Origin of the sequence: Streptomyces sp. NBC_01197 (assembly GCF_036010505.1) — a bacterium.
Classification (GTDB): Bacteria; Actinomycetota; Actinomycetes; order Streptomycetales; family Streptomycetaceae; genus Streptomyces.
This window is the reverse complement of sequence record NZ_CP108569.1, coordinates 4,010,001-4,118,960: the sequence shown is the minus strand read 5'-3', so window position 1 is coordinate 4,118,960 and position 108,960 is coordinate 4,010,001. Positions and strand designations below refer to the sequence as shown.

Annotated in this window: 119 protein-coding genes, 2 rRNA genes and 1 pseudogene (2 of these 122 running past the window's edge); 54 read left to right on the top strand and 68 right to left on the bottom strand. The window is 69.7% G+C overall.

All coding sequences use genetic code 11. From position 1 onward, the window contains the following. From cysS to OG452_RS18830, 5 genes are all read right to left on the bottom strand, one after another. On the bottom strand, positions 1 to 1,375 hold the 5' portion of the coding sequence (gene cysS, locus OG452_RS18850) for a cysteine--tRNA ligase (RefSeq protein ID WP_327296736.1). It extends 26 nt beyond the left edge of the window; only the first 1,375 of its 1,401 coding nucleotides appear in the window; its start codon is at positions 1,373 to 1,375; its stop codon lies beyond the left edge, outside the window. Between the two features lie 239 nt (positions 1,376 to 1,614). Next, positions 1,615 to 2,019: a PPOX class F420-dependent oxidoreductase gene (locus tag OG452_RS18845; RefSeq protein WP_327299691.1), complete on the bottom strand. Its 405-nt coding sequence runs from the start codon at positions 2,017 to 2,019 to the stop codon at positions 1,615 to 1,617. 234 nt (positions 2,020 to 2,253) lie between these two features. Beyond that, positions 2,254 to 2,724 (bottom strand): 2-C-methyl-D-erythritol 2,4-cyclodiphosphate synthase, encoded by a 471-nt coding sequence (gene ispF, locus OG452_RS18840; protein WP_327299690.1) that lies wholly within the window; start codon positions 2,722 to 2,724, stop codon positions 2,254 to 2,256. Positions 2,725 to 2,806: 82 nt separating this feature from the next. After that, positions 2,807 to 3,601 (bottom strand): 2-C-methyl-D-erythritol 4-phosphate cytidylyltransferase, encoded by a 795-nt coding sequence (gene ispD, locus OG452_RS18835; protein ID WP_327296735.1) that lies wholly within the window; start codon positions 3,599 to 3,601, stop codon positions 2,807 to 2,809. 382 nt (positions 3,602 to 3,983) lie between these two features. After that, positions 3,984 to 4,466 (bottom strand): CarD family transcriptional regulator, encoded by a 483-nt coding sequence (locus OG452_RS18830; protein ID WP_006380568.1) that lies wholly within the window; start codon positions 4,464 to 4,466, stop codon positions 3,984 to 3,986. A gap of 598 nt (positions 4,467 to 5,064) precedes the next feature. Here OG452_RS18830 and OG452_RS18825 point away from each other — a divergent pair. Beyond that, positions 5,065 to 5,724 (top strand): DUF461 domain-containing protein, encoded by a 660-nt coding sequence (locus OG452_RS18825; RefSeq protein WP_327296734.1) that lies wholly within the window; start codon positions 5,065 to 5,067, stop codon positions 5,722 to 5,724. Positions 5,725 to 5,849: 125 nt separating this feature from the next. On the opposite strand, the gene OG452_RS18820 is transcribed toward OG452_RS18825, so the two are convergent. Together OG452_RS18820 and OG452_RS18815 are read right to left on the bottom strand one after the other, a co-directional pair. Further along, positions 5,850 to 6,530 (bottom strand): response regulator transcription factor, encoded by a 681-nt coding sequence (locus tag OG452_RS18820; protein WP_102918029.1) that lies wholly within the window; start codon positions 6,528 to 6,530, stop codon positions 5,850 to 5,852. Then, the gene (locus OG452_RS18815; RefSeq protein WP_327296733.1) at positions 6,527 to 7,870 is read right to left on the bottom strand and encodes a sensor histidine kinase; all 1,344 of its coding nucleotides are present in this window, start codon (positions 7,868 to 7,870) and stop codon (positions 6,527 to 6,529) included. Before OG452_RS18815 ends, OG452_RS18820 begins: the two co-directional genes overlap by 4 nt. A gap of 298 nt (positions 7,871 to 8,168) precedes the next feature. Between OG452_RS18815 and phoU the strand changes: the two genes are divergently transcribed. Further along, the gene (gene phoU / locus OG452_RS18810) at positions 8,169 to 8,849 is read left to right on the top strand and encodes a phosphate signaling complex protein PhoU (RefSeq protein WP_327296732.1); all 681 of its coding nucleotides are present in this window, start codon (positions 8,169 to 8,171) and stop codon (positions 8,847 to 8,849) included. A 98-nt stretch (positions 8,850 to 8,947) separates the two neighbouring features. Next, on the top strand, positions 8,948 to 9,097 hold the full coding sequence (locus OG452_RS18805) for a hypothetical protein (protein ID WP_327296731.1): 150 nt from the start codon (positions 8,948 to 8,950) through the stop codon (positions 9,095 to 9,097). A gap of 165 nt (positions 9,098 to 9,262) precedes the next feature. On the opposite strand, the gene OG452_RS18800 is transcribed toward OG452_RS18805, so the two are convergent. Together OG452_RS18800 and OG452_RS18795 are read right to left on the bottom strand one after the other, a co-directional pair. Continuing rightward, positions 9,263 to 9,697, bottom strand: a complete 435-nt coding sequence (locus tag OG452_RS18800; RefSeq protein WP_327296730.1) for a DUF2267 domain-containing protein — start codon at positions 9,695 to 9,697, stop codon at positions 9,263 to 9,265. A gap of 154 nt (positions 9,698 to 9,851) precedes the next feature. Then, positions 9,852 to 10,283 (bottom strand): Hsp20/alpha crystallin family protein, encoded by a 432-nt coding sequence (locus OG452_RS18795; protein WP_327296729.1) that lies wholly within the window; start codon positions 10,281 to 10,283, stop codon positions 9,852 to 9,854. 128 nt (positions 10,284 to 10,411) lie between these two features. Here OG452_RS18795 and OG452_RS18790 point away from each other — a divergent pair, with 128 nt between their 5' ends. Then, positions 10,412 to 11,074 carry a type III effector protein gene (locus OG452_RS18790; RefSeq protein WP_327296728.1) on the top strand — a complete coding sequence of 221 codons (663 nt, stop codon included), beginning with the start codon at positions 10,412 to 10,414 and terminating at the stop codon, positions 11,072 to 11,074. Positions 11,075 to 11,244: 170 nt separating this feature from the next. On the opposite strand, the gene OG452_RS18785 is transcribed toward OG452_RS18790, so the two are convergent. From OG452_RS18785 to mshA, 4 genes are all read right to left on the bottom strand, one after another. Further along, positions 11,245 to 12,006: a phosphoglyceromutase gene (locus OG452_RS18785; protein ID WP_327296727.1), complete on the bottom strand. Its 762-nt coding sequence runs from the start codon at positions 12,004 to 12,006 to the stop codon at positions 11,245 to 11,247. 333 nt (positions 12,007 to 12,339) lie between these two features. Then, a complete protein-coding gene (locus OG452_RS18780; RefSeq protein WP_405561813.1) occupies positions 12,340 to 14,022 on the bottom strand; it encodes a glycosyl hydrolase family 28-related protein in 1,683 nt (560 codons plus the stop codon). A 283-nt stretch (positions 14,023 to 14,305) separates the two neighbouring features. Next, on the bottom strand, positions 14,306 to 14,815 hold the full coding sequence (locus OG452_RS18775) for a YbjN domain-containing protein (RefSeq protein WP_327296726.1): 510 nt from the start codon (positions 14,813 to 14,815) through the stop codon (positions 14,306 to 14,308). Beyond that, positions 14,808 to 16,157 carry a D-inositol-3-phosphate glycosyltransferase gene (gene mshA / locus OG452_RS18770; RefSeq protein ID WP_327296725.1) on the bottom strand — a complete coding sequence of 450 codons (1,350 nt, stop codon included), beginning with the start codon at positions 16,155 to 16,157 and terminating at the stop codon, positions 14,808 to 14,810. The genes OG452_RS18775 and mshA overlap by 8 nt, the downstream gene beginning before the upstream one ends. A 317-nt stretch (positions 16,158 to 16,474) precedes the next feature. Here mshA and OG452_RS18765 point away from each other — a divergent pair, with 317 nt between their 5' ends. The 3 genes from OG452_RS18765 (at position 16,475) to OG452_RS18755 (ending at position 20,043) form a co-directional block, all read left to right on the top strand. After that, positions 16,475 to 17,203, top strand: coding sequence for a class I SAM-dependent methyltransferase (locus OG452_RS18765; protein ID WP_327299688.1), 729 nt, complete (start codon positions 16,475 to 16,477; stop codon positions 17,201 to 17,203). A gap of 157 nt (positions 17,204 to 17,360) precedes the next feature. Continuing rightward, complete coding sequence (locus OG452_RS18760) at positions 17,361 to 18,470, top strand: C40 family peptidase (protein WP_327296724.1); 1,110 nt, start codon at positions 17,361 to 17,363, stop codon at positions 18,468 to 18,470. A 340-nt stretch (positions 18,471 to 18,810) separates the two neighbouring features. After that, positions 18,811 to 20,043 (top strand): PP2C family protein-serine/threonine phosphatase, encoded by a 1,233-nt coding sequence (locus tag OG452_RS18755; protein ID WP_327296723.1) that lies wholly within the window; start codon positions 18,811 to 18,813, stop codon positions 20,041 to 20,043. A 217-nt stretch (positions 20,044 to 20,260) separates the two neighbouring features. Here OG452_RS18755 and OG452_RS18750 read toward each other — a convergent pair whose 3' ends face one another. From OG452_RS18750 to OG452_RS18725, 6 genes are all read right to left on the bottom strand, one after another. Continuing rightward, entirely contained in the window at positions 20,261 to 20,605 is a 345-nt protein-coding gene (locus OG452_RS18750) for a DUF2516 family protein (RefSeq protein WP_327296722.1), read from the bottom strand. Between the two features lie 169 nt (positions 20,606 to 20,774). Next, positions 20,775 to 21,530 (bottom strand): hypothetical protein, encoded by a 756-nt coding sequence (locus OG452_RS18745; protein ID WP_327296721.1) that lies wholly within the window; start codon positions 21,528 to 21,530, stop codon positions 20,775 to 20,777. A gap of 18 nt (positions 21,531 to 21,548) precedes the next feature. Then, on the bottom strand, positions 21,549 to 22,046 hold the full coding sequence (locus OG452_RS18740; RefSeq protein WP_327296720.1) for a helix-turn-helix domain-containing protein: 498 nt from the start codon (positions 22,044 to 22,046) through the stop codon (positions 21,549 to 21,551). A 128-nt stretch (positions 22,047 to 22,174) separates the two neighbouring features. Then, a complete protein-coding gene (locus OG452_RS18735; protein WP_327296719.1) occupies positions 22,175 to 23,344 on the bottom strand; it encodes an RNA polymerase sigma factor in 1,170 nt (389 codons plus the stop codon). Continuing rightward, positions 23,341 to 23,748: a YciI family protein gene (locus OG452_RS18730; protein WP_327296718.1), complete on the bottom strand. Its 408-nt coding sequence runs from the start codon at positions 23,746 to 23,748 to the stop codon at positions 23,341 to 23,343. The genes OG452_RS18735 and OG452_RS18730 overlap by 4 nt, the downstream gene beginning before the upstream one ends. A 152-nt stretch (positions 23,749 to 23,900) precedes the next feature. Beyond that, a complete protein-coding gene (locus tag OG452_RS18725) occupies positions 23,901 to 24,881 on the bottom strand; it encodes an alpha/beta fold hydrolase (protein ID WP_327296717.1) in 981 nt (326 codons plus the stop codon). A gap of 260 nt (positions 24,882 to 25,141) precedes the next feature. Here OG452_RS18725 and OG452_RS18720 point away from each other — a divergent pair, with 260 nt between their 5' ends. Both OG452_RS18720 and OG452_RS18715 read left to right on the top strand, forming a co-directional pair. Further along, positions 25,142 to 25,666, top strand: coding sequence for an ATP-binding protein (locus OG452_RS18720; RefSeq protein ID WP_327296716.1), 525 nt, complete (start codon positions 25,142 to 25,144; stop codon positions 25,664 to 25,666). A 276-nt stretch (positions 25,667 to 25,942) separates the two neighbouring features. Continuing rightward, the gene (locus OG452_RS18715) at positions 25,943 to 27,055 is read left to right on the top strand and encodes an ABC transporter substrate-binding protein (protein WP_327296715.1); all 1,113 of its coding nucleotides are present in this window, start codon (positions 25,943 to 25,945) and stop codon (positions 27,053 to 27,055) included. Between the two features lie 81 nt (positions 27,056 to 27,136). Here the strand turns inward: OG452_RS18715 and OG452_RS18710 are convergent, their stop codons facing one another. Beyond that, the gene (locus OG452_RS18710) at positions 27,137 to 28,411 is read right to left on the bottom strand and encodes an MFS transporter (protein ID WP_327296714.1); all 1,275 of its coding nucleotides are present in this window, start codon (positions 28,409 to 28,411) and stop codon (positions 27,137 to 27,139) included. A gap of 113 nt (positions 28,412 to 28,524) precedes the next feature. On the opposite strand from OG452_RS18710, the gene OG452_RS18705 reads away from it, so the two are divergent. After that, positions 28,525 to 29,001 (top strand): winged helix-turn-helix transcriptional regulator, encoded by a 477-nt coding sequence (locus OG452_RS18705; protein WP_327296713.1) that lies wholly within the window; start codon positions 28,525 to 28,527, stop codon positions 28,999 to 29,001. Between the two features lie 84 nt (positions 29,002 to 29,085). Here the strand turns inward: OG452_RS18705 and OG452_RS18700 are convergent, their stop codons facing one another. From OG452_RS18700 to OG452_RS18685, 4 genes are all read right to left on the bottom strand, one after another. Then, on the bottom strand, positions 29,086 to 29,439 hold the full coding sequence (locus tag OG452_RS18700; protein ID WP_327299687.1) for an MmyB family transcriptional regulator: 354 nt from the start codon (positions 29,437 to 29,439) through the stop codon (positions 29,086 to 29,088). A gap of 77 nt (positions 29,440 to 29,516) precedes the next feature. Further along, on the bottom strand, positions 29,517 to 29,927 hold the full coding sequence (locus tag OG452_RS18695) for a VOC family protein (RefSeq protein ID WP_327296712.1): 411 nt from the start codon (positions 29,925 to 29,927) through the stop codon (positions 29,517 to 29,519). A gap of 10 nt (positions 29,928 to 29,937) precedes the next feature. Continuing rightward, positions 29,938 to 30,468 (bottom strand): helix-turn-helix transcriptional regulator, encoded by a 531-nt coding sequence (locus OG452_RS18690; RefSeq protein ID WP_327296711.1) that lies wholly within the window; start codon positions 30,466 to 30,468, stop codon positions 29,938 to 29,940. Positions 30,469 to 30,602: 134 nt separating this feature from the next. Then, entirely contained in the window at positions 30,603 to 31,595 is a 993-nt protein-coding gene (locus tag OG452_RS18685; protein WP_327296710.1) for a GlxA family transcriptional regulator, read from the bottom strand. Positions 31,596 to 31,855: 260 nt separating this feature from the next. Here OG452_RS18685 and OG452_RS18680 point away from each other — a divergent pair, with 260 nt between their 5' ends. Then, positions 31,856 to 32,476, top strand: a complete 621-nt coding sequence (locus OG452_RS18680; protein ID WP_327296709.1) for a cysteine hydrolase family protein — start codon at positions 31,856 to 31,858, stop codon at positions 32,474 to 32,476. Positions 32,477 to 32,521: 45 nt separating this feature from the next. On the opposite strand, the gene OG452_RS18675 is transcribed toward OG452_RS18680, so the two are convergent. The 6 genes from OG452_RS18675 to OG452_RS18650 all read right to left on the bottom strand — a co-directional run bounded on the left by OG452_RS18675 (position 32,522) and on the right by OG452_RS18650 (position 38,250). Continuing rightward, entirely contained in the window at positions 32,522 to 33,361 is an 840-nt protein-coding gene (locus OG452_RS18675) for a hypothetical protein (RefSeq protein ID WP_327296708.1), read from the bottom strand. 286 nt (positions 33,362 to 33,647) lie between these two features. Beyond that, positions 33,648 to 34,319, bottom strand: coding sequence for a TetR/AcrR family transcriptional regulator (locus tag OG452_RS18670; RefSeq protein WP_327296707.1), 672 nt, complete (start codon positions 34,317 to 34,319; stop codon positions 33,648 to 33,650). A gap of 52 nt (positions 34,320 to 34,371) precedes the next feature. Then, the gene (locus tag OG452_RS18665) at positions 34,372 to 35,076 is read right to left on the bottom strand and encodes an HAD family hydrolase (protein WP_327296706.1); all 705 of its coding nucleotides are present in this window, start codon (positions 35,074 to 35,076) and stop codon (positions 34,372 to 34,374) included. A 98-nt stretch (positions 35,077 to 35,174) separates the two neighbouring features. After that, positions 35,175 to 36,461: a phosphotransferase gene (locus OG452_RS18660; protein ID WP_327296705.1), complete on the bottom strand. Its 1,287-nt coding sequence runs from the start codon at positions 36,459 to 36,461 to the stop codon at positions 35,175 to 35,177. A 165-nt stretch (positions 36,462 to 36,626) separates the two neighbouring features. Beyond that, positions 36,627 to 37,367 carry an HAD family hydrolase gene (locus OG452_RS18655; protein WP_327296704.1) on the bottom strand — a complete coding sequence of 247 codons (741 nt, stop codon included), beginning with the start codon at positions 37,365 to 37,367 and terminating at the stop codon, positions 36,627 to 36,629. Between the two features lies 1 nt (position 37,368). Continuing rightward, entirely contained in the window at positions 37,369 to 38,250 is an 882-nt protein-coding gene (locus OG452_RS18650) for a winged helix-turn-helix domain-containing protein (protein ID WP_327296703.1), read from the bottom strand. 255 nt (positions 38,251 to 38,505) lie between these two features. Between OG452_RS18650 and OG452_RS18645 the strand changes: the two genes are divergently transcribed. After that, a complete protein-coding gene (locus tag OG452_RS18645) occupies positions 38,506 to 38,694 on the top strand; it encodes a hypothetical protein (RefSeq protein ID WP_327296702.1) in 189 nt (62 codons plus the stop codon). Between the two features lie 42 nt (positions 38,695 to 38,736). On the opposite strand, the gene OG452_RS18640 is transcribed toward OG452_RS18645, so the two are convergent. The 3 genes from OG452_RS18640 to OG452_RS18630 form a co-directional block, all read right to left on the bottom strand. Next, a complete protein-coding gene (locus OG452_RS18640) occupies positions 38,737 to 40,029 on the bottom strand; it encodes a GNAT family N-acetyltransferase (RefSeq protein ID WP_327296701.1) in 1,293 nt (430 codons plus the stop codon). A gap of 100 nt (positions 40,030 to 40,129) precedes the next feature. Continuing rightward, positions 40,130 to 41,092 carry an asparaginase gene (locus tag OG452_RS18635; protein WP_327296700.1) on the bottom strand — a complete coding sequence of 321 codons (963 nt, stop codon included), beginning with the start codon at positions 41,090 to 41,092 and terminating at the stop codon, positions 40,130 to 40,132. 43 nt (positions 41,093 to 41,135) lie between these two features. Next, positions 41,136 to 41,723: an RsiG family protein gene (locus OG452_RS18630; RefSeq protein ID WP_327296699.1), complete on the bottom strand. Its 588-nt coding sequence runs from the start codon at positions 41,721 to 41,723 to the stop codon at positions 41,136 to 41,138. Between the two features lie 116 nt (positions 41,724 to 41,839). Here OG452_RS18630 and dtd point away from each other — a divergent pair, with 116 nt between their 5' ends. Next, positions 41,840 to 42,265 (top strand): D-aminoacyl-tRNA deacylase, encoded by a 426-nt coding sequence (gene dtd, locus OG452_RS18625; protein ID WP_327296698.1) that lies wholly within the window; start codon positions 41,840 to 41,842, stop codon positions 42,263 to 42,265. Between the two features lie 36 nt (positions 42,266 to 42,301). On the opposite strand, the gene ygfZ is transcribed toward dtd, so the two are convergent. From ygfZ to OG452_RS18610, 3 genes are all read right to left on the bottom strand, one after another. After that, positions 42,302 to 43,267: a CAF17-like 4Fe-4S cluster assembly/insertion protein YgfZ gene (gene ygfZ / locus OG452_RS18620; RefSeq protein WP_327296697.1), complete on the bottom strand. Its 966-nt coding sequence runs from the start codon at positions 43,265 to 43,267 to the stop codon at positions 42,302 to 42,304. 78 nt (positions 43,268 to 43,345) lie between these two features. Then, a complete protein-coding gene (locus OG452_RS18615) occupies positions 43,346 to 43,795 on the bottom strand; it encodes a Fur family transcriptional regulator (RefSeq protein WP_327296696.1) in 450 nt (149 codons plus the stop codon). 49 nt (positions 43,796 to 43,844) lie between these two features. Then, positions 43,845 to 44,408, bottom strand: a complete 564-nt coding sequence (locus OG452_RS18610; RefSeq protein WP_327296695.1) for an FABP family protein — start codon at positions 44,406 to 44,408, stop codon at positions 43,845 to 43,847. Between the two features lie 377 nt (positions 44,409 to 44,785). On the opposite strand from OG452_RS18610, the gene OG452_RS18605 reads away from it, so the two are divergent. Next, positions 44,786 to 45,151, top strand: a complete 366-nt coding sequence (locus OG452_RS18605) for a DsrE family protein (protein WP_327296694.1) — start codon at positions 44,786 to 44,788, stop codon at positions 45,149 to 45,151. A 23-nt stretch (positions 45,152 to 45,174) separates the two neighbouring features. On the opposite strand, the gene OG452_RS18600 is transcribed toward OG452_RS18605, so the two are convergent. From OG452_RS18600 to OG452_RS18570, 8 genes are all read right to left on the bottom strand, one after another. Then, positions 45,175 to 45,528 (bottom strand): DUF3099 domain-containing protein, encoded by a 354-nt coding sequence (locus tag OG452_RS18600; RefSeq protein WP_327296693.1) that lies wholly within the window; start codon positions 45,526 to 45,528, stop codon positions 45,175 to 45,177. Between the two features lie 149 nt (positions 45,529 to 45,677). Next, on the bottom strand, positions 45,678 to 45,965 hold the full coding sequence (locus OG452_RS18595; protein WP_164259678.1) for a DUF1416 domain-containing protein: 288 nt from the start codon (positions 45,963 to 45,965) through the stop codon (positions 45,678 to 45,680). Positions 45,966 to 46,007: 42 nt separating this feature from the next. After that, entirely contained in the window at positions 46,008 to 46,847 is an 840-nt protein-coding gene (locus OG452_RS18590) for a sulfurtransferase (RefSeq protein WP_327296692.1), read from the bottom strand. A gap of 185 nt (positions 46,848 to 47,032) precedes the next feature. After that, the gene (locus OG452_RS35455) at positions 47,033 to 47,113 is read right to left on the bottom strand and encodes an Ms5788A family Cys-rich leader peptide (protein WP_442810158.1); all 81 of its coding nucleotides are present in this window, start codon (positions 47,111 to 47,113) and stop codon (positions 47,033 to 47,035) included. Positions 47,114 to 47,311: 198 nt separating this feature from the next. Beyond that, positions 47,312 to 48,004, bottom strand: a complete 693-nt coding sequence (locus OG452_RS18585; RefSeq protein ID WP_327296691.1) for an LmeA family phospholipid-binding protein — start codon at positions 48,002 to 48,004, stop codon at positions 47,312 to 47,314. Positions 48,005 to 48,077: 73 nt separating this feature from the next. Beyond that, the gene (locus tag OG452_RS18580) at positions 48,078 to 49,475 is read right to left on the bottom strand and encodes a hypothetical protein (protein ID WP_327296690.1); all 1,398 of its coding nucleotides are present in this window, start codon (positions 49,473 to 49,475) and stop codon (positions 48,078 to 48,080) included. A gap of 9 nt (positions 49,476 to 49,484) precedes the next feature. Beyond that, complete coding sequence (locus OG452_RS18575) at positions 49,485 to 49,739, bottom strand: MoaD/ThiS family protein (RefSeq protein ID WP_327296689.1); 255 nt, start codon at positions 49,737 to 49,739, stop codon at positions 49,485 to 49,487. A gap of 175 nt (positions 49,740 to 49,914) precedes the next feature. Further along, entirely contained in the window at positions 49,915 to 50,748 is an 834-nt protein-coding gene (locus OG452_RS18570; RefSeq protein ID WP_327296688.1) for an alpha/beta hydrolase, read from the bottom strand. Between the two features lie 259 nt (positions 50,749 to 51,007). Here OG452_RS18570 and OG452_RS18565 point away from each other — a divergent pair, with 259 nt between their 5' ends. The 9 genes from OG452_RS18565 to OG452_RS18525 all read left to right on the top strand — a co-directional run bounded on the left by OG452_RS18565 (position 51,008) and on the right by OG452_RS18525 (position 58,968). After that, positions 51,008 to 51,799: a response regulator transcription factor gene (locus tag OG452_RS18565; RefSeq protein ID WP_327296687.1), complete on the top strand. Its 792-nt coding sequence runs from the start codon at positions 51,008 to 51,010 to the stop codon at positions 51,797 to 51,799. Between the two features lie 36 nt (positions 51,800 to 51,835). Beyond that, the gene (locus OG452_RS18560) at positions 51,836 to 52,858 is read left to right on the top strand and encodes a LacI family DNA-binding transcriptional regulator (RefSeq protein WP_327296686.1); all 1,023 of its coding nucleotides are present in this window, start codon (positions 51,836 to 51,838) and stop codon (positions 52,856 to 52,858) included. Positions 52,859 to 53,002: 144 nt separating this feature from the next. Then, on the top strand, positions 53,003 to 54,079 hold the full coding sequence (locus tag OG452_RS18555) for a S1C family serine protease (protein ID WP_327296685.1): 1,077 nt from the start codon (positions 53,003 to 53,005) through the stop codon (positions 54,077 to 54,079). Between the two features lie 107 nt (positions 54,080 to 54,186). Beyond that, positions 54,187 to 54,483 carry a hypothetical protein gene (locus OG452_RS18550; protein WP_327296684.1) on the top strand — a complete coding sequence of 99 codons (297 nt, stop codon included), beginning with the start codon at positions 54,187 to 54,189 and terminating at the stop codon, positions 54,481 to 54,483. Positions 54,484 to 54,546: 63 nt separating this feature from the next. Beyond that, a complete protein-coding gene (locus OG452_RS18545; RefSeq protein WP_327296683.1) occupies positions 54,547 to 55,278 on the top strand; it encodes a response regulator transcription factor in 732 nt (243 codons plus the stop codon). A gap of 56 nt (positions 55,279 to 55,334) precedes the next feature. Beyond that, complete coding sequence (locus OG452_RS18540) at positions 55,335 to 56,756, top strand: sensor histidine kinase (RefSeq protein WP_327299686.1); 1,422 nt, start codon at positions 55,335 to 55,337, stop codon at positions 56,754 to 56,756. A gap of 98 nt (positions 56,757 to 56,854) precedes the next feature. Continuing rightward, on the top strand, positions 56,855 to 57,580 hold the full coding sequence (locus tag OG452_RS18535; RefSeq protein ID WP_327296682.1) for a helix-turn-helix domain-containing protein: 726 nt from the start codon (positions 56,855 to 56,857) through the stop codon (positions 57,578 to 57,580). Then, a complete protein-coding gene (locus tag OG452_RS18530; RefSeq protein WP_327296681.1) occupies positions 57,577 to 58,314 on the top strand; it encodes an SRPBCC family protein in 738 nt (245 codons plus the stop codon). Before OG452_RS18535 ends, OG452_RS18530 begins: the two co-directional genes overlap by 4 nt. 81 nt (positions 58,315 to 58,395) lie before the next feature. Beyond that, positions 58,396 to 58,968 carry a dihydrofolate reductase family protein gene (locus OG452_RS18525; RefSeq protein ID WP_327296680.1) on the top strand — a complete coding sequence of 191 codons (573 nt, stop codon included), beginning with the start codon at positions 58,396 to 58,398 and terminating at the stop codon, positions 58,966 to 58,968. A gap of 57 nt (positions 58,969 to 59,025) precedes the next feature. On the opposite strand, the gene OG452_RS18520 is transcribed toward OG452_RS18525, so the two are convergent. Both OG452_RS18520 and OG452_RS18515 read right to left on the bottom strand, forming a co-directional pair. Continuing rightward, positions 59,026 to 60,270, bottom strand: a complete 1,245-nt coding sequence (locus OG452_RS18520; RefSeq protein WP_327296679.1) for an LmeA family phospholipid-binding protein — start codon at positions 60,268 to 60,270, stop codon at positions 59,026 to 59,028. Positions 60,271 to 60,581: 311 nt separating this feature from the next. After that, positions 60,582 to 60,752 (bottom strand): hydrophobic protein, encoded by a 171-nt coding sequence (locus OG452_RS18515; protein WP_327296678.1) that lies wholly within the window; start codon positions 60,750 to 60,752, stop codon positions 60,582 to 60,584. A 210-nt stretch (positions 60,753 to 60,962) separates the two neighbouring features. Here OG452_RS18515 and OG452_RS18510 point away from each other — a divergent pair, with 210 nt between their 5' ends. Beyond that, the gene (locus OG452_RS18510) at positions 60,963 to 61,139 is read left to right on the top strand and encodes a CsbD family protein (protein ID WP_327296677.1); all 177 of its coding nucleotides are present in this window, start codon (positions 60,963 to 60,965) and stop codon (positions 61,137 to 61,139) included. Positions 61,140 to 61,309: 170 nt separating this feature from the next. Here OG452_RS18510 and OG452_RS18505 read toward each other — a convergent pair whose 3' ends face one another. Continuing rightward, positions 61,310 to 61,624: a hypothetical protein gene (locus OG452_RS18505; RefSeq protein ID WP_327296676.1), complete on the bottom strand. Its 315-nt coding sequence runs from the start codon at positions 61,622 to 61,624 to the stop codon at positions 61,310 to 61,312. Between the two features lie 15 nt (positions 61,625 to 61,639). Between OG452_RS18505 and OG452_RS18500 the strand changes: the two genes are divergently transcribed. Then, positions 61,640 to 61,894: an SDR family oxidoreductase gene (locus tag OG452_RS18500; protein WP_327296675.1), complete on the top strand. Its 255-nt coding sequence runs from the start codon at positions 61,640 to 61,642 to the stop codon at positions 61,892 to 61,894. A gap of 20 nt (positions 61,895 to 61,914) precedes the next feature. Here the strand turns inward: OG452_RS18500 and OG452_RS18495 are convergent, their stop codons facing one another. The 3 genes from OG452_RS18495 to OG452_RS18485 form a co-directional block, all read right to left on the bottom strand. Continuing rightward, the gene (locus OG452_RS18495) at positions 61,915 to 62,286 is read right to left on the bottom strand and encodes a hypothetical protein (protein ID WP_327296674.1); all 372 of its coding nucleotides are present in this window, start codon (positions 62,284 to 62,286) and stop codon (positions 61,915 to 61,917) included. A gap of 314 nt (positions 62,287 to 62,600) precedes the next feature. After that, positions 62,601 to 62,795, bottom strand: coding sequence for a DUF397 domain-containing protein (locus tag OG452_RS18490; protein WP_327296673.1), 195 nt, complete (start codon positions 62,793 to 62,795; stop codon positions 62,601 to 62,603). A 14-nt stretch (positions 62,796 to 62,809) separates the two neighbouring features. Next, on the bottom strand, positions 62,810 to 63,661 hold the full coding sequence (locus OG452_RS18485) for a DUF5753 domain-containing protein (RefSeq protein WP_327296672.1): 852 nt from the start codon (positions 63,659 to 63,661) through the stop codon (positions 62,810 to 62,812). 238 nt (positions 63,662 to 63,899) lie between these two features. Between OG452_RS18485 and OG452_RS18480 the strand changes: the two genes are divergently transcribed. The 3 genes from OG452_RS18480 to OG452_RS18470 all read left to right on the top strand — a co-directional run bounded on the left by OG452_RS18480 (position 63,900) and on the right by OG452_RS18470 (position 65,740). Then, complete coding sequence (locus tag OG452_RS18480) at positions 63,900 to 64,346, top strand: ATP-binding protein (protein WP_327296671.1); 447 nt, start codon at positions 63,900 to 63,902, stop codon at positions 64,344 to 64,346. 205 nt (positions 64,347 to 64,551) lie between these two features. Next, entirely contained in the window at positions 64,552 to 65,022 is a 471-nt protein-coding gene (locus OG452_RS18475) for a hypothetical protein (RefSeq protein WP_327296670.1), read from the top strand. Positions 65,023 to 65,272: 250 nt separating this feature from the next. Then, positions 65,273 to 65,740, top strand: coding sequence for a BP74-related protein (locus OG452_RS18470; protein WP_327296669.1), 468 nt, complete (start codon positions 65,273 to 65,275; stop codon positions 65,738 to 65,740). An 86-nt stretch (positions 65,741 to 65,826) separates the two neighbouring features. On the opposite strand, the gene OG452_RS18465 is transcribed toward OG452_RS18470, so the two are convergent. Further along, complete coding sequence (locus OG452_RS18465; RefSeq protein ID WP_327296668.1) at positions 65,827 to 67,731, bottom strand: bifunctional metallophosphatase/5'-nucleotidase; 1,905 nt, start codon at positions 67,729 to 67,731, stop codon at positions 65,827 to 65,829. 122 nt (positions 67,732 to 67,853) lie between these two features. Next, positions 67,854 to 68,330, bottom strand: coding sequence for a MarR family winged helix-turn-helix transcriptional regulator (locus OG452_RS18460; RefSeq protein WP_327296667.1), 477 nt, complete (start codon positions 68,328 to 68,330; stop codon positions 67,854 to 67,856). 90 nt (positions 68,331 to 68,420) lie between these two features. Here OG452_RS18460 and OG452_RS18455 point away from each other — a divergent pair, with 90 nt between their 5' ends. Beyond that, a complete protein-coding gene (locus OG452_RS18455) occupies positions 68,421 to 69,353 on the top strand; it encodes an alpha/beta hydrolase (RefSeq protein ID WP_327296666.1) in 933 nt (310 codons plus the stop codon). On the opposite strand, the gene OG452_RS18450 is transcribed toward OG452_RS18455, so the two are convergent. After that, positions 69,333 to 70,085, bottom strand: a complete 753-nt coding sequence (locus OG452_RS18450) for a TioE family transcriptional regulator (protein WP_327296665.1) — start codon at positions 70,083 to 70,085, stop codon at positions 69,333 to 69,335. The two genes, OG452_RS18455 and OG452_RS18450, sit on opposite strands and share 21 nt — an antisense overlap. A gap of 68 nt (positions 70,086 to 70,153) precedes the next feature. Here OG452_RS18450 and OG452_RS18445 point away from each other — a divergent pair, with 68 nt between their 5' ends. From OG452_RS18445 to mshD, 3 genes are all read left to right on the top strand, one after another. Then, positions 70,154 to 71,386: an erythromycin esterase family protein gene (locus OG452_RS18445; RefSeq protein ID WP_327296664.1), complete on the top strand. Its 1,233-nt coding sequence runs from the start codon at positions 70,154 to 70,156 to the stop codon at positions 71,384 to 71,386. Between the two features lie 167 nt (positions 71,387 to 71,553). Next, positions 71,554 to 72,618 (top strand): PDDEXK nuclease domain-containing protein, encoded by a 1,065-nt coding sequence (locus tag OG452_RS18440; RefSeq protein ID WP_327296663.1) that lies wholly within the window; start codon positions 71,554 to 71,556, stop codon positions 72,616 to 72,618. Between the two features lie 127 nt (positions 72,619 to 72,745). After that, the gene (mshD, locus tag OG452_RS18435; RefSeq protein ID WP_327296662.1) at positions 72,746 to 73,690 is read left to right on the top strand and encodes a mycothiol synthase; all 945 of its coding nucleotides are present in this window, start codon (positions 72,746 to 72,748) and stop codon (positions 73,688 to 73,690) included. Positions 73,691 to 73,727: 37 nt separating this feature from the next. On the opposite strand, the pseudogene OG452_RS18430 reads toward mshD, so the two are convergent. Further along, positions 73,728 to 74,093, bottom strand: a pseudogene (locus OG452_RS18430) (SAM-dependent methyltransferase); the annotation flags it as partial. Between the two features lie 129 nt (positions 74,094 to 74,222). Between OG452_RS18430 and OG452_RS18425 the strand changes: the two are divergent. From OG452_RS18425 to OG452_RS18415, 3 genes are read left to right on the top strand one after another with little or no spacing between them, the layout of a single operon-like run. Continuing rightward, on the top strand, positions 74,223 to 74,729 hold the full coding sequence (locus OG452_RS18425; protein WP_327296661.1) for a GntR family transcriptional regulator: 507 nt from the start codon (positions 74,223 to 74,225) through the stop codon (positions 74,727 to 74,729). Continuing rightward, a complete protein-coding gene (locus OG452_RS18420) occupies positions 74,726 to 75,619 on the top strand; it encodes an ABC transporter ATP-binding protein (RefSeq protein ID WP_327296660.1) in 894 nt (297 codons plus the stop codon). The genes OG452_RS18425 and OG452_RS18420 overlap by 4 nt, the downstream gene beginning before the upstream one ends. Further along, on the top strand, positions 75,616 to 76,560 hold the full coding sequence (locus tag OG452_RS18415) for an ABC transporter permease (RefSeq protein WP_327296659.1): 945 nt from the start codon (positions 75,616 to 75,618) through the stop codon (positions 76,558 to 76,560). The genes OG452_RS18420 and OG452_RS18415 overlap by 4 nt, the downstream gene beginning before the upstream one ends. Before the next feature lie 26 nt (positions 76,561 to 76,586). Here OG452_RS18415 and OG452_RS18410 read toward each other — a convergent pair whose 3' ends face one another. Then, complete coding sequence (locus tag OG452_RS18410; RefSeq protein WP_327296658.1) at positions 76,587 to 77,150, bottom strand: dihydrofolate reductase family protein; 564 nt, start codon at positions 77,148 to 77,150, stop codon at positions 76,587 to 76,589. Between the two features lie 219 nt (positions 77,151 to 77,369). On the opposite strand from OG452_RS18410, the gene OG452_RS18405 reads away from it, so the two are divergent. From OG452_RS18405 to OG452_RS18395, 3 genes are read left to right on the top strand one after another with little or no spacing between them, the layout of a single operon-like run. Further along, positions 77,370 to 79,601: an RNA degradosome polyphosphate kinase gene (locus OG452_RS18405; protein ID WP_327296657.1), complete on the top strand. Its 2,232-nt coding sequence runs from the start codon at positions 77,370 to 77,372 to the stop codon at positions 79,599 to 79,601. 20 nt (positions 79,602 to 79,621) lie between these two features. Next, the gene (locus tag OG452_RS18400) at positions 79,622 to 80,587 is read left to right on the top strand and encodes a CHAD domain-containing protein (protein WP_327296656.1); all 966 of its coding nucleotides are present in this window, start codon (positions 79,622 to 79,624) and stop codon (positions 80,585 to 80,587) included. Beyond that, the gene (locus OG452_RS18395) at positions 80,584 to 81,018 is read left to right on the top strand and encodes an NUDIX hydrolase (RefSeq protein ID WP_327296655.1); all 435 of its coding nucleotides are present in this window, start codon (positions 80,584 to 80,586) and stop codon (positions 81,016 to 81,018) included. The genes OG452_RS18400 and OG452_RS18395 overlap by 4 nt, the downstream gene beginning before the upstream one ends. A gap of 15 nt (positions 81,019 to 81,033) precedes the next feature. On the opposite strand, the gene OG452_RS18390 is transcribed toward OG452_RS18395, so the two are convergent. Next, positions 81,034 to 81,195: a hypothetical protein gene (locus tag OG452_RS18390; RefSeq protein ID WP_405561837.1), complete on the bottom strand. Its 162-nt coding sequence runs from the start codon at positions 81,193 to 81,195 to the stop codon at positions 81,034 to 81,036. A gap of 276 nt (positions 81,196 to 81,471) precedes the next feature. On the opposite strand from OG452_RS18390, the gene pstS reads away from it, so the two are divergent. From pstS to pstB, 4 genes are all read left to right on the top strand, one after another. Next, positions 81,472 to 82,608 (top strand): phosphate ABC transporter substrate-binding protein PstS, encoded by a 1,137-nt coding sequence (pstS, locus tag OG452_RS18385; protein ID WP_327296654.1) that lies wholly within the window; start codon positions 81,472 to 81,474, stop codon positions 82,606 to 82,608. A 201-nt stretch (positions 82,609 to 82,809) separates the two neighbouring features. Then, positions 82,810 to 83,805, top strand: a complete 996-nt coding sequence (gene pstC / locus OG452_RS18380; RefSeq protein ID WP_327296653.1) for a phosphate ABC transporter permease subunit PstC — start codon at positions 82,810 to 82,812, stop codon at positions 83,803 to 83,805. Further along, positions 83,802 to 84,887, top strand: coding sequence for a phosphate ABC transporter permease PstA (gene pstA / locus OG452_RS18375; protein WP_327296652.1), 1,086 nt, complete (start codon positions 83,802 to 83,804; stop codon positions 84,885 to 84,887). Before pstC ends, pstA begins: the two co-directional genes overlap by 4 nt. 24 nt (positions 84,888 to 84,911) lie before the next feature. Next, positions 84,912 to 85,688: a phosphate ABC transporter ATP-binding protein PstB gene (gene pstB, locus OG452_RS18370; RefSeq protein ID WP_327296651.1), complete on the top strand. Its 777-nt coding sequence runs from the start codon at positions 84,912 to 84,914 to the stop codon at positions 85,686 to 85,688. Between the two features lie 182 nt (positions 85,689 to 85,870). Here pstB and OG452_RS18365 read toward each other — a convergent pair whose 3' ends face one another. Both OG452_RS18365 and OG452_RS18360 read right to left on the bottom strand, forming a co-directional pair. Beyond that, on the bottom strand, positions 85,871 to 86,866 hold the full coding sequence (locus OG452_RS18365) for an inorganic phosphate transporter (protein ID WP_327296650.1): 996 nt from the start codon (positions 86,864 to 86,866) through the stop codon (positions 85,871 to 85,873). 5 nt (positions 86,867 to 86,871) lie between these two features. Beyond that, positions 86,872 to 87,492 (bottom strand): DUF47 domain-containing protein, encoded by a 621-nt coding sequence (locus OG452_RS18360; RefSeq protein WP_164266361.1) that lies wholly within the window; start codon positions 87,490 to 87,492, stop codon positions 86,872 to 86,874. Positions 87,493 to 87,715: 223 nt separating this feature from the next. Between OG452_RS18360 and OG452_RS18355 the strand changes: the two genes are divergently transcribed. After that, positions 87,716 to 88,063: a metal-sensitive transcriptional regulator gene (locus tag OG452_RS18355; RefSeq protein ID WP_327296649.1), complete on the top strand. Its 348-nt coding sequence runs from the start codon at positions 87,716 to 87,718 to the stop codon at positions 88,061 to 88,063. Between the two features lie 178 nt (positions 88,064 to 88,241). On the opposite strand, the gene OG452_RS18350 is transcribed toward OG452_RS18355, so the two are convergent. Both OG452_RS18350 and OG452_RS18345 read right to left on the bottom strand, forming a co-directional pair. Next, entirely contained in the window at positions 88,242 to 88,466 is a 225-nt protein-coding gene (locus OG452_RS18350) for a hypothetical protein (RefSeq protein ID WP_327296648.1), read from the bottom strand. Positions 88,467 to 88,582: 116 nt separating this feature from the next. Beyond that, on the bottom strand, positions 88,583 to 89,407 hold the full coding sequence (locus tag OG452_RS18345; protein WP_327296647.1) for a hypothetical protein: 825 nt from the start codon (positions 89,405 to 89,407) through the stop codon (positions 88,583 to 88,585). 100 nt (positions 89,408 to 89,507) lie between these two features. On the opposite strand from OG452_RS18345, the gene OG452_RS18340 reads away from it, so the two are divergent. Further along, entirely contained in the window at positions 89,508 to 89,672 is a 165-nt protein-coding gene (locus tag OG452_RS18340; RefSeq protein WP_327296646.1) for a hypothetical protein, read from the top strand. 141 nt (positions 89,673 to 89,813) lie between these two features. Next, positions 89,814 to 91,421 (top strand): FAD-binding oxidoreductase, encoded by a 1,608-nt coding sequence (locus OG452_RS18335; protein WP_327296645.1) that lies wholly within the window; start codon positions 89,814 to 89,816, stop codon positions 91,419 to 91,421. 51 nt (positions 91,422 to 91,472) lie between these two features. Here the strand turns inward: OG452_RS18335 and OG452_RS18330 are convergent, their stop codons facing one another. From OG452_RS18330 to OG452_RS18315, 3 genes are all read right to left on the bottom strand, one after another. Further along, a complete protein-coding gene (locus OG452_RS18330) occupies positions 91,473 to 92,177 on the bottom strand; it encodes a phosphatase PAP2 family protein (RefSeq protein WP_327296644.1) in 705 nt (234 codons plus the stop codon). 239 nt (positions 92,178 to 92,416) lie between these two features. Beyond that, a complete protein-coding gene (locus tag OG452_RS18325; protein ID WP_327296643.1) occupies positions 92,417 to 93,421 on the bottom strand; it encodes a C40 family peptidase in 1,005 nt (334 codons plus the stop codon). Positions 93,422 to 93,891: 470 nt separating this feature from the next. Then, positions 93,892 to 94,074: a TetR-like C-terminal domain-containing protein gene (locus tag OG452_RS18315; RefSeq protein ID WP_327296642.1), complete on the bottom strand. Its 183-nt coding sequence runs from the start codon at positions 94,072 to 94,074 to the stop codon at positions 93,892 to 93,894. Here OG452_RS18315 and OG452_RS18310 point away from each other — a divergent pair. After that, positions 94,052 to 94,483: an SDR family oxidoreductase gene (locus OG452_RS18310; protein ID WP_327299685.1), complete on the top strand. Its 432-nt coding sequence runs from the start codon at positions 94,052 to 94,054 to the stop codon at positions 94,481 to 94,483. The genes OG452_RS18315 and OG452_RS18310 overlap by 23 nt on opposite strands. 68 nt (positions 94,484 to 94,551) lie before the next feature. Here OG452_RS18310 and OG452_RS18305 read toward each other — a convergent pair whose 3' ends face one another. After that, the gene (locus tag OG452_RS18305; protein ID WP_327296641.1) at positions 94,552 to 95,754 is read right to left on the bottom strand and encodes a twin-arginine translocation signal domain-containing protein; all 1,203 of its coding nucleotides are present in this window, start codon (positions 95,752 to 95,754) and stop codon (positions 94,552 to 94,554) included. A 488-nt stretch (positions 95,755 to 96,242) separates the two neighbouring features. Between OG452_RS18305 and OG452_RS18300 the strand changes: the two genes are divergently transcribed. The 6 genes from OG452_RS18300 to OG452_RS18275 all read left to right on the top strand — a co-directional run bounded on the left by OG452_RS18300 (position 96,243) and on the right by OG452_RS18275 (position 103,666). Next, complete coding sequence (locus OG452_RS18300; protein ID WP_164265700.1) at positions 96,243 to 96,551, top strand: hypothetical protein; 309 nt, start codon at positions 96,243 to 96,245, stop codon at positions 96,549 to 96,551. A 156-nt stretch (positions 96,552 to 96,707) separates the two neighbouring features. Then, positions 96,708 to 97,562, top strand: coding sequence for a hypothetical protein (locus tag OG452_RS18295; protein ID WP_327296640.1), 855 nt, complete (start codon positions 96,708 to 96,710; stop codon positions 97,560 to 97,562). Continuing rightward, positions 97,552 to 98,913, top strand: a complete 1,362-nt coding sequence (locus tag OG452_RS18290; RefSeq protein ID WP_327296639.1) for a hypothetical protein — start codon at positions 97,552 to 97,554, stop codon at positions 98,911 to 98,913. Before OG452_RS18295 ends, OG452_RS18290 begins: the two co-directional genes overlap by 11 nt. Beyond that, the gene (locus OG452_RS18285; protein ID WP_327296638.1) at positions 98,910 to 100,460 is read left to right on the top strand and encodes an SCO6880 family protein; all 1,551 of its coding nucleotides are present in this window, start codon (positions 98,910 to 98,912) and stop codon (positions 100,458 to 100,460) included. Before OG452_RS18290 ends, OG452_RS18285 begins: the two co-directional genes overlap by 4 nt. A 10-nt stretch (positions 100,461 to 100,470) precedes the next feature. Then, complete coding sequence (locus tag OG452_RS18280; protein WP_327296637.1) at positions 100,471 to 101,883, top strand: ATP-binding protein; 1,413 nt, start codon at positions 100,471 to 100,473, stop codon at positions 101,881 to 101,883. Position 101,884: 1 nt separating this feature from the next. Further along, positions 101,885 to 103,666, top strand: a complete 1,782-nt coding sequence (locus OG452_RS18275; RefSeq protein WP_327296636.1) for a type IV secretory system conjugative DNA transfer family protein — start codon at positions 101,885 to 101,887, stop codon at positions 103,664 to 103,666. Between the two features lie 84 nt (positions 103,667 to 103,750). Here OG452_RS18275 and OG452_RS18270 read toward each other — a convergent pair whose 3' ends face one another. Further along, positions 103,751 to 104,728, bottom strand: a complete 978-nt coding sequence (locus tag OG452_RS18270) for a hypothetical protein (protein ID WP_327296635.1) — start codon at positions 104,726 to 104,728, stop codon at positions 103,751 to 103,753. Positions 104,729 to 104,958: 230 nt separating this feature from the next. On the opposite strand from OG452_RS18270, the gene OG452_RS18265 reads away from it, so the two are divergent. Together OG452_RS18265 and OG452_RS18260 are read left to right on the top strand one after the other, a co-directional pair. Next, entirely contained in the window at positions 104,959 to 105,573 is a 615-nt protein-coding gene (locus OG452_RS18265) for a papain-like cysteine protease family protein (protein WP_327296634.1), read from the top strand. Between the two features lie 5 nt (positions 105,574 to 105,578). Continuing rightward, entirely contained in the window at positions 105,579 to 106,526 is a 948-nt protein-coding gene (locus tag OG452_RS18260) for a hypothetical protein (protein ID WP_327299684.1), read from the top strand. On the opposite strand, the gene OG452_RS18255 is transcribed toward OG452_RS18260, so the two are convergent. The 3 genes from OG452_RS18255 to OG452_RS18245 form a co-directional block, all read right to left on the bottom strand. Beyond that, positions 106,457 to 107,011 carry a GNAT family N-acetyltransferase gene (locus tag OG452_RS18255; RefSeq protein WP_327296633.1) on the bottom strand — a complete coding sequence of 185 codons (555 nt, stop codon included), beginning with the start codon at positions 107,009 to 107,011 and terminating at the stop codon, positions 106,457 to 106,459. The genes OG452_RS18260 and OG452_RS18255 overlap by 70 nt on opposite strands. A 115-nt stretch (positions 107,012 to 107,126) precedes the next feature. Then, positions 107,127 to 107,243, bottom strand: a 5S ribosomal RNA gene (gene rrf, locus OG452_RS18250). A 78-nt stretch (positions 107,244 to 107,321) separates the two neighbouring features. After that, positions 107,322 to 108,960: ribosomal RNA gene (locus tag OG452_RS18245) — 23S ribosomal RNA — on the bottom strand; it runs 1,485 nt beyond the window's last position.

Here is a 108,960-nt window from a genome sequence, read left to right as displayed (position 1 = left end):
GACCGTTCGGCCCGTCCTCGATGACCAGACCGGACTGCTGGAGCTGGTCGCGGATCGAGTCCGCGGTGGCCCAGTCCTTGCGGGACCTGGCGGCCTCCCGCTGTTCGAGTACGAGCCGGACGAGGGTGTCCACCGCGCCGTGCAGGTCCTCGCCGCGGTCCCCCTCGCCCGCCCACTGCTCGTCGAGCGGGTCGAGACCGAGGGCCCCGAGCATGGCCCGTACCTCGGCCAGTCTGGCGACGGCGGCTTCCTTGTCGTCGGCGGCCAGTGCGGAGTTCCCCTGGCGGACCGTGGTGTGCACGATCGCGAGCGCCTGCGGCACACCCATGTCGTCGTCCATCGCCTCGGCGAACGCGAGCGGCACCTCGGCTGCCGGGGCGACCGGGCCGCCGGCCTTCTCGATGACCCGCTGGATGAATCCCTCGATACGGGCGAAGGCCGACTCGGCCTCCCGCAGGGCCTCCTCGCTGTACTCGATCATCGACCGGTAGTGCGGGGTTCCCAGGTAGTAGCGCAGGACGATGGGGCGCCACTGCTTGACCATCTCGCTGACCAGCACGGAGTTGCCCAGCGACTTGGACATCTTCTCGCCGCTCATGGTGACCCAGGCGTTGTGCAGCCAGTACGTCGCGAAGTCGTCGCCGTACGCCTTGGACTGCGCGATCTCGTTCTCGTGGTGCGGGAAGATCAGATCGATCCCGCCCCCGTGGATGTCGAAGGCGCGGCCGAGGTACTTGTGGGCCATCGCGGAGCACTCCAGGTGCCAGCCGGGCCTGCCGGGACCCCACGGGGTCTCCCAGGAGGGCTCGCCGGGCTTGGCGGACTTCCACATGGCGAAGTCACGCGGGTCGCGCTTTCCGGTCACGCCGTCCTCGGCGGGCTGGCGCAGCCCGTCCAAATCCTGGTTGGAGAGCTGGAGATAGCCGTCGTACGAGCGCACGTCGAAGTAGACGTTGCCGTCGGCCTCGTAGGCGTGGCCGCGCTCGATGAGGACGCGCATCATCTCGATCATCTCGGTCATGTGACCGGTGGCACGCGGCTCGTAGGTGACCGGCAGGCAGCCGAGCACGTCGTATCCGGTGTTGAACGCGCGCTCGTTCTCGTAGCCGATCGACCACCAGGGGCGGTTCTGCTCCGCCGCCTTCTTGATGATCTTGTCGTCGATGTCCGTGACGTTCCGGATGAACGTGACCTCGTAGCCGCGGTACGCGAACCAGCGGCGCATGATGTCGAAATTCAGCCCGGACCTGATGTGCCCGATGTGCGGGGCCGCCTGCACCGTGGCGCCGCAGAGGTAGATCGAGACACAGCCCGCGGTGAGCGGGACGAAGTCGCGGATCTGCCGGGCGCTGGTGTCGTACAGACGAATAGTCACTGCACCAGGGTAGTGGGCCCATACCAGTGCCCCGCGACCCTTTGGGCAACGGGGCAGGGAAGTGTGACGCAACAGTGCCCCGGAGCTCCCGTCCGGCAGCCGGTGAACAGCCGCTGAACGGGAGCTCGGGCGGGCACTCCCCCCGGGGGCCCGGCCCCGCTTTCCCAGGATCCGGCCCGCTTTCCCCGGGATCCTGGGCTCCCCGGGACCCGGCCATCGGGCTCCCCGGGATCCGGCCCTCAGATACGGCCGACGACCTTGCGCGGGGTGATCCTGACGACGACCCGGGGGGCGTCGTTGACGGAGTCCGGGTTGAACTCGGCGTACCGCTTGCCCTGGTACTTCAGCGCCAGCTCGTCGATCAGTTCCTGGGCGCCGTCGGTGGTGAGCGTCGCCGTACCCCGGATCTCGGCGTACGAGTAGGGGGCGTCGGCGGGCTGCACCAGCACCGTGACCCGGGGGTCGCGGCGGAGATTCTTCTCCTTGCGGCGGTCGGTCGTGGTCGAGATCAGGACATCGTCACCGTCCCGCTTCACCCAGACCGGGCTCACCTGAGGGCTGCCGTCGGGCTGGATGGTGGCGATGTTGACGAAGACGGGGGTGTCGAGGAGTTCCTTGAGCTTGTCGCTGAGTACGGCAGACACGGGCTTGGCCTCCGGGTTGCTGAACAGGGTGCGGAAGAGGTTGTGGGAGTGGACGGGGTGCGTCCACATCCCTACCCCAAACAGCGCGGCCCTGTCCCGGCTTCCGGGCCGCGTCGCGCGGATACGGCAGGCAGGACCGCACGGATCCGGAGACCGCTGCCACGGGGGCCCCGGGGCCCGGTCCGGTCGTTACGTACGGATCGCCGGGGCCGTCACGTACGGATCATCGGGACGTCACGTACGGATCACCAGGGCCGTCGCGATGGCTGCCAGCCCTTCGCCCCGGCCGGTGAAGCCGAGCCCGTCGCTGGTGGCCGCGGAGACCGAGACGGGCGCGCCGACAGCTCCCGAGAGAACCTGCTGCGCCTCGTCCCTGCGCTTGCCGATCTTCGGCCGGCTGCCGACCACCTGGACGGCCACGTTGCCGATGGCGAACCCCTCGGCGCGGACGATCCTGGCGGCCTCGGTGAGCAGGGTGAGCCCGGAGGCCCCGGACCACTCGGGGCGGCCGGTGCCGAAGTGGGCGCCGAGGTCGCCGATCCCGGCGGCGGAGAAGAGCGCGTTGCAGGCGGCGTGGGCGACGACGTCCGCGTCGGAGTGCCCGGCGAGACCCGGGCCCTCACCCTCCCAGCGGAGCCCGGCGCACCAGAGTTCGCGGCCCTCCTCGAAGGCGTGGATATCGGTCCCGATACCGACCTGCGGCATCACCACCGGCACGGGCGGCCGTACGGACTGCTCATGCCCGCTTTCTTCATGCCCGGACTGCTCACGCCCGGACTGCTCAGGTTCAGAAGCCATTGTTGACCCTCCTGCGGGCGAGAACCGCCTCGGCCAGGACCAGGTCCAGCGGCCTGGTCACCTTGAACGCCTCTTCGTGTCCGGGGACCACCACGACCCGCACCCCGAGCTGCTCGACCATGCTCGCGTCGTCGGTGACGTCGTGGGTGACCGTGGCGTGCGCTCGGGCGAGCAGCGCACGGTCGAAGCCCTGCGGGGTCTGCACGGCGCGCAGCAGAGCCCGCTCCGGAGTGGCGACGACCGGCTCGGGTCCGCCGCCCGTCTGCGGCTCGACCTGTTTGACGGTGTCGGCGAGCGGCAGCGCGGGAACGACCGCAGGGGCACCGTTCCGTACCGCTGCGATCACCGCGTCCACGGTGTCGACAGGCACGAGCGGGCGGGCAGCGTCGTGCACCAGCACCTCGGTGACGCTCTCGGGGAGTACGCCGATCCCGAGCCGGACGGACTCCTGACGGGTGTCACCACCGGGTACGACCAGAAGCTCGGTGCCCGGGGGGCAGGAGTGCTCGGCCAGCAGGGCCTTCACCTCCGCGGCACCGTCCGGCGGGGCCACTACGACCACCAGCGAGACAGCACGCGATCCGGCCATCGCCCGTACGGCGTGGACCAGCATCGGGGTCCCGTTGAGGGTGCGGAGCGCCTTGGGGGCTCCGGGGCCGAGCCGGACACCACGCCCGGCGGCGGGAATCACTGCGGCGGTGATGTGGCTGGATCCGGCCGGAGCGGCGGCAGGGGATTCTGCGGTGGAGCCGGTACGGGAGGGGGTCCCGGGCTCGTCTGACATCGGTTGCGCGTTCAGGGTTTGTGTCCTCAGCCGACATGGGTATGGCCTGGGGGTGCCGGGCGCGACGCCCTGACTGGCCCCTTCCGTGACGACTGGTCGAGTCGGCATCCCGGGCCCGGCACACCAGTACCGGCCAAGGTACCGCTCACGCAGCACCGCTCCATGAAAACAGGCGCACAGCAGACCCAGCCTCGCCCGAAGCCGCAGGGCCATGAGCCATGGCGGGAAACGCGGAAGAGCCGCGACAGCGGAGCTGCGCGGGAAAACAACATGCCGTAGCGCCCGACGACACATGAAAACTGATCCATGTGCATGGACAGTCCATGTGGTCAACGGGCACCACGGCATTCAAAGCGTCGAGCAGGTGAACGGGTCAAGCGATTCAGGACGCGAGGACCTCGTCGAGCAGAGCCTCGGCCTTGTCTTCGTTGGTGTTCTCCGCGAGAGCGAGCTCACTCACCAGGATCTGGCGGGCCTTGGCGAGCATGCGCTTCTCACCAGCGGAAAGTCCGCGCTCACGCTCACGACGCCACAGGTCGCGGACCACTTCGGCTACCTTGATGACGTCGCCGGAGGCGAGTTTCTCAAGATTCGCCTTGTAGCGACGGGACCAGTTCGTGGGCTCTTCGGCATACGGTGCGCGAAGCACCTCGAAGACCCGGTCCAGCCCTTCCTGACCAACCACGTCACGCACGCCTACGAACTCCGCATTGTCCGCCGGCACACGAACAGTCAAGTCGCCCTGGGCGACCTTGAGCACCAAGTAGGTCTTGTCCACGCCTTTGATCTGGCGAGTTTCGATAGCCTCGATCAGCGCGGCCCCGTGATGGGGATAGACCACGGTGTCGCCAACCTTGAACGTCATGTGACAGGTACCCCTTCCGTGGCTATCCAGTCTAACACGAGAACGGCTTCTTCTGAATGACGTTTTCGCAGGTCAGGGCATATCTCGGGGCTTGACAACAGCAACACGAACGTGCTGCGGACGGCCCCTCGGGGACGGTATTCGCAGGTCGGAGCGGCTCTGCGCACGGAGAGAAACCCAGGCGCCACACGGATCCGAAGGCTTCCCACAGGTGGCTAACGTCCCGATTTGCCGCATTCGAAACGGTGAACTTCGCGACCCCAGTTCGGATGTCGATCACCCATACGGACGCAATCAGAAATTGATCACTGTGCGCCGGAAGAGGGTTTTCCGTAAGGAATGCGTGGTGGTGAAGAGCGGCAGAGAGAATTGATCACTCGCGATATGTGAACGGCGTACGAAGCGGTGAGTACGAAGCCGTGAGATCGGACGGCCCACGGGCGCCGTCAGGCACCGTCACCGGCCGCGGGGCGGGTCGGGTGCGGGGCCGTGACCACGGCTCGGTAACCTGAGGCCGCTGACACACCCTTAGGGAGGCTTTACCCCCTCCCGCCCCCTGTCCCCGTCCTGTCCGTACGTCCTAGGAGAAGCCGCCGCCGTGAGCAGCAGCCTTCGACGCGGCGTCCTCGCCGCTTCTGCCATCGTGGTCTCGATCGCCGCCCTGTCCGCCTGTGGCGCGGGCAACAACGCGGCGACGATCAAGATCAAGCCGGACAACGCCGCTACGACGGCCGGTTCCATCAAGGTCCAGAACGCGACGGTGATCACCCAGCCGAAGGCCACGGCCAAGGGCCCCGCCGTCATCTCGGCGACCCTCTTCAACAGCGGTGACACGAACCAGACGCTCCAGGACATCAAGCTCGCGGGCTCCAGCTCCGTCGTGAAGCTCACCCCGGCCACGGGCAAGGGGCCGATCTCGGTGCCCGCGCACGGTTCGGTCGCCATCGGCGGCAAGAACAACGCCGCCGCCGTGCTCGCCGACGGCCGCGCCGCAGCCGCCGACGGCTCCACACAGAACCTGGTCTTCCAGTTCAGCGAGACCGGTCGGGTGACACTGGCCGCGCTCGTCGTCCCGGCCACCAGCTACTTCCAGGGCTTCGGCCCGAGCAGCCTGCCCATGACGCCCTCCCCCTCGGCGCCCTCGGGCAAGGCCTCCCCGGGTGCATCGGGCAAGGCCAGCCCGGGTGCGTCGGGCAAGACCACCCCGGGTGCCAACAAGACGCCGGCCGGCTCCGTCACGGGCTCGCCGAGCAGCTGAACCGCACCGCGCGTGAGCGCACAGCGCTTGCAGAGCGTGCAGAGCGCATACGGAGGTGCCCCCGCCGGAAGTCCGATTCCGGCGGGGGCACCTCCTTTCGTACGTGCCTCGTACGCGCGGGAGGCTTACGGCTCGAACTTGTAGCCCAGGCCCCGGACCGTCACCAGATACCGGGGCGCGCCCGGGTCCGGCTCGATCTTGGCGCGCAGCCGCTTCACGTGGACGTCGAGGGTCTTGGTGTCCCCGACGTAGTCCGCGCCCCAGACCCGGTCGATCAGCTGCATCCGGGTCAGCACCCGGCCCGCGTTCCTGAGCAGCATCTCCAGCAGGTCGAACTCCTTGAGCGGCAGGTCGACCTTGGCGCCGGAGACCGTGACGACATGGCGGTCCACGTCCATCCGGACCGGGCCGGCCTCCAGTGCCGCCGGGGAGACCTCCTCGGGCTCGCCGCGGCGGCGCAGCACCGCACGGATACGGGCGACCAGCTCCCGTGACGAGAAGGGCTTGGTGACGTAGTCGTCCGCTCCTATTTCCAGGCCGACCACCTTGTCGATCTCGCTGTCCTTGGCGGTCACCATGATCACCGGGACGTTGGAGCGGCCGCGCAGCTGGCGGCACACCTCGGTGCCGGGCAGTCCCGGAAGCATCAGGTCGAGCAGTACGAGGTCGGCGCCGTTGCGCTCGAATTCGTCGAGTCCGTCAGGGCCCGTGGCCGCGATGGCGACCTCGAATCCTTCCTTGCGGAGCATGTAGGACAGGGCGTCGCTGAAGGATTCCTCATCCTCGACGACAAGCACTCGGGTCACGGAAGGACCTCCGGGGCAGGAATGGGTTCAGAGGACAGGAAGGTCGCGAAGGGCTGGTCGTCGTCATCGCCGACAGCGTCAGTGGGATCGGCGGACTCGGCGTAGCCGGTGTGGTGCTGTGCGGGGGCGGCCGTCGGATCCGTGCCATGGCGATTGCGTACGGAACCGGATTCCGGCAGCCGCAGGGTGAAGGTGGAGCCCTGGCCCTCCGAGCTCCACACCGTGACCTCCCCGCCGTGCGAGGCGGCCACGTGTTTGACGATGGCGAGGCCCAGGCCCGTGCCGCCGGTGGCGCGCGAGCGGGCCGGGTCGACGCGGTAGAAGCGCTCGAAGATCCGCTCGCGGTCCTTCTCGGTGATACCGAGCCCCTGGTCGGTGACGGCGATCTCGATGAGTCCCCCAGAGCCGAAAGCCTGGGAGGTGCCCCCACCGCCGGGGGCGGAGGTGCGGCGGGCGGCGATACCGACCCGGGTGCGGGCCGGAGAGTAGTTGACCGCGTTCTCCACGAGGTTTCCCAGCGCGGCGGCGAGCTGGGAGCGGTTGCCCCAGACGTGAAGGTCGGCCGTACCGCCGGCCGCCATGGTGATCTGCTTGGTGCCCGCCTGGTGGCGGCAGCGGTCGATGGCCTCGGCGACCAGGACATCGACCCGGACCGGCTCGGCGTCTTCGAGCGGGTCGTCGTTCTGGACCCGGGAGAGGTCGATGAGCTCCTGGACCAGATTGGTGAGCCGGGTCGCCTCTATCTGCATCCGACCCGCGAAACGGGTGACCGCCTCCGGGTCGTCCGACGCTCCCATGACCGCCTCGGAGAGCAGTGAGAGCGCCCCGACCGGGGTCTTCAGCTCGTGGCTGACGTTGGCGACGAAGTCACGCCGTACGGCTTCGATGCGCCGGGCCTCGGTGAGGTCCTCGACGAGCAGCAGCACCAGCCGGGAGCCGAGCGGCGCCACCCGTGCGGAGACCGCGAGCGCCTCGCCGCGGCCGGTACCCCGGCGGGGAAGGTCGAGCTCGACCTGTCGTATCTCCCCGTCGCGCCGGGTGTCCCGGGCCATGTGCAGCATGGGCTCCACGGCCAGCTTCCCGCCCCTGACCAGGCCCAGGGCGTACGCGGCCGAGCTGGCTTTGACCACCGAGTCGCTCTCGTCGAGCACCACGGCGGAGGAGCTGAGTACGGAGAGAACGGTGTCCACGCCGGGCGGCAGCACGTCGTCGGTGTGCAGGGAGGTCCGGGTGGGGCGTGCCAGTTCGCGCTCGCTCCAGCGGAACGCCAGCACGCCGATGACACCGGTGCACAGCCCGGCGATCGCGCTTGCTGCGGCGACCGCCGCGTTCACGTCCATGTGTCCAGGTTATGCGGCACCACCGACATATCCCCAGCCATCCGGGTGCCTGCTCGAACGTTCGTCGCCCAGAGTTCACTGAGGGGATAGGGCCGGTTCACTTGGGATGACGGAAACGGACGCGTGGCGCACCGACGGTGGAAGCGTGGAGGTGGACACCTGTCGGGAACCCCTGCCAGACACCGCCAGAAGGTGCCGCCGTGCCGGTGGCACAGGACCAGCCGCACAGAGCCGGCCATACGGGATCTGCCGCACCACACCAGCCGTACAGGATCAGCCGTATTAGAGAGGGACTCCCATGCGGGACGCGTACCACGAGGAACTGGACTCGATCGGCGAGGGCCTGGTCGAGATGGCCCGGCTCGTCGGTTCGGCGATCGGCCGGGCCACGACCGCCATGCTGGACGCCGATCTGAAGCTCGCCGAGAGCGTGATCGCCGCCGATCAGAAGGTCGACGACCTGCAGCACGACCTCGAAGCGCGGGCCATCGCCCTGCTGGCCAGGCAGCAGCCCGTCGCCACCGATCTGCGCATTGTGGTCACCTCGCTGCGGATGAGCGCCGACCTGGAGCGCTCGGGCGACCTGGCCCAGCACGTAGCGAAGCTCACCCGGCTCCGTTACCCGGACCGGGCCGTTCCGCACGATCTGCACGCCACGATCCTGGAAATGGGACAGCTCGCGCAACGGCTGATGGCGAAGGCGGCCGAGGTCATCATCACGATGGACGTCGACCTGGCGCTCCAGCTGGAGACGGACGACGACGAGATGGATCTGCTGCACCGGACGCTCTTCCAGCACCTGATGGACGACCGGTGGAAGCACGGCATCGAGACGGCGGTCGACGTGACGCTCCTCGGCCGCTACTACGAGCGGTTCGCCGACCACGCGGTGTCGGTGGCCAAGCGCGTGGTCTATCTGGTGACGGGCGAGCACGCCGACGAGCTCCAGTCCGCACCGGCGCAGGTCGAGGGGGCGTGAACGGCGCGCTTGCGCGTATGCGCCGTTGATGCGCCCCACCGGGGTGGGTATGAGATGGCGGAGGCAGTACGTCCTCGCATGCCGAGCAGGAGGAAATCATGGCCGATTCCCCCGTCACCGCCCCCGAGCAGCAAGCCCCCGTCGAAGTGCACCATCTGAGCGTTCTCGGCGCCTGTGGCTGCGGTCCGGGCTGCGGCTGCGGCTGCCAGTCCGGCGCTCCATGCCAGTGCAGCGGCTGCCAGGGCTGACGCGAACCGTTCCGTACGACTGCGAGGGCCCCGTCCCGCGCCACTGCTGACTCATTGCGGTGGTGCGGACGGGGCCCTCGCTGCGCCGGCTTGGAAAAGCGGAGACCGCCTGGCGGGCCGAATGGGCTGCCGCCCCGGAGTGGGCGGGTGGATCTGTGCCGTGTCTCAGGCGGCTTGGGTGAGTTCGGCACGGCCGAACAGAAGGGCGTAGCCGGCGGGGAGCTGGTTGAGGGTGCGGGTGAGGAGGTCGTTGCCGGCGAGGGTGGCGACGGCGGCCAGGACGGTGCCGGTGTCCCAGCGGGTGATGGCCGGTGGGGCTCCGGTGCGGGTGGCGAGGTCCTTGACGAAGGCCCAGCCGGTGAGGGGCTCTATCGCAGGGATCTGTTCGGTGAGAATCGCGGCGGCCTCGAAGGGCAGGTGAGCTGCCAGTTCGACGCGTTCGTCGCCGGTCAGCTGGCGTCCAAGTCCCGAAAGGACCAGGCGGACGGCTTCGGCGGCCCGTTCCCGGGTGGGATAGGCCCCTTCGTAGCGGACCTTCTCCAGCAGCTCCTCGAACGTCATCGCGGGGAGGTGCGGGACCGGTTCACGCTGGTCGGACATCACTGCGGTAGTCGCCTTTCTCGTCGTCGAGGTCGTGGTGTGTGCCCGGCGGGGCCCGGGGCCCCAAGTGGGCCCGGGGCCCCGGGTGGGAGGGCGGGCGGAGGGGGAGATGAAGGGCCCGTCCTGCGCCCCCGGCCGACCGGGGGCGCCGGGCTCAGCCGGTGATCTCCTGGCGGGAGGACTCCCCGCCGACGGAGATCTTGCGAGGCTTGGCGCGCTCGGTGATCGGGATGCGCAGGGTCAGCACCCCTGCGTCGTAGTCGGCCGTGATGCGCTCGGTGTCCAGAGTGTCCGCCAGCACGATCTGGCGGGAGAAGACACCCAGCGGCCGTTCCGACAGTTCCATCTGCACGTCGTCGGCCTTCGCCACCGGCCGGCGCTCGGCCTTGACGGTCAGCATGTTCCGCTCGACGTCGATGTCGATCGCCTCCGCGCTGACGCCGGGGAGGTCGAAGGCCACCACGTACTCGGCACCCTCGCGGTAGGCGTCCATCGCCATCGCGGAGGGGCGCGTCCAGGTGCCGGAGCCGGTCAACTGCTGGGCGAGACGGTCGAGTTCACGGAAAGGGTCGGTGCGCATCAACATCGCGAAACACCTCCAGAAGGTTCGGGTTGTACCCGCCAATGCGCTTCACTGACACCGTTGTAACATGTCATCCAATGGATGACAAACAGCATGTCGTCGAAAGGATGACAGCCCCGGAAGGAGTTCCCGTGCCAGCAGCCGGCCCCCCACCCCGCTCCCACGCCGACGCCCAGAGCCCGGCCTCGTTCCTGGCCGCGGCGGCGGCCCTGGACACCATCGATATCGCCGTGCACGAGGCCAACAGCCAGGCCGCCGACCCCGCCGACGCGGATGCCGGTCCGCAGCAGGCCCTGGCATCCCTTCTGCTGTTGCGGCAGGTCCGTGAGCAGCTCGCCGGATGGGAAACCGGCCTGATCGAAACCGCCCGCCTCGCGGGCGCCAGCTGGGCCGACCTCGCCCACCCCCTCGGCGTCGCCAGCCGCCAGGCCGCCGAACGCCGCTACCTGCGCAACCGCCCCGGCCTCGCGGGCACCACCGGAGAACAGCGCGTCCAGGCCACCCGCGAAAGCCGCGCCGCCGACCGCACCCACACCGCCTGGGCCCGCGACAACGCGGCAGCCCTGCGCCGCCTCGCCGGCCAGATCACCGCCCTCACCGACCTCCCCACCGCCGCCCGCACCCCCCTCGGCCGGCTCGACGCCGCCCTCGCCCACAGCGACCCCGCAGTCCTCGTCCACCCACTGACCGAGACCCGCCCCTACCTGACCGCCGCCCACCCCCGCCTCGCCACCCAGCTCGACACCCTCATCGGCCAAGGCGACCAGCGCCCTGACCGGCCCGGCCGGGGGTGAGGGCGCCCGGTTCCGGGCCGCTCCCCGCTCATGGCCGTTCGAAGCCGACTGCCGCTGCCTCGCCGTCCGACACGAGGAAATCCAGTCGGCCGGAGTGGACATGAGGTGGCGCACCAAAAAGCCCCCCACCCCGCGGAGAACCCGCAGGTGGGGGGCTTATGGCAAGCTGCTTACTTCTTCTTGCCCTGGTTCTTGACGGCCTCGATGGCTGCGGCCGCCGCGTCCGGGTCGAGGTACGTGCCGCCGGGGTTGACCGGCTTGAAGTCGGCGTCCAGCTCGTACGTGAGCGGGATGCCCGTCGGGATGTTGAGGCCCGCGATGTCCGCGTCCGAGATGCCGTCGAGGTGTTTGACCAGTGCGCGCAGCGAGTTGCCGTGCGCGGCGACCAGAACCGTGCGGCCGGCGAGCAGGTCCGGGACGATGCCGTCGTACCAGTACGGCAGCATGCGGACGACGACGTCCTTGAGGCACTCGGTGCGCGGGCGCAGCTCCGGCGGGATCGTCGCGTACCGCGCGTCGCCGCTCTGCGAGTACGGCGAGCCGTCCTCCAGGACCGGCGGCGGGGTGTCGTACGAACGGCGCCACAGCATGAACTGCTCCTCGCCGAACTCGGCGAGCGTCTGCGCCTTGTCCTTGCCCTGGAGCGCACCGTAGTGCCGCTCGTTCAGGCGCCAGGAACGGTGCACGGGGATCCAGTGGCGGTCCGACGCCTCCAGCGAGAGCTGGGCGGTGCGGATGGCGCGCTTCTGGAGCGAGGTGTGCACGACATCGGGGAGCAGGCCGGCGTCCGTGAGCAGCTCACCGCCGCGGACCGCCTCCTTCTCGCCTTTCTGCGTCAGGTTGACGTCCACCCAACCGGTGAACTGATTCGTAGCGTTCCATTCGCTCTCGCCGTGGCGGAGGAGGATCAGCTTGTACGGTGCGTCGGCCATGACCCCGAGCCTAATCGACGGCAGGACGGCCGCTGATTGACGCCCTCCGTCAATTGAGTGGCGGCCCGGAACCGGCTGAACGTAATGCCCGTGAGTACAAAACACCACTTACATCCGGTCCGCGTGACGCTCACCCGCACACCCACGCGCTCGCGTGCGCGCCCGCGCCGGTCCGGCTCAGTCACGTCGGGCTGCCACCGCAGGGTGACCCTGTGCGCGAGCCCATGCGCTCCGGCCGTCCCGTGGAGCTTCCCGTTGAGCGGCCCTCCCGCCGAACGGCCACCCCGTAGGACGGCCGTCCCGTAGAAGACCGCCACCGGTCACCGCCAACAACTACGGGTTCAGCGTTCGTTGGGCGTCGTGCAGATTGGCGGGGTGTACGGATTCCGGCGCGCCGTACGCCTCGAGCCGTGCATGCAGATCGCCGGTGAAGTCGGGCACGTCGATCTGGCCGAACGGGCGGACCGTGCTGATCCCGACGCTCGCGCTGTACGGGGCGAGGCCGTCGATCCTCATCAGGCCCTCCCGGCCGTTGGTGACCCGGATGTTCCAGTGGGTGAACCGGGCGCCGAAGAGCGGACCCGCCGAGGCGTCCCCGCCGTGCTGACCGTTGTTGTTGACGGTGATGTCGGTCCGCACATTGGCGAACGGCAGGCCCCGGTGCGAGTCGAAGGTGCCCATCTCCATCACCCCGCGCGACCAGACGTTGTAGCTGGAGAGCCCCTCGACGTTGATGCCGTGCAGCTGGGTGCCCGCCGGGGCGGGCACGGTGCGCTCGGCGATCGTGAACTCCTCGACGAGGTTGTCGTGCGAGCCCTCCCGGCAGAAGTACGGATGGTGCGAGCCCCGGCCCTCGACGCGGGTACGGCGCAGGGTGGTGGCGGACGCGGCGACAAGACCGAAGCCGTTGTCGACGTCGCGTACGACGACATCGTCGGCCCAGCAGTCGTACGTGCACTGGAACGCGACGCCGTTGTACCCCTTGTCGAGCAGATGCGGCGACTGCGGAGTGAGAACCGCTTCGAGCGTGAGCCCCTCGACAGCCGACCCGGTCAGCGGCGCGACATGAGTGGTGAGCCGTGGGTCCCACTCGGGGCGGATGTCGAGCGGGAGAGGGCGTTCCAGGGTGAGCCTGCGGCCGTGCACCGCTGTGATGCGCACGGGCCACTCGTACGGGACGTACGAGGTCAGCTTGGTCTTGTCGTCCCACTCGTACGCCTCGGGGCCCGGTCCGCCGCCCGCCATGTGCTCCAGGAGCGTGTGGCCCGCGTCGTCCGCGAGCCGGAGCAGCACGAGGTCGCCGCGGCCGAGTCGCGAGGTGTCCGCGACGGTGACCGTGCGGTCACCCTGCCGGGCAGGGGCGACGGTGGTGAGGGTGCTCCACTCGTCGCGTTTGTTGCCCGTCCAGCCCTCGAAGGGCCAGGCCGCGGCGGTGATGGCGGCCGTCAGACTCGCGAACCGCGCCTCGGGGCAGAGCCAGATGAGCCCGCCCGCCCAGGACCACGAGGACTTGTTGCCGCCGTACCGGGAGCCGTACGGGCCGATCAGCTCGGTGAGGCTCTTCGTCGCGTAGAGAGTGGTGCGGCCGCTGCCCGCGCCGCGCAGCACGACGTTGCTGTGCCCGATGCGGATGAGGTCGTCGATACGGAAGGTGCCGGGCGGAATGAGGACCGTGCCACCGCCGCGTTGGCCGGCAGCGGCGATGGCACGGTTGATCGCGGGCGCCGAGTCGGCGGACCCGTCGGGGACCGCCCCGTACTCGCGGACGTCGGCGACGGCGGGGAGCCGCGGGAAGCGGCGCTCGCCCGTGCGGCGGCCGGATCCGCCGATGTACGGGATCTGCGGGTGGGTGTACGGCGTCCGGGAGAACTCCCGCCAGAGCGGGGTGGTGGACGGGGTCCGGCCGCGCGATGCGGCCGTGGATGTCCCTCCCGTCGCGATGACGGCCGCGACGGCCGTGGCGCTGCCGAGCAGTGCGCGTCTGCTGATGGTCCCCATGAGGCCCGCCTCTTTCATGGATCTTCTGTATGAATCTTCATGAACTTCACGATCCCCATGGGCTCATGTATATGAACAGAGTTCATGAGTGCGTTGGCAGTGAGCATGCCACGGGGATCGGGGGCCGGGAAGAGGCATGCATGGAGTCGCCGAGTCGCGCGGGACGCGCGAGTCGTGGAGGTACCTGCTGGCGGCTCCGCTGTGGCGGGACACCGGTTCCGTCCGGCGGGAACGACGCCCGACGAGCCCGACGAGCGCCCGTCAGCCCTCGTCCTTGGCCTTGCTCTAGCCCTCAGCCTCTCTAGCCCTCAGCCTCGCGGGTCAGATGTGTGAACGCGTCCAGGTTCCGGGTCGGCTCGCCCCGCGATACCCGCCACGCGTACTCCCGCTTGATCGCACTGGCGAAACCCAGCTCAAGCAGCGTGTTGAAGGGCCCGTCGGCCGCTTCCAGGACCGATCCCAGCAGCCGGTCGATCTCATCGGGTGTGACCACGGACAGCGGCAGCTTCCCGGCGAGGTAGATGTCGCCGAGCGAGTCGATCGCGTAACTCACCCCGTACAGCCGGAGGTTGCGCTCCAGAAGCCACCGGTGCACCCCGGCGTCGTTCTCGTCGGGGTGCCGGATCACGAACGCGTTGACCGACAGCGAATGCTTCCCGACGATCAGCGAGCACGTGGTGGAGAGCTTCCGGGTGCCGGGGAGCTTCACCACGTAGGAGCCCGGCTCCGGGCTCTCCCACTCCAGCTCGGCGTCCTTGAACGCCTGCTCCAGGACCTCTCGTGCTCCAGCCTCGCCAGCCTGATCAGCCATGGTGCGAGCGTACGCGACGGCGGTGTTCGTGCATCGCGGCCGTGTAGACGTCCGCGGTGGCCGCCGCTGCCGTGTCCCAGCCGAACCGTCCGGCGTGGCGCGCGGCGGCCCCGCCCATCTCGTCCACCAGTCGCGGGTTCTCGATGAAGCGGCGCAGCGCCACCGCGTACCGCGCCGGGTCGTGGCCGGGGATCAGGAACCCGGTCGACCCTTCGCGTACGGCGACGGGCAGCCCGCCGACCGCGGCGGCCACCACCGGGGTCCCGGCCGCCTGGGCCTCGATGGCGACCAGGCCGAAGGATTCGTTGTACGAGGGCATGACCAGCACGGAAGCGGCCCGGAACCAGTCGGCGAGCTGGTCCTGGCCGACCGGCGGGTTGAACCGGACGATGTCCGAGATACCGAGGCGGGCAGCCAGTTTCTGCAGGCCCTCCGGCTTGGCGAGGCCGCTGCCGCTGGGCCCGCCGACCACCGGCACCACCATGCGCTTGCGCAGCGAGGGGTCCTCGTCCAGCAGGACCGCCACCGCGCGCAGCAGGACGTCGGGCGCCTTGAGCGGCTGTATGCGGCCGGCGAAGAGCGGCACGAAGGCGTCCTGCGGCAGCCCGAGGCGGGCCCGGGCAGCGGCCCGCCCGTCCGCAGGGCGGAAGCGGTCGAGGTTCACGCCGGGGTGGACGACGGCGACCTTGCCGGCGTCGGCCTCGTAGTGGCGTACCAGCTCGCCGGCCTCCTCATCGGTGTTGGCGATGAGCCGGTCGGAGGCCCGTACGATCTGCGTCTCGCCGATGACCCGCGCGGCGGGTTCGGGCGTGTCGCCGTCGGCCAGCGCGGCGTTCTTGACCTTCGCCATGGTGTGCATCGCGTGGACGAGCGGCGCGCCCCAGCGCTCGGCGGCGAGCCAGCCGACGTGGCCGGAGAGCCAGTAGTGGGAGTGCACCAGGTCGTAGTAGCCGGGCCGGTGACCGGCCCAGGCCTGCATCACACCGTGGGTGAAGGCGCAGAGCTGGGCGGGCAGCTCCTCCTTGGCCAAGCCCTCGTAGGGGCCGGCGTCCACATGGCGTACGAGCACGCCGGGCGCGAGATCGACGAGCGGCGGGAGGCCGCCCGTGGTGGCGCGGGTGAAGATCTCCACCTCGATGTTGATCGCGGCCAGCCGCTTCGCCAGCTCCACGATGTAGACGTTCATGCCGCCCGCGTCGCCGGTGCCCGGCTGGTGCAGGGGGGAGGTGTGCACGCTGAGCATGGCGACCCTGCGCGGCCTGCGGTGTCCTGCGAACTTCAGCCTGGGGGGCCGCGCGGGTCCCGTGATCCGGCCCCCGAGCCGGGACACGTACTGGCTCACGTGGACGGTCCTCTCCTCGCGCGGGCACGCTCGACTCCAGGGCAGGCGCACCCCGTCTGACGTCTGGAACAGCGGGGCGCGCTGTCGCATTTCCGCTTTACCGAATAATTACCTTGACGCCGCTCACATACCCTCGGCACATGGCCCAGCCCTCCCCACGCCGCCCCGGCGGCGGCCGTTCCGCCGGTGACCGCTCCCCTGGTGACAGCTCCGCCGGTGGCCGGTCCGGAGTGCGTACGACGGGGGTCCGTACGACGGGCGCCCGTCCGGTGGGGGCCGTGACCCGCGGGACCACCAACCCCAACCGGCTGCGCCGTATGGACCGCTGGATCACCGCCGTGCACGGGCCCGCCCTGCGGCGCTCGGCCGACCCCCTCGCGGTGGACCTCGGGTACGGGGCGGCCCCCTGGACCGCCGTGGAACTGCTCCAGCGGCTGCGTACGGCCGTGCCCGCCGCCGAGGTCGTCGGTATCGAGATCGAGCCGTCCCGGGTCGCGGCGGCGAAGCCGTACGAGCGGCCGGGGCTGACCTTCCGGCACGGCGGCTTCGAGGTGCCGCTGGACGGCCGCAGCCCCTCGCTGATCCGGGCCGCCAATGTGCTGCGCCAGTACGACGAGGAGGAGGTCGCCGCCGTATGGCAGCGGCTGTGCGCGCGGCTCGCTCCGGACGGGCTGCTGGTCGAGGGCACCTGTGACGAGATCGGGCGGCGCCATGTATGGGTCGCGCTCGGGCCCGGCGGGCCGCGCACGGTGACGTTCGCGACCCGGCTCGGCTCGCTGCACCAGCCGTCCGATCTGGCGGAGCGGCTGCCGAAGGCGCTGATCCACCGGAACGTCCCCGGCGAACCGGTGCACGCCTTTCTGCGCGACTTCGACCGTGCCTGGGCCGCGGCGGCCCCGTACGCCTCGCTCGGCGCCCGGCAGCGGTGGATCACCGCCGTGCGCTCCCTCGCGGCCGACTGGCCGCTGGCCGACGACGTCCGCAGGTGGCGGCAGGGTGAAATCACCGTGAACTGGGCGGCGCTGGCGCCCCGGCCGGGAACTTGAACCAGGGTTCGTTCGTCGGACCGGGCAGGGGGTGACGCGGGAGCACGGGTGGGGCCGGGGAGTTGTTGTACGCCTCTGTCGCATTCGCGCAGGGCATGGCACCATCACGCCAGCCACCTAAGTTACTGACGGTAAATCAGCTCTGGAGGGGGAGCTCGTGAACCGACGCCGCTGTGTCGCCGCCGCGATCACGCTGGTCTGCGCACTGACCATACTGACCGCGCCGACTGCCGCGTACGCCGATCCCAGGCCATCGGGCTCCGGGTCTTCGGGCTCTGACTCTTCGGGCTCCGGGACTGGCTCTGCGGGCTCCGGTTCTGCGGGCTCCGGTACCGAGCGCCTCGAAGCCGTCCGTCAGAAGATCGACGACCTCTACCGCCAGGCCGGGGCCGCCACCGACGCGTACAACCTGGCCACGGAGCAGTCCGAGAAGCAGTCGTCCGAGATCGTGAAGCTGGCCCAGCGCATCGTGCAGGGCCAGTCGAGGATCACCGCGCTGAAGAAGCAGGCGGGCGCCGAGGCCCGTGCCCAGTACCGGGACAGCGGTCTGCCTCCCGCGGCGCAGCTGATGCTCAGCGGCGACCCGGACAGCTTCCTCGACGGCGCCGACCGGCTGCGCTCGGGGCAGCAGGCGCAGAAGAACCTACTGGCCGAAATGGACCAGACCCAGAAGGACTTGACGGCCTACACCCAGGACGCCGGCGACCAGTGGCAGAAGCTGGACGCCAACCGTGCGAAGCAGGCCAAGAAGAAGAAGGACATCCAGCAGAAGATCGAAGCGGCCAAGAAGCTCGAATCGGGCCTGGCCAAGAAGGAACGCGCACGGCTCAAGAAGCTTGAGGAAGATCAGGAGTTCAAGGCGCAGACGGCCTGGCTCAGCTCGGGAATCCTCAAGGAGATCGACAACAAGGCGAGCGCCGAGGGCAAGAAGGCGGTCAAGTTCGCCACGGACCAGATCGGCAAGCCGTACGTGTGGGGCGCGGCGGGGCCGCATTCGTTCGACTGCTCCGGGCTGACCTCCCAGGCGTGGGCGGCGGCCGGGGCCCCCATCCCGCGCACCTCGCAGGAGCAGTGGAAGCAGCTGCCGCACGTCCAGGTGAAGGACATGCGGCCCGGGGACCTGATCATCTACTTCTCGGACGCGACCCACGTCGGGATGTACATCGGGGACGGGGCGATGGTGAACGCGCCGCGGCCCGGCAGGAACGTCACGATCGGCGGTGCGGGCTCGATGCCGATCCTCGGCGTGGTCCGGCCGGACAAGTAGCCGCACCCGCCGCACCCGCCTCCCGGTCGTCCCGGCGGTCTCACCCTGCCCGGTCCCGCTCTGCCCGGTCCCGTCCTCCTCCGCACCGCCTCCCCCCGCCCTCCCCTGCCGCGCTGTCCGTGGCGTGCGTCACCCCCGGCCGGCCGGGCAACCGAGTGACGTTCGTCATGGGTCGGCACACCGTCAAACCGCCGGATGCGGGCCGGGAGAGGGCATATGACCCCGGAGGTTTCTCCGGCGCCATTCCGCTGTGGCCCCGCCAACCGCTAAGGTCCCCGTCTGGTGGTACGTCGACTGGCGTTCCACCGCGCCCTCGGGGGGAGGGAAGGAAACCGAAGCGATGGAGAACGGTCAGACCGTTCTGCCCCACCAGACCAGGGGACCGGACTCCACCGGCAGCACCGACCTGACGCTGCTGGTGATCGAGAACGATCCAGCGGGCACTTTTACGGTCCCGGAGCTGCTCGACGCCTCCGGAACGCGGGTACGCGTCCGTACCGCACGGAACCTCACCGAGGCCGAGCGGCTGCTCACGGACGACGTGCACTGCATCCTGCTCGACCTGGCACTGCCTGGAGCGGACGCGGACGACGAGCTGTCCGTACTCCGCCATGTCCTCAAGCTGGCGCCCGGTCACGCCGTGCTGGCGCTTGCCACGTCCGGTCATGTGGAGAGCGCGGCGGACGCGGTCCGGGTCGGGGCGCAGGACTACCTGCTCCGCGAGGAGCTGGACGGCAGACTGCTGAACCGTGCCGTCCGGTACGCGGTGGAGCGCAAGCGCGCCGACACCGCGCACTACAAGCTGGCCGAGTCCCGGCTGCGCGCCCAGGAGAACGCCCGTCTGGAGCGCGGCCTGCTCCCGACGCCACTCCTGGACGGCTCTGACCTGCGTTTCGCCGCACGGTACCGGCCGGGCCGCTCGCGCGCGCTGCTCGGGGGCGACTTCTACGACGTGGTGCGGACACCCGACGGGACCGTGCACGCGATGATCGGCGACGTCTGCGGGCACGGCCCCGACGAGGCCGCGCTGGGGGTGGAACTACGCATCGCCTGGCGGGCGTTGACGTTCGCCGGGCTCTGCGGGGACCAGTTGCTCTCCACGCTCCAGCAGGTGCTGGAGCACGAGCGGGAGAGCGAGGAGCTGTTCGCCACGCTCTGCACGGTCGACATCGCCCCGGACGGCCGCCATGCCGGGCTCTGCCTGGCGGGCCACCCCGCCCCACTGGTCTCCCGCGACGGCGGGACCGCGCAGCTCCTCCCGCACGAGGACGGCGGCCCGGCGCTCGGCCTGCTCCCGCAGGCCCGGTGGCCCCGGCGCCAGGTCGAACTCGGCGGCTCCTGGAACCTGTTGATGTACACGGACGGCCTGATCGAGGGCCGGATCGGCCAGGGGACGCAGCGGCTCGGCCAGGAGGGCATGGTCGAGATGATCGACCGGCAGCTGACGGGGGGCCTGTGCGGCGAGAGTCTGCTGGAGGCGGCGGTGGCGGAGGTCCGCGAACTGAACGGCGGCGAGCTCACCGACGACGTGGCGGTCCTGCTGCTGGAGCGCCGACGGAGTATGAGCCGGTAGGACTGGGCGGGTCGAGTCGGGATGGATCTGGTCTGGTCTGATCTGGTCTGGTCTGATCTGGTCTGGTCTGGTCTGGTCTGGTCTGGTCGGCAGGCGACCGGATCAGTAGCCGGCCGAACGGACGCGCCCCGGACGCCAGTGGCGTCCGGGGCGCATCGTGCGTCATGCGTGGTGCGTCATGCGTCGTGCCGGTGGTCGGGAGGGGCAGCGGGGCCGGCTATCGCCCGCCGTTGTACGGGCCGTACGGTCCGTCGCTGCTGGAGCCGCCGCCTCTGCGGCCACGGCCACCGCCCGAGATCTGCCGGACCGCGGGGCGCACGTCCACCATGTAGACGATCGTCGCGATCAGCCCGATGACGGGCAGGAACGACAGAATCGGGAACAGCCAGTTCACCACGAACGCGATGGCCAGGATGATCAGCCAGAACGGCTTGGTCTGCTTGCTCGCAGCGCGGTACGCGTCCTCCCGGCGGATCACCGCGTCCACCAGCGCGAAGCCGCTGAAAAGGATCAGCGCCAGACTCAACAGCGACATCAACCCTGCGAAACCCTGCATCAACACTGTGCAACACCGCCTGTTCGACCGGCCATCAACACGGCCAAGCTACCGGGAGAACGGGCCGGGCACCCAGGAGGTGCCCGGCCCGGCCCGACCTATCCGAATCCGTCCGAATCCCTCCGAATCCCTCCGGAGCGAAACGGACGCCTGCTTCCCCAGGTCGCCCGGGGTCCTACTTCCCGGCCGGCGGCGTGTTCTTCTTCGCCGTCGTGCCGCGGGGGGCGGCGCTCTTCCGGGCCGCGGCGGGCTTGGCCTCGGCCTTCACCTCGGACTTCGGGGCAGTCGCCGGCGCGGGCGAAGGGGCGGCCGAGGACGAGGACGCGGGCTTGGCCCCGGTCCGGGGCTGAGCGATACGTGACTCGGCCCTGGCCGGCTCGCTCCTCGCTCCCGGCTTCGGCGCGGCCTTGGTCTCGGTCCTGGACTTGGGCGTGGCCTTGCCCGCCGCCTTGGTCCCTGACTTCGACCTGGCCGGGGCATCCGGTTCGACGACGGTGCCGAACACGACGATGTCGTCGGCGGCCTCGCCACGCCACTGCCGTACGGACTGCTCGCCCCGCTCGGCGACCTTCTCGTACGTCTCACGGGCCCGGACCGCGTACTCCGCGGCCACGCCCACACTGCGCAGCGCCAGGTCCTGCGCGGTCTCGCCCAGCTTCTTCAGGTCGGTGTCGAACGCCCCGATGACCTCATTGACCTTCGCGGTGACGGTGGCCTGCGCCTCCTTCGCCTGCGTGGTCACGCGGTCCTGGACGTCCTTGGGGTCGGTGTTGCGCACCGCGTCGATACGCGCGGGCGCCTCGGCCTGGAACTTCTCCAGCAGCCCGGGCACCTTCTTGGCCTGCTGCATGGCGAGGTCGGCCGTGCCGGCCGCGAAGTAGAGGGGGGTCGGGTCGGTGAGGGTCTTACGCAGGTCATCGGTGATGGCCATGACTGTGGTCCTCCCGGATCAGTTCTGTTCGTGGTCGTCGCGTGGTTTGCGTACTTCTTCGCGTACTTCTCTGTGCGCTTCGTGTTCTTCGTGCGCTGCGCGCTGTGGCGGCTGCGCGGCATCACTGCCGTCCGCCAGGCCGGTGTCCGCCGTGCGGGCCGCATCCGGTTCGAGCCCGTTCTCCTTGCGGAACGAGTCGTAGATCTGGAGCAGCACCTGCTTCTGGCGCTCGGATATGGAGGGGTCGGCCAGAATGACGGCGCGCGTCTCCAGCTCGTCCCGCTCCCGCTCATCAAGGATCCCGGCCTGGACGTACAGGGTCTCCGCGGAGATCCGCAGCGCCTTCGCCAGCTGCTGGAGAATGTCCGCGCTGGGCTTACGCAGGCCGCGCTCGATCTGACTCAGATACGGATTCGACACCCCGGCCGCGTCAGCAAGCTGGCGCAGGGAGAGCTGCGCGGTGCGCCGCTGCTCGCGCAGGTACTCACCGAGATTGCCGACGTTGAGTGATGCCATACGGCCATGCTGCACTCATGTCGCTAACTTTTGCAAGCAGGCGCTTGCAAAAGTGTGTCATGCCACTCCTGTCTGTCCCGTCGCCGCCGCGAGCGGTTCCCCAGTCGGCTTCCCCGACAGTTCGCCGCTCACCTGCGCAGTTGCGCGTTGAGCCGGGCGGCCTGTCGCGTCAGATGGTCGCGTTCGGGGACGTTGGGCGCTGATCGGGCCGCTTGGGCGTAGAGCCGGGCTGCGGTCACTCGATCACCATCACGCTCGTGCAGGTATGCCGCGACGGCAGTGTGCCGGGGCAGGGAGGGGTCGAGCCCCACCAGCGCGGCCAGGCCGGCCCGCGGGCCGTCGGCCTCGCCTACCGCGACGGCGCGGTTGAGGCGGGCCACTGGGCTGTCGGTGAGGCGCACCAGTTCGTCGTACCACTCGACGATCTGCACCCAGTCGGTTTCCTCGGCCGCCTGGGCGTCGGCGTGGAGCGCGGCGATGGCCGCCTGCGCCTGGAATTCGCCCAGGCGGTCGCGGGCGAGGGCGGCCTGGAGCATCTCGACGCCCTCGGTGATCAGTTGGGTGTTCCACAGGCTGCGGTCCTGCTCGGCGAGCGGCACGAGCCTGCTGTCCGGGCCGGTCCGTGCCGGGCGCCGTGCGTGGTGGAGCAGCATGAGCGCCAGCAGGCCCGCGACCTCCTCCTGGCTGGTCCTGGCCGCGAGTTGGCGAGTGAGCCGGATCGCCTCGGCGGCGAGGTCGACATCGCCGGAGTAGCCCTCGTTGAAGACCAGGTAGAGCACGCGCAGCACCGTGGCGACGTCACCGGGCTGTTCGAACCGGACGCCGGAGACGGTCCGCTTGGCCCTGCTGATCCTCTGCGCCATGGTCGCCTCCGGCACAAGGTAGGCCCGAGCGATCTGCCGCGTGGTCAGACCGCCGACCGCGCGCAGTGTGAGCGCGACGGCCGAGGCCGGTGTCAGGGACGGGTGCGCGCACAGAAAGTACAGCTGAAGCGTGTCGTCCACCGCCTCACCGGGGCCGGGCAGGGGCTCGGCCTCGACCACCTCCTCTCGCCGCCGCCGGGAGGTATCGGCGCGGACCGCGTCGAGGAATTTGCGCCAGGCCACCGTGACCAGCCAGCCCTTCGGGTCCCGCACGGGGTGTCCCTCGCTCGAAGAGCCTGGGTCGTCCGGCCACCCGCGCACCGCCTCGACCAGGGCCTCCTGCACGGCGTCCTCGGCCGCCGCGAAGTCGGCTCCGCGACGGACAAGAACACCGATCACCGCGGGCACCAGCTCCCGGAGCAGCGACTCGTTCACTCGGTGGTCGTGGGCTGCTCGCCGTAGAACGGGCGCACCTCAAGCCACTCGTGGATCGGCTTCCCACCCGCGCCCGGAGCAGCGGACAACTCGCCGGCCAACTCGATCGCGCGCTCGTAGGTCTCGACGTCGATCACCATCCAGCCGGCGATCAGGTCCTTGGTCTCCGCGAACGGGCCGTCGGTGACCGGCGGCCGCCCCTCGCCGTCGTAGCGGACAAACGTGCCCTCCGGGGAGAGCGCCTGACCGTCGACGAACTCGCCGGTGCCCTCAAGCCGGGCGGCGAAGTCACGCATGTACTGCATGTGGGCCGACACCTCCTCCGGCTCCCACTGGTCCATCGGCACGTCGTTGACCGCCGCCGGCGCGCCCCGGTAGTGCTTGAGCAGCAGGTACTTGGCCATCATCTTCTCCTCGGTGCGGTACGGCCCATTGTGGCCGCGTTCACTCCAGGGACGGAGCCACGCGCCGGTTCTCGACATCCCATCGCGGAATTTTTCTGGCGGGCTTCAAGACGCCGCGCTTCGGCCGGCCCGCCCCGGTTTCCGGAGAGGCTTCAGGCGGGCAGGGAGGCGAGCCAGTCGGTCAGGAGCGCGTTGATCTCGGCGGGGCGCTCTTGCTGGATCCAGTGGCCGCAGTCGTCGAGGATCCGGGAGGAGACCAGGCCGGGCAGAGTGGTGGGGTAGGCCTTGATCGCATCGGCCATCCACATGGTGGAGGCGTCCTGGCCGCCACCGACGAACAGGGACGGCTGGGTGATGGGGGCGCCGTCGAAGTCGGCGAGATCTTCCCAGTCCCGGTCCATGTTCCGGTAGCGGTTGAGCGCCCCGCTCATGCCGGTCCGCTCGAACTCCCCGGCGAAGACGTCCAGATCGCCTTCACTGAGCCAGCCGGGCAGTCGGCCGGCGGGGAAACGGTCGCGCATTCTCCCGCCCCGGCTGACGAAGTGCGGGTCGGGCGCGTCGGACGCGGGCATGGTTCCGGGGGTCAGGGCGGCGTAGAGGCCCGCGAGCCAGCCGCGCACGTCGGACTCGATCTCGGCCTCGGCCCGGCCGGGCTCCTGGAAGTAGGAGACGTAGAACTCGTCGTCCCCGCCCACCTTCGCGAAAACCTCGCTGGGCCGCGGCCCGCCGCGCGGGGCGTACGGAACACTGAGCATCCCCACCGCGCGGAAGACGTCCGGCCTGACCAGGGCGGAGTTGGCGGCGATGGGCGACCCCCAGTCGTGGCCGACGATCACCGCGGACTGCTCACCCAGGGCGTGCACCACGGCGGCGTTGTCCTCCACCAGCTCCAGCATCCGGTACGCCTCGGGGTCGCCGGGCTTGGAGGAGCGGCCGTAGCCGCGGACATCGATCGCGGCCGCGCGGTACCCGGCCGCGGCCAGGGCCGGCAGCTGGTGGCGCCAGGAGTACCAGGATTCCGGGAACCCGTGCACGAGCAGCACCAGCGGCCCGGTGCCCTGCTCCACCAAGTGGATCCGGCCAGCGGGCGAGGACACCAACCGGTGCGTGACTTCCGTGGCCTGCTGCGACATGAACCCTCCAAGTTTCTCGACTTGCCGTACGGCAAGTCCGGTCCCCCATCATGCGAGTAGCGGCGCGGCGGTACGAGTCTCGTTGCCGGTTCGGCAAAGCGATGTGGGGCGACGGTTCCGGGCGACCGTTCCGGGTGGCCTGCCTCACACGTTCCGATGTTCTCCGGCCAGGACGCCGAAGCCGTACCGGGTTTCTGCCGCGCCGTTCTGTGACGTGATCGGCACCGACACGCGGTCCGCACGCCGCTAGCGTCAGCACAATGATCGTATGGCTCAACGGCACCCACGGCGCAGGCAAGACGACGACCAGTGCGCTCGTGCAGCGGCTCCTCCCGGATTCACGGGTGTTCGACGCCGAGAAGGTCGGCGAAACGCTCATGGACATCACACCGGGGCTTCCGTGGGCTGACAACTTCCAGCACTGGCCGCCATGGCGGCAGCTGGTCGTCGAGACCGCCTGGCGCGTACTCGACTACACCGGCGGCACCCTGGTGATGCCCATGACTGTCCTGGTCGAGCAGTACTGGCGCGAGATCAGCACGGGCCTCGCCCAACATGCCATTCCAGTACGGCACTTTGTCCTCCACGCCGACCAGGACACCCTGCGCGGGCGCATCGCAGGCGACACTGTTGTCGGCCCCAACTCCACGTTCCGCCTCCAGTACCTTGAGCCCTACGCCGAGGCGGCCCGCACATGGCTGCACAACGAGGCCGAGGTCGTCGACACCACGCACCTCACGCCCGCCCAGGCCGCCTTGCAGATCGCGAAGGCCGTCAAGAGTTGAGGGGCTTGGTGACGCCCGCGCCCTGCTCGCCGGCCCAGAAGGCAACTGCCCGCGGTCGAGCGGGAAAGGTGCCCGTCACCGTGCGCTTGTCCCGGCGGTTCAGTGAACAAATAATCGGTTGCCTGTCGGCGATGGTGGTGGATGCAATGTCCGGCATGGTCACCCAGGTGCGGCCGCCACGGTGAGACGCGATGGGATGAACGCGTACTACGGGGCCTTGACCGTCTGGGATCCGGACAAGTTGCCGCCGCATCGTCACACAGGAGACGCCAGCACATGAGTACCCCACCTTCCGACTTTGAGTCAGGGCCAACTGACGCCCCGGCCATCCGGATCGGCGTTCTCGTTCCGCTGACTCGGCCCGGCTGGGCCGAGGCAGGCCGGCACTTGCTCGCCGGACTGCAGCTGGGCGTTCGCGAAGTCAATGACGCCGGCGGGATCGCCGGAACGCCACTGGAACTGGTGGTCCGGGACACCGCGGCTGATCCGCAGAAGGCCGCGGCTGCCGTTGATGAGTTGGCTCGTCTGGGCGTGGCTGCCGTGGCCGGGGAGTATCACAGCGTCGTCGCTCGCGCCGCTGCCGCCAGGGCCGACGCCCTCTGCCTGCCGTTCCTCTGCTCGTCAGCGGTTCTCGACACGCTCACCGACCAGCCGACGGAATGGGTCGCACGCATCGCCCCTGCGCAGTCCCATGGCTGGCAGATCTACGCGGACTTCCTCCTCGGCGCGGGCCACAGCCGAATCGCCGTGGCAGCCCAGCCGAGCGTCTACTGGGCGTCCGGGACCCGCATTCTGCGGGACTACCTCGCTCCTCGCGGCGGCACCGTCACCGAACTCGACATGGGCGCGCTCACCCCCGCGGCCGTGTGCGACGCACTCGTCGACCAGCGCGCGACAGCCCTCCTCCTTCTGGTCGGCCACCCGGAGCCGGCCGTGTCGATCGTCAAGTCCGTCCGCCGCGACCAGCGCCTCGCCGGGGTCATGATCGGTGCTCCGGCCGGGCAACCGGAGTTCAACGAATGGGCGACGGCGCTGGGCGACGAGGGCGCCTCGATCCCGTTCCTGCGCTACCTGCCCGAGCGCGCCGGCCCACTCGGTGCACGCGTCGGTACGGCCCTCCGCGAACAGCTGGGCGAAGCGCCCTCCTTCGTCGCCTTCGAGGGCTACGACACGGTCGCCGTCCTCGCCGATGTACTGCGTTCGCACGGCGCGGACCGGGCACGAACTGCGGCAGACTGGCCGCGCGTCGCGATCGAAGGCACCCGCGGACAGATCCAGTTCTCCCGCCCGCCGGGCATCAGCGTGTGGCAGTGGGCTTGGGCGCCGGTCCAAGTCGTTGATCGAGATCCGGCGGAACCCGGTCGTTTCCGGGTCCTTCACTCCGGCTGAGAGAGGGCCGGGATACGGCCGACTTCTGCGGAGCGGAGGCCCGGGGGCGTACGCGTCGGGGGTACGGACGGGACTACGGCGTCACGCAAGCTTCTGCGAAGCCGAAGCCGAAGCCGAAGCCGAAGCCGAGGCCGGGGGCGGCGGCGGGGGCGAGGGCGAGGGCGGCTCCGGGACCGGGTCCACGAGAAGCGAAGCCGTAGCGCGCCGTGCGAGTGTCCACACGGCCAGCGCGGCGACGGCGTAAGCCGCGCCGAGCAGGCAGGACGCCCACCACCCCGCGGCGGTGTACGCCCATGTCGTAGTGGTGGCGCCGAGGGCGGAGCCGAGTGAGTAGAAGGCCATGTAGGCGCCGATGACGCTGCTGGAGCGTTCGGGGTGCGCGGCGGTGAGGAGGTGCTGATTGCTCACGTGCACGGCCTGGACCGCGAAGTCCAGCAGTACGACGCCCGTGATGAGCAGCCACAGGGTCGGTGTCGTCCGCGTGGTGAGCGCCCAGGACGCGGCCAGGAGCGCCAGCGACCAGCCGGTGACGGCCCGGGCACGCCCCGCGTCGGCCCAGGCGCCCGCGCGCGAGGCGGCCACGGCGCCGACGAGGCCGGCCAGACCGAACAGCCCGACGGCCGTCGTGCCGAAATGCCAGGGTGCGGCCCCCAACGGCAGAGCAAGCCCGCTCCACAGGGTGCCGAAGGACGCGAACAGGAAGAAAGCGATCAGCCCCCGGCTGAGGAAGAGCCGGTCGGTGACGACGAGACGCCCCGCGGTGGCGAGGGCGTCCCGGTAGCGGGCTCGCGCGGGTCGCGCGTCGGAGTACAGGGCCACCTGCGCGACCAGGGCGAGAGCGATGCAGAGGACGGCAAGTACGGCGTAGACGGCCCGCCAGCCGACGCTTTCACCCAGCACGCCCGCGAGCACGCGGACGGCGAGGATCCCGAGCACCACCCCCGAGGTGACCGTGCCGATGTTGCGGCCGCGCTCGCCTTCCGGTGAGGTGGCCGCGACGTAGGCCACCGTGATCTGCACAACCACCGCGAACAGGCCCGCGACCGCCAGGCCGACCCCGGCGACCACTCCGCTGGGTGCGAGAGACGTGATCGTCGCACCTGCGCCGGTGAGCATCAGATGCCCGACGATCAGCGTGCGCCGGTTGAGGACATCCCCGAGCGGCACCAGCAGCACGAGCCCAGCGAAATAACCGAGTTGGCCGACAGCGACCAGCCAACCCAGCGTTGACCCGGCCAGCCCGAGATCGCTGCCCGCAGCCTCCAGCACCGGCTGGATCGCGTAGATCGTGGACACCGCCACCGCGCACACCGACGCCAGGACGAAACGCTGACCGCTTGTGATCGTCGACGACATCTCTGCCCACCCCCATTGGCCGATCAGTCGACCTATTGATTGGTTGCGATGTGAAACCGTTTTGAGCGTAAGGCATAATGGTTTTGATCTGCAACCGATACCGGAGGAGTCCGATGACGGACGCGGTGCCAACCGATCAGAAGTGGACCGACCCGACGTGCCCGGTCGCGCGCACGGTCGACCTCGTGGGCGACCGGTGGAGCCTGCTCATCGTCCGTGACGCCATGGACGGCGCGACGTCGTTCACCGACTTCCTGAGCCGCCTCGGCGTCGCCCGCAACATCCTCAGCGACCGGCTACGGAAGCTCACCGCGCACGGCATCCTCGTTACGAGCGCGCCCCCGGGAGCCAAGCGGTACACGTACCAACTCAGCGACGCCGGGCGGGAATTGTTCACCGTCATTGTCGCGCTCAGGCAGTGGGGGGAAGACCACGCCTTCGCTCCCGGCGAGGACCACTCCGTTCTGACCGACCGCGACGGACGCGAAATGCCCCGCTTCCACGTTCTGGACCAGAAGGGGCGGCCCGTCACGGCAACGACTTCACACGTGCGCAAGGTCGGCGAGCGACACGGCGAGCTTGAGTTTTGACCTTTGCCGGTGTGGCACAACGCCCATCCCGGCTCATGGGACGCGGCCACTGCGGCCGACCGCTTCCCGCGGACCGGCGGGCCTCTAATGCTCTGCGTGCTGCCCCTTCGAGGGCTCGGGCTGCCGTATCCACGTGGCCAGTAGCCGAAGCGCCTCTTCGGAGCTGGTGCCTGCCTCGACGGTGTAGACACTCAGCCGCTGGTCTGGGTCGGCGGGCAGGGTGAGGGACTCGTAATTGAGGGTGAGCGGGCCGACGATCGGGTGGTGGAAGTGTTTGCTGCCATGCGTGTGCCGATACACGTTCTGGTCGGCCCACCAGGCGCAACCCGTCGAGCCGGACGACCAGGCGTCGACGGCGTCGGGCTGCGCCGTCAGCCGGAAGCCGTCCCGGTGCCTCTCGATCGCCCCGTACGGCAGTGCCTTCCGCAGCCCGGACACCAAGCGGTGCAGGGCGTTCGCCGCGTCGGCGGGCGGGCGCTCCCCCCAGACCCAGTCGACGAGCGACGGGCGCGCGGCTACGCCTTCGGCGCCTGGGAGATCCGCACCATGTTGCCGGAGGGGTCACGGAACGCGCAGTCGCGCGGCCCCCAGGGCTGGTCGATGGGCTCCTGGAGCACCTCCGCGCCGGACTCCAGCAACTTCTCGAAGGTCGCGTCGAGGTCGTCGGAGCAGAAGACGATGTTCGGCAGGACGCCCTTGGTGAGCAGTTCCTGCAGGGCGTCGCCGTCGGCCTGGGAGCGGCCGGCGTGCGGTTCCGAGATCACGATCTCAAGGCCGGGCTGAGAGGCGCTGCCAAGGGTGACCCAGCGGAAGTCGCCCGACGCGACGTCGTTGCGCACCTCAAGGCCGAGCGCGTCACGGTAGAAGGTGAGGGCCTCGTCCGGGTCGTTCACGGTGATGTGGCAGTACTGGAGCGCAATGGTCATGGGACCAACGCTAGATGGCGGCCGATGAGCCCGCTTCTTCAATCCTGCCCGATTCGGTTCCGGGCTGTGCGCCGCCGGGCCGTGCGTCGCCGGGCCGTACAGCGCCGTTCTGTGCGTCTGCCGTCCTTTTGCCGCCGGTCGGGGCGCCCCTGACCGGCCGGGTGCGCACCTTCGCCACGCACGGGGGCATCGCCGTGACGGCGCCATGCTCGCGGGCGCGGTACGCCGTCGGCGACTCCCCCACGAGTTCGCTGAACCGCGAACTAAACGAGCCGAGCGAACTGCAGCCGACCTCCATGCACGTGTCGGTCACACTCGTACCGCCGCGCAGCAGCGCCATCGCCCGCTCGATACGGCGGGTCATGAGATAGCTGTACGGCGTCTCGCCGTAGGTCGCCCGGAACTGTCGCGAGAAGTGTCCCGGTGACATGAGCGCGTGCCGGGCCATCGTCGGCACGTCGAGCGGACGCGCGTACTCCCGGTCGATCAGATCCCGTGCCCGGCGCAGCTGCACGAGGTGCTCGAGACCACGCGATTTCATGGGTTCCAGATTACCGCCAGGCACTGACAGACCCCCGGATGAACCAGCGGATGAACCGGCCGATGAACCGGCGGACGGCGCACTGAAACCTTTCTGACCTGCGCGAACTGACGTGACCGCCTCGGCTGCCGGTGTCAGCCCGCAGTGGCGCGGAACCGGAGCCGGTACTCCGTCGGTGTCGTGTCGAGCCGTCGGCGGAATGCCCTTACCAGGGTGTCCGTCGTACCGAAGCCGCACGTGGACACGATGCGATCGAGGGTCGCATCGGTGGATTCGAGCTGGTTGCGCGCCACCTCGACGCGGGCCGACTCTACGTAGGCGCTCGGGGTCATACCGAGTTCGGCCTTGAAGATCCGGGTGAGCTGCCGCTCGCCGACATGGGCGTACGCGGCGAGGTCCGCGACGGTGAGCCGCTCGCCGATGTTGCGCATGATGTGGTGGCGGATCTCTTCCACCCGCCGTGTCGTGGAGACCGGTTCGAGGGGCACGCTGAACTGGCTCTGCCCGCTCGGCCGCTTCAGATACATCACGAGCTGCCGGGCGACCCGCAGCGCCAGGGCCTCACCGAAATCGTCGGCGACCAGGGCGAGTGCCAGGTCAAGGCAGGCGCTGATTCCCGCGCCGGTCCATACGTCGCCCGCGCGGATGAAGATCGGGTCGGCGTCGACCTCGACACCCGGGTGATCGTCGGCCAGTTGCTGCGCGGTCGACCAGTGCGTGGTGGCGCGCTTGCCGTCGAGCAGTCCGGCGGCGGCGAGGAGATGCGCCCCGACACAGACGGACGTGACCCGCCGTGTCCTGGCGGCGAGCGTCCGCACCCAGCCGACCACGGCGTGATCGGTGAGGGCGTGGACACGGCGGTGGCTGTCGACTTCGACCGCCCCCGGGACCAGGAGGGTGTCGATGCTCCGCGTGGACACCTCGTGGAAGGTGATGTCGGGAAGTACGCGCACACCCGCCGATGTGGTGACAGGGTCCAGGGTCTCGGCCGCGAGGACGACCTCGTAACCCGTCGCGCCGTCCGTCTCCCGTTGTACGAGGGAGAACACCTCCGGTGGCCCGGTGATGTCGAGCAGGTCAACGCCCTCGAAGAGGACGATCACGACAAGTCGTTCGAGGACACTCATGGGGGTCTCCGCCCGGTCGGCCGGTCCGGCTCATGGAAGGCCACAGCGATGTCGACAGCGCTGGCGGCGGCTGGATCAGTGATGTCTGAATCAGTGATGACTGAATCGCTGGTGTCTGAATCGCCGATGTCTGGATCTGCATGTTAGACGACATTGCCGACACTCTCCGGCGGCCGTAGCGTTCTGGGCGCAGCTACCGAGCTGGGCGCGGCTCACCGAGCGCGCGACATCCGGCATGTGACACCTGAGGCGGTACTTCCATGGCTACGACGACTCTGCGCGAGCTGAACGGTTTCGACGAGACACCCGCGTCGCTCGCCGATGCGACCCTGATCCTTGTCGACTACCAGAACACCTACGTCGGTGGTGTGCTGGAGCTGACGGGCTGGCGGGCCGCGCTCGACTCCGCCGCCGCGCTGCTGGGGCGGGCCCGGGAGGCCGGTGCGAAGGTCATCCACGTCATCCACGACGGCGGTGCGGGCACCCCGTACGACATCCGGGCGGAGGCCGGCCGGATCCACCCCTCCGTGGCTCCGGTCGAGGGCGAGCCCGTCGTCGTCAAGAACGCCCCGAACGCCTTCGTCGGCACCGACCTGGGCGAGCACGTCGACGCCGCAGGCCACAAGGACGTCATCATCGCCGGGTTCATGACCCACATGTGCGTGACGTTCACCGCCGAGGGAGCCTTCCTGCGCGGAAACAGGCCCACCGTCGTCGCCGACGCCTGCGCGACCCGCCCGCTCCCCTCGGCAGGCACCGAGGGAGGCACCGAGGCAGGCACCCAAGCAGGCACCGAGCTGAGCGCGGAACAGATCCACCGCAGCGCGCTCGCGACGATCACCGACCTCTACGGCGTCGTCGTCACATCCGGGGATCTCTGAACCCTGAATCCCTCAAGGGCCCCGGGAGCCCCGGGAGCGCCTCGGCTAGGTGAGCGGCAGCCGGTACTGCCACCAGCGTTCGTTGATCCGCAGCTTGGCCGACTTGAGCGCCGCGCCCAGCACCTCGTCGTCCAGCTCGCGGACCCGGAAGGACTCCACCGAGGGGTGGTCCTCGCGGATCTGCTCGACGAAGTCCGCCACCAGGGAGCCCAGTTCGGGTGCGTCGACGCCGTGGTGGGCGACCCTTTCGATGTACACCTCGGGTCCCGCGACCACAGTGGCGATCCGGGCCGCCGTCCGTCCGTCGGCCGTCAGCAGTTCCAGGCCCTGCCACCCTGTGCCCCGGGGCGCCCGGCGGGTCCGTACGGCGGGCAGGCCGTCGGGGCGCTGCCAGCGGGCCAGCACCGAGACGCCCCACTTGCGGCCCAGCTCCCGGTGGATGGATGCCTCCAGCTCAGCCGCCGCGCGGGCATCCAGTTCCGCACCGGTGTCGCCCCGGTCCAGCCAGTCCAGCGCGCGGAAGCCGGCCGTGCGGGCCGCGTGGGCCGCCGCACGGAAGAGGGCGACCAGGACGGCTTCCTCGTCGCCGGTACCGTCGGGCTCGGCGACACTGCCGTGCACGATGCGCTCGCGCTCCCGGGAGACCAGCAGCCACTCGACGGTCGCCGCGTCCGGATCCTGGCCGGTGAACACGGGGGCCCACCCGAGCAGTGCGCCATCGCCCGAGCGGGCGGTCGCGACGCCCAGTGTCCCGGGGTGCGGGCGGCGGCTCCCACCGGGCGCCGGGGTACCGGCGGGCAGCCCCGCGCACAGCTCCTGCCACAACAGGTGCTCCGCCCGGGGCTCCCGGTCGAACTCCACCACGATGTCCAATGTCGTCCCCACTCACGCAGCCAAAACTCAGGCAGCCCGAACCCAGGCAGCCGAACTCACGCAGCCGGCCTCACGCGGCCAAACTCAACCCGCACAGCCAACAGGTGGCCGCCCGGCACCCGCAACCATCGGCGAAGACCGGCGGGCGGGTCACGGCATTCCCGCGCCCCTCCTCTGTTCGGCCGGCCTCTGCCGCCGCCTGCTCAACCATGGTCCTCAATATGCGCCATAGCTGCTTCCAGGGGTGCACCCGGCCCCGGCGAAGGAGCCGTGAGTCCGGCGGGGCAAGCCGTCCGGGTCAGCGCCACATACGGGCGGGCGGGTCCCCGACCCCCTCCCGCAGCTGCGCGAATCCCCGCTCCGCTGCGGTCACCGCGTCGGGGTACACCTGGTCGGCGCTCTCACCGGCCGCGATCCGCCGCCAGTTCTCCATGGCCAGAATCCGCTGGACGGCGACGATCTGCCCGGCGGCCAGCCGCGCCCCGAGCTCCGCCCCCTGCGCTCCTTCGTCCGCCGCCACATCCGCCGCCCCCACCAGGGCCTCCGTCAGCGCGTCCTCCGAGCGGCTGGTGTACGCGTAAATCCGGGCGACGAGTGCGGGCGTTCCGTACAGCAGCCGGTGGAAGGCCAGCACCTCATCCGCGTCGTTGAGCCCGGTCACCGGGTCGCGCCGGCCGAGGCCGTCGAGGAAGTGCAACCGCAGCGCGTCGAGTGGCGGCCGCCCGGCCGGCCGCCCCGCCACCACACCGGCCGCCTCCCGCTCGTGGTCGGCGAACCGGTGCAGGACCAGGTCCTCCTTGGCCGGGAAGTACCGGAAGAGCGTGGGCTTGGAGATCCCGGCCGCCGCCGCCACCTCCGCCACCGGCACCGCGTCGTACCCCTTCTGCAGGAAGAGCCGGATCGCGGCGTTGGAGATCGCCCAGTACGTCCGCTGCCGGTTGTGCTCGCGCAAGCCCATCTCGCCGCTCATGACGGATGAGCGTACGCAATGGACGGACCCGGCCTGATCCGGACGGAAGGCCCTACCGGCCCCACAGGATGTCCAGGACCGGCTCCCAGGTGTTGAGCACCAGGTCGGCGCCCGCCGAGGCGAGTTCATCGACGGCCGCGTCGTTCGTGGCGTAGCCGAGGAACGGCAGGCCGACCTCCTGGGCCGCCCGCAGGTCCGGCACCGAGTCGCCGATCACCAGCGTCGTCGCGCGGTCCGCGCCCAGCCCCGTCAGCGCCTGCTCCAGGGTGTGGGGGTGCGGCTTGAGCAGTCGAAGGTCCGTCGCAGCCCGGCCGTGGATGTGCTGCCCGAAGCACTCCGCGAGGCCCCGGCCCGTCACATACTCGCGTACCGCCCGGGACGAGTGGTTCGTGGTGACGGCCAGCCGGCCGCCGGTCGCAGTCCAGGTGCGGACGACGCCGTCCGCGTACATCGTGGGCCACGCCCCGGCGACGGCGCGCTGCTCGTGGCGCGTCAGCCACTCCTCCAGGTCGGCCACGAGATCGCTGCCCGGGTGGAGCGCCCCGACCGTACGCAGGATGTCGAGCGGAGCGGCGAGCCCGCCGAGGTCCGCTTCCGGGGCGAGAGCGGTGATCCCGCGCTCCTCCAGGAAGGTCCGCATCCCGTCGGAAGCGGCCCGCTCGGCGCTCGGGCCGAACAGCCGGCAGAGCGGGCCGTCGAAGCCGAACAGCACATAGCGTGTCGTGGTGATCCGGTCTCGGAGGTTCTCACGGATCACGGATACCGCCTGTTCGCTTCTCGTCGTGCCGTCCGGGTCAGCCGGGTTGGCTGCGCCGGCCGGAACAGCCGTGCCAGTCGTGTCAGTCGCCTCTGCAGTCATTCGGACAGGCTCCCCAGGTCCGGACCCTTCGCAGTCCTGACTGCATCGAACCACTTCTGCGGCTCTTCCACCACGTTCCGCTTTCTCCGCGGACTTCTCTGTGGTTCTCTCCGCGGATCTTTCTGCGGATCCTTCTGCGAACGCTGCTGTCCGTACGTCAAGACGCCGGTCTCCGCCGTACCGTTCCACATCCGGGGGACCTCCCTCTCGTTCCGCTGCCACACTGCGCAGGCCGCAGCGATCCGTTCCGTATCAGGCACCCTGCGCAACCCGAGCGGCCCCCGCGCGGCGGCGAGCAGGACGAGGATCCGCTCCGCGGTCGCCGTCAGCTCCGCCGGGCCCGCCCGGTGCGGCAGCGCCAGCGTCAGCCGGATCACATCGATGTAGACGGAGAGCAGCCGCTCGAAGTCCAGATAGACCCGCAGCGCGCCCCGGTGGCCGCTCAGCGCGCCGGGGCAGCTCACCGCTACCGCGGACCGCCACGCCCTGAGCGCGGACCTCCGCCGGCCGCCGGTGGCGTACCGCATCCGCCCGAGATGGGCGGCGATCTCGTAGACCGGGTCGCCGTAGAGCGCCAACTCCCAGTCGATCAGCGAGAGTTCCTGGCCGGGTCCGACGATCAGGTTCCCGGCGTGGGCGTCCGTGTGCAGCAGCGTGAACGGCCGCTCACTCAGCCCCGCCGCCCGCTCCCGCAGCCTCCCTAGCGCACCGTCCGCCACCCCGAGAGCGGCGAAGAGCTCCTGATGGGCCCGGCTGCTGCGGCCCTTGACCTCGGACTCGGTGAAGTCGACGAGCGTACGCAGAAACCCGGCGCAGTCCCCGTCCGCCGGCCAGCCGCCGGGCAGCGGCGGCAACGCGTCGAACGGGACGGCGGCCGTCTGCCGGAAGAGCGTCTCCAGTTGCGCCGCGTAACCGCGCCCTTGGCGAAGCCCGGCCCCGCCCCGACCGGAGAGCGGCACGCCCTGCGCGAAGGAGTGCACGGTGAAGCCCGGCCGGTCGGCGAGCACCCGCGGACTGCCGTCCACCCGCCCCGCAATGGCGCGCAGCAGTTCGCCCTCCGGCCAGATCCGCAGATTGAACTGGACCGCTTCGGGGATGGGCGCGCGCACCTTCACCGGCGTACCGGCGGGGAGCGACACCGCGTCGGCGAGCTCGGGCGGCAGCCCCACCCGGTAGTTCCGGTGGTAGTAGCCGCTGAGGGGCTCCCCCTCAGCGGCGGCTCGGTACAGCAGGTCCCAGCTGTCGGCCGTGCGGCCGGAGGCGCCGCGGGCTACATCAGGCATGCGGCTCCTGCGCTCTCGTGACCGGAAGCTCGCCGGCGGTCCGTCCCTGGCCGCTGCCCACCTTCATACCCAAGGCTACGGATAGCCTCAAACCCCCGGAGGCAAAAGGGAGTTGCAGCAACGGCCGCGCCCCGGTCGTCGCCCTTACCGGCAGCCACCGCCCGGCTACTCCCCGACCGCCTCCGTCATGGCGGCCAGGCCCGTCACGAAGCACTCCGCGCCCGCGTCCCTGAGCCGCAGCAGCTTCGCGGCCCCGGTGCCGTACCCCACGAACGGGACGCCGGTCGAGGCGGCGGCGAGAGCGTCGGCGGGCGAGTCCCCGATCATCAGCCCGTCGGCGGCAGCCGTACCGGTCTCCGCCAGCAGCCGCTCCAGACAGTACGGATGCGGTTTCATCAGCCGCGGGTCGTCGTGCCGCCCGACGACCGCACCGAAGTACCCCTCGATTCCGTGCAGTTCCAGATAGGCGCGGGCGGCGGCCTCGCTGTTGTTGGTCGCGATGACCAGCTGCTTGCCGGCCGCCAGCAGCCTTTCCATCAGGTCGAACGCGCCGGGCGTGGGCTCCGCGGTGGCCGCCGCCTCCGTCTCCAGCTCCTCCAGCCGCTTGCGCAGGGCGGAGACCAGCCCGTCCGGGTCGCTGGGGAAGGCGTCGTGCGCCCGCCGGAGCACCGCGAGGGGATCGTGCGGCTCGTCGGGTTCCGACCAGTGCGGCAGCCGTACGGCGGCCATGGCGCGCAGTTCGGCGGCGATCGCGGGGGCACGCAGCCCGGCGAAGAGCCCGCAGACCGGCCCGTCGAAGTCCCAGAGGACCAGCGAGGCCCGGGAGAGCAGCGCCCGCAGCCCTGGAACGGATGTGGGATCAAGGGCGGAAGTGGAAGTGGAGGTGGCATCGGAGGAAGGCAGCACGTCAGTCGCCGAAATCCGCATCTTGGGCCAACTGGTCCCAGTAGGAGTCGAAGAATTTCTGCGCCGCTTCCACCTTCAGTGCCTGTCCGGGCTTGGTGTACGGGAAGAGCGTCGCGCCCACACCGAGCGAGTCGAGGATGGTGACCTCCACGCCGTCGATGGGCTCAGGTGTCCACTGCTCCAGGGTGTAGTAGCCCTCCAGCAGCTGGTCCTTGTTCAGCAGGTACAACTTCAGCGGCGGGGTGAAGGGCACGGTCCGGATCTGCACCGAGACCTCGGGGACCAGTCCCTGGTGGCGCAGTCGCAGCAGCGAGTGGCGCAGCGACCTGGCGTGGTTGATCACCATGTTGCGGTGGCGCTTGCGCGGCCGGTCGTCGTCGGGGTCCTCGACCCCCCGCGGGAAGGCGAGCCGCATCCCGGTGATGTCGGGGAGCATCAGCCGTAGCGCGATGCTCTGCGGCCGGATCTCGCCGTCGCTGATCCGGGCGACCTGCGCGCCGAGGTGCTGGGCCATCGTCTCGGAGGTCAGCGAGAGCACGTCCATCGTGATCTCGTCGGCCTCGAAGGCGGCCCGCAGCCTGGGCTGGAGGGTGACCTGCGCGGGCTGCGCGGACGGTACGGAGTGTGCGGCGGACGCCGGAGCGGAGCCGCCGGTCACGGTCGCGGGGCGGCCCCGGCTGGACGAGATCAGCCCCTCGGCCCTGAGTACTTCGAGTGCCCGGCCGACTGTCTCACGCGAAACGCCGTAGGTGGCCTGGAGTTCGCGCTGCGAGGGCAGTTGGCGGCCCGCCCGGTGGACTCCGTCGGCGATCTCGGTCCGCAGGTCGTCCGCGATGACCTGGAACTTCCTGCCGTCTGTGCTGCCTGCGTCACGTATGGCCACCACCCCACCGTACAACTACCGGGCACCTCGGCGTAATTGACAGGACCAAACAGGCAGGGTCACTTTTCCAGCCAACCAACCAGGCCAGTCACCGGACAAGTTTACGGACATGTAACCAGCGGGCATACCAGCGTCAGGCCAACCAGGCCAACTTGTCTGGTACTTGACTGCAAGAACCTCTCCCCGGGGCATACGAGCCGATACAACGGTGTGCAGGCAACTGGTGCTCCCCACCATCCCGAAGGAGGGAACCCCATGCCTACCGCAGCTCTTCTGGTCGCAGGACTCGGATACATCATCGAGCAGACCGTTCAGTCCGCGTTCGGAATCGCAGGTCTCGTCGGATTCGGCATGCTCACCGTCGGCGTGAAGGCAGGCAGCGTCCCGTGCAGTTGTCTGGGCGCCTTCATGCTCTTCGTCCAGGTGAAAGCACTGATCGGCTGAGGCCGGACGAGAATCGCCAGTGTCGCGGTACCCTGCCGCGAACTAGAAGCCGTCCGGGCACCACGGCCGGACCGCCGTACGGAACAGCGCCTCGGTGACGGCGACCGCACCAGCCGTCTCCTCCGAGATCCGGCCCAGCGCGGCGAGCCGGACCGCCGAGGCATCACCCAGATACAGGGCTCCCAACTCCCCCACGTCCAGCGTCACATCGGCCGCTTGGGAGGTCGGCGCACACACCGCTCCGTCGGGCGATGCGTCCAGCCGGTAGCGGCCCGCCGAGAGCCCGTCGTGGTCCCGGACCTCCAGTACCAGGATGCCGGACGCCTCGTACGTACGGGCTTCCAGCGCCCGTACGACATCGAGCAGCCGGATCCACAGGAAGTCCGCCTGCTGGGTGATCCGGGCCGCACGCGGGTCGGGCAGCAGCGACGGCAGCAGATCGTCCGGGCCCCGGTGCCCGGCCTTCACCGTGGTGACCCAGTCGACCGAGCAGAGAAAGTGCCACAGGGCGCGCTCGGCGGCCGGGGAAACGGCGATCAGGTCCGTCACGTCCGCGGTGTTGAGCGGCTGCTTGGCATCGCCCCAGTGGTCGTCGGCGGTGTACACGAGCAGGCCGTCGATCTCGCCCCGGGGCGAGCGGTAGACCGCGTAGAAGGGCTCGGTCCACGGGTGGCCCGGCACCTGCTCCAGGCCGGTCCTGACAGCCCACCAGCGCTCGTTTCTGCTGGTCGCGCCCGGCTGCGACTGCCGGAAGCGGGCGTGCAGTTCGGGGCCGAGCTCCCGTACGTCCGCGCCGTCGACCAAGTCGATCCGGCCGGCTCCGCCGCAAAGGTCCTTGTCACGGGCGGAGGCGGAGCGAAGCGGAGCGCACTCCGGGCGGGACCAGCGCGGGTCGAGTCCGGCGCGTGGCACGTCGACCGTCCAGTCGGTCGCCCAGGCGGCCGGGCCGAAGCCGAAGCGGCCGTAGATCGGGTACTCGGCGGCGATCAGCGTGGCCAGCGCCTCCCCGCGCTCCTTCGCCGCCGCCAGGTCCACCGCCATCATCCGGCTGAGCAGCCCGCGCCTGCGGTGCGTCGGAGTGACCGTGACGTTGGTGACCGCGTCCGACGGGAGCGAGGCCCCGCCGACGACGGTGATCTCCTGCGCGAAGGACCGGAAGGTCCCCACACAGCGTCCGCGGTCGAACGCCCCCTGGGTGCGCGCCAGGTCAATGTTCGGACGGCGGCTGCGCGCCTCCTCGTCGGAGACCACCGGCGGCCGGAGGAAGCCGGTGTGACAGGCGCGGAGCCAGTCGCGGTATTCGGACTCGGAGACCGTGTGGACGTCAACTGCCATGGTGGCCACGGTAAGTACCCATCCCTCGGACTGTCGCGCGATTTTCGGACCGGCGTCCGTGAACCACGTCCTGTTGAACCGCCGCCGCAGGCCAGCTGCTTCAGACCGCCGCGCGGATCTCGCCGACCTTCGCGGTGCCGCCGAGCAGCGGCGCGTCCGCCAGCCTGGCCAGCACCGGGCTCTCCACACCCATCCGCTCCAGAGTCCGCGCCAGCACCGGACCGAGCACCCGGGTCGCACCGTCGTCGACCTTGAAGGCGAGCGCCCGGCCGTCGGGGAGCGCCAGCGCCTGGACCGCCTCCGCGCCCATCTTGGAGAGCGCGCCCGGCAGCGCCCGCATCACCCAGGTGTCGGGCCTGCGGGTCCCGGCGACGTACTCGGGGTGGGCGCGCATCGCGTCCGCGACCCGGCGCTCCGGCGACCCCTCCGGGGCCAGCACGAACGTACGGAACGCACGGGCCAGGCCCACCAGGCTGATCGCCATCAGCGGCGCCCCGCACCCGTCCGTACCGACCGAGACCACCGGCTCGCCCGCCGCCTCCTCGATCACCGTCAGCACCAGCCGCTGGAGCGGGTGGGAGGGGTCGAGGTAGGAGTCGGAGGGCCAGCCGTTCAGCGCGCAGACGGCCAGCATCGCGGTGTGCTTGCCCGAGCAGTTCATGGCGACGCGCGCACGCTCGTGGCCCGCGGCGAGATATCCCTCGGCCTCGACCGGGTCCAGCGGCAGATCGGCGGGGCACTGGAGATCGCTCTCCTGCAGCCCGTACTCACCGAGCATCTTCTGCACGAGCGCCCGCTGGAACTCCTCGCCCGAGTGGCTCGCCGAGGCCAGCGCCAGCCGCTCGCCCGAGAGGTCGAGCCCGGCCCGCAGTATGGCGGCCGCCTGCATCGGCTTGTTGCTGGAGCGCGGGAAGACGGGCAGCGACGGGTCGCCGAGCGCGTAGTCGATGCTCCCGTCGGCCGCGAGCACCACCAGCGAGCCCCGGTGCCGGCCTTCCACGAAGCCGGAGCGTACGACCTCGGCGAGGACCGGGGATACAGGGGCGGTGGTGCTGGCGGTCATCGTCGGCCTTCCGGGAACGGGGCCGCTCACCGGAAGGATCGTCTCAGGTGAGCAGGTCGTCTACTTGCGCTTCGCCCTCACGGTACCTGCGGGCGATCTCCGCGCTGCAATCGTCGGCGGTGCGCTGGAGGTGCTGGCGGCGGCTGGATACCTGCTGTTCGTAGCGGACGAGGCGCCCCATTCCGTTGTGCAGCTCTTCGTCCGTACGGGCGCAGAGATCGGAGAGTTCGACCTCGGCGAGCATGTCGGCGGCCAGCTTGCTGTTCTCGGCGCTGCGCGGCGTCGAGAGCGTCACATGGCGGGCGGACGAACGGTGCGAGGAGGGCACGTCGGCCAGGATCTCGGAGAGCCGCTCGACGACCGGGGACTCCGGGCCCGTGCGCCGGGACAGCTCGGCGCGGAGGATGTCGATCCGCCCGTGCAGCATCCGGCGTACGTAGCTGAGGTCGGCCTCGTCCCGCTGGGCGTCCCTGCGCAGCGTGCGCAGTTCGGGCAGGCGCAGCCCGCCGATGTCGTGCTCGGTGGCCGCCGGGAGCGCGGCGCCCGAACGCTGCGCGGGTGCTCGTGTCACGGAGCTGATCCGGGTCATGGATACGGGACCGGGCGACTGCCCGGCGCCAGATGTACTCATATGCGTATTCCGTCCCCTCGACCGGTGCGGTGCACCGCCTCTCGTGCATGGTGCCACTCCAGGTGGTGCCACTGCCGACTCTCCGCGCCCGTTCGGCCCCGGATAGGTTGGACCGTATGCGTGCAGTGGTGCAGAGGGTGGACGGCGCGAGCGTCGTCGTGGCTGGTGAGACCGTGGGTGAGATCACCGGCGAGGGGTTGTGCGTCCTTGTGGGGGTCACTCATGAGGACACAACGGAAAAAGCGGCGCAGCTAGCCCGAAAGGTCTGGTCGCTCCGGATCCTGTCTGGTGAAAAGTCGTGTTCGGACGTGAATGCACCTTTGCTGGTGATTTCACAGTTCACCCTGTACGGAGACGCGCGGAAGGGCCGCCGGCCCACCTGGAACGGGGCCGCTCCCGGCGAGCTGGCCGAGCCGCTCGTGGACGAGGTGGTGGCTCAGCTGCGCGCCCTCGGCGCGACGGTCGGAACGGGCCGGTTCGGCGCGAGTATGCGTGTCTCGCTGACGAACGACGGCCCGTTCACGGTCCTGCTGGAGATCTGAGCCGACGGGAGATCCGAGCCGGACTGGGGGCAGCCCCTACGGCTCCACGACCACTTCCTGGGCGGCCGCGGTGTCCCCCGCCAGCAGCTCCGCGTCCACCGGCACATTGCGCTTCACCAGCGCCAGCGCGATCGGCCCCAGTTCGTGGTGGCGGGCCGACGAGGTGACGAAGCCCAGCTGGCGGCCCTCGGCGCCGTCCGACGCGAGCCGGACCGGCGTACCGTGCCCCGGCAGCAGCACCTCGCTGCCGTCCAGATGCAGGAAGACCAGCCGCCGCGGCGGCTTCCCCAGGTTGTGGACACGGGCGACCGTCTCCTGGCCCCGGTAGCAGCCCTTCTCCAGGTGGACCGCGCTGCCGATCAGCCCCAGCTCGTGCGGGATGGTCCGGTGGTCGGTCTCCAGACCGACCCGCGGCCGGTGCGCCTCGATGCGCAGCGCCTCGTACGCGAGGAGCCCGGCGACCGGACCGTGCTCGGCCGCGTACGCCTCCAGCTGCTCCCGGGGCAGGAAGAGGTCACGGCCGTGCGCCGTCTCCCGTACGACCACGCCGTCCGGCACTCCGGCGATCGAACCGGCCGGCAGATGCACGACCGCGATGTCATCGGTGCGGTCGGCGATCTCGGCCCGGTAGTAGAACTTCATGCTCTCCAGGTACGCGATCAACTCCTGCTGCGTGCCCGGCTCGACATGCGCCCACACCGTCTCGCCGTCGTCCACGAGGTAGAGGGCGTGCTCGATGTGGCCGTTGGCCGAGAGGATCAGCGCCTCGGTGGCCACACCTCGCGGGAGCTCGCTGACGTGCTGGGTGAGCAGCAGATGCAGCCAGCTCAGCCGGTCGGGGCCGGTGACCGTGATGACGCCGCGGTGGGAGAGGTCCACGAGACCGGTACCGTCCGACAGCGCACGCTGTTCGCGGAACAGGTCCCCGTAGTGGGCGGCGACACCTTCGTCCCGGCCTTCGGCGGGGACGGCACCGGGCAGTGACAACAGCGGGCTCTTCATGTCCGCAAGCGTACGACCCGCCGCCGTGCGGCTACGAACCGCCGCCGGAAGCCGGGGCAGACGTTGCCTGCCGCGGCACTACGAATCGCCGGGAACCGGGGGCCGGCCGGCCTTGGCCGCGCACTTCCGGCACTGCCCGAAGATGGCGAAGTGCTTCATGTCCGTCTCGAAGCCGAACGCCTCGCGGAGCTGCCCGGTGAAGTCCGCGGCCACACTGATGTCGGCCTCGATGACGTCCGTGCAGTCCCGGCAGACCAGATGGATGTGGTGGTGCCGGTCGGCGAGGTGGTACGTGGGGGCGCCGTGCCCGAGATGGGCGTGGCTCACCAGGCCCAGCTCCTCAAGCAGCTCCAGGGTGCGGTAGACCGTGGAGATGTTCACGCCGCCCGCCGTCTTCCGCACCTCGGTGAGGATGTCGTCGGGCGTCGCGTGCTCCAGCGCGTCCACGGCCTCCAGCACGAGCTGTCGCTGCGGGGTCAGCCGGTACCCGCGGCTGCGGAGGTCGCTCTGCCAGTCAGTGGTCACCACGCCTCCAGTGTAGGAGCGGCCTCCGCCAAGGCCTACGTGAAGCGGCGACCTACTTGAAGAAGGCGATTCCGTCGTCAGGAAGGTCCTTCAGATCCTTCGCCCACTCGCTGGGGTCGACGGACTTCTTCAGATGCGCGGACATGTAGGGCCGCAGCTCGACTTCCGGGGTGGCCTTCTCGCCCACCCACATCAGATCGCTGTTCACATAGCCGTAGAGCCGCTTCCCGCCGCTGTACGGGCCGGACGCCGCTGTCCGCGCGACCGCGTCCGTCACCAGGTCGATCTGTGGCTTCTGGTCGGCCAGCTCGCCGTACCAGATCTCGACGACGCCCTGGTCGCGGACCATCACGACCTCGACCTTGCGGTGCTCGTCGACGCGCCAGTACCCGGACTCGGACTCCAGCGGCCTGACCTTCGTGCCCTCGGAGTCCAGCACCCAGGTGTGCGAGGTGTACTCAAGGAAGTCGCGGCCGTCGTGGGTGAAGGCGACTTCCTGGCCGAAGTTGCACTTCTCCTCACCGGGGAAGTCCGCGACACCCGCCCCCGTCCAGTTGCCGAGGAGGAAGACCAGCGGGACGAGGGTCGGATGGAGGTCCGACGGAATCTCGATCATGAGGGCTCAGACGATCTGTGAGAGGGGTTCGGGCTACCGGCTGCCGGCTGCCAGCGGTCAGCGCTGGCCCTGGTAGAGCTTCTTCACCGAAAGACCGGCGAAGGCGATGACGCCGACACAGACCAGGATCAGCAGAGCGATGAAAATGGCGTCAAGCACGAGGTGCTCCTTGTATGAGCGAGTGCACGGTATGCGCGACCGCACGGACGACGGCGGCCGCGTGATCGTGAAAAGCAGGAAGGGCCGGGTCCCAGCCTAATGGGTGGGGGCCCGGCCCTCACTGCGAGGTGCGGGCCCGGCTCTCCGTGAGGTGTGGCGGCGGCTCCGCGAGGTGCGGCGGCGGCCGGCGCCCACACTCCGGCCATTACAGTTCGGCCATGGCGCAGAAGAAGCTAGTGATCAAGGTGACTGCGGGATCCGACGCCCCCGAGCGGTGCTCCCAGGCCTTTACTGTGGCGGCCATCGCCGTGGCCAGCGGGGTGGAGGTCTCCCTCTGGCTCACCGGTGAGTCTTCGTGGTTCGCCCTGCCGGGCCGGGCCGCCGAGTTCGAGCTGCCGCACGCGGCGCCGCTGCCGGATCTGATCGACTCGATCCGGTCGGGCGGACAGATCACCGTCTGCACGCAGTGCGCGGCCCGCCGCGACATCACGGAGCAGGACGTGCTGGAGGGCGTACGGATCGCGGGCGCCCAGCTCTTCGTACAGGAAGCGATGGCCGACGGCGTCCAGGCGCTCGTCTACTGAGACTGCGAGCTGTCCGCCAGGGCCTAACGGCGCCGCTTCTTCCCGTCCAGCTCGTCCCACCACTCGTCGGACATGCGGTCCCCCGAAGGCGGCAGGTCCGTGTGCTTGTCCGCGTGCTTGTCGGTGCGCTTGCCCGTTTGCCTCTCCGATTGCTTGTCGGTGGACCCGCTGGCGGGTGGCGGCTCGTCCCACCAGCGGTCATCGGGACCGCGCCGGTTGCCGACGATCGCCGCGACCGGTGGGATGACCATCGCCACGAAACACATACCGATGGCGGCAGGCACCGACCAGAGACGTACGAAGGCCCAGGCGGATACGAAGAGCAGCAGACAGCCGCCCATCAACAGGAAATAGCCGCGCCGACGTCGCGAGTACATGCATCCAGCGTAAGACCGACCGGCAACTCCCCGCCCCCTGGCGGCGCTCGGCGACTTCCCGGCCCCGGACGGCGCGAAGGGCCGCACCCGGTCCAAGTGGCGTCCAACCCCCTGGGGTGCGGCCCTCCGGCCGGATCAGGTCCTGCCCGTCAGACAGCGATCGCGATCTCCGCGAGGCCGCCGGTCTGCGCGACGACCGTACGGTCTGCCGTGCCGCCCGGGACGAGGGCGCGCAGCGTCCACGTGCCCTCTGCCGCGTAGAAACGGAACTGTCCGGTGGCCGAGGTGGGGACCTCGGCGGTGAACTCGCCGGTCGAGTCCAGCAGGCGCACATAACCGGTGACGGGCTCGCCGTCACGGGTCACGCTGCCCTGGATCGTGGTCTCGCCGGGCTTGATCGTCGAGGCGTCCGGGCCGCCGGCCTTCGCTCCGCACATGCTGTTCTCCTGAGGGTCCTGAGAGGCTGATGAAGGTCGGTACTACTTGTTGGCGCCGAGCTCGATCGGCACGCCGACCAGCGAGCCGTACTCGGTCCACGAGCCGTCGTAGTTCTTGACGTTCTCCTGACCGAGCAGCTCGTGCAGCACGAACCAGGTCAGCGCGGAGCGCTCGCCGATGCGGCAGTACGCGATGGTGTCCTTGGCCAGGTCGACCTGCTCGTCCTCGTAGAGGGCCTTCAGCTCGTCGTCCGACTTGAAGGTGCCGTCGTCGTTGGCGTTCTTCGACCACGGGATGTTGCGGGCGCTCGGCACGTGGCCGGGGCGCTGCGACTGCTCCTGCGGGAGGTGCGCCGGGGCGAGCAGCTTGCCGCTGAACTCGTCGGGCGACCGGACGTCGACCAGGTTCTTGCTGTTGATCGCGGCCACCACGTCATCGCGGTAGGCACGGATCGACTCGTCCTGCGGCTTGGCCTTGTACGTGGTGGCCGGGCGGGACGGTACGGCGTCGACCAGGTCGCGGGAGTCGAGCTCCCACTTCTTGCGGCCGCCGTCGAGCAGCCGGACGTCGCTGTGGCCGTAGAGCTTGAAGTACCAGAAGGCGTACGAGGCGAACCAGTTGTTGTTGCCGCCGTACAGCACGACGGTCGTGTCGTTGCCGATGCCCTTCTCCGACAGCAGCTTCTCGAAGCCGGCCTGGTCGATGAAGTCACGGCGGACCGGGTCCTGGAGGTCCTTGGTCCAGTCGATCCGGATCGCGTTCCTGATGTGGTTCTTCTCGTACGCAGAGGTGTCCTCGTCCACCTCGACGATGGCGACCTGCGGGTCCTCGATGTGGGCCTCGACCCAGTCTGCGTCTACCAGAACGTCGCTGCGGCTCATGCGGAATCTCCTCCGGGGATGGGAATCCCCTGCTCCTGCGGAGCGTGGGGACGTGCGGCGGGATGGGGCGAAGGTGACGGGCGTACGGATCCACGGAGGCCGGGAGAGAGCGCATCCGGCACCGCGGGGGGTGGCCCCGACAGACGGTCGGGGGACCCGGGGGATACGGGAGGCGGAGCTCCCGCTCAGAAGACGCGACAGAGCATGGCGGCGACGCGGCACAGGTCGACTGCCCGCCGCTTCGTGAGATCCGCCTGCTGCTTCATGGGGTCGATCGTAGGGAAGTACGGGCGGAGATGTCACCGTCGTTTCGCACACTGAGACGCGATCGTCCACAATGCGGGACGAAGGGTCGATGACGCGTGTACGGCCGGGGATGCCCACGGCTCCGTACCTGCCCACCATCTACGGAGCGGACTCCTCCGTCTCACTATCCGGTCGCTCGGAGCCTCTCGGCCGCCCTCCTACTGTCCGGCCAGCGCGACGTTCGTACCCGTGACGCCGATGTCGACGCCCTCCGCTGTGGCCCGCAGCTCGCTGAGTTTCAGCCCGGCGGGCAGCCCGCCGACCGTGCTCTCGAAGTCCGTCTGCTGCCGGACCAGGCCCTCCAGGCCGGGGATGCCCTCGCCGGGCACGGTGTCCGCGTGCACCTTGATCCGGTTCGTCCCGACCATCGTCACCGACGACGTCACGCTGCGGCTGACCGTGCGCCCCAGGATGGCGACCGAGCCGGTGACCTTGACCTTGCCGTTCCCCGCGTACGCGACCTTGGCGCCGGAGTCGGACGCCTTGGTGAGGTCCGCGTACGAGATGTGCGCGCTGCCGCTGGCGCGCGCGGCCACCGCGCTGCTGAAGTCGCTGGAGACCGTGACGTCGTGCAGTTCGGCCCGCACCTCGGTGATCCGCAGGTGGCGGCCGGACGCGTTCGCCTCGACGCCCTTGAGCGTGACGTCGACCCGGCCGAGCTTCTTGTCGAGGACCTGGGTCAGGAACGGGAAGCCCTTGATGTCGACGTCGGGGGAGGCCGAGAGGCCCTCGCTGCTGCGTATTCGGTCCGCCGCCTTGTTGTCCGCGAAATGCACCGCGATCCGGTCGGCGAGGACGAAGAGCCCGCCCAGCACCACGACGACGATGAGCAGTGTCCGCAGTGCTCGCATGGCCGGTCGTCCCTCTGCTCGTACCCGAGTCCTGATCCGTGCCGGTGGCACGGACCCGAGCCTAACGGGGCGATCAGCCCACCAGCCGGCCGATCAGATAGATCGCCGGTGCGGCGGCGGAGAGCGGCAGGGCCACTCCGGCCGTCATGTGGACGAACCGGGAGGGGTAGTCGTAGCTCGCGACGCGCAGTCCGATCAGGGCGCAGCAGCCGGCCGCGAACCCGAGCAGAGCGCCCTGGAGCCCGAGACCGGTGGCACCGCCCGCCAGGGCCCCGGCAGCAGCAGCCGCGACCAGGGCGGCGACGAGCCCGGCGGGGCCCGGCAGCGGGAGCGCGCGGACGACGGCGGCGACCGCCACCGCCGTACAGCCGACCGTCACCGCGTCCGTCGACGCCGCGAGGATTCCCGTCGCGACGATGGTGAGCGCGGAGGAGGCGATGGTCGCCATCAGCCCGGCCATCCGCTCGTCGGCCGGTGCGTGGCTGCGCAGCTGGAGCACGAGCGTGAGCAGCATCCAGACACCGAGCGTGCCGATGATCGCGGCGGGCCCGTGGTCCGCGCCCGCGACGAGCAGCGCGATGTCCGCGACGACACCGCCGAGGAAGGCGAGCGCGATGCCCTGCCGGGCGGGCCACATGCCGTTCAGCCGGAACCAGCCTGCGGCGGTGACGGCCTGGAGCACCAGCAGCGGCACGACCACGGCGTACCGACCGCCGAACGCGGCTGCGGCGAGCACGATCCCGAGCCCGGCCGTCAGCGCGGCGGGCTGCATCCCCGGGGCGATGACCGGCGACCGCCCCTCCGCGCGGGCCCGCTGCGCGTCGGTGACCCGCGGCTGTCCGACGGTGCTGGGGGCGCTGTACGCGGGGCCGTCGGCGGGCGCACCGGCCGCGGCGGACACGGGCCGCACGGCGTAGGGCGCGGGGGCGGGGGCGGGCGTCTCCGGCGGAAGGGGGAGCGACTGCGGCGGGAAGTAGGTGGATTCGGGGGCGGTGTACGGCTGCTGGGGCTGCGGCTGCTGCTGCGCGTCGTGCTGCTGGGGCCCGTCGGGCTGCGGGGAGCCGTGGGGCTGCTGGTGTGCCTGGTTCTGCTGGGCCCCGTAGGACTGCTGGGCCCCGTGGGGCTGCTGAGGCGCTTGGTTCTGCCGAGGCGCCTGGTGCTGCTGATACGGCTGGCTCTGCTGGTACGGAGCCTGCTGAGCGTAAGAGTCCTGCGGGCCCTGCTGGTACGGCGCCTGCTGCTGGGCGTACGGGTTCTGCGCAGCCTCCTGCTGGTACGGGGCCGGCGGTGGCTGGATGTAGGAGTCCCAGGTCTGCCCGTCCCAGGTCTGGTCGAACTGAACATCCGGGTGCGGATCCTGGTACCCGTTCGCGTCCTGGTACCCATGCGGATCCTGGTAGAACCGCGGGTCGGGCTGCTGCTGCGGCGGCTGCGGCTGCTGCTGCCCGTACGGATATCGCTGATCACTCATTGTGGGGGGTCACCCTCCTGCGAACGGCGGGAGCACCTCGACCGTGCCGCCCTCGGCAAGCCGTACCGTCTCATGGTCTCGGGTCCCCACGGGATCGCCGTCGACGAGGAACGAGCATCGCCGCAGCACCTGCGCCAGCTCACCGGGGTGCCGCTCGCGCGCCGCGTCGAGCGCTTCGGCCAGGGTGGCGCCGCTGTACGGCTCCTCGGCTGTGCCTGCGGCGGCCTTGGCGGCGGCCCAGTAGCGGATGGTTCCCGCGGGCATGGGTACTCCTCAGTGGTTTACGTCGCGCGGGTCCATGATGCCGGGTACGGAGAGGCGACCGCGCCCCAGCCCGTCACCACAGCGCTGGGGCTCCGGCTTCCTGCTCGACTCGACGGCCCTCCGCCCCCTGCCCGGGCAGCGCCCCCGGAAGCCCGCCGCAGGCGACCCACACCCCCTACCGCATCAACCACTCCCCCACCCGCCCCAGCAGCTCGTCCCCGGCCGCGTTCTCCGCATGGCCCATCCCCGGCTCCACCCAGAGCTCCACGGCCCCTGCCCCGGCCGCCGCGGCCAGCATCCGCGGATGGTCCAGCGGGAAGTAGGGGTCCCGGTCCCCGTGCACGATCAGCAGCGGCGCGGGCGCGATCATCGGCACCGCCTCCACCGGTGACAGCGGGACCGGATCCCAGTCCTCCGTGTGGATCCGGGTCCGCAGCCCGAACCGCCCCACCAGCCGCCCCAGCGGTCGCGTGACCACCCAGTGCAGCCTCCGCATCGGCGCCGTCCCCCGGTAGTACCACCGCGCGGGAGCACTCACCGCGGCCACCGCCTGCACGGACCCGGCTGATCCAGCCCCAGCACCCTCGCCCCCCTCCCCGTACAGCGCCGCATGCCTCAGCACCACCGAGCCGCCCATCGAGAAGCCGACCGTCACCACCCGGCTGTGCCCGAGGCTGCGGGCCCACTCGACCGCCGCCTCCAGATCGAGCACCTCCTTGTCGCCCACCGTCGAGCGCCCGCCCGACCGCCCGTGCCCCCGGAACGAGAAGGTCACCACGGCCGCACGCTGCGCGAACACCCCCGCGGCGCGCCGCACCGCGGGCCGGTCGACCGACCCCGTGAACCCGTGGGCGACCACGATCGCCGTGTCGCCCGGGCCCCCCACGCCCGGCTCGTACAGCGCCTCGACCGGCACCCCGTCCCGGGTACGAAGGATCACCCTCAAGTCGCCCGGAGTGACCAAGGGAACAGAAGCCTTCCGGAAACGCTCTTCTGACGCAGAACTCATGTGGGCTATTCTGGTGCGATCAGGACCTGGGCAAAGTTGCCCCCAGGTCCTTTTGTGCTTTCGGTGGGTTGTATACGAAACCCGCCGGACGCGCAGCAGGCCCCGGGCGCGGGGTATGCGAGAAAAAAAGCAGTGCCACATACGCCCCACTGCCTGAACGGCGTGGGAGGGGCCCCCATCGCAGGGACCGAGGAGGAACCGACGTAATGGGCGAGCGATATATGCACAACCGCATGACGACCACGGCAGGTGGAGCGCGATGAGTTCTCTGCTGCTCCTGACCAACGCCCTCCAGCCGTCGACGGAGGTGCTACCCGCCCTCGGACTTCTGCTGCACAGCGTGCGGGTCGCTCCCGCCGAAGGCCCGGCTCTCATCGACACCCCGGGTGCCGATGTGATTCTCGTGGACGGGCGCCGCGACCTTCCCCAGGTCCGCAGTCTCTGTCAGCTTCTCCGCTCCACGGGGCCCGGCTGTCCGCTGATCCTCGTCGTCACCGAGGGCGGCCTCGCGGCCGTCACGGCCGACTGGGGCGTGGACGACGTACTGCTCGACACCGCGGGCCCGGCCGAGGTCGAGGCGCGGCTGCGGCTCGCGACCGGACGCCAGCAGATCACATCGGACGACTCCCCGACCGAGATCCGGATCGGCGACCTCTCGGTCGACGAGACGACGTACAGCGCGAAGCTCAAGGGCCGGGTCCTGGACCTGACCTTCAAGGAGTTCGAGCTGATCAAGTACCTCGCCCAGCACCCGGGCCGGGTCTTCACCCGTGCACAGCTGCTCCAGGAGGTGTGGGGCTACGACTACTTCGGCGGTACGCGCACGGTCGACGTCCACGTACGGCGGCTGCGCGCCAAGCTCGGCCCCGAGCACGAGTCGCTGATCGGCACCGTCCGTAACGTCGGCTACCGCTTCGTCACCCCCGAGAAGGTGGAGCGCGCGGCCGAAGAAGCCCAGGCCAAGGCCGCCGAACGGACCTCCGGGGCGCTCCCCCGGACGGAGGACAAGGCGGCCGCCCGGGAGCCCGCGGTCCGGCCCGTAAAACGGTAGGTCCAACGGCAGGTCCATCCGCGTAGACTGCCGCGCGTGGCCAAGGTGACGCGGGACGATGTGGCGCGACTGGCGGGGACTTCGACCGCTGTCGTCAGCTATGTCATCAACAACGGACCGAGGCCGGTTGCCCCGGCCACGCGCGAGCGGGTAGTCAACGCGATCAAAGAGCTGGGGTACCGGCCGGACCGGGTGGCGCAGGCCATGGCCTCACGGCGCACCGATCTCATAGGGATGATCGTGCCGGACGCCCGGCAGCCCTTCTTCGCGGAGATGGCGCACGCGGTCGAACAGGCCGCCGCCGAGCGCGGAAAAATGGTGCTCGTCGGCAACTCGGACTACATCGACGAGCGCGAGGTCCACTATCTGCGGGCCTTCCTCGGTATGCGGGTCTCCGGTCTGATCCTGGTCAGCCAGGGCATGAGCGAGCTCGCCGCCGCCGAGATAGAGGCGTGGGACGCCCGCGTGGTGCTGCTGCACGAGCGGCCCGAGGCCATCGACGACGTCGCCGTCGTGACGGACGACATCGGCGGCGCCCAGCTCGCCACCCGACACCTCCTGGAGCACGGCTACGCGTACGTGGCCTGCCTCGGCGGCGTCGAGTCGACGCCCGCTGTCGGCGACCCGGTGGCCGACCACGTCGAGGGCTGGCGGCGCGCCATGCAGGAGTCGGGCCACTCCATCGAGGGCCGGCTCTTCCAGGCTCCGTACAACCGTTACGACGCGTACCAGGTGGCGCTGAAGCTGCTGGCGGGCCCGGACCGGCCCCCGGCGATCTTCTGTTCCACCGACGACCAGGCCATCGGTGTCCTGCGGGCCGCCCGTGAGCTGCGGATCGACGTGCCCACCGAGCTGGCGGTGGCCGGTTTCGACGACGTCAAGGAGGCGGCGCTCACGGACCCGCCGCTCACGACCGTGTACTCGGACCGGCCGGCGATGGCGCGCTCGGCCGTCGATCTCGTACTGGACGACGCGCTGCGGGTCGCGGGGTCGCGGCGGGAGCGGCTGAAGCAGTTCCCTTCGGCGCTCGTCGTACGGCGTTCCTGCGGCTGCGGCTGACACCCGGCCCTGGTCCCTGGCCCTGACGCCCAACACCGCCCGGGTGCGGGCCTGTCGGGCCTTTATATCGGGCATACGGGGTTCTGTCGGGCTTCTCAGCGGGCACTCAGGAAACTCTCATGGTCGGTGGCAAGGCTATGAGACATGACCGAGAACCCGGAGCAGTACCCCAACCCGCAGCAGGACGATGCGTACACGGCCCGGTCCTACCCGCCGCCGCCCGCACACCAGCCGTCAGCGGCCTGGCCGCCGCCGGCTCCGGCCGCCCCGGCGGACCATGTCACATCCAGGCGCGCCAAGCGGCCGGTCGCACTCCTCGCCGCTGTCGCCATCATCGCCGCGGTCGTGGGCGGCGGTTCGGCGGCGCTCGCCGAGTCCCTGATGAACAACAGCGCCAACGGCGGCAATCCCGCGGGCACCGTCAGCGGCACCACCGTCTCGCAGTCGAGCAAGGGCACGGTCTCCGGTGTCGCCCAGGCCGTCTCGCCGAGCATCGTCGAGGTCAAGGCGACCTCCACGGCGGGTCAGTCCACCGGGGCAGGCGTGATCGTCACCGCCGCCGGTGAGATCGTCACGAACAACCACGTCATCTCCGGTGCCGGCTCGGTCAAGGTCTCCCTGAGCGACGGCAAGACGTACACGGCGAAGGTGGTCGGCACCGACCCCGACAAGGACCTGGCACTGATCAAGGTGCAGGGCGCGTCCGGCCTCAAGCCCGCCTCGCTCGGTGACTCGTCCGACGTCGCCGTCGGCGACCAGGTCGTGGCGATCGGCTCCCCCGAGGGCCTGACCGGCACCGTCACCAGCGGCATCATCTCGGCGCTGAACCGCGATGTCACCGTCGCCAAGGAGGGCGGCCAGGGGCAGAGCCAGGACCAGGGTCAGGGACAGGGGCAGTACGGCCAGGGGCAGGGCGGCGGCGACGGGAACTGGCCGTTCCAGTTCGGCGGACGGCAGTTCAACGGCGACACCGGCAACTCCACCACCACGTACAAGGCGCTCCAGACCGACGCCTCACTCAACCCCGGCAACTCCGGCGGTGCGCTGATCAACATGAACGGCGAGATCATCGGCATCAACTCCGCGATGTACTCGGCCAGTTCGCAGAGCAGCGACAGTTCGAGCGACGCCGGGAGCGTGGGCCTCGGCTTCGCCATCCCCATCAACACGGTCAAGGCCGACCTCGCCCACCTGCGCGCGGGCGGCAGCAACAGCAACTAGGCAATGGCCGGCCGGACATTGTCTGGCGCGACCGGCCCGCGTGATCCAGCACCACCCAGCACCACCAGTCGGCGCCGCACCCGCGCCGACGCCACCAGGAGGACCCCGTGACCGCAACTCCGCACGGCACCGCTACCCCCGCCCTCACCCCCACCATCACCGTCACCATCAACCGAGCCAGGCACGCGCTGCTCACCGCGGTCTCCTGGGCGGACCCCGCCGGCCTGGGGCTCCCCCTCGCGCTGGCCCAGTCCCAGGCCGATCAGACCGGGAAGGCGGGGCAGCCAGGGCAGCCGGGGCAGGACGGGAACGCCGATCAGACAGCGGCCCGCGCCCCCGAGGTGCGCGCCTCCACCTCCAAGGGGCGTGCCGCGCGCCGCCGACGGCCGGCCGTGCGAGGCTGAGGGACGCCAGCCCGCGCCCCCAGCGAACCCCAGCGAACCCCAGCGAACGAGGACAGAGAGCCGATGAGCCCCGCCGAGGACGGCCACGACCAGCAGCGCATCCTGATCGTCGACGACGAGCCCGCCGTACGCGAGGCGCTGCGCCGCAGTCTCGCCTTCGAGGGGTACGGGACGGAGGTCGCCGTCGATGGTCTGGACGCGCTGACGAAGGCGGCCCCGTACGAGCCGGATCTCATCGTCCTCGACATCCAGATGCCCCGCATGGACGGCCTGACCGCGGCCCGCAGGCTGCGGGCGTCGGGGTCGACCACCCCGATCCTGATGCTCACCGCCCGTGACACGGTCGGCGACCGGGTGACCGGACTCGACGCGGGCGCCGACGACTACCTGGTGAAGCCGTTCGAACTGGACGAGCTGTTCGCCCGCATCCGCGCACTGCTGCGCCGCAGTTCGTACACGGCGACCGCGGGCGAGGCCCCCGACGGCAACGTGCTGTCCTTCGCCGACCTGCGGATGGACCTCTCGACGCGCGAGGTGGTGCGCGGGGATCGGCGGGTGGAGCTGACCCGTACCGAGTTCACGCTCCTTGAGATGTTCCTGGCCCATCCGCGCCAGGTGCTCACCCGCGAGCAGATCCTCAAGGCGGTGTGGGGCTTCGACTTCGAGCCGTCGTCCAACTCGCTGGACGTGTACGTGATGTACCTCCGCCGCAAGACGGAGGCGGGCGGCGAACCACGGCTGGTGCACACGGTGCGGGGCGTGGGATACGCGCTGCGCACCGGGAGCGCCGAGTGAGTTTCCCCCAGCCCGTGCGCTGGTTCCAGCGGCTTCCGCTGCGCTCCCGGCTGGCGATGCTGACGGCCGCGGCGGTGGCGTTCGCGGTGGCCGTGGTCTCGGTGATCTGCTGGTTCCTGGTGCAGGGGAAGCTGTACGACGAGATCGACTCGAAGCTCAGCGGACAGATCTACACCCAGACCGTCTCCCCCACCACCCTGCGCAACAACCTCAGTGACTGCCGCGCGCCCGCACCGCCCGGCAACTTCGGCCAGCAGACGTCCCCGTACTACGCGCAGCTCGTCCAGTCGGACGGCACCACCTGTGTGCGCGGCGGCGCGGGCACCATCAGGGTCACCGGCAGCGACCGTTCCCTGGCGAAAGCCGGCAACGCCGAGCTGGCCAAGTACCGCAACGGCACCGACTCCGACGGCCACGCCATCCGGATTCTCACGGCACATGTGTTCATCCAGCCCGGGGTGCCCTACCCGGACATCGTGCAGATGGTCGCCTACCCGCTGGCGGACACCCGCAGCACCCTCAGCGAACTGGCCCTGCTACTGCTCGGTGTCTCCGGGGTCGGTGTCATCGGGGCGGGCGCGGCGGGCCTGTGGATCGCGCGGGCCGGGCTCAAACCGGTCGACGAACTGACCGAGGCCGTCGAGCACGTGGCCCGCACGGAGGACCTCACCGTACGCATCCCGGTCGAGGGCGAGGACGAGATCGCCCGGCTCTCCCGGTCCTTCAACTCGATGACCGCCGCACTCGGCGACTCCCGCGACCGTCAGGCGCAGCTCATCGCGGACGCCGGGCACGAGCTGCGCACCCCGCTCACCTCGCTCCGTACCAACATCGAGCTGCTCGCCCGCAGCGAGGAGACCGGCCGGCCCATCCCGCCCGACGACCGCAAGGCCCTGATGGCTTCGGTCAAGGCGCAGATGACCGAACTGGCCGCGCTCATCGGGGACTTGCAGGAGCTGTCCCGCTCGGACGCCACCCATGCGCCGGAGACCCTGAACGTCGTCGCACTGCACGACATCGCGCAGTCGGCCCTGGACCGGGCGCGGCTGCGCGGCCCGGAGCTGACCTTCGCCGTCGACCTCAGGCCCTGGTACGTACAGGCCGAACCGGCCGCGCTGGAACGGGCCGTGATCAACGTCCTGGACAACGCGGTGAAGTTCAGCCCGCCCGGCGGCACCATCGAAGTCGCCCTGGGCGACGGCCTGCTGACGGTACGGGACCAGGGCCCCGGCATTCCGGCCGACGACCTCCCGTACGTCTTCGAGCGGTTCTGGCGGTCGCCGTCGGCCCGCTCCCTTCCCGGCTCGGGGCTCGGACTCTCCATCGTGGCCCGTACGGTCCAGCAGTCCGGCGGCGATATCGCGCTCAACCCGGCGCCGGGCGGCGGCACGGAGGCGGTCATCCGGATCCCGGGCGCCGCGACACCACCGCCGGCTGCGCCGCCCGCGCCGGATGCGCCGCCTTCACAGGAGGTGTGAGGAGTACCGAAGCCAGAGGCGTGAGGCGCTGAGGCGCCGAGGCCCCCGACAACTTTCCCCACCTTGACAAAATATTTTGTCGGCTGGACTCTGGAGTGGTGCTTGACGTCGCTGTTATCGAAGAACCCGCCGCGGCCGAGGCGTCCCTGGACCCGATACGGTCCCGGATCCTCGCCGCCCTGGCCGAGCCCGGCTCGGCCACCATGCTGGCCGTCCGTCTGGGGCTCCCCCGGCAGAAGGTCAACTACCACCTGAAGGAGCTGGAGCGTCACGGGCTGGTCGAGCTCGCCGAGGAGCGGCGCAAGGGCAACGTCACCGAGCGGATCTACGGCGCCACCGCCGCCTCGTACGTGATCTCCCCCAGCGCCCTGGCCGCCGTCAGCCCGGACCCCTCCCGCTCCCCGGACCAGCTCTCCGCCCGCTGGCTGCTGGCCCTGGGGGCCCGGCTGGTCCAGGAGGTCGGCGCCCTGGTCACCGGCGCCTCCCGGGTACGGCAACGGGTCGCCACCTTCGCCATCGACGCGGAGGTGCGGCTCGCCTCGGCGGCCGACCGGACGGCCTTCGCCGACGAACTGACCCAGGCCATGACCGCCCTCGTCAGCCGCTACCACGACGAGTCCGCCCCCCAGGGCCGCAGCCACCGGGTGATCGTCGGCCTGCACCAGATACCCGTCGCGCCCACCGACGCACCGCAGACCCCGGCCGGACCGCGGAGCCCGGCCGCACCCGACGCACCGCAGACCCCGGCCGCCCCGCGCCGGCCGCAGACCGGGTGGGGGACACCAGAGCACGGACCCCAGGCGCAACAGGAGAACCCGCGATGACGCATCCCTTTGAGATCGAGCAGGAGACGACCCTGCCGGCGAGCCCCGAAGAGGTCTGGGAGGCGATCGCCACCGGGCCGGGGATCGACTCCTGGTTCATGGGGCGCAACGAGGTCGAGCCTCGCGAGGGCGGCGCGGTGAGCATGGAGACCGGCGGCCACCAGCAGGAGGCGACGGTCATCGCGTACGAACCCGGCAAACGCTTCGCCACGCGCACGGCCACCGCCGAGGACGGCCGCTTCATGGCCTTCGAGTACCTGATCGAGGGGCGGGCCGGCGGCAGTACCGTGCTCCGCGTCGTCCACAGCGGCCTGCTCGGTGACGACTGGCAGGACGAGTACGACGCGCTGCGCAGGGGCTGGCCCTTCCACCTCCACACGCTCCGCGAATACCTGGCCCGCTTCCCGGGACGTCGCGGCGCCCCCGTCTTCGCCATGGCGCTCTCGGGCGGGCAGGTCTCGCCGCAGGTACGGGCGGCCCTCAGCCGTGGACTGTCGCTGCCGAGTCCGGCCGCCGTGGGCGCCCGGGCACACGCGGAGCCGGCCGGCCTGCCGCCGGTGGACGGCGAAGTGACCTGGTCGGACGATGAGCACATCGAGGTCCGGGCCGCGGACGGGCTCTACACCTTCCACCACTCCCCCGGCGTGGTGCTGATGTTCCACCACCTCTTCGGCCCGCACACCGGCGGCGCCGAGGACGCCTGGCAGCAGTGGCTCACCAGCATCCTCGCCTGACCCTGGCGCACCCGAAAGAGACGCCGCCCAGCCCCTCAACATGCACCACACGCACCACACCCACCAAGTCAGGAAACCCTCATGCGCACGGTGATCAGCACCGCCTTCATCTCACTCGACGGCGTAGTCGAGGCGCCGGGCGGCGAACCCGGTTACCGCAACTCCGGATGGACCTTCAAGGACGTCGACTTCGTTCCTGAGGCATTCGAGATCAAGGGGCGGGAACAGGAGGAGGCCACCGCGATCCTGATGGGCCGCGTCAGCTACGAAGCCTTCAGCCCCGTCTGGCCGGACATGGCCGAGTTCGCGCACTACAAGTCGGTGCCGAAGTACGTCGTCTCGACCACCCTCACCGACGACCGGCTCGTCCCCAACTGGGGCGAGACCACCATCCTGCGTTCCCTGGACGACGTCGCCGCCCTCAAGCAGACCGAAGGCGGCCCGATCATCGTCCACGGCAGCGCCCAGCTGAACCACGGCCTCTCGGACGCGGGCCTCATCGACCGCTACCACCTGCTCGTCTTCCCGCTGCTGCTCGGCGCCGGCAAGCGCCTGTTCAGCGCCACGGACAAGGACACCCAGAAGCTGAAGCTGGTCGAGTACGAGGCCTACTCCAACGGCCTCCAGAAGAACGTCTTCGACGTGGTCCACTGACACTGCCGACGCCGGCCCTGTGCCCATCCCGGCGCCCACCGTCTTCAGGGCTCGGTGCTACTTGCCCAGGTGCAGGCCGGAACCCGCCAGGTCCGCCCTGATCCCGTCCTTCTTCACCACCACATGGCGCAGGCTGATGTCTCCGGGGGCCTTGGGCAGCTTGAAGGAGAGCGAGAACTGACTGGAGAGCTCCGGCGGACGCAGACTCATCACGGCGGCGATCAGCTTGGGGTCGATGCCCGCCTTCTGCAGCAGCCAGGGGTGGGCCACGACCTCGTCGACCAGGTTGACCTGCATCAGCTGGTGCGCGAAGCGCGGTGTGCCGGTCAGTTCGTGCAGCTGGTCGTCGCTCTGCAGCGCCTGCTGTACGCGCTTCTGCGGTACGCCGATCCGCTGGACGATGGACGGCACGGAGAGCAGCGCCCTGATGTGGTTCTCCTCGCGGGCGATCCGGGCCGCCGCTGCGGGGGCGAGCCGGAGCCCGGAGTGCGCGCGGTCCCTGCCGGGCGTGTACGTCGCGATGCCGGGCACTTCGATCCGCATGTGGTCGACCGTCGTGGAGACCGCCCGGCCGCCGTCCCGCTGGACGTGTGCCTTGGCCTGGACCCGCACCTCCGTACCCGCCACGGGCAGCCCGCCCCGCACATTGATCGAGTCGTGCCCCTGGTCGGTGAACTTGACCTGCGAGGCGCCGAGTTCGCGGTTCATGTCCGCGAACGAGAGGAAGACGTCGCCGTCCATCCGGCCGACCACGGCGCCCTTGATGGAGCTGGGGAGGTCTCCGTTGATCCGGATGTCCTTGGCGGTGGCGTGCACCTCCGCGAGCGAGACCCGGTCGGCCGGAACGTCGGGTACGGACACGTCGACCCGGTCCAGGTGCTTGTCGAGAACCTGGGTGAGGAACGGGAAGCCGTGGATGTCGACCTCCGGCCTGGTCACCAGGTGCATCGACTGCTGGAGCTTCTCGGCGGCCTTGTTCTGCGCGTACAGCTCGGCGAACCGGTCGGCGAGGAAGAGGAATCCGGTGCAGACCAGCGCCGCGACGGCGACCTTCACCACGGTGGACACGGCGGCGAACCGGCTCCGGGCGCGGTGGTTGGGCGGCGACCAGTTGTCATCGGGGTCGTCACGGCTCTCGCCGACGACACCTTCGGCTTCGTCGTGCTCGGACTTCAACCCGAGCCCGAGGGGGTCGCGCTCCTCGTGGCCGTACGGCTCGAAACCCGGCTCCGGGTCGCGGAGTTGCGCCAGCTCTTCGTAGGGATTGCGCGGATGCGGGGGTATGCGTGTGGGGGGTCGCATCGGCTCATCCCACCACGTGTGCGCCCCCCGAACGCAAGTCGTACCGGTGGTAGCCCCCTGCTTTGCACCCTTTGTCGGCCAAACGCCGGTTGCTAGGCCGGTCACAGCCCGAAGCGGGGCCGACCAGGAAAATCTGGCCGACCCCGCTTCATGACGGAGCACGGTGAGCCAGGGGCGGCGGCGGCCTTTTGCAGCACCAGATGCCGTCACCCATATATTGGCTCCCGCATTCGCATTCCTGCCCCAGCTCAAAAGACTGCCGGGAAACCGACTCACCTTCTCATGCACGGCCGGAAGCGGCTTACGGCCGACTACCAGCGGTACCAGCGGCCTCGCTTTCCGCCGGACGCCGCAGGGCGGATGAGGAAGCCCAGCAGCCACACGACCAGCACGATGGCGGCGATCCACCACAGTGCCTTTACAGCGAACCCCACACCGAAAAGGAGCAGGGCGAGCAGAAGAACGAGAAGAATAGGAACCATCTTTATCAACCTCCGAAGCACCGAGTGCCCCGGCCTCATCCCTTCATTCCCCCGATCCCTGGAAAGTTTCCTGACAGCGACTGTCCGACAACTGCCACCCCCCTCCCCACTGGGCGAACGCCTGTGGAACTTCAGCCGGGGTTTGAATGGAACTCCTGCGGAAAGGCGCTGTGCTGGCACTGTTTCCGACTAGGTCAGGAGTGATTGATCGTGGCTGCGGACGAGAAGGCCCAGGCCAGGGGCGAGCGGGTCGAGGGAAAGATCAAGAAGACGGCCGGCGATGCGGTGGGCAACGAGTCGCTCCAGGCCGAGGGCCGGGCCGAAGAGACCCAGGGTGACGTGCGCAAGGCCAAGGAAGCCATCAAGGACGTGTTCAAGGACAAGTAGCACCCAAGGACACGTAGCGCCCCGAACCGGGGCGAGGCGACCCCGCCCAGGTGAGGCCCCAGCAACTGCCCGGCGATACCCGCGTCTTCGAACGCCTTCGTCAACCACACCGACGAACCGGGCAGGCTGGGCGCCGTCCCGGTCCTTTACTCCGGGACCCCGCCCTGGCGTCACTCTGCGTTGGCATTGGCGGCGAGCGTCCGAGCCGCTTCGATCACTGTCGCGCGACGGCGGGCGAAGGTGGCCTGGTCGGTCTCCTCGTCCAGGGCCATACGGGCCATCCTGGGCACCGCGAAGTTCCAGGCGATCAGCCCCATGGTGGTGAACAACAGGTCCTGGGCGGCGCCGACCCGTGCGTCCTCGGGAAGGTGGCGGGCCACGCCCCCCTCCACGAGACTGCGAGCCTTTTCGCGGAAACCGTCACGGCGTTCCCGCTCGGTCTCGTCGGATTCGCCGCCCCCTTCCAGCGCCTCCCACAGCAGCAACCTGATCAGCTCCGGGTGCTCCTGGTACCAGTCGAAGAGCTGCCCGACCGAGTCGGCCACCGCGTCGGGACCGACGGAGACGGAGACGCGGACCTTCGCTCGCAACCGGGGCTGGACTCCGACGACGCGATCACCACCGCCGGATCGACCGCTCCCCTCGGCCGCTTCGGCACCGCCGAGGAAGCAGCCGCCTCGGCCCTCTTCCTCATGGCCAACAACTACGTCACTGGCCAGATCATCACCGTCGACGGCGGCGAGACCCTCGCCTGACCCGAACGGGCCGGCCCACCTCAGTACGGCCCGCATGTGCCGCCCAGGACGGGGATCAGCGCCCCGCCGTCGACACGGAATTCCAGGTACGGGCGTACGGACCACTCGGTCCACCGGCCCCGGTGACTCAACGAGAACCCGCACGGTTCCCCGCGGTGCAGTGCGCCGATCGCGCCGACACAACCACCACCATCCACCCAACTCAGCGCGCGGTGGCGCTCGATGGACGGAAGGGCGTGCGCCAGCTCGCGTACCTCCGCACGGATGCGGCGGATCGCCTCGGCCGGGGAGGTTGCGGCGTAACGCGCTACGTCCCCCACGTCGTCGGCGTCCATCGTGCGGTACGTGATCCGCTCGCACCAGAAGGCGCGGGTGGGGTGCGGGACACGCATGATGGGGCCTCCTGACGCGACGTCGGGGCCGCCCCCTGCCCACTGCCGGCGTGACGAGCTGTAGGTAGCGAGGCGGCCCCTTCTTGGCCCCCCAAGCGGCGCAGTTTGAGGGGCAGTTGCGGCGCCGAGGCGTGAACGTTCCTCAACGAACGCCCGGTTGGCGCCACACCAGGAAGCTAGCGGTTGCGACCACCGCGTATCAAGAGTTTGACGTCTAACGAGTGAGACCCATCCCCCGGACGAGTGTTACGCAACGAAACGGGCGGTCCCCACCTGCGCCGATAGGAGACCGCCCGAAGCCGGAGTGGGCCGAATCAGGCCAGGTCGTCGAACTCGCCCTCCTTGGCGCCTCCGAGGAAGGCACGCAACTTGGCCCGACTGGTCCTAACGATCACGCCAGGGTTGTCGCTCTCACGCAACAGGATCTCGTCCCCCTGCTCGGCGAGTTCGAGACAGTTGTTCCCCTCCGGACCCGACGACTTCGAGGACTTGCGCCACTGGATTTCCATTGGTTCTCACGCCTTCATACTTGTTGTGCGATTCTTCGGATGAAGTCCCGGGAACTCTCCGGATCGAGCGAACGCTCCTCGGTCCGGTCGAGCACTGCTCGATAGTTCACGAGACGAGTCTCGGCATCCAGAAATGCAGGCCCGGTCGCAGTGTCCATCTGGACGGTGTCCAGCTGCGGGACGGAGCCGTAGACGTATTGTGTCGAACCGCCGGTCTCCGGGACACCGCCCGCCGCGAAGGGGATCACCCGAATGGTGATGTTGTCCCGGTCCGACTCCTTGAGCAGGTGGTTAAGTTGGCCACGGGCCACGTTCGGGCCGCCGTACGTCATCCGGAGAGCAGCCTCGTGAATGAGGAACGTGCAGGCAGGCGGATCTTCACGGTCGAGCACATCTCGGCGCTTCAGCCGATGTGACAGTAGCCGTCGTTGGCGCGCTGGGCTCGGCGGCGGCACGACTTCCCCGAACACAGCACGGGCGTAGTCCTCGTTCTGGAGCAGGCCAGGCATGAACATGATCTGCACCGAGCGGATACCGATCGCATGATGCTCCATCTCGGCCAGGTCCAGCGCGCCGCTGGAGAAGTCGCCGCGATAGTCCTCCCACCAGCCGCTTATGCGCTCGGCTGCCATGTCGGCGAGAGCATCGATATACGCCGCATCAGGGCACTCGTACTGGCCGGCCCAGGTCCGCACCCGTTCACTGCTGACTCCGAATCGACCTGATTCCGTGTTGCTGATCGCGGTGCGGTCCGTACTGAGCAGCGCTGCGGCCTGAGCCAGTGACAAACCGGCATGCTCACGCATCTTCCGCAGCTCAGTGCCCAGACGACGCTGCCGCGCCGTGGGTGCCTTCCTCGATGGCATCGACTCTCCTTTTGTCGGGACCCAGTGTGGCCCGTGCCCATTCGTCAGTCCACCTCGTTGAGCGAATGAGTCCACTCGGTCACACTAATTAGCCTCGTGCGCTAACGTCATCACCGACGTCGGCAAGCCCGAAGTGCAGCTGCTTCAGCGCGCGTTGAGACCTGCGCGCCGATCCGGCCATCGCCACGGACAACGAGCGGCGCACCCGTTTCGGATCGCATCACGTAGGGAGAACCACATGGCCCCGGCCCCACCACGCCGCCCACAGGGCGGCGAGTTCTACCGCATCGCCCTGCCCAGCACCGCCAACGCACCCCGCATCGCGCGGGACTTCGTCACCTCGCTGCTCACCGTCAGCCGCCACCGTGACCTGGCCGACGACGCGCGGCTCTGCGTCGCGGAGGTGGTCAGCAACGCCCACCGCCACACCCGTACGCCCCGGATTCAGCTCTGCGCGACCGTCAACCGCAAGCAGGTCACCGTCTCCGTCGCGGACAACGCGCCCTGGTTCCTTCCCGTACTCACCACTCCACCTGCCGGAGATCAACTGGAGTGCGGACGCGGTCTGTTACTGGTCGACAGGCTCGCGCTCGCCTGGGGATGGACCCTCCTGGGCGGCTGCACCCCGGACCGTAAGGCCGTCTGGTTCACGCTCGCCAGGGTCGGGGCCGACGAGCCCCGATAGGCGCCCGCAACACTCCGCACCTGCACTTTTCACGGGCGCGTTCCGGCGCAACGCTCCGGCGCGGCGGGTCTCCAACGCGCCGCCTTCCGTAGCTCGTTGGAGTGGAAGCGCTGAGCCGATCTTCTGCTCGGAGAAGTCGGTCTGTATACCTATGGCTACGCAGGGTTACTTATTCAAGTGGCCCGTCAGCGCCAAGGAGTACCTGGTGAAATTCCGTAATTCTCTGTGCGTCGCGGCCGTATCGGCAACGCTGATCCTGGGTGCGGGAAGTGCCTTCGCGGCTCCAGCCCTCACCACGAGCCAGGCCGGGGCGGCCAAGGTCGCAGCCGCGCGTCCCACCAGTGACACCATCATCCGGCCGCGCGCGCAGATCTGTAAGAACGGCGCGTGGACGTCGGGCAACGGCCGGACCATCCTCCGTATGCAGGAGGACGGCAACTTCGTTCTCTACAAGGACGGTCACCCGGTCTGGCAGGCGCCCCACACCTGGTCGCACGGGAACTGCGCGGTGTTCCAGGAGGACGGCAACTTCGTCGTCTACAACTCCACGGGTCAGCCCGTATGGGCGTCCGGCACCTGGCACAAGGGCGGCTACCTGGCCATCCAGGACGACGGCAACGTCGTCATCTACAACAACGCCCACCGCCCCGTGTGGGCGACCAACACGGGTGACTGACCTGACAGTTCCCGACCTGGGGAACTGAAAGCTGACAGCCGAAAAGAAGAGGGGCGGCGAGCCGTTAGGGCCCGTCGGGTCTCCGCCCCGCCAACCGCACACCAAGAACTGAGCGCCGGGACGCCGGCTCCTCGCCGACACCACCCAGACCAAGATCCACACGTTGCTCACTTTAAGTAGCCGGGCCGGTACCTTCGGTGACGCGACGGCCATGTGGACGGCCGTACTTCCCGGAAGGACCTCTGCATCCATGCGACGTGTCACCAAGATCGGCCTGTTTGCCTCGGCCCTGATGCTCACCCTCACCGGTGCCGCCACCGGCACCGCCACCGCCCAGCCGGACACCGCCACCCGCGCCGCAGCGGGCGACACCGCCTACTTCGAGGTGGCCAGCGACCATAACAACCGCGACACCTGGGTCATCAAACTGACCAAGCCGGAAGAGATCCAGCACGCCCGTGACCTCGCGAGCGGGTCGACGACCGAGAGGCCCCATATCCTCGGGCGGATCGACAAGCGGCCCGCGCCGTACAACCCGCGCTGGAGCTACAACCTCCGACCGGAGACCATCAGCTTCTTCGACTACGCCATCGAGGTCTGCGACGCGCACCCCGCGTACGTCGAGGACCACCTGGACGAGGCGGGCGGGGCGTTCCTCCCGGGCCTGGTCTGGTGCCCCTGGTCCTCGCACATCACGAAGGAAATCCCCGCGCCCTGACCTCACTCTCCGCCATAGGCCGCGGCCCCCGTCCGCCGAGCAGGCGAGCGGGGCCGCGGCCTGTGTCGTGCCGGCCGTACCGGGCGCTACTTGACGACCGTGATCCGGTCCGCCGTCGGCGTCGGGATCGGCGTGGACGCCGAGGAGTTCGCCGCCAGATAGGCGTTGAACACATCCAGGTCGGACGCACCGACCAGCTTGTTCGTACCCTGGCCCAGGGCCGCGAAGCCGTCGCCACCGCCCGCGAGGAACTCGTTCATCGCGACACGGTAGGTCGCGGCCGGGTCGATGGCCGTGCCGTTCAGCTCGACCGTGTTCGCGACCACGCGGTCCGCGCCAGACTTCGTCAGGTCGAGGGTGTACGTCAGGCCCTTCGACACCTGAAGGATCTTCGGGGAGGCCGCGTTACCCCCACTGACCTGCTGCTGGAGCGCGGTCAGGAGCTGCGCGCCGGTCAGATCAACCACGTTCATCATGTTGGTGAACGGCTGCACGGTGAACGCCTCGCCGTACGTCACCACCCCGTCGCCCTCACTGCCGCTCGCCTTGTACACCAGGTCGGACCTGATGCCGCCCGGGTTCATCAGGGCCAGCTGGGCGCCGCCCTTGTCGGCCGGGGAGAGGCCCGCGAGCTGCGCGTCGGCGATCAGATCGCCGAGCCGGGTCTCCGGGGAGGTGTCACCGCGCCCGTTGATGTCGGCGGAGATGAAGCCCTGCGGCTTGTTGGCGACCGGAGCGGCCAGCGTGTTCCAGCGGTTGATCAGCGAGGTGATGTCCGGCGCCTTGGGCTGGTCGCGGCTGACGATGTGGTTGACGGGCCGCACGCCGGTACCGGTCATGCCGTGCCCGCCGGCCGTCTTGGCGGCCGTCCGCACGATGTCGCGGGTCTTCAGGTCGTACGTGAGGGTGCTGTCCGTGTACAGGCGCCCGAAGGACGCGGCCGACGTCACCATGCGCGGGTTGCCCGCGGGGTCCGGGATGTCACACACGTACGACTGGTGGGTGTGGCCCGTGACCAGCGCGTCCACCTTCGGCGAGATGCCCTTGGCGATGTCGACGATGGGGCCCGAGATGCCGTCGCCGGCGCCGGGTGAGTCGCAGTCGTAGTTGTACGAACTGCTCGCGGGCATACCGCCCTCGTGGATCAGGGCCACGATGGACTTGACGCCCTGGCGGTCCAGTTCCTTGGCGTACTTGTTGACCGTCTCGATCTCGTCGTGGAACTTGAGGCCCTTGACGCCGTTCGCGGTGACGACGTTGGGCGTGCCCTCCAGCGTCACGCCGATGAAGCCGATCCTGACGCCGTTCTTCTTCCAGACCGTGTACGGCTTGAGGATCGGCTTGCCGGTCTTCTCGCTGGTCACATTGGCGGCCAGATAGGGGAAGTCGGCGCCCTGGAACTTCTTGCCCTTCTCATAACAGCCGTCGGTCGGGTGACAGCCGCCGTTCTGCATCCGGGCCAGCTCGGTCGCGCCCTCGTCGAACTCGTGGTTGCCGACGGAGGTGACGTCGAGCTTGATGTCGTTGAGCGCCTCGATGGTCGGCTCGTCGTGGAAGAGCCCCGAGAGCATCGGGCTGGCGCCGATCATGTCGCCGCCCGCCGCGGTGACCGAGTACGGATGACCCTTACGGGCGGCCCGCAGCGAACTCGCCAGATACTCCGCGCCCCCGGCGGGTACCGACTTCACGGTGCCGTCGGGCTGCGTCTCGGCCACGGTCCCCGACGAACCGGCCGGCGGCTCCAGATTCCCGTGCAGGTCGTTGAAGGACAGCATCTGCACATCGACGGTGGGGTCGGGCCTGGAGTGGCCCGAACCGTGCTGCGCGTGACCGCCGTTCGCGGGACCGCCGTGACTCTGCGCCTGGGCCGGCATGGCGGCAACCAGTGCGCCGACAGTCACGAACCCGGCAGCGGCGACAAGAACCCGCCGGGTCGGCCGGGTCGCCCGGTCGCTCCGACGGCGGAGGGTTCTGTGAGGTTTGGCTGACATTCGTCCCCTTGTGAGTTCTGTGTGAAGGGCGAGGGGTGACGATCGGCAGCCTAGAGTCAACGCGCGTAGCGCAACAGGGGGTTACGGTCAGGGGCTGAGAAATTTACGGGCCGGGAGACCCGTCAGCCTGCGGGCGTGCCGATCTGGTCGCGTTCGAGCACGGAGCGCAGCGTCGAGAGTGCCTGCGCGACGGCCGACACCGAGGAACTGTCGAGAGCGCCTCCGATCAGGTCGGCCACTCCATCGGTGAAGGTCTTCTCCGCCGCATCAACAAGCCGTGAGCCGTCGTCGGTGAGGGCCAGCAGTGAGGACCGGCGATCGGACGGGTTCGGCTGCCGGACGGCCCATCCCTTCTTCTCCAGACGGTCGACGGTCTTACTGGCCGCCCCGATGCCGATGGCGAACTCGGCCGCGAGGTCCGCCACCCGGGACCCCGGATGGTCGCGCAGGTGGCGCAGGGCCTCGAACTGCGAGGTGACGATCCCGTGCAGCTCGCGGAGACGGTCGTTGAGGGCGTTGTACAGACGCGTCTCGCACCGGACCAGGTCGGCGAAGAAGCCCGGGAGGTCGACCGTCTCACCGCTTGCTTTGGCTGTCACGGCGGATAGCCTACATTAAATGCCACGGCATATAGTGCGCTGGAATGTACCTCGGAAGGCACCCGGATCCACTGACGGCAGGAGAAGAAGATGAGCAGGGAACAGCGCGCGCAAGTCGACGCGATGCTGCGGCAGCCGCGACCTGAGGGCCCCGGGACGGTCGAGGAGATCCGAGCCGGATTCAAGGCGCTGATGGCGCAGATGATCGTGCCCGACGGCATCCGCACCGCGCAGACGACTCTCGGTAACCGACCCGCCCTGCGTGTCGAGCCGGACAACGGGCCGCGCGCGGGGACGATCCTGTACCTCCACGGCGGCGGCTGGGTGTACGGCTCCCCCGAAAGCGCGCTGTCGCTGACGGGACACCTCGTGGCCAAGACCGGCTTCGGGGCGTACTCGCTGGACTACCGGCTTGCCCCCGAGCACCCGTTCCCGGCCGCGATCGAAGACACGCTGAGTGCCTACCGCGCCCTCCTCGACAGCGGTCAGTCCCCTTCGACCATCGTGTTCGCCGGCGAATCGGCCGGCGGCGGCCTGACCGTAACGACCTGCCTGGCCGCCCGCGACGCGGGCCTGCCGCTGCCCGCCGCCCTCGTGACGTTCTCCCCGGGCCTCGACGCCACCCGCACGGGCGAGAGCATGGACACCAAGGAAGGCATCGACCCGATCTTCACCCGCGAGTCCGTGGCACACACCGGAGCGATGTACCTCGCCGGGCAGAACCCGCGCCAGCCCCTGCTCAGCCCAGCCGTCCTCGCCGACCTGACCGGCTTCCCCCCGATGCTCGTCCAGGTGGGCACCAACGAGATCCTGCTGGACGACTCCACACGGCTGGCCGCGCGTGCGAGGGCAGCCGGAGTGGACGTCATCCTGGACATCACCGCCGACGTGCCGCACGTGTTCCAGTCGTTCGCGGGCGTCCTGGACGAGGCCGACGAGGCACTGGACCGCGCGTCCTTCTTCCTCAGCCAGCGCATCCGCGCCGGGGGCGCGGCGCACACGTCAACGGGGCAGCTCGCGTAGGTACGCCTCCAGCTCGGCGGCCCCCGTCAGCATCGCCCGCCCGCGGGCTGACAGCCGGCCGCGCCAGTCGCCCAGTGCGGCCTCCAGCGGCTCCAGCCCACCGGCCGCCCGCACTTGGGCGATCAGCGGGGCGATCTGCTCCAACGGGTATCCGCCCCGCCTGAGTTGGTGGGCCAGCCGGGCGTCCCGTACGTCGGCCTCGTCGTAGACGCGGTACCCGGTCAGCGGATCACGGCGCGGGCCCACCAGGCCGGCGCGCTCCCATTTGCGCAGCGTCGCGGGCCGGATGCCGAGCTTCCCTGCCAGCGGCCCGATGAAAGTGGCGCCGGGCCCGGCCACCGCGACCGGATCGGATACCGCGGCGGGCCCGGACGCCGTGGTCGTCTCCAGGTCACGAAGGGCGTTCTCCACGGCCTGGAGGGTCCGCCGGTCGTCGAGGAGCTGGGCGTGGCTCTCGTCGATGAGACGGAATGCCTCATCGACCGCGCCCTCGTTCATGGCCCGCATGATCGACGTCGCCGTCCGGTGACCGTGGCCGGGCACCAGGGCGAGGAACGCGCGCAGAGCTCCCGCGTGCAGCGAGGTATAGGTGCGGTAGCCGTGGGGTGTGCGACCGGCGGCCGGAAGGATGCCGGCCTCCTCGTAGTTCCTGATCGCCTGCGTGGACAGACCGTGCCCGCGCGCCAGATCAACCGGCCTGAGCCGATCGCTTGTTTGAAGGTTTCGCACCATGGCCCGGAGGATACCGGGAGATTGTTCAGAAAGGTTTCAACCGAGGGTTCAACGATACCGTCGAAGGCATGGTTACTGACATCAAGGGCACCGCCCATGCCGTCGAGGCCGCCGCCCTCGTGAGGCTGCTCCCGGCCCGGCCCCGGCTGCTCGCCCTGGGCGAGCCCACCCACCGCGAAGACGCTCTGCTCGACCTGCGCAACGAGCTCTTCCGGCAGCTCGTCGAGGAGGAGGGCTACCGGACGATCGCGATCGAGAGCGACTGCATGATGGGCCTGGTCGTCGACGACTACGTCACCTCGGGCAGGGGCACCCTCGACGAAGCCATGGAACGCGGAATCAGCCACGGCTGGGGCGCATCGGCGGCCAACCGCGAACTCGTCCACTGGATGCGCGCCTCCAACGTCCGTTCCGAGAACGACGGCCGGCCCGCGTCCGAGCGGCTCCACTTCGCCGGCTTCGACGGCCCGCTGGAGATCACCCACGCCGCGAGCCCCCGGCAGGCCCTCACCGCACTCCACGGCTACCTCGCGGCCCGGGTGGACGCGGACCTGCTCTGCTGCACCGCGGAAACGCTCGACCGCCTGCTCGGCGCCGACGACCGGTGGACCAATCCCGCCGCGATGATGGACCCGGCCCGGTCCGTGGGGCAGTCGGCCGAGGCCAGGGAGCTGCGGCTGCTCGCCGACGACCTGGTGGCGCTGCTCAACGAGCAGACGCCACAGCTGATCACGGCGACCTCGCGGGAGGACTGGGACCGGGCGCGCCTGTACGGGCGCACCGCGACCGGTCTGCTGCGCTACCACTACTGGATGGCCGACACCTCACCGAGCCGTATGACGCGGCTGTTGGGCCTGCGGGACCAGATGATGGCCGACAACCTCCTCGCCGTCGCCGCCCAGGGCCCGGCACTGGCCCACGCCCACAACGGCCATCTCCAGCGGCCCAAGAGCACGATGCGGATGGGCGGTCAGCCGCTGGAGTGGTGGAGCGCCGGCGCACTCGTGAGCACCCACTTGGGCGAGGAGTACGCCTTCGTAGCCACTGCCCTCGGCACCATCCGGCACCAGGGCGTCAACGTCCCGCCACCGGACACCGTCGAAGGGCTCCTGTACGCGCTCCCGGACGACCGCTACGTCGTCGACGCGCGCCGCCTGGCCACCGCCCTCGGCGACATACGGCCCGCGCCCCGCGTGTCCCCCTGGTTCGGCTACTCCCCATTCGACCCTGCCCATCTGACGGACAGCGACGGCATCGTGTTCGTCAAGGACGTCCCGCAGAACCAGGCATTTTCGTGTTGAGGGGTGCGTCGGCCTCACAAAATGTCGCCACGCTCTCCCTCGTGAGCGGGTACGCGGACGGCGACCTCCGCTGGTTTGTCGCTGTCGAGAGGCACCGGTTCACCCGTTCGGTGGATTGATTTCAGCAGGAACGTCACAGCACCCGGGGCAACCGAAAACCTGTCCAGATGAACGACGACACGGCCAGGGGCGTTGTGCCCGCTCAGGCCTCCGCTCTCCCGCCCGGCTTCTTCGACTTGGTGCACGATCTCAAGGCGATCGTGCGTGGCGCCCATGTCCGCGCCCAGCTGAAGGTCAACACGGAGATGCTCCTCATGTACTGGGAGATCGGCCGGACGATCCTGGCCCGGCAACAGGACGAGAAGTGGGGCACGAAGGTCATCGAGCGCATCTCGGCCGAGCTGCGCACCGAGTTTCCGAACCAGCGGGGGTTCAGTACGCGCAACCTCCAGTACATGCAGCAGCTGGCTCGAACATGGCTCGAACAATTTGCGCAGCAAGCTGCTGCGCAATTGCCATGGGGGCACCTCCAGCTCCTGATGGACAAGTGCGAAACCCGCTTCGAGCTGGACTTCTACGCCCAGCACGCCGTCCACCACGGCTGGTCCCGCGACCATCTCGGCTCGATGATCCACACCGCACTGCACCGTGCCAAAGGCGCCGCCGCCAATAACTTCGACGTCAGCCTGCCCGAGAGTTCCGACGCGGTGAAGGAGGTCTTCAAGGATCCCTACCGGCTCGACTTCACCGAACTGACCGGACGCCCGGCAGAGCGCGATCTGGAGGACGCGCTCGTCGCCCATCTGGTCCGGTTCCTGACGGAACTCGGCGTCGGCTTCGCGTTCGTGGGGCGCCAGTACCCCGTGATGGTGGGTGACACCGAGTTCCGTATCGACCTGCTCTTCTACCACTGCAAGCTGCACTGCTACGTGGTGCTGGAGCTCAAGACCCGGAAGGCTCACCCGGAGCACTTCGGACAGCTCGGCTTCTATGTGTCGGTGGTCGACGACCTGGTCCGCGACAAAGATGCCGACGGCCCTACCCTCGGCATCCTCATCGCCGAGAGCCGGGACCGCTCCATGGTCGAGTACGCACTGCGCGGATACAGCAAACCCCTGGCAGTCAGCACCTACGCCGGACTGCCGGAGCACGTACAGGGGCTGCTGCCCAGCGCGGAGGACCTCTCCCGCATCGCGGACGACGTCCTGCGCAAGCCGTCCGGCGGCGCCTGACCACCATCACCGGGTCCCGGCCGCTGCGTTGCGCCCGGCGTGCGAGCCACCCGGCACCGGTCGGAGGTGAGGTCAGATGCAGTACATCCCGGCGGATCAAGGTCCCGGCGTCTGTACGCTCGCCCTCATGACGAATGCGCCCTCAGACTCCGCGGCCGGCCGGCAGATCCAGACCCTCGACACGCTCAACGCCGACCAGGAGCAAGCCGTACGTGCGCTGCTCGCCGAGGCCGCGCGGACCGACGGGCAGCAGGCCGTCTCCGAGCAGGGGCGGCTCCAGTTGCGCGGCGAGCGGCGCGAAGGGGTTCAGCACTTCCTGGTCAGCGTCGGTGACACGCTCACCGGGTACGCCCAGCTGGAGGCGACCGACCCCGTCGAGGCGCCCGCCGCCGAGCTCGTCGTCCACCCCTCGCACCGGGGGCAGGGCAACGGCCGCGCACTCGGCTCCGCGCTGCTGGCCGCCTCCGGGCGGCGGCTGCGCGTCTGGGCGCACGGCGGACACGCGGCGGCCCGCCACCTCGCCCAGGTTCTCGGGCTGGCCATGTTCCGTGAACTGCGCCAGCTGCGGCGGCCGTTGGCCCCGCTGGACATCCCCGAGCCGGTGTACCCGGACGGTGTCACCGTGCGGACCTTCGTACCCGGTCAGGACGATGCGGCCTGGCTCGCCGTGAACGCCGCCGCCTTCGCCCACCACCCCGAGCAGGGGTCGATGAGCCAGCGCGACCTGGACGACCGTAAGGCGGAGTCCTGGTTCGACCCGAAGGGGTTCTTCCTGGCGGTACGGGACGCGGATGCGGACGGCCCCGGCGGCGAGATCGTCGGTTTCCACTGGACGAAGGTGCACGCCGACGAGCAGCTGGGCGAGGTCTACGTGGTCGGTATCCGCCCGGACGCCCAGGGCGGCGGCCTCGGCAAGGCACTGACCGCGACCGGGCTGCGCCACCTCGCGGCCGAGGGGCTGCCCACGGCGATGCTGTACGTGGACGCCGACAACACGGCCGCCGTCACGGTGTACGAGCGGCTGGGCTTCACCACGCATGAGGTCGACCTGATGTACCGCTCGGAGTCCTGACCTCCGACCCGCGAAAACACCGACGGAATGCCCTGGTTCAGTTCTGGTGCCAGACCAGCGTGTAGCGCCAGAACAGTCGTCGGCGCAGCCGTGCGCCGGGCAGTGCCTGGCGGGCGTCGCGGACGATGTCGGCGAAGGTCATGGTCGCCGACCGGGTCGGGGCGGTCATCGAGGCTGGTCGCGGCGCCTTACGGCCCTTGCTTTTGAGCCAGGCCATGGCGACGTTCGACGGGATGGCGGCGGCGTCGATCAGGTAGTCGCTCCGCGAGGCCGGGCGGTAGACGCCGACGACGACCAGGGTTCCGCCGGGGGCCACGTGCTGCCGGAAGCTGTTGAGGGCGTCGCTGAACGGCATGTGGTGGATGGCGGCGACACAGGTGACGACGTCGTAGCGGCCGGGCGGCGGCGCACCCTTGGGCCCGATCACGGATCCGACTCATGGTTCCGATCACGGGTCCGATCACCGAGTTGACACCTGCCCACCCCGTGCATCACCCTTTCACTACTCAACTAGTGAAAGGGGGGTGGGCGCGTGATCGAGTTCCGTATCGACCGGCGCAGCGGTGTCTCGACGTATCTCCAGATCGTCCAGCAGACCAAGCAGGCTCTGCGCCTGGGTCTGTTGCGGCCCGGTGATCAGCTGCCCACCGCACGCGCCGTGGTCGAGTCCACCGCCATCAACCCCAACACCGTCCTGAAGGCCTACCGCGAACTGGAACGCGAGGGACTGGTCGAGGCCCGGCGCGGCATGGGCACCTTCATCCGCAAGTCGCTCGGGCACACCCCGCCAGCCGATTCGGCGCTGCGGGCCGAGCTGACCGAGTGGGCCGCCCGGGCCCGTACGGCCGGACTGGAGAAGGACGACGCGGCAGCGCTCTGCGCCTCCGTACTCGACGACTGCTTCCAGGACATCGCCGACACCAGCGGCGCCACGGACACCAGCGGCGCCTCACGCAGCAGCGCCGCCTCGCGCAGCAGCGCCCATGCCCGCGCCACGACCGCCGCCGCAGACCGCTCCAAGGGGGACAAGCACACATGACCGACACCGCCATCGAGGCCTTCGGGCTCGGCAAGACGTACGGGAGACGGCGCGGCTGGGCGCTGCGGGGCTGTTCCTTCCGGCTACCCGCCGGGCGGGTCTGCGCACTCGTGGGCCCCAACGGCGCCGGCAAGTCGACGCTGCTCGCCCACACCGCGGGACTGCTGCGGCCCACCGAGGGCGCCGTACAGGTGCTCGGGACCTCTCCCGCCGCCGCCCGTGAGCGGATCGCCTTCGTCGCCCAGAGCAAGCCGCTCGTCGGGCAGTTGACCGTCGCGGAGACCCTGCGCATGGGGTACGAGCTGAACCCGGCCCGCTGGGACGCGGCGGCCGCCGAGCGGATCATCGCTGGAGGCAAGTTCAACCGCAACGACCCCGTCCGTACCCTCTCCGGCGGCCAGCGCACCCGCGTCGCCCTCGCACTCGCTCTCGGCAAGCGGCCCGAACTGATGCTGCTCGACGAGCCGATGGCCGATCTCGACCCGCTCGCCCGGCACGAGCTGATGGGCGCCCTGATGTCCGAGGCCGCCGAGCACGGGACGACGATCGTGATGTCCTCCCATGTCCTGTCCGAACTGGACGGCGCCTGCGACTACTTGCTGCTGGTCGACGCCGGCCGGGTACGGCTGGGCGGCGAGACCGAGGACCTGCTCGCCGCTCACACCCTGCTGACCGGGCCGGTGGCCGCCCTCGACCCGCACACCGTCATCGAATCGCGCACCACAGGACGGCAACTGTCCGCGCTGGTACGGCGGGACGGTCCGGTGTCGGGCGACTGGCAGACCATGGAACCGTCCCTGGAGGAGCTGCTCCTCGCCCATCTGCGGTCACCCGACGCACCCGCCCTGCTGACACCGAGCGCCGAACACCGTACGGAGGCAAGGGCATGAGCACCCTGCACCAGAACACCGAGACCACAGACGCATCGGGCGCGTCCGGCGCACACCCCGGCTCGCAGCGGCTGCGCGGTCCGTACTGGGCCGCCGCCCGGATGCACCGCTCCACCCTCCAGGGGGCCGCCGGGCTCCTCGTCCTGGCCGTGCTCCTGCTGATCGCGATCCACCTCTGGGGCGGCGGCCTGGCGGGCGGGTACTGGACGGACACCCGGGTGGTGGAGAACGCCTCATCGGTGATCGCGCTGCTCCCCTATCTGATCGCCGCTTTCGTGGCCGGTCCGGTGGTCGCCCGCGAGCTGGAGTCCGGCAGCCACCAGCTGCTGTGGACGCAGTCCGTCTCCCCCGTCCGCTGGTTCGCGGCGAAACTCGCCGTGCCGACCGCGCTGGCCCTCGTCGGTTCGGTCGTCCTCGACTGCCTCTACCGCTGGGTGTGGAGCACCAGCCGGCACGAGAACCCGGCCCTGAACTGGTACTCCGACAGCGTCTACCAGGCCATCGGCCCGATCGGCATCGCAACCGCCCTGCTCGTGGTCCCGCTCGGCGCCCTGACCGGCCTGCTGGTCCGCCGCACCGTGCCCGCGATCGTGACCAGCCTGATCGCCACCGCGGTCGTGTCCGATGTGGTCGGAGCCGTACGCGGTCACCTCTGGCCGGTCGTGACCGTCCGCACCAGCCTCGCCACGGGCTACCCGGCGATGAACGGCATGGTCACCAGCGAGGGCGCCGTCACGACGAGCGGCGCCCACGTCGCCGACCCGATCTGCGTGGACGACAAGCAGTGCCAGGCGGCCCACCACCTGGCGGGCTACTTCCGCTCCTCGCACCCCGTGTCCCACTTCTGGCCGCTCCAGCTGGTCGAGACCGGCCTCCTGCTGGCCCTGACCGCCGTACTGACCCTGGTGGTGTTCCGCATCGTGAAGCGGATGGCCGTCTGAGCGGCGGAGCCGGGGGGCGGGCCCGCTCAGGCCGGTACGTAGCGCTGGAGGGTGATCCCGCCGCGGAAGGCCTTCGACTCCAGGAGCCGCAGCTGCGGGATCCCGTACCCCTCGGGGAAGAGACGGCGGCCGCGGCCCTGGACCACGGGGTAGACGAAGAGGCGGTACTCGTCCACCAGACCGGCCGCGATCAGCGTGTGCGCCAGGGTGATGCTGCCGGTGAGCACGATGTCCTTCCCGCCCTCCCGCTCCTTGAGCGCGGTCACCTCCTCGACCGGATCGCCCTTCAGCACGGTCGAGTTCTCCCACTGCGGATCCGTGAGCGAGGCGGACACCACGTACTTCTGGACCCGGTTCAGGTAGTCGGTGATGCCGGTGGTGTCGTCGGTCTGCTTCGGCCAGTAGCCCCGGAAGTCCTCGAAGGTCCGCCGGCCGACCAGCAGGGCGTCGGCCCGGCTGTCCTGCCGGTGGCTCTCCTCCATGACGTCGCTCATGTCGGGGGCGCCCTGGGCCTGCGGGTCGAACCAGTCCGTGAGCATCTCGACCGAGCCGTCGACGGTGACGTTCTCGGTGATGGCGAGGGTGCGCATACCGATCCTCCTGTACGCGTGGATTACGGGTGGGTAATGGCGTTTACGGGTGGGGGGTGGTGTTCACGGTGGGTACTGCCGATCCGATCCTCCCGGACGTCATGGCGCGCTTCCCGGACGTCATGTCCTCGTTACCCGTCATTCAGACACGCTTGCGACCCTCACGGAATGCAACCCGTCACCGCGCCCGCCGACCCTCCCGCGCGGAACAATGGGCATATGAGCCAGCAGCCCAGTGCAGAGGTCCCGGTCAAGCACCTCCAGCCCTCCGTCGGTTCCATAGCAGCACACCGTCCGCACACCGTCGCGGCAGCCGTGCCCGACCTGGATCCGGGCATCGACGCCGACGTCGACGCGTACGACGAGTCCGCCGACGGCGCCGACGCCGAGCTGCCGTCCGGCCGCTTCCTCGACCGGGAGCAGAGCTGGCTCGCCTTCAACGAACGGGTGCTCGAACTGGCCGAGGATCCGGCGACCCCTCTCCTCGAACGGGCTAACTACCTCGCCATCTTCGCGAGCAACCTCGACGAGTTCTTCATGGTCCGGGTGGCCGGCCTCAAACGCCGTATCGCGACCGGTGTCGCCACCCGCTCGGCATCCGGCTTCCAGCCCCGCGAGGTGCTGGAGCAGATCTGGACCAGGTCGCGCGAGCTGATGGCCCGGCACGCCGCCTGCTACCAGCAGGACGTCTCGGCCGCACTCGCCGACGAGAACATCCACCTGATCCGCTGGGACGACCTGACCGACAAGGAGAAGGCCCGGCTCTTCACCTTCTTCCGGCAGCGGATCTTCCCGGTACTGACCCCGCTGGCCGTCGACCCCGCGCACCCCTTCCCGTACATCTCGGGGCTCTCGCTCAACCTCGCCGTGGTCGTCCGCAACCCGGTCAGCGGCCACCGCCACTTCGCCCGGGTCAAGGTGCCGCCGCTGCTCACCCGGTTCCTGGAGGCGTCGCCCCAGCGGTACGTGCCCGTCGAGGACATCATCGCGGCGCATCTGGAGGAGCTCTTCCCGGGCATGGAGGTGCTGGCGCACCACATGTTCCGGGTCACCAGGAACGAGGACCTGGAGGTCGAGGAGGACGACACCGAGAACCTCCTCAAGGCCCTGGAGAAGGAGCTGATGCGGCGCCGCTTCGGCCCGCCGGTCCGGCTGGAGGTCGAGGAGTCCATCGATCCGTACGTCCTCGACCTGCTGGTACGCGAGCTGAAGATGTCCGAGGCCGAGGTGTATCCGCTGCCCGGCCCGCTCGACCTCACCGGGCTCTTCGGCATCGCGATGCTGGACCGGCCCGAGCTGCAGTTCCCGCCGTTCATAGCGGGCACCCACCGCGACCTCGCCGAGGTCGAGTCCGCTTCGGCGCCCGACGTCTTCGCCGCGCTGCGGGAACGGGACGTGCTGCTGCACCACCCGTACGACTCGTTCTCCACCTCCGTCCAGGCCTTCCTGGAACAGGCGGCGGGCGACCCGGACGTGCTCGCCATCAAGCAGACCCTGTACCGGACTTCCGGCGACTCACCGATCGTGGACGCCCTGATCGACGCGGCCGAATCCGGCAAGCAGGTGCTCGTCCTGGTCGAGATCAAGGCCCGCTTCGACGAGCAGGCCAACATCAAGTGGGCCAGGAAGCTGGAGGAGGCGGGCTGCCATGTGGTCTACGGCCTGGTGGGGCTGAAGACGCACTGCAAACTCTCGCTCGTCGTACGGCAGGAGGGCGACACGCTGCGCCGCTACTCCCACGTCGGCACCGGCAACTACCACCCGAAGACGGCCAGGCTGTACGAGGACCTCGGGCTGCTCACCGCCGATCCGCAGGTCGGCGCGGACCTCTCCGACCTGTTCAACCGGCTCTCCGGCTACTCGCGGCGCGAGACCTACCGGCGGCTGCTCGTCGCCCCCAAGTCGCTGCGCGACGGCCTGGTCGTCCGGATCGACAAGGAGATCGCGCACCAGCGCGCGGGCCGCCCCGCCTACGTCCGTATCAAGGTCAACTCGATGGTCGACGAAGCGGTCATCGACGCCTGCTACCGGGCCGCGCAGGCCGGGGTGCCCGTCGACGTCTGGGTGCGCGGCATCTGCGCCATACGCCCCGGTGTCACCGGCCTCTCCGAGAACATCCGGGTCCGGTCGATACTGGGCCGATTCCTCGAACACTCCCGGGTGTTCGCCTTCGGCAACGGCGGCGAGCCCGAAGTGTGGCTGGGCAGCTCCGACATGATGCACCGCAACCTCGACCGCAGGATCGAAGCGCTGGTCCGCGTCACCGACCCGGCCCACCGCGCCGCCCTCAGCCGGCTCCTGGAGGCCGGCATGTCCGACACCACGTCCTCCTGGCACCTGGGGGCCGACGGCAACTGGACGCGCCACGCGACCGATGCCGAGGGCCGGCCGCTGCGTCATGTGCAGGAAATGTTGATAGACGCCAGGAGGCGCCGTCGTGCGACCCCTTGATGCTCCCCGGAGGCGCAGTCGTGCCACGTCCTGACCCGACGGCGACCGCGGGCCAGCTCCTCGCCCGCTATCTGCACGACCAGGCCGCGGAGTTCCTGCGCAGCCTGCGCACGTACTCGGACGGGGACGAGGAGGCCGCCCGCGCGCTGCGCCGGTCGGCCCGCCGCATCAGCGGCACGCTGCACACCTTCCGCGGCCACCTCGACGCGGCCTGGGCCGACCAGCTGCGGTCCGAACTGGCCTGGCTCTCCGGCACGCTGGCCCGCGAGCACGCGTACGCCGGGCGGCTGGCCCGGCTGCTCGAAGCGCTCGGCAGGCTCTCGGACGGTACGGCTTCGCTGCCCGGCCCGCGCGACGGGACGGCCCCGCCCGCCGCGCTCGCCATGGGCGCGGCGCGCGCCGGCGCGCTCCTGGAGCGGCAGCTGACCCTGGCCAGGACCCGCGCCCACTCGGCGGCGCTGCAGGCGCTGGGCTCCTCCCGATTCCACGCGGTCGCGGACGCCGTCGCCCTGCTGGCGTCGGACGTGCCGTTCGCGCCCGCCGCGACCACGTACGCCACCGAGACCCTGCCGCCCGCGGCCGAGACGGCGGGCCGCAGACTCGCGGACGCGGTGGCGGCACTACCGCTGCACCGGGCCGCGCACCCGTACAACGCGGAGGGGCTGAGCGACGCCCAGGACGCCCCCTGGCACCAGGTCCGGCTGCTGCTGCGGCTGCACCGCTACGCGCAGGAGGCCCTGCACGCGGGCCTGGACGACCGGCCGGGCCCCGACCCGCGGCTCTACGGCGCGGGCCAGGCCCTCGACCAGCACCGCGAAGCGGCCGAGGCCGCGGGGGCGGCCGCTTCGGCGGCCCGTACGCCCCGGATCGCCCCGGCGACGGCGTACGCACTGGGGGTGCTCCACGCCGACCAGCGCCACGAGGTCGAAGCCGCCCGCTACACCTTCCAGCAGGCCTGGCAGCGCACGGCGGTGAGCGCGCCATGACGAGTGACGCGGAGGTTCCCGTCCGGGCGGCGGGGTGCGTGCTCTGGCGCCGCGCCCGGGCCGGCGGCCTGGAGATCTGCCTGGTCCACCGGCCGAAGTACGACGACTGGTCGCACCCGAAGGGCAAGCTGAAACCGGGCGAGGACCCCCTGGCCGCCGCACTGCGCGAGGTCCACGAGGAGACCGGCCACGACTGCGCCCCCGGCGCCCGCCTTCCCACCGTGCGATACCGGGCGAACGGCCGCCCCAAGGAGGTCAGTTACTGGGCCGCCGAGGCGACGGCCGGAGAATTCACCCCGAACAGCGAGGTGGACCGGGTGCTGTGGCTCCCCCCGGCGGCGGCCCGCGCCCGCCTCGCCCAGCAGCGCGACCGGGATCTGCTCGACGCGCTGCTGAACGTGTCAGGTCCGGCCGGGAAAGAACCCGCGTGACGCCGGCGCCGCCAGTCAGCAGTCGTCGGGAAGCAGCCGGAACGCGGCGTGCCCGGTGAGCGGCCGTACTGCCCGCATGTGTTCGCGGTCGAGGGTGGCGACCTCATCCGTGCTGTAGACGGCCGCCAGCGTGACGTTCATGGCGTCAGCGAGTCCGATCTGCGGATAGCGGCGCATGACCTGGAGCGCGGCACTCAGCTGCGCCTCGATCTTCTCCCCGCAAGGCCGGGAACTCAGAGTGCTGGGCCCCGCACCCCGGAGTGACCCCCACCACCCCGCACCCGGTCGTCCGCCGAGGTTCACTCTCCGTTCACTCACCCCCGTCGGCCACTTCACCTGATCTGCCTAATTTCGGCCTTACACGGTGTACGGCACCCCGCCGCACCGGCCACCTCTTCGCACGCCGCCGTACAACGAGACGAAACCCGGCGGCTCCTGGAAGGAACACCCGAAGTGAAGCTTCAGCAGCGCAAGACCCGGCTTCGCGCCGCCGCGCTCGGCGCCCTCGCCGTATCCGGCGCCCTGGTCCTCACGGCGTGCGGTTCGGACAACAACAGCGGCTCGACCGGCGGCACCGGCACCAAGACGAACGCCGCCTCCAACGTCAAGTGCGACGGTGCGAAGGGGCAGCTGCGCGCCTCCGGTTCGAGCGCGCAGAAGAACGCGATGGACCTGTGGGCCAAGGGCTACATGGCCGCCTGCTCCGGCGTCGACATCAACTACAAGTCGTCCTCGTCCGGTGAGGGCATCGTCGCCTTCAACCAGGGCACGGTCGGCTACGCCGGTTCGGACTCGCCGCTGAAGCCCGCCGAGGTGGCGGACTCCAAGAAGGTCTGCAGCGGCGGCCGTGGCATCGACCTCCCGATGGTCGGCGGCCCCATCGCGGTCGGCTACCACCTGGAGGGCGTCGACAACCTGGTCCTCGACGGCCCCACCCTGGCGAAGATCTTCTCCGCGAAGATCAAGACCTGGGACGACCCGGCGATCAAGAAGCTCAACCCCGGCGCGAAGCTGCCGTCCAAGGCGATCCAGCCCTTCCACCGCGCCGAGGACTCCGGCACCACGGAGAACCTCAGCAAGTACCTGACCGCGGCGGCCCCCGGCGACTGGAAGTACCCGGTCGGCAAGTCGTGGCCCGCGCCCGGCGGCCAGGCCGCGGCCGGTTCGGCCGGTGTCTCCCAGCAGGTGAAGCAGGTCGACGGCTCGATCGGCTACTTCGAGCTCTCGTACGCCACCTCGCAGAAGATCTCCACGGTCAAGATCGACACGGGCGCCAGCTCCCCCGCCGAAGCCACCTCCGAGAACGCCTCCAAGGCCATCGCGGCCGCCAAGGTGGTCGGCACCGGCTCCGACCTGTCGCTCAAGCTCGACTACACCACCAAGGCCGACGGCGCCTACCCGATCGTCCTGGTGACGTACGAGATCGTCTGCGACAAGGGCAACAAGGCCGACACCCTCGGCACCGTCAAGTCCTTCCTGAACTACACCGCGAGCGACGACGGCCAGAAGCAGCTCTCGACCGCCGGCTACGCGCCGATCCCGGCCGAGATCAACGCCAAGGTCCGCAAGACGCTCGCCACGATCTCCTAGCCCGGCCACGCGGTACGGGCCGGCGCGCCCGCGTACGACCCCGTGCACCTCCCCGCACAGCACGTACCGCTGGCACAGCACGTACCACAGCAGTGACGGCATCCGGCCCGGAGCGCCCCTCCGGGCCGGCCACCGCCCCCCCATCCGGTGCACCGCCGCCAGGGGAGCCGCGGCTCCCCCACACAGACCGGAAAGACCACTATGGCTACCACCACACAGATAGACACCCCTCCACCGGAAACCCCCCTCCACACCCCGTCCGGCCAGTCCACCGGCCGACTGGGCGACCGGGTCTTCATGGGCCTCACCAGAGGCTCGGGCGTCCTGCTCCTCGTGGTGATGGCAGCGATCGCGGGGTTCCTCACCTACCGCGCCTCCATCGCCATCTCGAAGGACCACGGCAACTTCCTCACGACGTTCGACTGGCTGCCCTCGCAGACACCGCCGGTCTTCGGCATCGCGGTCCTGCTCGTCGGCACCGTCATCAGCTCGGTCATCGCGATGGTCATCGCGGTCCCGGTCGCCGTCGGTATCGCGCTCTTCATCTCGCACTACGCACCGCGCAGGCTGGCCACCACCCTCGCGTACGTGGTGGACCTGCTGGCCGCGGTGCCGAGCATCATCTACGGCATCTGGGGCGCCCTGATCCTGGTGCCCTACCTCGGCGGGCTCAACGGCTGGCTCGACCAGTACTTCGGCTGGACGTACATCTTCGACCAGACGCAGTCCGGCGTCTCGCGGAACATGCTGACCGTCGGCATCCTGCTGGCGATCATGATCCTGCCGATCGTGACCAGCGTCAGCCGGGAGGTCTTCCTCCAGGTCCCACGGATGAACGAGGAAGCCGCGCTGGCCCTCGGCGCCACCCGCTGGGAGGTCATCCGGCTCTCCGTGCTGCCGTTCGGACGCTCCGGTGTCATCTCGGCCTCGATGCTGGGCCTGGGCCGCGCACTCGGCGAGACGATGGCCGTCGCCACGGTCCTCTCCCCCAGCTACGTGATGTCACTGCACCTGCTCGATCCGGGCGGCGGCACCTTCGCCCAGAACATCGCGGCGAAGTTCGACGAGGCCAACCCGCTGGGGCGTGACGCCCTGATCGCGTCCGGTCTGGTCCTCTTCGTCCTGACCCTGCTCGTGAACGGCGCGGCCCGGCTGATCATCGCCCGCCGCAAGGAGTACTCGGGGGCCAACGCATGAGCGACACAGCCGCAGCCGTAGAGACCGGGCAGGAGCAGCTCCCGCGCGTGCAGGGAACGCCGAGCCTCAGCGCGCGCAGCCTCCCCCGCTGGGCGCCCGCCGGATTCGCCGCCGCCGCGATCCTGATCGGCGTGGGCATCGGCACCGCCGCAGGGCTCAGCAGCAAGGTCCAGTGGGGCCTGATCGCCGTCGTCGCCTTCCTCGCGCTCTCCTACGTCACCACCGCGCTGGTCGAGAACAAGCGCCAGGCCAAGGACCGCTTCGCCACCAGCATCATCTGGGTCTGCTTCATCCTGGCCGTCATCCCGCTGCTCTCGCTGCTCTGGACGACCGTCGGCCACGGGGTGAAGGACCTCAGCGTCAACTTCCTCACCCACTCGATGGTCGGCGTCCTCTCGTCCGACCAGGGCGGCGGTGTCTACCACGCGCTGGTCGGCACCGTGGAGCAGGTCGGTATCGCCACGGTGATCGCCGTCCCGGTCGGCCTGCTGACCGCCGTCTATCTGGTGGAGTACGGCAAGGGCGCGCTGGCCAGGGCCGTGACGTTCTTCGTGGACGTCATGACCGGCATCCCGTCCATCGTCGCCGGCCTGTTCATCCTGTCGATCATGTTGATGACCGACACCGCGCCCTCGGGCCTGATGGGCTCACTCGCGCTGACGATCCTGATGATTCCGGTCGTGGTCCGCTCCACCGAGGAGATGCTCAAGCTCGTCCCGAACGAGCTGCGCGAAGCCGCGCTGGCCCTCGGCGTACCGAAGTGGCGCATGATCCTCAAGGTCGTCCTGCCGACCGCGATCGGCGGTATCACCACCGGTGTGATGCTGGCCATCGCGCGCATCGCCGGAGAGACCGCGCCGATCATGCTGCTGGTGTTCGGCAGCCAGATGATCAACACCAACCCGTTCAAGGACGGCCAGTCCTCCCTGCCGTACTACATCTTCGAGCAGTACAAGCTCGGCGAGCCGCCCGCGATCGACCGGGCCTGGGCAGCGGCACTGGTGCTGATCGCCTTCGTCATGATCCTGAACCTCGTCGCCCGCGGCATAGCCCGCTGGAAGGCACCGAAGACCGGCCGCTGAGGCCGACGGAAGAAGCTGATTTTCATGGCCAAGCGAATCGACATCAGCGGCCTGACCGCCTACTACAGCTCCCACAAGGCCATCGAGGACATCTCGATGACCGTGGAACCCCGCTCGGTGACCGCCTTCATCGGCCCGTCCGGCTGCGGCAAGTCGACCTTCCTGCGGACCCTCAACCGGATGCACGAGGTCACCCCGGGCGGCCGCGTCGAGGGCAAGGTGATGCTGGACGACGAGAACCTGTACGGGAGCCACGTCGACCCCGTCGCCGTACGCCGTACGGTCGGCATGGTCTTCCAGCGCCCGAACCCCTTCCCGACCATGTCGATCTTCGACAACGTCGCGGCGGGCCTGCGCCTGAACGGCTCGTACCGCAAGAGCGAGCTGAACGACATCGTCGAGAAGTCACTCAAGGGCGCGAACCTCTGGAACGAGGTCAAGGACCGCCTCAACAAGCCCGGTTCCGGGCTCTCCGGCGGCCAGCAGCAGCGGCTCTGCATCGCCCGCGCCATCGCGGTCGAACCGCAGGTCCTGCTGATGGACGAGCCGTGCTCCGCGCTCGACCCGATCTCCACCCTCGCCATCGAGGACCTGGTCGGTGAGCTGAAGGAGCGCTTCACGATCGTCATCGTGACGCACAACATGCAGCAGGCGGCGCGCGTCTCGGACCGCACGGCCTTCTTCAACCTCTCGGCGGTGGGCAAGCCGGGCCGGCTCATCGAGATCGACGAGACCGAACGGATCTTCTCGAACCCGTCAGTCCAGGCGACCGAGGACTACATCTCGGGGCGCTTCGGATAGACGCCACAGCTTGCGGTGCTGCATGGCGGTGCCACCGCAAGGCAGAAAAGGGCCCGCCCCCCGTGGATTCCGGGGGGCGGGCCCACTGCCGTACGGGCGTACGCGAGGCACACGGGCACACGCGAGGCGCACGCGTACTCAAGGCATCGCGCGTACTCAGGGCATCGCGCGTACGCGAGGCATCAGAAGATCAGCATGACGACCCAGTAGGCGAGGGCCCCGACGACCGCGGCGGCCGGCATGGTGATGAACCAGCCGAGCACGATGTTCTTGGCCACGCCCCAGCGCACCGCGCGCGGGCGCTTGGTCGCTCCCACACCCATGATCGCCGAGGTGATGACATGCGTGGTCGAGATCGGCGCCTGGAAGAGGTACGACGAGCCGAACATGATCGCGGCACCGGTGGTCTCAGCCGCGAAGCCCTGCGGCGGGTCCAGCTCGATGATCTTGCGGCCGAGGGTCCGCATGATGCGCCAGCCGCCCGCGTACGTACCGAGCGAGAGCATCAGCGCGCAGACCAGCTTGACCCAGACAGGGATCGCGTCCTGGAAGGTCTCGTGACCCGAGATGACCAGCGCCATCATGACCACACCCATGGTCTTCTGCGCGTCCTGGAGACCGTGGCCGAGCGCCATACCCGCGGCGGAGACCGTCTGGGCGATACGGAATCCGCGCTTCGCCTTGTGCGGGTTGGCCTTGCGGAACATCCACAGGATCGCGACCATCACCAGATAGCCGACCACCAGACCGACGACCGGGGACAGGAGCATCGGGATGACGATCTTCTCGACCACCCCGCTCCAGTGCACCAGCGTGCCGCCCGCGAGCGCGGCGCCGACCAGGCCGCCGAACAGGGCGTGCGATGACGAGGACGGCAGCCCGAAGTACCAGGTGATCAGGTTCCAGACGATCGCTCCGACCAGCGCCGAGAAGAGGATGCCCATCCCCTGCTGCCCCTTGGGCGTGGCGATGAGGCCCTCACTGACGGTCTTGGCGACGCCGCTGCCCAGGAAGGCGCCCGCGAGGTTCATCACAGCGGCCATCGCCAGGGCCGCACGCGGGGTCAGCGCACGGGTGGACACCGAGGTCGCGATGGCGTTGGCGGAGTCGTGGAAGCCGTTCGTGTAAGTGAATCCGAGCGCGACAGCGATGGTCACGATCAGAGTGAAGGTGTCCACGAGGTTCAGGACTCCTTGACCGCGATGGTCTCCACCGTGTTGGCGACGTGCTCGAACGCGTCGGCCGCCTCTTCCAGCACATCCACGATCTGCTTGAGCTTCAGGACCTCCATGGCGTCGTACTTGCCGTTGAAGAGGTGCGCGAGCAGCTTGCGGTGGATCTGGTCGGCCTGGTTCTCCAGCCGGTTGACCTCGATCCAGTACTCGGTGAGGTTGTTCATGGTCCGCAGGCTCGGCATCGCCTCAGCGGTCAGCACGGCCGCCCTGGCCAGCACCTCGATCTGCTGCTCGACGCCCTTGGGCAGCTCCTCGACCTGGTAGAGCACGACCAGGTCGACGGCCTCCTCCATGAAGTCCATGATGTCGTCGAGACACGAGGCGAGGTTGTAGATGTCCTCGCGGTCGAACGGCGTGATGAAGGAGGAGTTGAGCTGGTGGAAGATCGCGTGAGTCGCGTCGTCTCCCGCGTGCTCCGCTGCCCGCATCCGCTCCGCGATCTCGACCCGGCCGGATGCGTCCGCGCCGAGCAGTTCCATGAGGAGCTTCGAGCCCGTGACGATGTTGTCCGCGGATGCGGCGAACATGTCGTAGAAGCTCGTCTCCCTGGGGGTCAGACGAAAGCGCACGTGGGGTCCTCGGGGCTCTGGATTCGGTCAGGCTGATGCTAGGCGCATCATCCGGCCACGGCTAACCGGCGTTGTTCAGTGTCGCCCATGGGGCACAGTGATCAGCACGGGGCCCGCCCCGATTTTCGGAAGGATCGGTACTATATACCCACGAGGGGTATCAAGAACCTTTCTGGACAACGAGCCATCATCATTCACAACGGTTCCACAACGGGAGGACGCGATGACAACCACCGAGGCGGCCGGCGCGCCCGACCGTACGGCCCAGGAGCCGGGCACCGTGCCCGTCGTACACGGCTACCACAAGCAGAAGGACGAACACCTCAAGCGGCTGCGCCGGATCGAGGGCCAGATCCGCGGGTTGCAGCGGCTCGTGGACGAGGACGTCTACTGCATCGACATACTCACCCAGGTATCGGCTTCCACCAAGGCCCTGCAGTCCTTCGCGCTCCAGCTCCTGGAGGAGCACCTGCGGCACTGCGTGGCGGACGCCGCGGTCCGCGGCGGCGAGGAGGTCGACGCGAAGGTCGAGGAAGCCACCAAGGCGATCGCCCGGCTGCTGCGCACCTGAAGCTGCTTGCCGGTCGGCGGTGGTGCGGTGGGAGCGGGAGCGGTGGTAAGGCTGCGGAGCGGGGTGGCTGAAAAAAACCGTCGATCGGTACGGTCAGGGCGGTCAGGGCGGTCAGGGCGGTCAGGGCGGCCGGGGCTTCCTGCCCGGCCGCACCGCGTCCTCCCGTGACGGAGTCCGCTCAGCGTTCGTGTTCGGGTTCGCGTTCACGGTCCCGGCGGGCGCGGACACACCCCTCCGGGGGAGCGGTCCGCGTGGACCGCTCGGTCCTCACCATCAGCACCTCGTCGATGCGGGCCTGGCTGAGCCGCTCCTCCAGCGAAGCGGCGGCCGCGATCATCAACTCTCCGCACAGTTCGATCTCGACGAGGGCGATGCGGTCCTGCATGGTCAGCACTCCGGCCATGGCCATCACCCCTTTCTGAGCCGACTTCCCAGCGTAGGGAAACGCGCGCATGCCGCGCATGGCACGGACGGACCATTTCCCACTGGTTCCTGACGGTTCCTGCTCGACGGTTCCGCCTACTCGACGGTTCCGGCGTAGATATCACCGAGGGGCGGCAGCGTCACGGCCACCGGTGCGCCGAAGTCGTAGAGCAGCGTCGTCGACGCCACCTGAACCGTTTGTCCCTTGTTGGCGAAGCTGAAGATCTCGCGCACCTTGCGCAGCCGGCCCTGGACGTCGAAGTAGGCGTCGAAGGGCACCCCGGGTCCGGCGAACCCCTTCGCCGCCGCTGCCAGCACCGCTCTGGCCTCCGGCGTCGCCGCGTTCCGTGCCGCCACCGCCAGATCGGCGGTCCCCTTGTAGTGCCGCACCCGCACGCCGGCCAGCTCCTCCGTACCGGCGTACGCCACCCCGCGCGCCCCGCGCAGCAGCTCGGCCGCGACCAGCGGATCGGTCGCCCCGTTGGTCACCAGATTCCCGTCGGAGAGCTTCTCCGGCTCGATCCGCACCCACTGGCCCGCCGGCACATTGGCGCCCCGGTTCTTCATGTAGACCGCGGCGGGCGTCAGGAGTTCGGTGATCGGCGGATGCTCCTCGGCCCCCGCGGCATCCGGGGGCAGGACGACCCGGAGCCGGCCGCTGCGCCGTCTGAAGTCGAAGCCACCGGTGCCCCGGATGGTCACCCGCGTCCCGCCGGTCGCCATCGTCATGGCCGTCCTGGCCCGGGAGCTGCCCGCCCCGGCCAGGACGTGCGCGGCCTCCCGCACCGCCTCCGGCCCGCCGTTCCGGTCGTCGGCCGATGCCCCTGCCCCGCCCGTACAGCCGCCGGCCCCCACCACCCCCACCAGAGCGAACGCGGCGCCGGCGAGCGCCCTGGCCCTGCCTCTGTACTGCTGCACCATCGCCTGCCAACCCCCAACGCCTGGCCAGATATCGTCCGCGCCCTCCTGCTCCGGATAACGAGTTCCGTGAACCCCCGTCACGCCCCAGTACCGTGGACGGGTGCGCGACGACGACCCCCTGCGGAACACCCGGCAGCACGCCACCACGACCTCCGAGCGCGGCTCCTTCTGCACGGCCCGCTGTGTCTGCGGCTGGGCCGGCCCGGCCCGCCGCTCACGCGAACGCGCCCGTACGGACGCGACGGAGCACACGACGCAGACCTGAGGCGCCCGACCGCCCACCGGGCAGCCCGACAGCCTGACGCGCCGCCGACCGCCCGCCACCGCGGCCCGGCGACCAAGCGGGCGGTCCCGCCATGGAACCCGTACGCCCCGGCGGCTCGTCTCGTACCCGGGAGGTCCACACATGCAACGCCGCACTCTGCTCGCCGCCATACCCGTCCTGGCCACCGCCGCCGCCTGCCGTAACACGAATAGTCCGGGCAATCCGGGCAGTTCAGACCAGAAGCCGCCGACCGCCACGGCCGGGCCGACCACCACCGGGGCCACGGCCGGCAGCACCCCGCCCGGCGCAGCCGGCTCCGGCTCCGTTCCGCGTGCGGCCGCCGACTGGACCGCGCTCGCCCACGGGCTCGACGGCAAACTCGTCCGCCCCGGCGACGCCGACTACCCCACGGCCCGTCAGCTCTACAACACCCGGTACGACAGCCTGAAGCCCGCAGCCGTCGCGTACATAGCGGGCGAGGACGACATCCGTGAGTGCCTCGCCTACGCGCGGGCGCACCGCATACCCGTCTCGATACGCAACGGCGGCCACTCCTACGCCGGCTGGTCGTCCGGCAACGGCCGCCTCGTCATCGACGTGTCGAAGCTGTCCCACGTATCCGCCGACGGCACGATCGGCGCGGGCGCCAAGCTGGTCGACGTCTACGAGACCCTCGGCAGGAGTTCCCGCGCCATCCCCGGCGGCTCCTGCCCCACCGTCGGCATCTCGGGGCTCACCCTCGGCGGCGGCCACGGCGTCGCCTCCCGTGCGTACGGCCTGACCTGCGACAGCCTCACCTCCGCCACCCTGATCACGGCCGACGGCAAGCGCCTGACGGCCAGCGCCAAGGAGAACAAGGACCTGTTCTGGGCGCTGCGCGGCGCGGGTAACGGCAATTTCGGCGTCGTCACCGGCATGACCTTTCGTACGCACACCGCCCCGCAGACCGTCTCCGCCTATATGTCCTGGCCCTGGTCGAAGGCGCACGCGGTCATCGACGCCTGGCAGAAGTGGGGCCCCGGCCAGGCCGACGAGATCTGGTCGTCGGCGCACCTGGAAGCGGCTTCGGGCGGCGGCACCCCGGGCGTCTCCGTCGCGGCGTTCTCGCTGGGCACGTACGGAGACCTCCAGAACGCGGTCGACCGCCTCGCCGACCGGGTGGGCGCCCCGGCCCGTTCCGTATCACTGCGCAGGCGCGGCTACGAGGACGCGATGCTCGTCTATGCGGGCTGCGCGAGCCTCAGCGAGGACCAGTGCCATCTGCCGGGTCCGACGCCCGGCCGCCGGACCGCGGGGACACTGCAGCGCGAAACGTACGCAGCCGCTTCGGACTTCTACGACCGCACCCTCCCCGCGGCCGGCGTCAACGCCCTGCTGTCCAGGACCCAGGCCTTCGCCGCCCTGAGCCCCACCCAGGGCGCGGGCTCCGTCGCGCTCACCGCGCTGGGCGGCGCGATCAACCGGGTCTCCCCCTCGGCCACGGCGTTCGTACACCGGCGTTCACGGGTGCTGGCCCAGTACATAGCGTCCTGGCAGCCCGGCACCGCGGGCACCGACCAGCAGGCCTGGCTCGGGGACACACACCGGGCGATGGGCCCGTACGCGTCGGGGGGCGCCTACCAGAACTACATCGACCCGAAGCTGACGGACTGGCGGACGGCGTACTACGGGGCGGGGGCCCCGAAGCTCGCCGGACTCAAGAAGCAGTACGACCCGCAGCGGCTGTTCGACTTCCCGCAGGCGCTCTGAGGACCGGGGCCCGGGGCAGAGCCCCGAAAACACCCGCACCCCGGAACCCTGTCACGCAGCCAGATCGTTCCGCCCGGTCTCCGACCGCGCCTCGGGAATCTCCACCGCGGCAGCCGCCACCGCCCGCACCCGCCGCGACCGCACCAGCACCCGCCCCCGCCCGGACCGCGCGACGGCCCGCACCACCGGGGTCAGCAGCGCCATCGCGAACGGCGAGAGCAGCAGCGTCACCGCCGTCCCCAGCGCGAACCCGCCGATCACATCCGTCGGATAGTGCACGCCCATGAAGACCCGGCAGAACCCCTCGGCCAGCGCGAGCCCGATCGCGGCGAGCCCGAACTTCCGGTGCGCCACGAAGAGTCCGGCCCCGATCGCCATCGCCAGTGTCGCGTGGTCGCTCACGAACGAGAAGTCGGTCTTGCCCTTCACCAGGACATCGAGCCCCTGATGCTCGGCGAACGGCCGGGCCCGCCCGACGAATCCCCGGATCGGTACGTTCAGCAGAACCGCGATCCCGGCGGCCAGCGGCGCCCAGATGATCCCGGCGACGGCCGTCACGGCCGACTCGGTGTCCGGCCGCTTGCGCACACTCCACCAGCACCCCAGCACCAGCAGCACCACCGCGAGCAGGATCCCGTACTCACCGATGAACTCCATGGCCCGGTCCGCCCAGCCGGGGGCCGACTTCGCGAGGCCGTTGATGTCGTAGAGCAGCCGGACATCGGGGTTCGACCCATCACTTGCGAGCCCGGCCATTCGCTGCCCCTTGCCTTTGCCTTCGCTCCACTGCGCGGCGTACGTCCGTGTAAGCCGCTGTACCAACCCCCGCGGTCAGTGCGCACTCTGGTAGGTGTCCAGGACAAGGGAACGCCCGGCACACCCACGGCGTTCCGCTCTCTACCGAAAGATCACCAGGCCGTTATCGAAGAGTGACTCATCGTTGCAGCTCAGAGGTGCCGGAGTCACAGTGAGTTCAAGCCAGGCGACGGACCGTCTCAGGCTTTCGATCCGTTTTTGGGGAGTGATTTCGCGCCATCCTGGGTGACGCGCGTGGCCCCGAAGTAGTCCGGTGAGTCGATCTTGTCGAAGCGGATCACCGACCCGGTGTACGGCGCGTCGATCATGTAACCGCCGCCCACGTACAGCCCCACATGGTGGATGGCACGGGAGTTGGAGAGGTCGTTCGAGAAGAACACCAGGTCCCCCGGCAGCAGCTGATCGCGGGACGGATGCTCCCCGGCGTTGTACTGGTCGTTGGCCACGCGTGGCAGCGTGATCCCGACGCTGTGGTACGCGGCCTGCGTCAGACCCGAACAGTCGAACCGCCCACCCTGCCCTGCGGTGCCGGTCCCGCCCCAGAGGTACGGAGTACCGAGCTTCTGCTGCGCGTAGTAGATGGCCGCGGCGGCCTGCTGCGAGGGAGCCACCCCGTTGACCGGCCTGGCGAAGCTCTTCTCCAGGGTGCGGATGACCTTGACGTAGTTCTGCGTTTCCCGGTACGGCGGTACCCCGCCGTGCTGGATGACGGCGTACGACCCCGCGTTGTACGCGGCGAGCATGTTGTCACTGACGTCACCGGGCACGTTCTTGACGTATTTGGCCAGTTCGCAGTCGTACGACGCGGCAGACGGAATCGCGTCGGCCGGATCCCAGATGTCCTTCTTGCCGTCGCCGTTGCCGTCGACACCGTGCGTCGCCCAGGTGCCGGGGATGAACTGGGCCATCCCCTGCGCGTTCGCCGGGCTCCTGGCCGTCGGGTTCCAGCCGCTCTCCTGGTACAACTGTGCCGCGAGCAGAGCGGGGTTGAGCGCGGGGCAGAGGTTGCCCCACTTCTGCACGGTCGCCTGGTAGGCGGCCGGCACGGCGCCCTTGGCCAGCGCGACGGTGGAACCGGTGCTCTCGATTCCGGCCGCAGCGGAGTACGTTCCGACGACGAGCAGGCCGATGAAGCCCAGACTCGCCCCGAACCCGATCCCGCCCATGACCAAGACTTTGCGCATCCCTCAACCTTCCCCCATTCGGCCCCGGTTCACCGCCTACTTCACCCGGAAGCCCGAACAGCTGAGGCCGGCGTAGTCCGTTGGGGTTGATTTGCCGTGATAGAAGACGACTGTCCAGTCACCGGGGTCGGCCGAGGAAGCGACCGAGCGCCTCGGGATGGTCGGTGATCTCGTCCCGGATGACCTTGATCGCGACCAGCCGTCCGCCGGGCGAACGCCCCAGGCAGACCTGGCCCATACCTCCTGCCGAGCCTGGCGAGCAGTGCGTGCGCGCCTATCCGCGTCGGGTCCTGAGGTCTGAACGCTTCCACTGGCCCAACTGTTTCAGCACCGGCCAGCACGATCAAGAGGTACCCGACGGCTCTGGGGAGCACCCACACTCCACCCGGAGTCCCGGTCGTCCGGCTCTGCGAAGTGGTCGGACCCGCCTGCCTGAACCGCCTTCGTTCCCGGCGGACCGGGCCCCCGATTCAGGCCCGGCGCGTGGCGCCCACGAGGGAATCCGCGAGGCTGTCGGCGACCGTGTCGTTCAGCGGCGCGTGCCCGAGCAGGAATCGGTACCAGAAGACCCCATAGACCTGATCCACCATCAGCAGGTCCAGGTCCTGATCGGCCCGGAGTTCACCGCGCCTGGCTGCCGGCTTCGAGGGCAAGTTCTGGCCCTATCTGCGCCTCCTCCAGCCCGCCCTGCCGCGACTGCGCAAGGACGGTTCGGTCACCCTGGTCACCGCGGCCTCAGCCCATGCGGCCTTCCCCGGCACCGCAGGACTCGCCGCGATCAACGGCGCTCTTCAGGCGATGGTCCCGCCGTTGGCCACGGAACTGGCCCCCTTGCGGATCAACGCGGTCGCGCCCGGCGTCATCGACACTCCCTGGTGGGACCGGGTCCCGGCCGAACAGCGCGAGGCGCTGTTCGAGGGGCTGGCGGCCGGCACTCCGGTCGGCCGCGTGGGTCAGGCGGAGGACATCGCTCGTGCCATCCACATGTTCGCCCTCAACGGATTTGTCACCGGCGTTGTGCTGGACTGCACGGGCGGCTCGAATCTGGCCGCGGGCCGCTGACCGCAGGACCCCCCTTATCCAGCCGACCCGGCGTCGATCAAAGGGCGTTGGGCCTCACGGCCGGCCCGTCAGCGCTGCAGCTTCTTGAAGGTGTACACGCCGCCACGCGCGGCCGGCACGGAGGTGCACCGGACCAGTGAGCGCGCGCTGCCAGGACGGCCACCGCTCCGGCCTGGCCGCCGGTACTCCACGAAGTACGTCCCGTGCAGGACGACGTGGCTGTCCGGGCCCAGCGAGCAGGTGATCGTCGTACCGGTCTCGGTGCCCGTCCTGGCGGCGGCCGCCAGGGGGCCGGCTGCGGGCCCGACCGCGGCGGACCCCGGCTCGGCGCCCGGCGCGGAGCCCGGCTCCCGTACGGCCCGGACCACGATGCCGCTGACCTGCGTGCCGCCGCCCGCCCCGCCGCCGAGCCGGACGCCCGGCGCGGGGTGGACGAGCGCGGCGACGAAGCCGTCGGCCGGGACCACCGCGGCGAAGTCGCCGTCCCAGGACCAGCCGGATTCGACGTCGTACGACAGGTCGGCCGGGCTCATCCGGTCCAGGTCGACCTGGATCGCGGGCCCGGGAGCGGACTTCACCACCGATCCCGGCTCCAGCGGGCCGGCCGCGAAGGCCAGGACCACCTGCCCCACCGGAAAGACGACGTTCTGTCCCTGGCCGGCCAGGGACAGCGCACAGACCGGCACCGGCCCGCCCCCCTCCGGGGCGGGCTGCGCCAGACCGCACGAGAGCGGCATCGCGGTGGTGTCCGAGATGGTGACCGCACCGGGCGTACCCCCGCCGATGACCGTGGCGCGCGCACCCTCGCCGACATCGAGGGTCTGCCCCGGCGAGACCCGGGTGAGATCCACCCCGGCGAGCCGGGCACCCTCCGGGGTCTCAGCGGCCGTGACGAAGGCGTAGTACTGCTCGGTCCAGGCCAGTTCGGTCCGGGTCGTGTACGTCCTCGCGGAGCTCCACAGGACGGGCAGCCCTCCGTTGCTCTGCTCACTCTGCACGGCCTTGAACATCAGCAGCCGGTGACCGGTGGCGGTCAGCTGACGTACCGTCCCGGCAGGCATGTTGACCCGGACCGCGTACCGCACACCGGGAGCGGCGAACCGGTGCGGCGCGCTCCGGGCGGGCCCGGCGTGCGGGACGGGACGGGCGGGCCGGGCGGGTGCGGTCCCGTCGCCCCTGCCCAGCAGCGCGGGCACCAGGGCGGCGGCACCCGCTACCGCGCCGCCCGCGGAGACCTGCCTGAGAAAGGTGCGCCGGGACTGCTCAGCCATGGGATGTCCTCCGAGTCTCGCAGTGACTGGGGCCGCAGGGCAGCCCCGCGGGCACCTCAGCACACCCCCGGACGGCACGGTGCGAGGCACACGGCCGGGCCGGGACGCCTGTACCCGCACGGCCGAAGAACGGGACGGAGCACGCCCGGCGTTCGCATCCGGTGTTCGGACCCGGTGTTCGGATCCGGTGTTCGCCCTCCCGTTCGGACCCGGCGGAAACCGGATGGCGGAAACCGGACGGCTTCCCCTCCCCACGCAGCGGCGTCATTGCCCGGCGTCACCCTCCGTGATACACAGAGTAACCATCCATGTTCGACCGAACACGAGTCCGCGCCGCAGGTCAGAGCGGGATGTTCGGACAAATGTGCGGGCATGTGGGTAAAGAGAGCCGCCGGGTTACACACGGGGGCAGTTTCATCAGCGAAGATAGGGCGTGACCCGTGTACTGAAGCATGGGCACGAACTACCCGATAGGGGCGGTGAGTTACATGAACCTGGCAGCCGACAAGGGCGACATCAGCACCATCATCGGCGGAATCGCCCCCAACTGGGGGCCGTTCGGCAGTCTCGGCAACGAGGCACGGATCATGGTCGAGGTAGTGATGGCGGTCGCCATCCTGCTCTGCCTCGGCATCGCGATCTGGGGTGCGGCCAAGCAGCGTATCGGCGCCACCGCACTGCGGGACACCTTCAGCGCGGAACAGGGCAAGGGCCTGATCGTCGCCGGGCTCACCGGCGTCTTCATCATCGGCTCGCTGGGAACCGTCTTCACCATCGTGTACGGGATGGCCGTCTGACCTCGCATCACCCGTCCCGCACTCCCCGGGCGTGCCCGGCCCACCCAGAGGTTGCGCATCCCTGATGTCGAGTCACCACAGCCCGCCCGTGCGGGAGCCAGCACAGTTACCGTCGTACTGCACAACACGGCAAACGGTTGAGGGGACGTCCGCGGCATGAGTCTCGGAGACGAGAGCAACTACGGCAGCGACGCGGGCCGCTCCGACGGCATGGGCGGCTCGGGCCAGACCCGTACCCGTCTGCCCGAGGGCGAGGGCGACCCGTACGGCACCGCCAGACGCCCCGTACGCGCCTCGCGCTCCCTCATCACGGTCGTGGGCGTCGTGGTGCTGCTCATCGCCGCCATCGCCTTCGCCAACCGCGGCAACGGCAGCGGCGGCGACTCGTCGGACGGCAGCAACGGCGCGAAGAGGCCCGGCTCGAACGCCACGGCGGCGTCCGGCGTGAAACCGGTCACCGGCAGCAACAGCGGCATCGCCTCCGGCTTCGCCCACACCGGCCAGGGGGCAGAGAGCGCCGCGGCGAACTACGCGGTGGCGCTGGTGTCGGCCGACATTCTGAAGCCTGCCCGCCGCGGCGACATCGTGAACAAGGTGTTCGTGCCCAGCCAGGTCGACGCGTTCAAGAGCAAGCTCGACAAGGCCTACAACAAACAGTTCCTGGACAAGATCGGACTCGACGCCAACGGCAACGCCGGCAAGGGCCTGACCTATGTCTCACGCACCGCACCCATCGGCACCAAGGTCACCCAGCAGTCCGGCGACACCGCGACCGTCGCGGTCTGGTGCACGGGAGTGTTCGGCACAGCAGGCGTCGGCTCGACCAGCCCGGTGACCAGCGACTGGTTCACCATGACACTCAAGCTCCAGTGGGTGAACGGCGACTGGAAGGTCGAGAGCTTCGCCCAGAAGGACGGCCCCGCACCGGTGAACACCGACAGCAAGGCCTCCACCGCCGACGAGATCGCCAAGGCAGTCGAGCAGTACGGAGGGTTCACCTATGCCCGCTAACCCACGCCGCGCGCTCACCGTGGCGGGAGCCCTCACCGCCGTACAGACAGCGGCGGTGCTGCTCTCGGCCCGTGCCTTCGCCGCCCCTTCACCGACCCCGACGGGGCCAGGGGCGCCCTCACCGTCGTCGTCGGCCAAGGACAACTGCGACCTCATCATCGGCCGCGCCCGGGAACTCTGCGAGGGAGACGCCGGCAGCACCGCCAACACCAGCAACACCCCCCCGGCCGATTCCCTCGACCCCCTCTCGTCCCTGGCCAAGGGCTGCGCCGACGCCGCCGCCTGGATCGTCGGCAAGCTCTCCGACGCGGTCAAGGGCACGGCCAACGTCGACTTCACCAACAGCTCCTTCCTCCGCCAGTACGCCGTAGTCTTCGCGGCCTCCACCATCCTCACGCTCGTCCTCTGGCTCCTCGCCGTGGCCAAGCGCGCCGTCCGCGGTGTCCCCCTCACCACCGCGCTCTCCGAGGCCATCGGCTTCCTCTGGCTGACCGTCATCGCCTCCGCGTTCACCCCGCTGATCCTCTACACACTGGTCTCGGCGACCGACAGCGTCACCGAGGTCATCGCGTCGGCCACCGGCGGCAAGAACGACGTGTTCTTCGGCGCTTTCGCCGAAGCGCTCAAGAAGGGCTCCGACATCGGCGGCGGCCCGATCATGCTGATCGTCACGTCCCTGGTGTCGATCCTCGCCGCCGGCGTCCTCTGGCTCGAACTCGTCATCCGGGCCGCCCTCCTGTACGCCGGCGCCCTCCTCGGCACCGTCGTCTACGCAGGCCTCGTCGACAAGAACATGTGGGGCCACGTCCGCCGCTGGGCCGGCATCATGATCGCGGTGATCATGGTCAAACCGGTCATCGTGATCGTGCTCGGCCTCGCCGGCGCACTCTCGTCCGGCAGCGGCCCCAACTCCTTCTCCGCCGTCGTCTCCGGACTGGCGATCATCCTCCTCGCCATCTTCGCCAGCGGCATGATCTACCGCTTCGTCCCCGGCTTCGGTGACGAGGTCGCCGCCTCCCGCACCAACCGCAAGTCCGCGACCGACGGCTCCCAGGCCGCCGCCATGATCAGCTCACCCGCCGCCCTCGTGTCCCAGGGCATCAAGACCCACAGCAGCCGCGGCGGGGGCGGCGGAAACGACAGCGGGAGCGGCGGAGGCGGCGGCGGACGCCCCGCCAACCCCATCTCCGGAGGCGTGGCGGCCCACAGCAGCCGCGGCGGCTCCGGCGGCCAGAGCGGCGGCGGAAACGGCGGAAAGATCCCCAACGCCGCGACCCCGCCCCGTAACAAGCCGAGCAGCTCCGGAACCCACAGCACACGCAACAACGGCACAGGAGGAGGAGGGCGTTGACGACCCAGTCCCAGCCGGTCGCGCCCCGCCGCACGTATCTGATCGGCCGCGCCCGGCCATCGGCGATCGTCGGCAAGAACCGCGAGACGGGCGAGATCGCACTGATCATCGCGGGCGCCTTCGTCGGCATGATGTGCGGACTCCTCGTCCCCGTCCTGCCCCTGCGCATCGTGACCCTGACCGGCTTCCCGATGCTGGCACTCGCCGCGGTGTACGTCCCGTACAAGCACCGCACGTTCTACAAATGGTTCGAGATCAACCGCAGCTACAAACGCTCCCTGCGCCGCGGCACCGCCTACCGCTCCCCCACCATGGAAGCGGGCGTCGCGCTCGACGGCCGCGAGGTCGAGGTCGGCCCGCCCCCCGGCATCGGCCGGATCAACTGGCTGGCGGCCCCCTTCGGCCCCGACGAGATCGCCGTACTGCTGCACGCCGACCGGCGCACCGTCACCGCCGCCATCGAGATCGAGGGCCCCGGCGTCGGCCTGCGCGACTCGGAGGACCAGGAAGCCCTGGTGGACCGGTTCGGCACCTTGCTCAAGCACGTGGCCAACGGCGACGGATTCGTCACCCGCCTGCAGATCCTCGCCCGCACCCTCCCCGCCGACCCGGACGCCCACGCCAAGGACGTCGCCCAGCGCGGCGACCCCCGCGCCCCCGGCTGGCTCCAGGACTCGTACGACCAGCTCGCCTCCATGGTCTCCACCTCCAGCGAGCAGCACCGCGCGTACCTGGTCGCCTGTATGCACTTCACCCGCGAACTGGCGTCCGAAGCCCACGCCATGGCCCGCGCCGCCCGGCCCGCCGCCGGCCGCAAGCTCGACAGGGACGCCGGCCTCGCGGTCGTCATGGCCCGCGAACTCACGGACATCTGCGCTCGCCTCGCCGAGGCCGACATCCGGGTACGCCAGCCCCTCGGCCAGGGACGGCTCTCCTCACTCGTGCACTCCATGTACGACCCGGACCACCCCATCGACCACATCCAGGCCATGACGAAGCGCAACGCCTGGCCCGCCGAACTCGACGCCATGGAGCCCACCTACCTCCAGGCCAAGACCCGCGAGTCCTCCACCCGCGCACCCTGGTGCCACGCCACGGCCTGGGTGAAGGAGTGGCCGATGACCCCCGTCGGCGTCAACTTCCTCGCCCCGCTGCTCGTCCACACCCCGGACGTGATCCGTACGGTCGCGGTCTGCATGGACCTCGAACCGACCGAGGTCGCCATCGAGCGCATGCTCACCGAGAAGACCAACGACGAGGCCGAGGCGTCCCGCGCCGCCAAGATGAACCGGACCGTCGACCCGCGCGACGTCGCCACCCACGGCCGCCTCGACCAGCGCGGCGAAGACCTCGCCAGCGGCGCGGCAGGCGTCAACCTGGTCGGGTACATCACGGTCTCGTCCCGCTCACCCGAAGCACTGGCCCGCGACAAGCGGACCATCCGCGCATCGGCCGGCAAGTCGTATCTCAAGCTCGAATGGTGCGACCGCGAGCACCACCGCGCCTTTGTGAATACGCTGCCGTTCGCGACCGGCATCCGCCGATAGGGGACCTGTGATGCGAGACCCGATGTCAGCCGTCACCGACGCCTTCTCCGCGTTCCTCTTCGGCAAGGTCGAGACGACACGCCTGCCGGTCCGTACGTCAACGGGCCAGGCGCAGGCGGTCTACCTGCCGACCGCCGCCCCCGGCCTCGGCGACTCCGGCGTGATCATCGGCCGCGAGGTCTACTCGGGCAAGGGCTACATCTACGACCCCTTCCAGCTGTACGGACAGCAGCTGCCCGCCCCGCACTGGCTGGTACTCGGCGAATCCGGCAACGGCAAATCCTCCCTGGAGAAGACGTACGTCCTGCGCCAACTGCGGTTCAAGGACCGGCAGGTGGTGGTCCTCGACGCCCAGGGCGAGGACGGCGCCGGTGAATGGGCCCTCATCGCCCAGCAGCTGGGTATAACCCCCATCCGGCTGGACGCGATGGCCGCGCTCGACGACGGCATCCGGCTCAACCCGCTGGATCCGGCCATCGCCACCACGGGCCAGCTGGCCCTGCTCCGCACGATCATCGAAGTCGCCATGGGCCACGGCCTGGACGAACGCTCGGGCTTCGCGCTCAAGGTGGCGCACGCCTACGTCAACGAGACGATCACCGACCGCCAGCCGGTCCTCACCGACATCGTCGAGCAGCTCCGCCACCCCGAACCGGAGTCGGCGGAGGCGATGAACGTCGGTACGGACGATGTACGGGCCTGGGGCCTGGACGTCGCCCTCGTCCTGGACCGCCTGGTGGACGGTGACCTGCGCGGCATGTTCGACGGCCCGACCTCGGTCGGCATCGACCTGGACGCGCCGCTCATCGTCTTCGACCTGTCGCACATCGACCGCAACTCCATCGCCATGCCCATCCTCATGGCGATCGTCGGTGTCTGGCTGGAACACACCTGGATCCGCCCCGACCGCAAGAAGCGCATCTTCCTGGTCGAAGAGGCCTGGCACATCATCAACAGTCCCTTCGTGGCACAGCTCTTCCAGCGCCTGCTGAAGTTCGGCCGACGGCTCGGCCTGTCGTTCGTGGCAGTGGTCCACCACCTGTCGGACGTGGTGGACGGCGCCGCCGCCCGGGAGGCGGCCGCCATCCTGAAGATGGCCTCGACACGGACGATCTACGCCCAGAAGGCCGACGAGGCACGGGCGACGGGCCGCGTCCTGGGCCTGCCGCGCTGGGCCGTCGAGATCATCCCGACCCTGACCCCGGGCATCGCCGTCTGGGACGTCAACGGCAACGTCCAGGTCGTCAAACACCTGATCACCGAGGCCGAACGCCCCCTGGTCTTCACCGACCGCGCGATGACCGAGTCGTCCACCCCGGAAGCCGACGACGCGCTGACCCTCCAGCTGGAGACGGAGGCGGAGGAACGGGCGGCCAGGATCGAACGGAAGCTGAACGAGTCCTCAGAGTCGACGGTGGCCTGATATGCGCGACACCCCGCACCACGGGCACCACCAGCCACACGAGCACCAGCCATACGAGCACCAGTCACACGAGCACCGGCCATACGAGCACCACAGCCGGCACCGCCCGCAGCACCAGCAGCCGTCCCAGCCGCAGTCACGCGGCATCCCGGACGGGCTGCTGATCGCGCTGATCGTCTTCCTGCTCGGGCTGACCCTCCTGGTCTGGCTGGCCACGGGCCTCGCCGCCGTATTCGCCCACGGCGCCTGGCCGGCCGACGTGACCGTCACGCACACCCCGGTGGCCATCCGCGAACTGGCCGCGTCCCCGCACGACCTCGCCGCCGCCTGGCCGGACACCCCGCCGGGCCAACTCTCGGGGTACGGGCTGTTCTGGGGCCTGCTCATCAGCGAAGTCCTGGTCCTGGTGGTGCTGACCGTCTTCGTCCTGGGCACAGTGACCCGCTGGCGCGCGGTACGCACCGCCCGGAGGACAGCCGCAGCCCGGGACAGGGCCGGAGCCGCCCCGCAGTACGGTACGGACGAGGGTCGTTACGGAGAGGCGTCGGCCGGCCCCACCGGCACACCACGCGTCGCGCCCCCGAGGTCACCGGAGCGGAGCGCACCACAGCCGCACACACCGCAGGGGAACGAACGGGCCGGCCAGACCAGCCAGCTGGAGCAGCCCGAACAGCTACAGCAGACCGGGCAGTCCGTACGACCCGACCTCCTGGCCGAGGCTGCCGCGTCGCCGGCCGCCGCCACACCGACCCCGGGCGCCACAGCTGCCCCAGCTGCCCCAGAACCAATTGCCTTCCCCACCCCGATCGCCCCCGTCCCGGCCGCCGCCGAAGCGCTCCTCCCGGTGCCCCTGGTCCGCTTCGGTCCCGCGGCGGCCCGCCGGGCCGCCGCGGTCCAGGCCGTGAGCGACGCGGCGGGCCCCGCACTCGTCGTCACCTCCTCACCGGCCGTCTGGTCGGAGACGAAGGACGCCCGGGCCAAGCTCGGCCCCGTACTCGTCTACGACCCCGGCCACCTCTGCGACACCCCCGCCCGCCTCCACTGGTCCCCCACCAGCGGCTGCGAGGACGCCGACACCGCGGCCGCCCGGGCCATCGCGCTGCTCTCACCGGTCCGCCCGACCGCCCGTATCGACACGACCATGGCCGAGACAGCCGAAACACTCCTGTGCAGCTGGCTGCACGCCGCGGCCGTCGACGGCCGCCCGTTCCGGCAGGTGCACCGCTGGGCCCAGGGCGCCGGTCAGGCCCAGGAGGCGGTACGTATCCTGCGCACCCACGCCCGGGCGCGCTCCGGATCGGCAGGCCTGCTGGAATCGGCGCTCACCGCCCACCCCGAACGCCGCGAGGTGGCCCAGGAGCTGACGGCCCGTGCACTGAGCGCGCTCTCCTCGGTCCACATCCGCGAAGCCTGCACGCCGAACCGAACCGATACGGTCACGCTGGAATCATTCATCCACGAGGGGGGCACTCTCTATGTGGTGGGTGAAGCAATCGAGGATCCGCGCACGCACCCCGGCGCCATGCCCTTGCTCACCGCACTCGCCTCCAGCGTGGTCGAGCACGGCCGCCGCTTGGCCGCACGGTCAACTGACGGTCGGCTCGACCCACCAATGACGCTCGTCCTGGACGACGTCGCCGCCGTGGCCCCGCTCCCGTATCTGCCGGAGCTGCTGGCCACCGGCCATGAGCAGGGCCTGCACCCGCTGGCGCTGCTCCGCTCCCGCGAGCAGGCACGCAACCGCTGGCCGTACCAGGAACTGCCCGACGCCACACCCTTCTGAGGTCGCTCAATGCCCGTACGGAGGGCGGGGGAGACGTAGGGAGACACTGGAAGGAGCCAGCACGCCAAAAGAATCCGGAAGGATCTACTCCCAGTCCCAGTCGATCCCCACCCGCCCCGGCCGTACCTCCTGCTCCACGATATGGACGGAACGGTACAGACCGCTGAGCGTCAGATCCCGCCGGGCTCCCCGTACCGTCCCCGCCGTGGCCTGCGCGAAGCGCCGGCACCGTACCGGAAGCGCATGCTCGTCGAAGCGGACCTGCAGGACGTACTGCCCACCGGCGAAGCTGAATCCGCGCACGTACTCGCTGCTCGGCCCACCGGTGCCATCCTCGAACCCGTACCCGAACACATACGTCTCCCCCGCCCGCAGCCGCGCGTCGAACAGCAGCTCCGCCACGACCACCCCGGTCTCCCGCTCCCACCGCACCCGCCCCGTACGGCAGTTCTCCCCGGCCAGGACCTCCACCCGCCCCGGGTCGCACCCGGGGTCTCCGTGATGGATGGCCACGTACCGGTCCACCCCGTCCCGATGGGCACGAACGACATGCTGCGACGCGCGGCCGACGAGGCGCCGGTCGGCCCCGATCCGTACGGACTCGTGGTGGCCCACCGTGTGCAGCCCGCCGTCCGCCGGACTCTCCATCCCGGCGAGCAGTGCCTCCAGCACCGCTGCCCCCGCCACCAGTGAACGGTACGAGCGACCGGCCGGCCGCTCACCCGTACCGTTTCGCTGCCCGCCCCACGCAGGCCCGCCGTCCCCCTCCGCAAGCAGCCGTACCAGCGAATCGGCGGGCAGCCGCAGCACCTCCTCCAGCGCGCTCACCGCCCGCAGCGACTCGGCACGCCGGGGCCGCCGCACCCCCTGCTGCCAGTAACTGAGGCTCGTCACCCCGACCTTGACCCCCCGGCTCGCCAGATGGTGCTGGACCCGGTGCAGCGGCAGCCCCCGTACGGCGAGGGCGGTACGCAGAGCGAGATGGAAGGGGCCGCTGTGCAGGGCCCGGGCGAGCTCGGAATCGGCGGCGGCCTTCGGAGCCGACCCCGGGATCCGTTCCATCAGCACCCCTCCGGTTCCGGTGAACATTCACGGCGGACGGCGGAGCAGCGCAGCGGACGAAGCCGACCGTGCAGGTGGGGAGAGAGGCCGTTCACAACCGGCCACGCGCCATTCACAGTGCCGTATCCCCGCGTATTCAACCGCGTTGACCGGCACACAACAACAGCCGATGCTCACCACAGCGTCCGGACGCGCTCCTCCAATCCACCCCCCACCCCGGGAGGAACACGATGCGCACCCACAGGAGACGGCTGCCCCTGGCCGCCATCGGCACGGCGGCGGCCCTGTTCGCCCTGCCCGCCACCACAGCCTCAGCCACCGCCACCCACAGCCCGGCCGCCCCCGCGACCGTGACAGCGGCGACGGGAGCCAAACGCCTGAACATCACCATGCAGGAACAGCAACAGACCAACTGGTGCTGGGCCGCGACAGGCAACACCATCGCCGGCTGGTACGGCCGCGACTACAGCCAGAACCAGTTCTGCAACGCCGCTTTCGGCTACAGCCAGAACGGCAACTGCCCCAACGACCAGGCCACCCTGGGCAACGTCCAGAACGGCCTCAACTGGGCCGGTATCAGCCCTGGTTCGTACGTCACCGGCTGGCTCCGGTCCTCCACCGTGCAGACCGAGATCGACGCCGGCCGCCCCATCGCCGACCGCATCCAGTGGTCGAGCGGCGGCGGGCACATGAATGTCGTCTACGGGTACGACACAGCCGGCGACTGGATCTACTGGGGCGACCCGTGGCCGTCGGACAACCGCTACAACTGGGCCGCCCACGACTGGTACGTCAGCAACGACGAGTTCTCCTGGACCCACTCGCTCTACCGGATCGGGGCGTGACCACCATGCAGAAACGCCTCACGCGCCCCGCCTCGCACAGCCGCACCATCCTGCGAGCGGCCGTCGCCGGAGCCGCGGCCACCGCGGCACTCGCCCTCGCCCCCAGTGCCTCCTCGGCCGACCACTCCACCGGCCCCGCCGCGCGCCTCACCGATTCTGCAGCCGACCGCAGCGCCGCCCAGCAGGCAGCGGCAGCCCCCGCAACCCTGCACACGCTGGCGCGCTTCTTCGCAGCCTCCGGCGCCCACCCCTCGGTGGCGGCGGCCGCCCCGTCACCGCAGATCAAGGGCGCGGCCGTGCCCGTCTACACACTCTCCCCGGACTTCGTCGCAGCCCGCTCCGACGCCCCCGTCGCGCGGCTGGACTTCCTGGCCAGTACCGCGGTCTCCGCCGACGGCCGGAAGGCATCGGTATGGACCGTCCCGCAGGGGGCCTCCTGGCAGGTGGTGAACATCGCAACCGGCGACGACGAAACGCGCTACGCGGCAAAGGGCGCCGCGAAACTGCCAGGCGGCACCGTCTTCCATGAGCCGCAGATCAACGCCTGGTACGTCGCGAAGGGGGCCCGGATCCTGCCTCTGGACACCGAAGCCGTACACGCGGTCGGCGCCCACGGCACAACACTCGCCGCGTATCAGCACCGGGTCCACGAGGCATACGGCGACAAGCTGCCGGGATCGGCGTACGCGAAGAAGGGCGAGGCGGGAGGCTACGCGGACGCCGCCACCGGCACCGGCACCGGCACCGGCACCCATAACACCGCGACGACACACGACAACGCGGCCGCCGGGTCAGCCGGCTCGGCCGCGAGGTCGCTGATGGCGGGCGGGGCCGGGGCCCTGGCGCTGGGACTCGGCGCCCTGTTCGTACGCCGCATGGCCCCTCACGCCGGGCGGTCGACCACCATCTCCAGCTCGCGCTCCCCCGCGTCGCCGGGGGCCGGGACGGAGTAACCGGTCGGTACGAAACCGACCTTGCGGTAGAAGCCGGCAGCCCGCCGGTTGGCCTGGTGCACGAAGAGCCGCACCCGCTCGATCCGAGGCTCGTCCAGCGACCATGCCCACTCCATCGCCGCCCGGAAAAGCTCCTGAGTGACACCCACCCCACGGGACTCGGGCCTTACATACACACCGACCAGGTGTGCCTGCGCTACGGAGTTCAATTCGCCGAAGATGCCCTCGGCCCCGACGGGTTCGACCAGCACGACCACGGTGCCGGACCACACCCCGTCGGGGCCCTCCGCGATGAACTGCCGGGAAGAACCACCGTGCGAGGCGCCGGCCGCCCGGTCCTGCCAGAAGGAATCGGGCCGGGCGATGGCCGCTTCATAGGTTTCGAGATAGGCAATGGGTGCCGCGGGATCCTGGAGCGCGACGAGCCGCAGCTCCTTGACCTTGAGCCACTCATCAGCCCGCACAGGTCGTATGACGTCGTCCATGCCGGGAGCCTGCCAGACAGACCCGCTGGACCGCACGTGGATATTAAAACTGCAGGTGGACGCAGAAATGCCTCAGCCCCGGACCATAACGGTTCCGGGGCTGAGGCTAAAAATTGTTCGGCGGCGTCCTACTCTCCCACAGGGTCCCCCCTGCAGTACCATCGGCGCTGAAAGGCTTAGCTTCCGGGTTCGGAATGTAACCGGGCGTTTCCCTAACGCAATGACCACCGAAACACTATGAAATTAACCAACACCGGTAACTACACGGTCGTTCGTTATTTCAGAACTAACACAGTGGACGCGAGCAACTGAGGACAAGCCCTCGGCCTATTAGTACCAGTCAGCTCCACCCGTTACCGGGCTTCCACATCTGGCCTATCAACCCAGTCGTCTACTGGGAGCCTTAACCCCTCAAAGGGGGTGGGAATACTCATCTCGAAGCAGGCTTCCCGCTTAGATGCTTTCAGCGGTTATCCTTTCCGAACGTAGCCAACCAGCCATGCCCTTGGCAGGACAACTGGCACACCAGAGGTTCGTCCGTCCCGGTCCTCTCGTACTAGGGACAGCCCTTCTCAATATTCCTACGCGCGCAGAGGATAGGGACCGAACTGTCTCACGACGTTCTAAACCCAGCTCGCGTACCGCTTTAATGGGCGAACAGCCCAACCCTTGGGACCGACTCCAGCCCCAGGATGCGACGAGCCGACATCGAGGTGCCAAACCATCCCGTCGATATGGACTCTTGGGGAAGATCAGCCTGTTATCCCCGGGGTACCTTTTATCCGTTGAGCGACAGCGCTTCCACAAGCCACTGCCGGATCACTAGTCCCGACTTTCGTCCCTGCTCGACCCGTCGGTCTCACAGTCAAGCTCCCTTGTGCACTTACACTCAACACCTGATTGCCAACCAGGCTGAGGGAACCTTTGGGCGCCTCCGTTACTCTTTAGGAGGCAACCGCCCCAGTTAAACTACCCATCAGACACTGTCCCTGATCCGGATCACGGACCGAGGTTAGACATCCAGCACGACCAGAGTGGTATTTCAACGACGACTCCACAACCACTGGCGTGGCCGCTTCACAGTCTCCCACCTATCCTACACAAGCCGAACCGAACACCAATATCAAACTGTAGTAAAGGTCCCGGGGTCTTTCCGTCCTTCTGCGCGAAACGAGCATCTTTACTCGTAGTGCAATTTCACCGGGCCTATGGTTGAGACAGTCGAGAAGTCGTTACGCCATTCGTGCAGGTCGGAACTTACCCGACAAGGAATTTCGCTACCTTAGGATGGTTATAGTTACCACCGCCGTTTACTGGCGCTTAAGTTCTCAGCTTCGCAACCCCGAAAGATCACTAACCGGTCCCCTTAACGTTCCAGCACCGGGCAGGCGTCAGTCCGTATACATCGCCTTACGGCTTCGCACGGACCTGTGTTTTTAGTAAACAGTCGCTTCTCGCTGGTCTCTGCGGCCACCCCCAGCTCACCAAGTAAATCGGATCACCAGGAATGGCCCCCTTCTCCCGAAGTTACGGGGGCATTTTGCCGAGTTCCTTAACCATAGTTCACCCGAACGCCTCGGTATTCTCTACCTGACCACCTGAGTCGGTTTAGGGTACGGGCCGCCATGAAACTCGCTAGAGGCTTTTCTCGACAGCATAGGATCATCCACTTCACCACAATCGGCTCGGCATCAGGTCTCACCCTCCATGCCATCCGGATTTACCTGGATGACGGGCTACACCCTTACCCCGGGACAACCACCGCCCGGGCTGGACTACCTTCCTGCGTCACCCCATCGCTTACCTACTACCACCTTGGTTCAGCGGCTCCACCACTCCCCTTTGCCCGAAGGCTCCAGGACGGCTTCACGGCCTTAGCATCAATGGGCTCAGTACTGGGCGTTTCAAAGCGGGTACCGGAATATCAACCGGTTGTCCATCGACTACGC

What these genes read in the sequence shown, in the direction of transcription:
- ispF (WP_327299690.1), bottom strand. Translation starts at nt 2,724, where the DNA reads ATGCCGCAGGTCGGTATCGGGACCGATATCCACGCCTTCGAGGAGGGC.
- ispD (WP_327296735.1), bottom strand. Translation starts at nt 3,601, where the DNA reads ATGTCAGACGAGCCCGGGACCCCCTCCCGTACCGGCTCCACCGCAGAA.
- OG452_RS18830 (WP_006380568.1), bottom strand. Translation starts at nt 4,466, where the DNA reads ATGACGTTCAAGGTTGGCGACACCGTGGTCTATCCCCATCACGGGGCC.
- OG452_RS18815 (WP_327296733.1), bottom strand. Translation starts at nt 7,870, where the DNA reads ATGGACGTGAACGCGGCGGTCGCCGCAGCAAGCGCGATCGCCGGGCTG.
- phoU (WP_327296732.1), top strand. Translation starts at nt 8,169, where the DNA reads ATGCGGGACGCGTACCACGAGGAACTGGACTCGATCGGCGAGGGCCTG.
- OG452_RS18805 (WP_327296731.1), top strand. Translation starts at nt 8,948, where the DNA reads ATGGCCGATTCCCCCGTCACCGCCCCCGAGCAGCAAGCCCCCGTCGAA.
- OG452_RS18800 (WP_327296730.1), bottom strand. Translation starts at nt 9,697, where the DNA reads ATGTCCGACCAGCGTGAACCGGTCCCGCACCTCCCCGCGATGACGTTC.
- OG452_RS18795 (WP_327296729.1), bottom strand. Translation starts at nt 10,283, where the DNA reads ATGTTGATGCGCACCGACCCTTTCCGTGAACTCGACCGTCTCGCCCAG.
- OG452_RS18785 (WP_327296727.1), bottom strand. Translation starts at nt 12,006, where the DNA reads ATGGCCGACGCACCGTACAAGCTGATCCTCCTCCGCCACGGCGAGAGC.
- OG452_RS18780 (WP_405561813.1), bottom strand. Translation starts at nt 14,022, where the DNA reads ATGAAAGAGGCGGGCCTCATGGGGACCATCAGCAGACGCGCACTGCTC.
- OG452_RS18775 (WP_327296726.1), bottom strand. Translation starts at nt 14,815, where the DNA reads ATGGCTGATCAGGCTGGCGAGGCTGGAGCACGAGAGGTCCTGGAGCAG.
- OG452_RS18765 (WP_327299688.1), top strand. Translation starts at nt 16,475, where the DNA reads ATGGACCGCTGGATCACCGCCGTGCACGGGCCCGCCCTGCGGCGCTCG.
- OG452_RS18755 (WP_327296723.1), top strand. Translation starts at nt 18,811, where the DNA reads ATGGAGAACGGTCAGACCGTTCTGCCCCACCAGACCAGGGGACCGGAC.
- OG452_RS18745 (WP_327296721.1), bottom strand. Translation starts at nt 21,530, where the DNA reads ATGGCCATCACCGATGACCTGCGTAAGACCCTCACCGACCCGACCCCC.
- OG452_RS18740 (WP_327296720.1), bottom strand. Translation starts at nt 22,046, where the DNA reads ATGGCATCACTCAACGTCGGCAATCTCGGTGAGTACCTGCGCGAGCAG.
- OG452_RS18730 (WP_327296718.1), bottom strand. Translation starts at nt 23,748, where the DNA reads ATGGCCAAGTACCTGCTGCTCAAGCACTACCGGGGCGCGCCGGCGGCG.
- OG452_RS18725 (WP_327296717.1), bottom strand. Translation starts at nt 24,881, where the DNA reads ATGTCGCAGCAGGCCACGGAAGTCACGCACCGGTTGGTGTCCTCGCCC.
- OG452_RS18720 (WP_327296716.1), top strand. Translation starts at nt 25,142, where the DNA reads ATGATCGTATGGCTCAACGGCACCCACGGCGCAGGCAAGACGACGACC.
- OG452_RS18715 (WP_327296715.1), top strand. Translation starts at nt 25,943, where the DNA reads ATGAGTACCCCACCTTCCGACTTTGAGTCAGGGCCAACTGACGCCCCG.
- OG452_RS18710 (WP_327296714.1), bottom strand. Translation starts at nt 28,411, where the DNA reads ATGTCGTCGACGATCACAAGCGGTCAGCGTTTCGTCCTGGCGTCGGTG.
- OG452_RS18705 (WP_327296713.1), top strand. Translation starts at nt 28,525, where the DNA reads ATGACGGACGCGGTGCCAACCGATCAGAAGTGGACCGACCCGACGTGC.
- OG452_RS18695 (WP_327296712.1), bottom strand. Translation starts at nt 29,927, where the DNA reads ATGACCATTGCGCTCCAGTACTGCCACATCACCGTGAACGACCCGGAC.
- OG452_RS18690 (WP_327296711.1), bottom strand. Translation starts at nt 30,468, where the DNA reads ATGAAATCGCGTGGTCTCGAGCACCTCGTGCAGCTGCGCCGGGCACGG.
- OG452_RS18685 (WP_327296710.1), bottom strand. Translation starts at nt 31,595, where the DNA reads ATGAGTGTCCTCGAACGACTTGTCGTGATCGTCCTCTTCGAGGGCGTT.
- OG452_RS18680 (WP_327296709.1), top strand. Translation starts at nt 31,856, where the DNA reads ATGGCTACGACGACTCTGCGCGAGCTGAACGGTTTCGACGAGACACCC.
- OG452_RS18670 (WP_327296707.1), bottom strand. Translation starts at nt 34,319, where the DNA reads ATGAGCGGCGAGATGGGCTTGCGCGAGCACAACCGGCAGCGGACGTAC.
- OG452_RS18660 (WP_327296705.1), bottom strand. Translation starts at nt 36,461, where the DNA reads ATGCCTGATGTAGCCCGCGGCGCCTCCGGCCGCACGGCCGACAGCTGG.
- OG452_RS18645 (WP_327296702.1), top strand. Translation starts at nt 38,506, where the DNA reads ATGCCTACCGCAGCTCTTCTGGTCGCAGGACTCGGATACATCATCGAG.
- OG452_RS18640 (WP_327296701.1), bottom strand. Translation starts at nt 40,029, where the DNA reads ATGGCAGTTGACGTCCACACGGTCTCCGAGTCCGAATACCGCGACTGG.
- OG452_RS18635 (WP_327296700.1), bottom strand. Translation starts at nt 41,092, where the DNA reads ATGACCGCCAGCACCACCGCCCCTGTATCCCCGGTCCTCGCCGAGGTC.
- OG452_RS18630 (WP_327296699.1), bottom strand. Translation starts at nt 41,723, where the DNA reads ATGAGTACATCTGGCGCCGGGCAGTCGCCCGGTCCCGTATCCATGACC.
- dtd (WP_327296698.1), top strand. Translation starts at nt 41,840, where the DNA reads ATGCGTGCAGTGGTGCAGAGGGTGGACGGCGCGAGCGTCGTCGTGGCT.
- ygfZ (WP_327296697.1), bottom strand. Translation starts at nt 43,267, where the DNA reads ATGAAGAGCCCGCTGTTGTCACTGCCCGGTGCCGTCCCCGCCGAAGGC.
- OG452_RS18610 (WP_327296695.1), bottom strand. Translation starts at nt 44,408, where the DNA reads ATGATCGAGATTCCGTCGGACCTCCATCCGACCCTCGTCCCGCTGGTC.
- OG452_RS18605 (WP_327296694.1), top strand. Translation starts at nt 44,786, where the DNA reads ATGGCGCAGAAGAAGCTAGTGATCAAGGTGACTGCGGGATCCGACGCC.
- OG452_RS18600 (WP_327296693.1), bottom strand. Translation starts at nt 45,528, where the DNA reads ATGTACTCGCGACGTCGGCGCGGCTATTTCCTGTTGATGGGCGGCTGT.
- OG452_RS18595 (WP_164259678.1), bottom strand. Translation starts at nt 45,965, where the DNA reads ATGTGCGGAGCGAAGGCCGGCGGCCCGGACGCCTCGACGATCAAGCCC.
- OG452_RS18590 (WP_327296692.1), bottom strand. Translation starts at nt 46,847, where the DNA reads ATGAGCCGCAGCGACGTTCTGGTAGACGCAGACTGGGTCGAGGCCCAC.
- OG452_RS35455 (WP_442810158.1), bottom strand. Translation starts at nt 47,113, where the DNA reads ATGAAGCAGCAGGCGGATCTCACGAAGCGGCGGGCAGTCGACCTGTGC.
- OG452_RS18585 (WP_327296691.1), bottom strand. Translation starts at nt 48,004, where the DNA reads ATGCGAGCACTGCGGACACTGCTCATCGTCGTCGTGGTGCTGGGCGGG.
- OG452_RS18580 (WP_327296690.1), bottom strand. Translation starts at nt 49,475, where the DNA reads ATGAGTGATCAGCGATATCCGTACGGGCAGCAGCAGCCGCAGCCGCCG.
- OG452_RS18575 (WP_327296689.1), bottom strand. Translation starts at nt 49,739, where the DNA reads ATGCCCGCGGGAACCATCCGCTACTGGGCCGCCGCCAAGGCCGCCGCA.
- OG452_RS18570 (WP_327296688.1), bottom strand. Translation starts at nt 50,748, where the DNA reads ATGAGTTCTGCGTCAGAAGAGCGTTTCCGGAAGGCTTCTGTTCCCTTG.
- OG452_RS18565 (WP_327296687.1), top strand. Translation starts at nt 51,008, where the DNA reads ATGAGTTCTCTGCTGCTCCTGACCAACGCCCTCCAGCCGTCGACGGAG.
- OG452_RS18555 (WP_327296685.1), top strand. Translation starts at nt 53,003, where the DNA reads ATGACCGAGAACCCGGAGCAGTACCCCAACCCGCAGCAGGACGATGCG.
- OG452_RS18545 (WP_327296683.1), top strand. Translation starts at nt 54,547, where the DNA reads ATGAGCCCCGCCGAGGACGGCCACGACCAGCAGCGCATCCTGATCGTC.
- OG452_RS18540 (WP_327299686.1), top strand. Translation starts at nt 55,335, where the DNA reads ATGCTGACGGCCGCGGCGGTGGCGTTCGCGGTGGCCGTGGTCTCGGTG.
- OG452_RS18530 (WP_327296681.1), top strand. Translation starts at nt 57,577, where the DNA reads ATGACGCATCCCTTTGAGATCGAGCAGGAGACGACCCTGCCGGCGAGC.
- OG452_RS18525 (WP_327296680.1), top strand. Translation starts at nt 58,396, where the DNA reads ATGCGCACGGTGATCAGCACCGCCTTCATCTCACTCGACGGCGTAGTC.
- OG452_RS18520 (WP_327296679.1), bottom strand. Translation starts at nt 60,270, where the DNA reads ATGCGACCCCCCACACGCATACCCCCGCATCCGCGCAATCCCTACGAA.
- OG452_RS18515 (WP_327296678.1), bottom strand. Translation starts at nt 60,752, where the DNA reads ATGGTTCCTATTCTTCTCGTTCTTCTGCTCGCCCTGCTCCTTTTCGGT.
- OG452_RS18495 (WP_327296674.1), bottom strand. Translation starts at nt 62,286, where the DNA reads ATGCGTGTCCCGCACCCCACCCGCGCCTTCTGGTGCGAGCGGATCACG.
- OG452_RS18490 (WP_327296673.1), bottom strand. Translation starts at nt 62,795, where the DNA reads ATGGAAATCCAGTGGCGCAAGTCCTCGAAGTCGTCGGGTCCGGAGGGG.
- OG452_RS18485 (WP_327296672.1), bottom strand. Translation starts at nt 63,661, where the DNA reads ATGCCATCGAGGAAGGCACCCACGGCGCGGCAGCGTCGTCTGGGCACT.
- OG452_RS18480 (WP_327296671.1), top strand. Translation starts at nt 63,900, where the DNA reads ATGGCCCCGGCCCCACCACGCCGCCCACAGGGCGGCGAGTTCTACCGC.
- OG452_RS18470 (WP_327296669.1), top strand. Translation starts at nt 65,273, where the DNA reads ATGCGACGTGTCACCAAGATCGGCCTGTTTGCCTCGGCCCTGATGCTC.
- OG452_RS18465 (WP_327296668.1), bottom strand. Translation starts at nt 67,731, where the DNA reads ATGTCAGCCAAACCTCACAGAACCCTCCGCCGTCGGAGCGACCGGGCG.
- OG452_RS18455 (WP_327296666.1), top strand. Translation starts at nt 68,421, where the DNA reads ATGAGCAGGGAACAGCGCGCGCAAGTCGACGCGATGCTGCGGCAGCCG.
- OG452_RS18450 (WP_327296665.1), bottom strand. Translation starts at nt 70,085, where the DNA reads ATGGTGCGAAACCTTCAAACAAGCGATCGGCTCAGGCCGGTTGATCTG.
- OG452_RS18445 (WP_327296664.1), top strand. Translation starts at nt 70,154, where the DNA reads ATGGTTACTGACATCAAGGGCACCGCCCATGCCGTCGAGGCCGCCGCC.
- OG452_RS18440 (WP_327296663.1), top strand. Translation starts at nt 71,554, where the DNA reads ATGAACGACGACACGGCCAGGGGCGTTGTGCCCGCTCAGGCCTCCGCT.
- mshD (WP_327296662.1), top strand. Translation starts at nt 72,746, where the DNA reads ATGACGAATGCGCCCTCAGACTCCGCGGCCGGCCGGCAGATCCAGACC.
- OG452_RS18420 (WP_327296660.1), top strand. Translation starts at nt 74,726, where the DNA reads ATGACCGACACCGCCATCGAGGCCTTCGGGCTCGGCAAGACGTACGGG.
- OG452_RS18415 (WP_327296659.1), top strand. Translation starts at nt 75,616, where the DNA reads ATGAGCACCCTGCACCAGAACACCGAGACCACAGACGCATCGGGCGCG.
- OG452_RS18410 (WP_327296658.1), bottom strand. Translation starts at nt 77,150, where the DNA reads ATGCGCACCCTCGCCATCACCGAGAACGTCACCGTCGACGGCTCGGTC.
- OG452_RS18405 (WP_327296657.1), top strand. Translation starts at nt 77,370, where the DNA reads ATGAGCCAGCAGCCCAGTGCAGAGGTCCCGGTCAAGCACCTCCAGCCC.
- OG452_RS18395 (WP_327296655.1), top strand. Translation starts at nt 80,584, where the DNA reads ATGACGAGTGACGCGGAGGTTCCCGTCCGGGCGGCGGGGTGCGTGCTC.
- OG452_RS18390 (WP_405561837.1), bottom strand. Translation starts at nt 81,195, where the DNA reads ATGCGCCGCTATCCGCAGATCGGACTCGCTGACGCCATGAACGTCACG.
- pstC (WP_327296653.1), top strand. Translation starts at nt 82,810, where the DNA reads ATGGCTACCACCACACAGATAGACACCCCTCCACCGGAAACCCCCCTC.
- pstA (WP_327296652.1), top strand. Translation starts at nt 83,802, where the DNA reads ATGAGCGACACAGCCGCAGCCGTAGAGACCGGGCAGGAGCAGCTCCCG.
- pstB (WP_327296651.1), top strand. Translation starts at nt 84,912, where the DNA reads ATGGCCAAGCGAATCGACATCAGCGGCCTGACCGCCTACTACAGCTCC.
- OG452_RS18355 (WP_327296649.1), top strand. Translation starts at nt 87,716, where the DNA reads ATGACAACCACCGAGGCGGCCGGCGCGCCCGACCGTACGGCCCAGGAG.
- OG452_RS18350 (WP_327296648.1), bottom strand. Translation starts at nt 88,466, where the DNA reads ATGGCCGGAGTGCTGACCATGCAGGACCGCATCGCCCTCGTCGAGATC.
- OG452_RS18345 (WP_327296647.1), bottom strand. Translation starts at nt 89,407, where the DNA reads ATGGTGCAGCAGTACAGAGGCAGGGCCAGGGCGCTCGCCGGCGCCGCG.
- OG452_RS18335 (WP_327296645.1), top strand. Translation starts at nt 89,814, where the DNA reads ATGCAACGCCGCACTCTGCTCGCCGCCATACCCGTCCTGGCCACCGCC.
- OG452_RS18330 (WP_327296644.1), bottom strand. Translation starts at nt 92,177, where the DNA reads ATGGCCGGGCTCGCAAGTGATGGGTCGAACCCCGATGTCCGGCTGCTC.
- OG452_RS18325 (WP_327296643.1), bottom strand. Translation starts at nt 93,421, where the DNA reads ATGCGCAAAGTCTTGGTCATGGGCGGGATCGGGTTCGGGGCGAGTCTG.
- OG452_RS18305 (WP_327296641.1), bottom strand. Translation starts at nt 95,754, where the DNA reads ATGGCTGAGCAGTCCCGGCGCACCTTTCTCAGGCAGGTCTCCGCGGGC.
- OG452_RS18300 (WP_164265700.1), top strand. Translation starts at nt 96,243, where the DNA reads ATGAACCTGGCAGCCGACAAGGGCGACATCAGCACCATCATCGGCGGA.
- OG452_RS18295 (WP_327296640.1), top strand. Translation starts at nt 96,708, where the DNA reads ATGAGTCTCGGAGACGAGAGCAACTACGGCAGCGACGCGGGCCGCTCC.
- OG452_RS18290 (WP_327296639.1), top strand. Translation starts at nt 97,552, where the DNA reads ATGCCCGCTAACCCACGCCGCGCGCTCACCGTGGCGGGAGCCCTCACC.
- OG452_RS18280 (WP_327296637.1), top strand. Translation starts at nt 100,471, where the DNA reads ATGCGAGACCCGATGTCAGCCGTCACCGACGCCTTCTCCGCGTTCCTC.
- OG452_RS18275 (WP_327296636.1), top strand. Translation starts at nt 101,885, where the DNA reads ATGCGCGACACCCCGCACCACGGGCACCACCAGCCACACGAGCACCAG.
- OG452_RS18270 (WP_327296635.1), bottom strand. Translation starts at nt 104,728, where the DNA reads ATGGAACGGATCCCGGGGTCGGCTCCGAAGGCCGCCGCCGATTCCGAG.
- OG452_RS18265 (WP_327296634.1), top strand. Translation starts at nt 104,959, where the DNA reads ATGCGCACCCACAGGAGACGGCTGCCCCTGGCCGCCATCGGCACGGCG.
- OG452_RS18260 (WP_327299684.1), top strand. Translation starts at nt 105,579, where the DNA reads ATGCAGAAACGCCTCACGCGCCCCGCCTCGCACAGCCGCACCATCCTG.
- OG452_RS18255 (WP_327296633.1), bottom strand. Translation starts at nt 107,011, where the DNA reads ATGGACGACGTCATACGACCTGTGCGGGCTGATGAGTGGCTCAAGGTC.